General features: G+C 65.6%; 94 protein-coding genes, 1 tRNA gene and 1 other RNA gene (1 of these 96 running past the window's edge). 52 read left to right on the top strand and 44 right to left on the bottom strand.

Translation table 11 applies throughout. From position 1 onward, the window contains the following. Positions 1–68: 68 nt before the first annotated feature. From NX778_RS09350 to NX778_RS09380, 7 genes are all read right to left on the bottom strand, one after another. On the bottom strand, positions 69–908 hold the full coding sequence (locus NX778_RS09350; RefSeq protein ID WP_258811453.1) for an HDOD domain-containing protein: 840 nt from the start codon (positions 906–908) through the stop codon (positions 69–71). Between the two features lie 152 nt (positions 909–1,060). Then, complete coding sequence (locus NX778_RS09355; RefSeq protein ID WP_258811454.1) at positions 1,061–2,293, bottom strand: BON domain-containing protein; 1,233 nt, start codon at positions 2,291–2,293, stop codon at positions 1,061–1,063. A gap of 114 nt (positions 2,294–2,407) precedes the next feature. Further along, entirely contained in the window at positions 2,408–3,094 is a 687-nt protein-coding gene (locus tag NX778_RS09360) for a hypothetical protein (RefSeq protein ID WP_258811455.1), read from the bottom strand. Positions 3,095–3,350: 256 nt separating this feature from the next. Further along, positions 3,351–5,045 (bottom strand): DUF8614 domain-containing protein, encoded by a 1,695-nt coding sequence (locus tag NX778_RS09365; protein ID WP_258811456.1) that lies wholly within the window; start codon positions 5,043–5,045, stop codon positions 3,351–3,353. Positions 5,046–5,278: 233 nt separating this feature from the next. Beyond that, positions 5,279–6,736 carry an efflux transporter outer membrane subunit gene (locus tag NX778_RS09370; RefSeq protein WP_258811457.1) on the bottom strand — a complete coding sequence of 486 codons (1,458 nt, stop codon included), beginning with the start codon at positions 6,734–6,736 and terminating at the stop codon, positions 5,279–5,281. A gap of 17 nt (positions 6,737–6,753) precedes the next feature. After that, a complete protein-coding gene (locus NX778_RS09375; RefSeq protein WP_258811458.1) occupies positions 6,754–8,349 on the bottom strand; it encodes a DHA2 family efflux MFS transporter permease subunit in 1,596 nt (531 codons plus the stop codon). An 8-nt stretch (positions 8,350–8,357) separates the two neighbouring features. Next, complete coding sequence (locus NX778_RS09380; RefSeq protein ID WP_258811459.1) at positions 8,358–9,479, bottom strand: HlyD family secretion protein; 1,122 nt, start codon at positions 9,477–9,479, stop codon at positions 8,358–8,360. A gap of 111 nt (positions 9,480–9,590) precedes the next feature. Between NX778_RS09380 and NX778_RS09385 the strand changes: the two genes are divergently transcribed. Then, positions 9,591–10,247, top strand: a complete 657-nt coding sequence (locus NX778_RS09385; protein WP_258811460.1) for a TetR/AcrR family transcriptional regulator — start codon at positions 9,591–9,593, stop codon at positions 10,245–10,247. 126 nt (positions 10,248–10,373) lie between these two features. After that, entirely contained in the window at positions 10,374–10,559 is a 186-nt protein-coding gene (locus NX778_RS09390; RefSeq protein WP_258811461.1) for a hypothetical protein, read from the top strand. A gap of 162 nt (positions 10,560–10,721) precedes the next feature. Here the strand turns inward: NX778_RS09390 and NX778_RS09395 are convergent, their stop codons facing one another. From NX778_RS09395 to aceE, 8 genes are all read right to left on the bottom strand, one after another. After that, positions 10,722–11,741: a HAMP domain-containing sensor histidine kinase gene (locus tag NX778_RS09395; protein ID WP_258811462.1), complete on the bottom strand. Its 1,020-nt coding sequence runs from the start codon at positions 11,739–11,741 to the stop codon at positions 10,722–10,724. Continuing rightward, positions 11,734–12,447 carry a winged helix-turn-helix domain-containing protein gene (locus tag NX778_RS09400; RefSeq protein ID WP_258811463.1) on the bottom strand — a complete coding sequence of 238 codons (714 nt, stop codon included), beginning with the start codon at positions 12,445–12,447 and terminating at the stop codon, positions 11,734–11,736. Before NX778_RS09400 ends, NX778_RS09395 begins: the two co-directional genes overlap by 8 nt. Positions 12,448–12,461: 14 nt before the next feature. After that, positions 12,462–12,962 carry a periplasmic heavy metal sensor gene (locus tag NX778_RS09405; RefSeq protein WP_258811464.1) on the bottom strand — a complete coding sequence of 167 codons (501 nt, stop codon included), beginning with the start codon at positions 12,960–12,962 and terminating at the stop codon, positions 12,462–12,464. Positions 12,963–13,038: 76 nt separating this feature from the next. Then, positions 13,039–13,920, bottom strand: coding sequence for an NAD(P)-dependent oxidoreductase (locus NX778_RS09410; RefSeq protein WP_258811465.1), 882 nt, complete (start codon positions 13,918–13,920; stop codon positions 13,039–13,041). A 120-nt stretch (positions 13,921–14,040) separates the two neighbouring features. Next, on the bottom strand, positions 14,041–15,399 hold the full coding sequence (locus NX778_RS09415; RefSeq protein WP_258811466.1) for a methyl-accepting chemotaxis protein: 1,359 nt from the start codon (positions 15,397–15,399) through the stop codon (positions 14,041–14,043). A gap of 283 nt (positions 15,400–15,682) precedes the next feature. Beyond that, complete coding sequence (gene lpdA / locus NX778_RS09420; RefSeq protein WP_258811467.1) at positions 15,683–17,485, bottom strand: dihydrolipoyl dehydrogenase; 1,803 nt, start codon at positions 17,483–17,485, stop codon at positions 15,683–15,685. 10 nt (positions 17,486–17,495) lie between these two features. Next, complete coding sequence (gene aceF, locus NX778_RS09425) at positions 17,496–18,824, bottom strand: dihydrolipoyllysine-residue acetyltransferase (protein WP_258811468.1); 1,329 nt, start codon at positions 18,822–18,824, stop codon at positions 17,496–17,498. A gap of 73 nt (positions 18,825–18,897) precedes the next feature. Further along, on the bottom strand, positions 18,898–21,594 hold the full coding sequence (aceE, locus tag NX778_RS09430) for a pyruvate dehydrogenase (acetyl-transferring), homodimeric type (RefSeq protein ID WP_258811469.1): 2,697 nt from the start codon (positions 21,592–21,594) through the stop codon (positions 18,898–18,900). Between the two features lie 430 nt (positions 21,595–22,024). Between aceE and folD the strand changes: the two genes are divergently transcribed. The 6 genes from folD (at position 22,025) to NX778_RS09460 (ending at position 27,873) form a co-directional block, all read left to right on the top strand. Then, a complete protein-coding gene (folD, locus tag NX778_RS09435) occupies positions 22,025–22,870 on the top strand; it encodes a bifunctional methylenetetrahydrofolate dehydrogenase/methenyltetrahydrofolate cyclohydrolase FolD (RefSeq protein WP_258811470.1) in 846 nt (281 codons plus the stop codon). 60 nt (positions 22,871–22,930) lie between these two features. Further along, positions 22,931–25,027: a M3 family metallopeptidase gene (locus NX778_RS09440; RefSeq protein WP_370661326.1), complete on the top strand. Its 2,097-nt coding sequence runs from the start codon at positions 22,931–22,933 to the stop codon at positions 25,025–25,027. A gap of 27 nt (positions 25,028–25,054) precedes the next feature. Beyond that, positions 25,055–25,711, top strand: coding sequence for a glutaredoxin family protein (locus NX778_RS09445; RefSeq protein ID WP_258811472.1), 657 nt, complete (start codon positions 25,055–25,057; stop codon positions 25,709–25,711). Positions 25,712–25,713: 2 nt separating this feature from the next. Beyond that, on the top strand, positions 25,714–26,139 hold the full coding sequence (locus NX778_RS09450; protein WP_258811473.1) for a DNA polymerase III subunit chi: 426 nt from the start codon (positions 25,714–25,716) through the stop codon (positions 26,137–26,139). Further along, positions 26,136–26,627: a DUF2486 family protein gene (locus NX778_RS09455; RefSeq protein ID WP_258811474.1), complete on the top strand. Its 492-nt coding sequence runs from the start codon at positions 26,136–26,138 to the stop codon at positions 26,625–26,627. The genes NX778_RS09450 and NX778_RS09455 overlap by 4 nt, the downstream gene beginning before the upstream one ends. 109 nt (positions 26,628–26,736) lie before the next feature. Beyond that, entirely contained in the window at positions 26,737–27,873 is a 1,137-nt protein-coding gene (locus NX778_RS09460; RefSeq protein ID WP_258811475.1) for a branched-chain amino acid ABC transporter substrate-binding protein, read from the top strand. A 113-nt stretch (positions 27,874–27,986) separates the two neighbouring features. Here NX778_RS09460 and NX778_RS09465 read toward each other — a convergent pair whose 3' ends face one another. After that, positions 27,987–28,301 (bottom strand): c-type cytochrome, encoded by a 315-nt coding sequence (locus tag NX778_RS09465; protein WP_258811476.1) that lies wholly within the window; start codon positions 28,299–28,301, stop codon positions 27,987–27,989. Positions 28,302–28,474: 173 nt separating this feature from the next. Between NX778_RS09465 and NX778_RS09470 the strand changes: the two genes are divergently transcribed. The 3 genes from NX778_RS09470 (at position 28,475) to lgt (ending at position 30,652) form a co-directional block, all read left to right on the top strand. Further along, a complete protein-coding gene (locus tag NX778_RS09470) occupies positions 28,475–28,696 on the top strand; it encodes a TIGR04438 family Trp-rich protein (RefSeq protein WP_258811477.1) in 222 nt (73 codons plus the stop codon). Positions 28,697–28,920: 224 nt separating this feature from the next. Then, positions 28,921–29,808 carry a LysR family transcriptional regulator gene (locus tag NX778_RS09475; RefSeq protein ID WP_258811478.1) on the top strand — a complete coding sequence of 296 codons (888 nt, stop codon included), beginning with the start codon at positions 28,921–28,923 and terminating at the stop codon, positions 29,806–29,808. Between the two features lies 1 nt (position 29,809). Beyond that, complete coding sequence (lgt, locus tag NX778_RS09480; RefSeq protein WP_258811479.1) at positions 29,810–30,652, top strand: prolipoprotein diacylglyceryl transferase; 843 nt, start codon at positions 29,810–29,812, stop codon at positions 30,650–30,652. Here lgt and NX778_RS09485 read toward each other — a convergent pair. The 5 genes from NX778_RS09485 to NX778_RS09505 form a co-directional block, all read right to left on the bottom strand. Next, positions 30,649–31,449, bottom strand: a complete 801-nt coding sequence (locus tag NX778_RS09485; protein ID WP_258811480.1) for a sulfite exporter TauE/SafE family protein — start codon at positions 31,447–31,449, stop codon at positions 30,649–30,651. The genes lgt and NX778_RS09485 overlap by 4 nt on opposite strands. Then, positions 31,449–31,916, bottom strand: a complete 468-nt coding sequence (locus tag NX778_RS09490) for an EVE domain-containing protein (protein WP_258811481.1) — start codon at positions 31,914–31,916, stop codon at positions 31,449–31,451. Before NX778_RS09490 ends, NX778_RS09485 begins: the two co-directional genes overlap by 1 nt. 90 nt (positions 31,917–32,006) lie before the next feature. Beyond that, positions 32,007–32,187, bottom strand: a non-coding RNA gene (gene ssrS / locus NX778_RS09495) — 6S RNA. A gap of 45 nt (positions 32,188–32,232) precedes the next feature. Further along, complete coding sequence (locus NX778_RS09500) at positions 32,233–32,544, bottom strand: cell division protein ZapA (RefSeq protein WP_258811482.1); 312 nt, start codon at positions 32,542–32,544, stop codon at positions 32,233–32,235. Beyond that, a complete protein-coding gene (locus NX778_RS09505; RefSeq protein WP_307727986.1) occupies positions 32,541–32,723 on the bottom strand; it encodes a DUF904 domain-containing protein in 183 nt (60 codons plus the stop codon). The genes NX778_RS09500 and NX778_RS09505 overlap by 4 nt, the downstream gene beginning before the upstream one ends. A gap of 467 nt (positions 32,724–33,190) precedes the next feature. Here NX778_RS09505 and groES point away from each other — a divergent pair, with 467 nt between their 5' ends. The 8 genes from groES (at position 33,191) to NX778_RS09545 (ending at position 40,096) form a co-directional block, all read left to right on the top strand. Next, entirely contained in the window at positions 33,191–33,481 is a 291-nt protein-coding gene (gene groES / locus NX778_RS09510) for a co-chaperone GroES (RefSeq protein ID WP_258811484.1), read from the top strand. 39 nt (positions 33,482–33,520) lie between these two features. Next, the gene (gene groL / locus NX778_RS09515; RefSeq protein ID WP_258811485.1) at positions 33,521–35,164 is read left to right on the top strand and encodes a chaperonin GroEL; all 1,644 of its coding nucleotides are present in this window, start codon (positions 33,521–33,523) and stop codon (positions 35,162–35,164) included. A 162-nt stretch (positions 35,165–35,326) separates the two neighbouring features. Next, positions 35,327–35,701 carry a DUF488 domain-containing protein gene (locus NX778_RS09520; protein WP_258811486.1) on the top strand — a complete coding sequence of 125 codons (375 nt, stop codon included), beginning with the start codon at positions 35,327–35,329 and terminating at the stop codon, positions 35,699–35,701. 54 nt (positions 35,702–35,755) lie between these two features. Beyond that, positions 35,756–36,175: a hypothetical protein gene (locus NX778_RS09525; protein ID WP_258811487.1), complete on the top strand. Its 420-nt coding sequence runs from the start codon at positions 35,756–35,758 to the stop codon at positions 36,173–36,175. Between the two features lie 241 nt (positions 36,176–36,416). Then, complete coding sequence (locus NX778_RS09530) at positions 36,417–36,806, top strand: GntR family transcriptional regulator (RefSeq protein WP_258811488.1); 390 nt, start codon at positions 36,417–36,419, stop codon at positions 36,804–36,806. Beyond that, on the top strand, positions 36,803–37,720 hold the full coding sequence (locus NX778_RS09535; protein WP_258811489.1) for an ABC transporter ATP-binding protein: 918 nt from the start codon (positions 36,803–36,805) through the stop codon (positions 37,718–37,720). The genes NX778_RS09530 and NX778_RS09535 overlap by 4 nt, the downstream gene beginning before the upstream one ends. A gap of 9 nt (positions 37,721–37,729) precedes the next feature. Beyond that, the gene (locus NX778_RS09540) at positions 37,730–39,589 is read left to right on the top strand and encodes a hypothetical protein (protein ID WP_258811490.1); all 1,860 of its coding nucleotides are present in this window, start codon (positions 37,730–37,732) and stop codon (positions 39,587–39,589) included. A gap of 78 nt (positions 39,590–39,667) precedes the next feature. Then, positions 39,668–40,096, top strand: a complete 429-nt coding sequence (locus NX778_RS09545) for a hypothetical protein (protein WP_258811491.1) — start codon at positions 39,668–39,670, stop codon at positions 40,094–40,096. Positions 40,097–40,239: 143 nt separating this feature from the next. Here NX778_RS09545 and NX778_RS09550 read toward each other — a convergent pair whose 3' ends face one another. Together NX778_RS09550 and NX778_RS09555 are read right to left on the bottom strand one after the other, a co-directional pair. Then, on the bottom strand, positions 40,240–42,084 hold the full coding sequence (locus tag NX778_RS09550; RefSeq protein ID WP_258811492.1) for a glucokinase: 1,845 nt from the start codon (positions 42,082–42,084) through the stop codon (positions 40,240–40,242). Beyond that, positions 42,084–43,703, bottom strand: a complete 1,620-nt coding sequence (locus tag NX778_RS09555) for an alpha-glucosidase (protein ID WP_258811493.1) — start codon at positions 43,701–43,703, stop codon at positions 42,084–42,086. The genes NX778_RS09550 and NX778_RS09555 overlap by 1 nt, the downstream gene beginning before the upstream one ends. A 229-nt stretch (positions 43,704–43,932) precedes the next feature. Here NX778_RS09555 and NX778_RS09560 point away from each other — a divergent pair, with 229 nt between their 5' ends. Further along, the gene (locus NX778_RS09560; protein ID WP_258811494.1) at positions 43,933–46,647 is read left to right on the top strand and encodes an alpha-1,6-glucosidase domain-containing protein; all 2,715 of its coding nucleotides are present in this window, start codon (positions 43,933–43,935) and stop codon (positions 46,645–46,647) included. A 139-nt stretch (positions 46,648–46,786) separates the two neighbouring features. Here NX778_RS09560 and NX778_RS09565 read toward each other — a convergent pair whose 3' ends face one another. The 4 genes from NX778_RS09565 to NX778_RS09580 all read right to left on the bottom strand — a co-directional run bounded on the left by NX778_RS09565 (position 46,787) and on the right by NX778_RS09580 (position 53,487). Further along, positions 46,787–48,646, bottom strand: a complete 1,860-nt coding sequence (locus NX778_RS09565) for a glucokinase (protein WP_258811495.1) — start codon at positions 48,644–48,646, stop codon at positions 46,787–46,789. Between the two features lie 127 nt (positions 48,647–48,773). Further along, entirely contained in the window at positions 48,774–50,417 is a 1,644-nt protein-coding gene (locus tag NX778_RS09570) for an alpha-amylase family glycosyl hydrolase (protein ID WP_258811496.1), read from the bottom strand. 20 nt (positions 50,418–50,437) lie between these two features. Then, positions 50,438–52,069, bottom strand: a complete 1,632-nt coding sequence (locus NX778_RS09575) for an alpha-D-glucose phosphate-specific phosphoglucomutase (protein WP_258811497.1) — start codon at positions 52,067–52,069, stop codon at positions 50,438–50,440. Positions 52,070–52,146: 77 nt separating this feature from the next. After that, on the bottom strand, positions 52,147–53,487 hold the full coding sequence (locus NX778_RS09580; RefSeq protein WP_258811498.1) for an MFS transporter: 1,341 nt from the start codon (positions 53,485–53,487) through the stop codon (positions 52,147–52,149). 160 nt (positions 53,488–53,647) lie between these two features. On the opposite strand from NX778_RS09580, the gene NX778_RS09585 reads away from it, so the two are divergent. Together NX778_RS09585 and NX778_RS09590 are read left to right on the top strand one after the other, a co-directional pair. After that, positions 53,648–54,913, top strand: coding sequence for an MFS transporter (locus NX778_RS09585; protein ID WP_258811499.1), 1,266 nt, complete (start codon positions 53,648–53,650; stop codon positions 54,911–54,913). A gap of 13 nt (positions 54,914–54,926) precedes the next feature. Then, positions 54,927–55,796, top strand: a complete 870-nt coding sequence (locus NX778_RS09590; protein WP_258811500.1) for an alpha/beta hydrolase — start codon at positions 54,927–54,929, stop codon at positions 55,794–55,796. 160 nt (positions 55,797–55,956) lie between these two features. Here NX778_RS09590 and NX778_RS09595 read toward each other — a convergent pair whose 3' ends face one another. The 3 genes from NX778_RS09595 to NX778_RS09605 all read right to left on the bottom strand — a co-directional run bounded on the left by NX778_RS09595 (position 55,957) and on the right by NX778_RS09605 (position 62,306). Continuing rightward, the gene (locus NX778_RS09595) at positions 55,957–57,720 is read right to left on the bottom strand and encodes a DEAD/DEAH box helicase (protein WP_258811501.1); all 1,764 of its coding nucleotides are present in this window, start codon (positions 57,718–57,720) and stop codon (positions 55,957–55,959) included. 89 nt (positions 57,721–57,809) lie between these two features. Continuing rightward, positions 57,810–59,315 carry a tryptophan halogenase family protein gene (locus tag NX778_RS09600; RefSeq protein ID WP_258811502.1) on the bottom strand — a complete coding sequence of 502 codons (1,506 nt, stop codon included), beginning with the start codon at positions 59,313–59,315 and terminating at the stop codon, positions 57,810–57,812. 81 nt (positions 59,316–59,396) lie between these two features. Further along, a complete protein-coding gene (locus tag NX778_RS09605) occupies positions 59,397–62,306 on the bottom strand; it encodes a TonB-dependent receptor (protein WP_258811503.1) in 2,910 nt (969 codons plus the stop codon). 324 nt (positions 62,307–62,630) lie between these two features. On the opposite strand from NX778_RS09605, the gene NX778_RS09610 reads away from it, so the two are divergent. From NX778_RS09610 to NX778_RS09620, 3 genes are all read left to right on the top strand, one after another. Beyond that, on the top strand, positions 62,631–64,502 hold the full coding sequence (locus NX778_RS09610; protein ID WP_258811504.1) for a glycoside hydrolase family 13 protein: 1,872 nt from the start codon (positions 62,631–62,633) through the stop codon (positions 64,500–64,502). An 8-nt stretch (positions 64,503–64,510) separates the two neighbouring features. Continuing rightward, on the top strand, positions 64,511–66,778 hold the full coding sequence (locus NX778_RS09615; RefSeq protein ID WP_258811505.1) for an amylo-alpha-1,6-glucosidase: 2,268 nt from the start codon (positions 64,511–64,513) through the stop codon (positions 66,776–66,778). 114 nt (positions 66,779–66,892) lie between these two features. Further along, the gene (locus tag NX778_RS09620) at positions 66,893–69,769 is read left to right on the top strand and encodes an esterase (protein ID WP_258811506.1); all 2,877 of its coding nucleotides are present in this window, start codon (positions 66,893–66,895) and stop codon (positions 69,767–69,769) included. A 4-nt stretch (positions 69,770–69,773) separates the two neighbouring features. On the opposite strand, the gene NX778_RS09625 is transcribed toward NX778_RS09620, so the two are convergent. After that, positions 69,774–70,310: a GNAT family N-acetyltransferase gene (locus tag NX778_RS09625; RefSeq protein WP_258811507.1), complete on the bottom strand. Its 537-nt coding sequence runs from the start codon at positions 70,308–70,310 to the stop codon at positions 69,774–69,776. Positions 70,311–70,361: 51 nt separating this feature from the next. Further along, a complete protein-coding gene (locus NX778_RS09630; RefSeq protein WP_258811508.1) occupies positions 70,362–71,636 on the bottom strand; it encodes an amidohydrolase family protein in 1,275 nt (424 codons plus the stop codon). 184 nt (positions 71,637–71,820) lie between these two features. On the opposite strand from NX778_RS09630, the gene NX778_RS09635 reads away from it, so the two are divergent. The 4 genes from NX778_RS09635 to NX778_RS09650 all read left to right on the top strand — a co-directional run bounded on the left by NX778_RS09635 (position 71,821) and on the right by NX778_RS09650 (position 78,319). Further along, positions 71,821–72,480, top strand: a complete 660-nt coding sequence (locus NX778_RS09635; RefSeq protein WP_258811509.1) for a phasin family protein — start codon at positions 71,821–71,823, stop codon at positions 72,478–72,480. Positions 72,481–72,575: 95 nt separating this feature from the next. Further along, positions 72,576–74,327: an ABC transporter ATP-binding protein gene (locus NX778_RS09640; RefSeq protein WP_258811510.1), complete on the top strand. Its 1,752-nt coding sequence runs from the start codon at positions 72,576–72,578 to the stop codon at positions 74,325–74,327. Beyond that, positions 74,317–76,104: an ABC transporter ATP-binding protein gene (locus tag NX778_RS09645; protein ID WP_258811511.1), complete on the top strand. Its 1,788-nt coding sequence runs from the start codon at positions 74,317–74,319 to the stop codon at positions 76,102–76,104. The genes NX778_RS09640 and NX778_RS09645 overlap by 11 nt, the downstream gene beginning before the upstream one ends. A 136-nt stretch (positions 76,105–76,240) precedes the next feature. Continuing rightward, positions 76,241–78,319 (top strand): tetratricopeptide repeat-containing diguanylate cyclase, encoded by a 2,079-nt coding sequence (locus NX778_RS09650; RefSeq protein WP_258811512.1) that lies wholly within the window; start codon positions 76,241–76,243, stop codon positions 78,317–78,319. Between the two features lie 137 nt (positions 78,320–78,456). On the opposite strand, the gene NX778_RS09655 is transcribed toward NX778_RS09650, so the two are convergent. After that, positions 78,457–78,741, bottom strand: coding sequence for a hypothetical protein (locus NX778_RS09655; protein ID WP_258811513.1), 285 nt, complete (start codon positions 78,739–78,741; stop codon positions 78,457–78,459). A gap of 105 nt (positions 78,742–78,846) precedes the next feature. Here NX778_RS09655 and NX778_RS09660 point away from each other — a divergent pair, with 105 nt between their 5' ends. After that, positions 78,847–79,899 carry a M29 family metallopeptidase gene (locus tag NX778_RS09660; protein WP_258811514.1) on the top strand — a complete coding sequence of 351 codons (1,053 nt, stop codon included), beginning with the start codon at positions 78,847–78,849 and terminating at the stop codon, positions 79,897–79,899. A 15-nt stretch (positions 79,900–79,914) separates the two neighbouring features. Then, a complete protein-coding gene (locus tag NX778_RS09665; RefSeq protein ID WP_258811515.1) occupies positions 79,915–80,814 on the top strand; it encodes a prolipoprotein diacylglyceryl transferase in 900 nt (299 codons plus the stop codon). Here the strand turns inward: NX778_RS09665 and NX778_RS09670 are convergent. Beyond that, positions 80,811–81,383 (bottom strand): hypothetical protein, encoded by a 573-nt coding sequence (locus tag NX778_RS09670; protein ID WP_258811516.1) that lies wholly within the window; start codon positions 81,381–81,383, stop codon positions 80,811–80,813. The genes NX778_RS09665 and NX778_RS09670 overlap by 4 nt on opposite strands. Positions 81,384–81,568: 185 nt before the next feature. Here NX778_RS09670 and NX778_RS09675 point away from each other — a divergent pair, with 185 nt between their 5' ends. The 8 genes from NX778_RS09675 to NX778_RS09710 all read left to right on the top strand — a co-directional run bounded on the left by NX778_RS09675 (position 81,569) and on the right by NX778_RS09710 (position 92,400). Next, positions 81,569–82,984 (top strand): TadE/TadG family type IV pilus assembly protein, encoded by a 1,416-nt coding sequence (locus tag NX778_RS09675; RefSeq protein ID WP_258811517.1) that lies wholly within the window; start codon positions 81,569–81,571, stop codon positions 82,982–82,984. Next, complete coding sequence (locus NX778_RS09680; protein WP_258811518.1) at positions 82,981–83,475, top strand: TadE/TadG family type IV pilus assembly protein; 495 nt, start codon at positions 82,981–82,983, stop codon at positions 83,473–83,475. The genes NX778_RS09675 and NX778_RS09680 overlap by 4 nt, the downstream gene beginning before the upstream one ends. Position 83,476: 1 nt before the next feature. Beyond that, positions 83,477–84,067, top strand: coding sequence for a TadE/TadG family type IV pilus assembly protein (locus tag NX778_RS09685; protein WP_258811519.1), 591 nt, complete (start codon positions 83,477–83,479; stop codon positions 84,065–84,067). A 130-nt stretch (positions 84,068–84,197) separates the two neighbouring features. Next, positions 84,198–86,573, top strand: coding sequence for a M1 family metallopeptidase (locus tag NX778_RS09690; RefSeq protein ID WP_370661327.1), 2,376 nt, complete (start codon positions 84,198–84,200; stop codon positions 86,571–86,573). Between the two features lie 128 nt (positions 86,574–86,701). Then, positions 86,702–89,080, top strand: coding sequence for a M1 family metallopeptidase (locus tag NX778_RS09695; RefSeq protein ID WP_258811521.1), 2,379 nt, complete (start codon positions 86,702–86,704; stop codon positions 89,078–89,080). Then, positions 89,077–89,571, top strand: coding sequence for a DUF6702 family protein (locus NX778_RS09700; RefSeq protein ID WP_258811522.1), 495 nt, complete (start codon positions 89,077–89,079; stop codon positions 89,569–89,571). Before NX778_RS09695 ends, NX778_RS09700 begins: the two co-directional genes overlap by 4 nt. Next, on the top strand, positions 89,571–91,619 hold the full coding sequence (locus tag NX778_RS09705; RefSeq protein WP_258811523.1) for a TonB-dependent receptor: 2,049 nt from the start codon (positions 89,571–89,573) through the stop codon (positions 91,617–91,619). The genes NX778_RS09700 and NX778_RS09705 overlap by 1 nt, the downstream gene beginning before the upstream one ends. Positions 91,620–91,659: 40 nt before the next feature. After that, positions 91,660–92,400 carry a 2OG-Fe dioxygenase family protein gene (locus NX778_RS09710; protein ID WP_258811524.1) on the top strand — a complete coding sequence of 247 codons (741 nt, stop codon included), beginning with the start codon at positions 91,660–91,662 and terminating at the stop codon, positions 92,398–92,400. A gap of 245 nt (positions 92,401–92,645) precedes the next feature. Here NX778_RS09710 and NX778_RS09715 read toward each other — a convergent pair whose 3' ends face one another. Then, positions 92,646–93,875, bottom strand: coding sequence for a DUF1501 domain-containing protein (locus tag NX778_RS09715; RefSeq protein WP_258811525.1), 1,230 nt, complete (start codon positions 93,873–93,875; stop codon positions 92,646–92,648). Positions 93,876–93,888: 13 nt separating this feature from the next. Next, a complete protein-coding gene (locus tag NX778_RS09720; protein WP_258811526.1) occupies positions 93,889–95,535 on the bottom strand; it encodes a DUF1800 domain-containing protein in 1,647 nt (548 codons plus the stop codon). Positions 95,536–95,688: 153 nt separating this feature from the next. Between NX778_RS09720 and NX778_RS09725 the strand changes: the two genes are divergently transcribed. Genes NX778_RS09725 through NX778_RS09735 form a run of 3 tightly spaced genes read left to right on the top strand, consistent with a single transcriptional unit; the run spans position 95,689 to position 100,317 of the window. Continuing rightward, the gene (locus tag NX778_RS09725; protein ID WP_258811527.1) at positions 95,689–96,039 is read left to right on the top strand and encodes a DUF3147 family protein; all 351 of its coding nucleotides are present in this window, start codon (positions 95,689–95,691) and stop codon (positions 96,037–96,039) included. An 11-nt stretch (positions 96,040–96,050) separates the two neighbouring features. Beyond that, on the top strand, positions 96,051–97,190 hold the full coding sequence (locus tag NX778_RS09730; protein ID WP_258811528.1) for an efflux RND transporter periplasmic adaptor subunit: 1,140 nt from the start codon (positions 96,051–96,053) through the stop codon (positions 97,188–97,190). 10 nt (positions 97,191–97,200) lie between these two features. Beyond that, positions 97,201–100,317, top strand: a complete 3,117-nt coding sequence (locus NX778_RS09735) for an efflux RND transporter permease subunit (RefSeq protein ID WP_258811529.1) — start codon at positions 97,201–97,203, stop codon at positions 100,315–100,317. Positions 100,318–100,552: 235 nt separating this feature from the next. Here the strand turns inward: NX778_RS09735 and NX778_RS09740 are convergent, their stop codons facing one another. Beyond that, positions 100,553–100,921, bottom strand: coding sequence for a hypothetical protein (locus NX778_RS09740; RefSeq protein WP_258811530.1), 369 nt, complete (start codon positions 100,919–100,921; stop codon positions 100,553–100,555). On the opposite strand from NX778_RS09740, the gene NX778_RS09745 reads away from it, so the two are divergent. Beyond that, complete coding sequence (locus NX778_RS09745; protein ID WP_258811531.1) at positions 100,920–101,171, top strand: hypothetical protein; 252 nt, start codon at positions 100,920–100,922, stop codon at positions 101,169–101,171. The genes NX778_RS09740 and NX778_RS09745 overlap by 2 nt on opposite strands. A gap of 491 nt (positions 101,172–101,662) precedes the next feature. Here the strand turns inward: NX778_RS09745 and NX778_RS09750 are convergent. From NX778_RS09750 to pepN, 3 genes are all read right to left on the bottom strand, one after another. Next, positions 101,663–101,738: transfer RNA gene (locus tag NX778_RS09750), tRNA-Thr, on the bottom strand. A 213-nt stretch (positions 101,739–101,951) separates the two neighbouring features. Next, a complete protein-coding gene (locus NX778_RS09755; RefSeq protein ID WP_258811532.1) occupies positions 101,952–102,953 on the bottom strand; it encodes a class 1 fructose-bisphosphatase in 1,002 nt (333 codons plus the stop codon). A gap of 22 nt (positions 102,954–102,975) precedes the next feature. After that, on the bottom strand, positions 102,976–105,624 hold the full coding sequence (gene pepN / locus NX778_RS09760) for an aminopeptidase N (RefSeq protein ID WP_258811533.1): 2,649 nt from the start codon (positions 105,622–105,624) through the stop codon (positions 102,976–102,978). 191 nt (positions 105,625–105,815) lie between these two features. Between pepN and NX778_RS09765 the strand changes: the two genes are divergently transcribed. Beyond that, positions 105,816–106,439, top strand: a complete 624-nt coding sequence (locus NX778_RS09765; RefSeq protein WP_258811534.1) for a DUF4136 domain-containing protein — start codon at positions 105,816–105,818, stop codon at positions 106,437–106,439. 224 nt (positions 106,440–106,663) lie between these two features. Here NX778_RS09765 and NX778_RS09770 read toward each other — a convergent pair whose 3' ends face one another. From NX778_RS09770 to NX778_RS09785, 4 genes are read right to left on the bottom strand one after another with little or no spacing between them, the layout of a single operon-like run. Further along, positions 106,664–106,810, bottom strand: a complete 147-nt coding sequence (locus NX778_RS09770) for a hypothetical protein (protein ID WP_258811535.1) — start codon at positions 106,808–106,810, stop codon at positions 106,664–106,666. Beyond that, positions 106,807–107,784 (bottom strand): quinone oxidoreductase family protein, encoded by a 978-nt coding sequence (locus NX778_RS09775; protein WP_258811536.1) that lies wholly within the window; start codon positions 107,782–107,784, stop codon positions 106,807–106,809. The genes NX778_RS09770 and NX778_RS09775 overlap by 4 nt, the downstream gene beginning before the upstream one ends. A gap of 1 nt (position 107,785) precedes the next feature. Then, on the bottom strand, positions 107,786–108,187 hold the full coding sequence (locus tag NX778_RS09780; protein WP_258811537.1) for a methylglyoxal synthase: 402 nt from the start codon (positions 108,185–108,187) through the stop codon (positions 107,786–107,788). A 9-nt stretch (positions 108,188–108,196) separates the two neighbouring features. Continuing rightward, positions 108,197–109,117: a DMT family transporter gene (locus NX778_RS09785; protein ID WP_258811538.1), complete on the bottom strand. Its 921-nt coding sequence runs from the start codon at positions 109,115–109,117 to the stop codon at positions 108,197–108,199. Positions 109,118–109,391: 274 nt separating this feature from the next. Here NX778_RS09785 and NX778_RS09790 point away from each other — a divergent pair, with 274 nt between their 5' ends. The 8 genes from NX778_RS09790 to NX778_RS09825 form a co-directional block, all read left to right on the top strand. Next, on the top strand, positions 109,392–110,174 hold the full coding sequence (locus NX778_RS09790) for a DUF2182 domain-containing protein (protein WP_258811539.1): 783 nt from the start codon (positions 109,392–109,394) through the stop codon (positions 110,172–110,174). Between the two features lie 185 nt (positions 110,175–110,359). Further along, a complete protein-coding gene (locus NX778_RS09795) occupies positions 110,360–111,085 on the top strand; it encodes a YebC/PmpR family DNA-binding transcriptional regulator (protein WP_258811540.1) in 726 nt (241 codons plus the stop codon). A gap of 20 nt (positions 111,086–111,105) precedes the next feature. After that, the gene (gene purD / locus NX778_RS09800) at positions 111,106–112,371 is read left to right on the top strand and encodes a phosphoribosylamine--glycine ligase (protein WP_258811541.1); all 1,266 of its coding nucleotides are present in this window, start codon (positions 111,106–111,108) and stop codon (positions 112,369–112,371) included. Positions 112,372–112,568: 197 nt separating this feature from the next. Further along, positions 112,569–113,480, top strand: coding sequence for an oxygen-dependent coproporphyrinogen oxidase (hemF, locus tag NX778_RS09805; RefSeq protein WP_258811542.1), 912 nt, complete (start codon positions 112,569–112,571; stop codon positions 113,478–113,480). Next, the gene (locus NX778_RS09810) at positions 113,477–114,127 is read left to right on the top strand and encodes a nicotinate-nucleotide adenylyltransferase (protein ID WP_258811543.1); all 651 of its coding nucleotides are present in this window, start codon (positions 113,477–113,479) and stop codon (positions 114,125–114,127) included. Before hemF ends, NX778_RS09810 begins: the two co-directional genes overlap by 4 nt. Then, positions 114,127–114,792, top strand: a complete 666-nt coding sequence (gene rsfS / locus NX778_RS09815; protein WP_258811544.1) for a ribosome silencing factor — start codon at positions 114,127–114,129, stop codon at positions 114,790–114,792. Before NX778_RS09810 ends, rsfS begins: the two co-directional genes overlap by 1 nt. Positions 114,793–114,799: 7 nt before the next feature. Beyond that, positions 114,800–115,270, top strand: coding sequence for a 23S rRNA (pseudouridine(1915)-N(3))-methyltransferase RlmH (gene rlmH / locus NX778_RS09820; RefSeq protein WP_258811545.1), 471 nt, complete (start codon positions 114,800–114,802; stop codon positions 115,268–115,270). Between the two features lie 4 nt (positions 115,271–115,274). Next, positions 115,275–115,343, top strand: the beginning of a protein-coding gene (locus NX778_RS09825; protein WP_258811546.1) for a Maf family protein. The gene runs 555 nt beyond the window's last position; the window shows 69 of its 624 coding nt (coding positions 1–69); its start codon is at positions 115,275–115,277; its stop codon lies off the right edge, out of view.

Below are 115,343 nucleotides of genomic sequence, written 5' to 3' on the forward strand. Positions count from 1 at the left end.
TGCCGGGGGCATTGATCCGCCTGCGCCGGGGCGACCGTGGATCTTCTTTGAAGGGAAACCTGACGCCGTCAGGCCAGCGACGGCCCGTCCATCGACTGGTAGACTTCAGCCGCCTCTTCCTGGATCTCGCGCAGGGTTTCTTCGTCGAGCACGAAGTCGAGCGCGCTGTCGGCGTGCGCCGGCGGCGGTGGCATCGGCGTGCCGAGCGGGGACGGCACCGGCGAATACTGGTTCGCCAGCAGCAGGGTGTCGGTGAGGCTGTCAGGCGGCATGTTCAGCCAGGCGCCGCGCACCTGGACGATGGCTTCGGCCACCGGCTCCGGCACCGCCAGCTTGCGCAGCACCTCGCGGCTGACCACGTCCTCGCACAGCTCGGCCCATTTCTCGGGATCGTCATCCAGCAGGCCAGGGAATTCGTCGGCGCGCGACAGCAGGTAGAAGCCGCCGACTTCATGCACGATGCCGGAGAACAGCGCGGTATCGGGATTGACGAAGGTGACGCGGCGCGCGAATGCCTCGGCCAGCGCGGCCACGTGGGCGGTGTGCTCCCACAGCTGCTCGACCTTGGCGCGCAGGCGCGGATCGACGATGCGGCTGCCGAACTGGCGCACCACCAGGCTGGCGACCAGCGCCTGCAGGCGGCGGTAGCCGATGCGCGACACTGCAGCACGAACGTTCGTAATGGCCGGGCCGCCGCCGCGGTTATAGGCAGCGGTATTGGCCAGCGCCACGGTGCGGGCGGCAAGTTGCGGTTCGCCCAGCACCAGCCGGATCGCATCTTCGAGATGGCAATCAGGGTCCTCCAGCGCCAGTTGCAGGCGCAGGACAGCGTTCACGCTGGTCGGGAAGATGATATCGCCGCGGGCGGCCTGGGCGGCGATATATCCAAAAGCTTCTATTCTGTTCACGTGGCAAATTATACGGTGCCAGCGAACGCTTGAGCTAACCGGCGCGGCGCGAAGTCGCGCTGCGACGCAAAAAAAATCGGAACCGTGGGCGCTGCACGACAATATGTGTCACGCGGTGACATACTCGCGCGACCGCGCCGGCCGCGCGCCGCTCACTTGACCTTGATCGCGCTTTTCACGCTGGTGACACCCTCCACGTCTTTCGCCACTTCGACCGCCCGGTCGGCGTCGGCCTTGGAATCGACGAAGCCGCTCAGCATCACCACGCCCTCCTCGGTTTTGACGTGGATGCCCATCGATTTCAGGTTCGGCTCGACGAACAGCTCAGCCTTGACCTTGGTGGTGATGGCGCTGTCGGACGCGACGCGGCCGGTTTCGTTGGCCGCCACGCGGCTGTCGCGGGCCGCCTTGTCCTTGGCGTTGTCAGCTTTGTCCGCAGCGGTAGACGCGGTGTCGCGCGTCTTCTCGCCAGCCCTGTCCATCGCGTTTTCGGTCTTGCGAGCCGCAGTCGAGGCGGCGTGGCGGGTCTTGTCGCCCGCCGTGTCCATCGTGCGCTCCGTCTTTTGTGCCGCATTCGAGGCAACCTCGCGGCTCTTCTCGCCGGCCCGGTCCATTGCGTTCTCCGTCTTGCGGGCGACGGTATGGGCTACCTCCTTGGTCTTTTCCACCGTGGCCTGTGCCAGCTCCTTCGTCTTCTCGGCAACGTTGGCGGCGGCCACCTTGGTCTTCTCGGTGGCGTTGGCAGTGGCAACGCGGGCGCGCTCGCCGGCTTCGTGCGATTTGTCGGCGGCGTCGGCGGTGGCTTCGCGGGTGCGCTCGCCGGCGCTGGCGGCGGCATCGGCAACCGGCGACGGTTTGGTCTGGACCAGGCAACCCGTGCGCGCATCGCCGCCCGCTTGCGCGCACTTGTCCGCCGCTCGTGCGGTGGTATCGCCGCCGCTGGCGGTCTGGCCGCTACCGCTCGCGCCGGTCGCGCCGACCTTCGACTTCGCATCCGCCAGCGCGGCCGTGTGCACCGAGCGCGCGTTGTTGATGCAGTTGTCCTTGTCGGCGCCGCTCATCGCGCCGCACTTTGCCTTGGCCACCGCGAAGTCGGCGTCGGCCACGCGGGCGCGGGCCTTCGACTGGCTTTCCTCGGTGCGGCTGTACTTGGCCAGCGCGTCGGCCTCGGTGCGGGTGCGCTCCGCCTTTGCTTCGGCCATGCAGACGTCCTTGTCATTGCCGCTCATGCTGTTGCATTTGGCAGAAGCAATCTTGTACTCGGCGGCAGCCTTTTGGGTCATGGCGCGGTAAGCGGCCGGGTCGTGATTCAGCGCTGCGGTCGGTGCAAATGCAAAACTGGAGCCGGCGGCGGTCGCCAGCAGAGCTGCAATGAACGGTTTCATGTGCGGGTCCCCTGCGTCAATGTTGTTGGTAGCAAGATTTAACGCCCGCCGCTCAGTACCATCTGTGCGACACCGAACACTTGTCGAAGAAACCACTCCGCGTGGCCGGACTGCTCAGTTGTCGGTAAGCAGTCCTTTGCGCCACAGCGGCAGCGCGTCCTCGAACGGCGCACTGTCCGGGCCGAAGATGGCGCCGTTGCGCGCCAGGGCCACCCAGGCGCGGGTATCGTGGCTGCCCCCCGGCACAGCCTGGTCGCAGCGGACCGATTCCAGCCAGCCGTAGATGCGGCCATAGTCTTGCGGATGGCGGTGCCGGGTCCAGGCCAGGGCGACGAGATCGGCATAGCCTTCTTCGCGCCGGGTCTCGCGCATCTGTTTGGCGGCGACCAGCAGCGACGGGTCGGACGCGGTCTGCACGCCAACCTCGACGAAACCGGCCGGCAGCGAATGCCAGGCGCCTTGCGCGTAGCGCCAGCAGTGGCCGATCTCGTGCGCGGCCATTGCTTCGATCAGTTCGCCGCGCGCTTCGGCCGGCACGCCGGACAGTACCTTCTCCGCACCGGGATTGCCGCGCAGCGACAGCACCAGCTTGCAGCGCTGATCCGCGAAGCCCATCGCCAGCGGCACGTCGCCTGCCTTGGCCTGCGGTTGGACCACGATATCGATGGGAAGGTTCAGCTGCTGCGCGTAGGACAGGACCGGGCCGGCGGCGCGCAGCCAGATGGTTTCCTGCTCGGTCAGTTCGGCGGCGGAGACGGTGGACGCCGCCAGTAGCAGCGGGACGAGGAAGTACTTGTACATCGTAGGTCTCCGGGATGGTACTGAATGCCTATTGGCAATTCTACGGTCGCGGAGGACCCTGCGAGCAGGTATATTTTTCGTTGTGGAAAAGAGGGCAAGTGTGTCAGGAATGCACGCTAGTTCTTTAGCTAGCTTAAAAACCGTCGTTCCCGCGCAGGCGGGGACCCATAGACACTGTGAGAAGTCGAATCTACGATCACCGCAGGCCCACTAGCTCAGCTTGGGTCCCCGCCTGCGCGGGAACGACGGAGTTTGCTTATTTCAAGGAAGCCGCAGTCGTGAACGCCGGCTTGATATCGTTCGGCACCTTGTTCATCTTGTCCAGCGCCTTCTGCACATCCGGCCGGATCACCACGTACTTGCTCATCAGCGCCTGCGCCCGCGCGTAATCGCCGGTCGCCTCGATCGTCAGGAACTCACGGTCGAGATCCGCCACCGCCTGCTTGATCTTCTTGAAGTCCACCGAGAACGTCCCGTCCCCGTGCGACACGAAGCCGCCGTGATCGAGCAGGAAGTTCATCTGAATCGCCATGCCGCGCGCGTGCGAGTCGGTCAGGCCGAAATGCAGCGTGCGGAAGGCCGAGGCCAGAAACGTGTTAAACAGTTTACGCTCGGCCGCCTCGCCCTGCCCCAGCGTGTCCTTCAGCTGGCCCTTGTCCATCATATAGGTCAGCGCCCACAGGCCGGTGATGTCGGCTTTCGCTTCCTCGATGGTCGAATACGCATCCTTCAAATCCTGGCGCGGCGTCGATGCCTTGTCGCCGTGGTGCGTGATGTGCGGCCCGAGGCCGTGCGTGATCTCGTGCGCGAGGATGTGGGTGAAGAAGGAATTGAAGTCGAGGTCCTTCTGGTCCTGCGGACGCAGCACCAGCCTGGTGATCGGCTTGAGCGTGGAATCGAACTTTGCCTCCTGCACGTTCTTCAGCATCACGCGCTTGGAGCCGCGCTTGCTGATCACCACCTCATCGTTGGGCAGGTTGTAGGCGGCGGTCTGCACGCCCATATTGCCGTCGCCGGCGCCATACACCTCGTTCACCACCACCATCGGCGCCAGCGCGCCCACCTTCGGATTGCGGTACTTGGGATCGAGCGGCAGGTTGTTCTCCAGCTCCTGCATATGCTTGCCGAAGAAGTTGAGCTTCGCGGTTTCCTTGGCGTCGCGGATGTTCACGTAGGCCTCGAACGCAGCCTTGTAGCCGAACAGCTCGTCGTTATAGGTCTCGTACGGGCCAATGGTGACGTCCACCGGCGAGTCCAGGTCCATCCACGCGAAATCCGAGGCGCGGTAGTCGTTGGACAGGAAGGCATCCGCGCGCAGGTTGAGGAATTTCTTGAGCGAGGCGTTTCCGGTTGCGGATGCGGCTTCGCGCAGCAGCTTGGCCAGCTTCTCCAGCTCCGGCTTGTATTCGTCGGAGTACTTCACGACCTTGAACTTGCCGTCCTGGCCCTTGCGGATCACGGTGTAGAACCACTCGGCCTGCTCCTTGTCCTTCGGCGGCAGGGAGTTCATCCACGCTTCCAGTTCCTGTTTGGTCGCGCCGGCCGGGTAGAAATTGGCGCCGGGCGGCTTGGCGGCCGGGATCTGGATGCCCGCGTACTCGGCCGGCATGAAGGACTTGTTATCGTCGATGATCGACCACGGCCCCTTGTTGATCCAGAAGTAGTTCTTGCGCGCGGCGCCGAGCGGGGACGCTTCCTTCTGCAGCGCGGCCCAGACAGTCTCGTTCCCGGACCAGCGCTGGCGCAGCTGGAGGGTGTCGACGATCTTCGCCGCTTCGATCAGCTTCTCGATGGCGGTGCGGTCGCCAGGGGACAGGGCCGAGGTATCGGCGTTCAAGTTGATCGGCGCGAAGCGGCTGGCCATCGTGTTCAGCTGCTGGACGTCCGGCGTGGCGGCGAAGGCGGTGCTGGCGGCTGCTGCCAGCACGACGGGAGCGAAGAGTTTGTTCATGGGGCCTCGGGTGGGTGAGAACGGTGGAATTGTAATCCCAACCACGAGGCAAATAAACGTCATGACAACGTCTGTATGCGGAGCGTTGCCGCTCTCGCCAAAACGTCGTCCCCGCGGGAGGCGGGGACCCATACTGAGCGTGCCGGATACCGGCGCTTCTTCGACCGATCACGCGGTCTATGGGGGATCAATACCGGGGCATTGATCCGCCTGCGCGGGGACGACGGTTACTTTTATTTGGCGTCAGCCTGCGCCACCGCCGGCGAGGACGCCTGCGCCGTCCAGCCACCACCCAGCGAGCGCGCCACCGCCACCGCGGCCAGCAAGCGCTGCGTCGCAATCTGCGCTCCCGCACGTTCCGCCTGCAGCGCGCTGCGCTGCGCATCCGTCACGTCCAGATAGGTCGACACGCCGCGCTGGTATCGCGTCTGCGCCACCAGCAGCGCGCGTTCCGCGGCCTGGCGCGCTTCGTCCTGCACCGCACCCTGCTTCTGGCGCTGCTCCACGTCGGACAACGCATCTTCCACTTCACGCAGCGCCGTCAGCAGGCGGCCTTTGTGGTTCGCCACCGCTTCGTCGTAGCGCGACTTGGCCAGCGCCAGGTTGGCGCGATTGCGCCCGCCATCGAAGATCGGCAGCGACAAGGCCAGCGGCCCCACCGAGAACTGGCGCGCGCCCGCCGAGGTGATATCGCGCAGGCTCTCCGAAGCGTAGCCAAAATTACCGGTCAGCGAGACCGACGGATAGAAGGCGCCCTCCGCCACGCCGATCTGCGCATTCGATGCGCGCAGCCCCGCCACGCTTTCGGCCAGGTCAGGACGCTGCGACAGTACCGTCGCCGGCACGCCGACCGGGATCGCCGGCGGTTGCGGCAGCTTCACGCTGTCGAGCGCCGCCACCAGAGGCACGCTCGGCGATGCGCCGACCAGTACCGCCAGACCGTGCTCGACCTGGTTGCGCTGGCGCTGCACTTCCTGCAAATCCGCTTCCGCGTTAGCCCGTTCGACCCGCGCCCGCGACACATCCAGCTCGTTGGTCAGGCCGGCGTTGAAGCGCGCCTCGACCAATTGCTGCGCCTCCTTGCGGCTGCCCAGCGCATCGCGCAGGACCGCCATTTCTGCATCCAGCCCGCGCAGCTGCCAGTAGGCGCTGGCGACCTGGCCGGACAACATCAGCAGCACGCCGTCACGGTCATATTGCGCCGCCAGCGCCTGCGCATCCGCCGCCTCGACCACGCGCCGCACACGGCCCCACAGGTCCAGTTCCCACGACAGCGAAGCGCCGGCCGTGTACTGGTTACCGGTGATCGAACGGTGGCCGAGCGCGGCCCCCTGCGGCGTCTCCGCCGAGGTGCGCGAGTTCGACACGCCTGCACCCACCGACACCTGCGGCAGCGCGGAGGCGCGCGTCACGCCGAGCTGCGACTGCGCCTGCAGCAGCCGCTGGGCGCTGGCCAGGACGCCGGGATTGTCGCGCAGTGCGCGCTGTTCCAGGGTGTTGAGCGTGTCGTCGCCGAACACGGTCCACCAAGCGGCGGGCAGGCGCGCAGTATCGCTTTGCGCAGCGGCGTGGCGCCAGGCCGGGTTGTCGATGCCCTGCGGTGCGACGAAGTCCTTGCCGACCGTGCCGCAACCGGTGAGCGCCGCCGCTACCGCCAGCGCGAGTGCGCCTTGAACAAAAGGTTTGATCATGTCTTCTTCACTCCAAATCAATGCGCGCCCGAAGCGCCGCCCGGCGACTTCACTTTGTCCGCCAGCCAGACCGCTGCGATCGAACCGATCAGCACCAGCCCAACGATCAGGAAGCCGTCGTTGTACGCCATCACATACGATTCGCGCCGCACCAGGTTGTCGACCACGCGCAGCGCCTTGTCGGCCGCGCCGGCCGGGTCGATGCCGTTGCTGATGAATGCCTGGGTCAGCTGGTCCAGCCGCTGCTGCGTGGGCAGCGCGTAGTTCGACACCGACTCGCCGAGGCGCGCCGAATGGAAGTGCTCGCGGTTGGTCAGCGCGGTGGCCAGCAGCGCGATGCCGATCGAGCCGCCGAGGTTACGGGTCATGTTGAACAGGCTCGAGGCCGACGACATGTCCTTGGGCTGCACGCCCTGCATCGCGAAGTTCGACAGCGTCAGCATCACGAAGGGCTGGCCGATCGCGCGGATCACCTGCGTCACGATCAGCTGGTCGTAGCCGGTGGACGCATCCATGAAAGCGTTCATCACGCACGAGCCGCCAAACAGCAGCAGGCCGAAAGTGCACATGATGCGGTTGTCCACCTTCGACGACAGCGCCGCCGCAATCGGCATTACGAACAGCTGCGGAAAGCCCATCCAGGCGATCACCTCGCCGATCTGCATCGGCGTGTAGTTGGCGATCTGGCCAAGGTACAGCGGCAGCAGGAAGGACGAGCCGTACAAGCCCATGCCGATCACCGCCGACAGCGCGGTCGCGACCAGGAAGTTGCGCTGGCCATACAGGTTCAGGTTCACGAACGATTTTTGCCGCGAAAAGCTCAGCGCCACCCAAGCCAGGATGCCGAACAGCGCCAGCGCCGCGAAAGTGATGATGAACTGCGAATCGAACCAGTCCTTGCTGTTGCCCTCTTCCAGGAAGATGGTCAGGCTGCCCAGGCCGATCGCCATCATGCTGATGCCGAGCCAGTCGGCGGTGACCAGCGAGGGGATGTCGGTCGGCTCCGGGTCCATTCCCCACACCATGCCGGCGATGAGCAGCACTCCGGGCACCCAGTTGATGTAGAAGATCGACGGCCAGCCGTAGAGATCGGTCAAGTAGCCGCCCAGCGTCGGGCCCATGGCCGGCGCCAGCGTCGCGGTCAGGCCGAAGATCGCGAATCCCACGGCGCGCTTGCTAGCCGGCAGGCGCGTCATCACCAGCGTCATCGCCATCGGGATCAGCGCGCCGCCGGTGAAACCCTGCAGCATGCGGAACACGATCATGCTCGGCAGGTTCCAGGCCGCGCCGCACAGCGTCGAGAACAGCAGGAACAGCGCGGTGGTGCCGATCAGGTAGCGGCGCGCGCCGAATGCGCGGGTGAACAGCGCGGTCATCGGGATCACCACGATCTCCGCGCACAGGTAGGCGGTGGAGATCCACGAGCCCTCTTCCTGCGTCGCCGCCAGGGTGCCCAGGATGTCCTTGAGCGAGGAGTTGGTGATCTGGATGTCGAGCACCGCCATGAACGCGCCGAGCATGCCGGCGGCGACCGCGATCCAGGTGCGCGCGGGGACCTTGGCGCCGTTGGGCGGCGCGCCCGGGACCGGCGTCGGCTGCTTGTCGGAGGCCATGGAAGTCCTTACTTGAGCGGCACTTCGGCCACGACCGATTCACCCGGCACCAGGCGGCCGTCGAAGCGCTGGATGTCGGCCGGGTCGAGCGTGATCTTGACCGGCACGCGCTGCACGATCTTGGTGAAGTTGCCGGTGGCGTTATCGGCCGGGAGCAGCGCGAACTGGTTGCCCGACGCCGGCGAGAAGCTGTCGACGTGGCCGACCAGCTTCTGGCCCGGGAGCGCGTCCACTTCCAGGTTCACGGCCTGGCCCGGCTTCAGGCCGGCAAGCTGGGTCTCCTTGAAGTTGGCGACCACCCACACATTGTTCTGCACGATCGCGGCCAGCTGTTGGCCCGGCTGCACGCGCGCGCCCACTTCCACGCTGCGCTTGCCGATGCGGCCCGCCACCGGCGCCACGATCTTGTTGTAGCCGAGCTGCTGCTGGGCGTCCTTCAGCTGCGCCTGCAGCACCTTGATTTGCGCCTTGAGCACATCGCGCGCCGAACCGGCAGCGCCCACCTGGGCCTGCGCGGCCGCGGCAGCATCCTTGCGCGCAGCGACGTCGGCGGCGGCGCTGGTGCGCGCGGCGATGGCGGCGTCCACTTCGGCCTTCGACACGGCCTTCATCTGGTCGGTGTACAACTGGCTGAAACGCTCGGCGTCCTGGCGTGCGCGCAGGGCCTGGGCCTGCGACTGCGTCACCTGGGCGGCTGCGGCCTGGGCCTGGGCGCGGGTCTGCGCGATCTGGGCTTCCGCCTGCAGCACCTGCTGCTGGGCGCTGGCGATCTGCGCTTCGATCTGTTCGACGCGCACGTGCTGGTCAGCCGGGTCGAGTTCGGCGATGGTGTCGCCTTCCTTGACGAGCTGGTTATCTTCCACCAGCACGCGCGTGACCACCCCGCCGATGCGGGCGGACACCGGGTGCACGTGGCCGGTGACGTAAGCATTGTCGGTCTCGACGAAATAGTGGCTGCGATACCACATGCGGCCGCCCGCGAACAGCGCGGCCAGCGCGATCACGGCCACCACGCCCAGCACCCGCATGTTGGGCGGGGTCTTGCCGGCCGCCGCCGGCGCTGCGCCAGGGGCAGCGGGCGGGACCGCCGAAAGATTCTTGTGCTCGCCTGCGGCTTGGGTCTGTGCCATGGAACGACTCCGAAAAATGAAATGGTTTATGCGCATTATTGGACAGGATTCGGCAGAAGTCAAGAAATGAAACGGTTGCATTTCATTCGAGCTTGGTCTAAAGTTGGAGCCATGAGTACTTCTACGCCAGAAATTTCCCCGTCCAAGGCCGCCGGCCGGCCCAAGGCCTGCGAGCTCGTTGCGCGCATGCACGACCTGATCGAGTGCGCCGGCGCATTGTTCCTCAAATACGGCTACACCAAGACCAGCCTGGAGGCCATCGCGCGCGAAGCCCACGTGGCGGTGCGCACCATCTACGTCAAGTTCGGCGGCAAGGCCGGGCTGCTCAACGCCGTCATCCAGTCCCGCCGGGACCGCTTCTTCAAAGTGCAGGACATGGACACCGATCCGCGTCCTTTCAAGGAGGTGATTGACGATTTCGCACGCCAGTTCCATACCTTGCTGCAGGCGCCGGAAGCGATCAGCCTGCAGCGGGTGGTCATCGCGGAAGCGGCGTCCAACCCGGAACTGGCCAAGGCTTTCCAGGATGCGGGCCCGGGCGCGACGCGCGACATGCTCAGCCGTTATTTTGCCCGCTCGGAGATCCGCGCGCAGCTGCGTGAAGACCTGCCCTTCCACATGCTGCCCGGTTTCCTGCTCACCTGCATCAATGGCGATCCCCTGATCCGCTTCCTCACGCCGGCGCCCACCCAGAGCAAGGAAGAACTGCAGCGTGCGCTGGACGAACGCCTGTCCCTGTTTTACCGCGCGGTGCTGCGCGAGGCTTGAGCGCCGGAAATTGTGTTAGGCATCGCACGGAGCGTTTAGCTCGGCGCGCGCAAACTGTGTTTCTTTCGAGGAGGATGTCATGTACACCAACAACAAGATCACAGCGGTGCGCCGGGGGGAAGCAGCATGAGCAAATCGGCACGTTACGAATGGCGCGATCAGCAGGCAGCCCTGCATGAGCGCATGAAAGGTTTCCTGGAAAATCCGGGCAATGAGCAGTTGGATGCGGTGGTGGCCGAGATGCGCGCCTACGCGGCGGCGGCCCAGGCGGGCAATATCGAGATACCGCAGCGGTTTGTCAGTTACAGTTGAATAGCAGAGTCGGAAAAGAGCCGCCCCGCGCAAGCCGGGCGGCTTTTTTTGAGATACCGTCGTTCCCGCGCAGGCGGGCCCCCCCATTTTCCCCGCGCAGCGAGAAAAACGAACGCAGTGGTCTGCATGAGTAATGGGGTTCCCGCCTGCGCGGAACGACGGTCAGTCTGTATTTGCGAGCTTACGCGGCAGCGTCACCCTGAAGCAGCAGCCGCGCGCGCCATTTGGCAGACATCGCGCGTCGCCGCCGTGACGGCGCGCCACCTGGCGCACCAGGGCGAGGCCGAGGCCGACGCCGCCGGCCGCTTCGCTGGCGCCGGCGATCCGGTAGAAGGGCTCGAAGATCCGCTCGCGTTCCGCTTCCGGGATCCCGGGGCCGCTATCGCACACGTCCAGCACCGCCATCCCTTCCGAAGCTGACAGCCTGGCTTCGATTTCGGAACCGCCGCCGTAGCGCGCCGCGTTTTCCAGCAGGTTGCGGATCATCCGGCGCAGCAGCTTAGGCTCGCCATCGAGGACCAGCGGCTGCGCCTCCAGCGCGGCATTCACGCGCGCGCACTCCTCGGCCACCAGGCCGGCCAGGTCGACCTCTTCCCGGCACGGCGCCGGAAGCCCGCCGGCATCGAGGCGGCTGGCGAGCAGCACTTCGTCGATCAACTGGTCGAGCTCCGCGACGTTGCGCCGCAGTTCGGCGCCGATCGCGGGCGGCGCCTTTTCGGCCATCAGCTCGGCCGCCATGCGGATGCGCGCCAGCGGCGAGCGCAGCTCGTGCGAGGCATTCGCCAGCAGCGACTTCTGCGCCGTCATCAGCGTCTCGATCCGCGCCGCCGCATCATTGAAGCTGGTCGCCAGCCGCGCCACTTCGTCGTCACCCTCCACCGCGACGCGGGTCGACAGCTCTCCCTTGCCCCAGGCGTCGACGCTGCGCTCCAGCCGCTCCAGGCGCGAGGTCAGGCGGCGGATGACGGGATAGGCGCCGATCGCGACCACCAGTGCGATCACGCTCAACATCATCACCAGCCCCATCAAATGCATGCGCGGGCCGACCACGGCATAGCCGGCCTTGATGGGATCGAAACGCAGGTGTGCCAGCGCGAACATGAGGGTAGCCACGAACAGGCTGGCCAACAGCGCGAGGTAGATGCGGACGTGCAGGCGCCCGCGCGGCGCGGCTTCAGGCATCCTGCACCTTGGCGAACACGTAGCCGGCGCCGCGCACGGTCACGATACGGCGCGGCTGTTTGGCGTCGTCCTCGATAGCGGCGCGCAGGCGGCCGATGTGGACGTCGATCGAGCGGTCGAAGGGATCGCAGGCCTCGCCTTTGACGGCGTCCATGAGCTGTTCGCGCGACAGCACGCGGCCGGCCCGCTCGGCCAGCGCGACCAGCAAGTCGAACTGGTAGGCCGTCAGCGGCCGCACGCTGCCGTCGAGGCGCACCAGCCGCGCGCCGAGGTCGATTTCAAGACGGCCGAAGCGCAGCAGTCCTTCCTGGCTTGCGACCGCCAGCGGAGGACGGCGCAGCACGGCGCGCAGGCGCGCCAGCAGTTCGCGCGGCTCGAAAGGCTTGGGGAGGTAGTCGTCGGCGCCGATCTCGAGGCCGACGACGCGGTCGAAGGGATCGCCCTTGGCGGTCAACATCACGACAGGGATCGAACGCAGCGGCGCGGCGAGCGCGCGGATCTGGCGGCATACGTCCAGTCCGTCCGCATCCGGCAGCATCAGGTCGAGCAGCACCAGCTCGACGCCCTCGCCATCACGCTGCAGCGCGGCCAGGCCGGCTTGCGCGGTGGCGGCGTGCCGCACCTCGAAACCGTGCGGCACGAGGTAAGCGGCCACCATGCCGGCCAGCCGCTCGTCGTCTTCGATCATCAGGACATGATGGAGCATGCGCGCATCATACCTCAGTGCATGAGCTTGCCCATCTGCTGGCCGCAGCTCGCCCGCTGGGCAGGGGTGAGCAGCTCGGCCCCGTCTTCGGCCGCCGCCAGCACGCGCCGGCTGATGAAGTCCATGCGCTGCATCTGCTCGGCGCGGACTTGTTCGAGCGCGCCGCGGTCGATGACCGCCGCCGTCAGAAGCTCGTGCGCGCGGGCGTGGCCCTGGTCCAGCTGCTCGTGCGCGGCCCGCACGTCGGCCATGGCCGCCTTGGCGATGGCGGACAGGCGCGTCTTCTGGTCCGCACTGGCGTCGGCGGCGCACTGCTCGATCATCTGGTTGATGTGGGCATCCATGGCCGCTGGGCTCATCGGCATGTGGCCGCGATGCCCATGCATGGCCTGTCCGCCAAAAGCGACGCCGGTCAGGACGGCGCCAGCCGCCACGGCAAGCGCCGCCGCAGCCCAGCGGCGCTTCGAGCGCGGTGCGGCAGATTGGTTCGTGTTCGTCTCGTTCTTCGTGTTCATCGCTGACCCTCAGTGAGTTGGTGTGTTCCCACTGTAGGGCCGGCGTTTTTCCGGCTGATGTGTGCCGTGTAAAGTTTTATGAAGCGCCAGCCGGCTTGCCAAGCGACTGCTTCGCAAGCGCAGCCAGGTCGAGGTCGCCGTCCCCCTGCTCCACCGCGCGCAGAAGGTTGTCGCGTACCGCCTGGCCGGACGCCGCCAGCACGCCCTTCGGCCGCGCGGCGTCCAGCGCGAGGTTCACGTCCTTGAGCCCCAGCGTCAGCTTGAACCCGGCCGGGCTGTAGCGCTGCTGCCCGATCATCGCGCCATAGCCCTTGTACACGGGCGAGCCGGCGAACAGGGTGTTGGTCAGCAGGTCGAGAAAGTCGCCGGACGGGATGCCGTACGCGCCCGCCAGCGCCGACGATTCGCCCATCGCTTCGATTGCACAAATCAACGCCAGATTGACGCCAAGCTTGACCGCGTTGGCCTGCTCCGGTGTGTCGCCGAAGCGCCAGGTCTTCTGCCCCATCAGGTCGAAATACGGCTGCACGCGCTCGATCAGCTGTGCCGGCCCCGCGGCCACGATATTCAGCTTGCCCGCTTCGGCCACGTCCACCCGGCCCAGCACCGGCGCAGCCAGGTAGCCGATGCCGCGCTCGGCGTGCGCCTTTTCCATCTCACGCGCAAACTCGACCGATACGGTGGCCATGTTCACGTGGATGGCGCCGGCCGGCATCGCAGCGAGCGCGCCGCCGTCGTACAGCACGGCGCGCGTGGCCGCATCGTCCGCCAGCATGGTGAACAGCACGTCGACGCGCGCCGCTTCGGCCGGGCTTGCGGCAGCCTGCGCGCCCTTGGCGACCAGTTCCTGCACCGGCTGCTGGCCGCGGTTCCACACAAGCAGCGGCTCGCCCGCACGCAGCAGGTTGGCGGCCATGCCGCGCCCCATCCCGCCAAGCCCGATAAATCCAATCGTCATGTCATCCTCCGCGCGGCGACGCCGCTTCCGCAGGATTAGAGCAGGATTGGGCGGACCATGGCAACGCAAATAAAAAACCGGGACACGCGGTCCCGGTTCCTCGTTGCGCCGGCGGTGGCGTCAAGGCGCGGGCAGCGCCGCCTTGTCCCCGCGCAGCGCGTTGACGATTTGCGCCACCGAAGTCGCATGCGCGTGCATGGTGCCGGCGGCGTGCGAACTCTGTTCCACCAGCTCGACAGTCTGGCGGTTGGTCCGCTCGACGTCGACGATGGTCTGGTTGACGGTCTCGATGCCGTCGCGCTGGTCGCGGCTGGCGACCGAAATCGCGGCCATGATCTCGGCCACCTGCTTCACCGACTGCACGATCTGCTCCATGGTGCGGCCGGCCTTGTCCACCAGTTCGCTGCCGGCATCGACCTGCCCGACCGAGTCGCCGATCAGCTGCTTGATTTCCTTCGCGGCCTGGGCGCTGCGGTGCGCGAGGCTGCGCACTTCGGTCGCCACGACCGCGAATCCGCGCCCCTGCTCGCCGGCGCGCGCCGCTTCCACGGCGGCGTTCAACGCGAGGATATTGGTCTGGAACGCGATCCCGTCGATCACCCCGATGATGTCTTCGATCTTGCGCGAACTCGCGCGGATCGAGGCCATGGTGGTGACCACGTTCGACACGACGTCGCCGCCGGCCAGCGCCACCGACGATGCCGACGACACCAGCTCATTGGCCAGCGCGGCGTGATCGGCATTTTGCTTGACGGTGTCGGTCAGGCTTTTCATGGCGACCGTGGCGTGCTCCAGGCTCGATGCCTGCGCCGTGGCACTGGACGACACCGTGGCATTGCCCGAGGCGACATCGCCCGAGGCCGACGTGATCAGCTGCATGCCGTGCGCGATCTTGTCGGCGGTGTGGCGCATCGTATCCAGGGTCTCCTGCAAGGCCGCGCTGCTGTCGACCACCGCCGTCGAATCGTGCTTCATGCGTACCGCCAGGTAGGACAGCACGCCCGCCTCGACCACCACGTAGGCGGCGTGGATCAGCACACGGTCCAGCCCCGGGTGGGCGAAGCAGATGGTGGGATAGCCCCACTGCTGCAGGTAGTTGAAGGACAGGTGGTGCACCGCGACGACGCCGGCCGCGGCAATGACCACGCCCCAGTCCTGGTAGCACACGAGGAAGGCGAGCAGCACGAAGATACCGAAGTGTAGTTCGATCTGGCCGTGGGTCTGCTGGATGTTCAGCGCGCAGAACAGCATCAGCGCGATGCCGACCGCGTAGCGGCTGGCGACGCTTCCCGGCGCGACGAGGACAAGGACGGTCGGCACGGCGGCGATCGCCCCGCCAAGAAGCGTGGCGAGGGCCAGCGAATCGAAGCTGAAACCCAGCGCCATCGTGAACAGGAAGAGCGCCCATAAGACCGGCACGAACATCTTGTCTGCGCGGACGAAATGCGCTTGCGGGTTGTTGGCTGCGCTGGTCGTCATCGTTCCCCTCTCTACTGATGTTTGGCCGTGAATTGTTGCTCAAAAGCTTAGGCCAGCTTAGCAGTAGAAATTGCAGCGTGTAAAGTTTGTTGGTGCCGTGATAATTGCGACTGTCGCCGTTCTGCATCAGGTGAAAATTCACATCCTTTTGCGGGCACGCCGTGAGCAAATCGCTACGTCGTTCCGCCTGCGCGGGAACGACGGTAACTTTTTCAAAACTTTACATAGACAGCAAAAAAACCGGGGCACCTGGCCCCGGTTTTGTATTGACTGCTTTCGCCGATCAACGCTTGCGCGGCGGCGGCAGGTCGGTGCAGACGCCTTCGTAGGCTTCCGCCGCCATGCCGATCGACTCGCCCAGCGTCGGGTGCGGGTGGATGGTCTTGCCGATGTCGGTACCATCCGCGCCCATCTCGATCGCCAGCGCGACCTCGCCGATCATGTCGCCGGCGCCGGTGCCGACGATGGTGCCGCCGACGATGCGGTGGGTCTCGGCGTCGAACAGCAGCTTGGTGAAACCTTCAGTGCGGTCGTTCGCCGTCGCGCGGCCGCTCGCGGCCCACGGGAAGTGGCCCTTCTCGACCGCGATGCCCTTGGCCTTGGCTTCGTCTTCGGTGATGCCGACCCATGCCACTTCCGGATCGGTGTAGGCCACCGACGGGATCACCTTGGCGTCGAACCAGGCCTTCTCGCCATGCGCCGCTTCGGCCGCGACGTGGGCCTCATGCACCGCCTTGTGCGCCAGCATCGGCTGGCCGACCACGTCGCCGATCGCGAAGATGTGCGGGACGTTGGTGCGCATCTGGCCGTCGACGTTGATGAAGCCGCGGTCGGTCACCGCCACGCCGGCTTTGTCGGCGGCGATCTTCTTGCCGTTCGGCGAGCGGCCCACGGCCACCAGCACCATGTCGTACAGCTGCGGTTCCGGTGCGGTGGCGCCGGCTTCGGCGGCTTCGAAGGTGACCTTGATCCCCTCCGGCAGCGCTTCCACGCCGACCGTTTTCGTCTTGAGCATGATGCGGTCGAAGCGGTACTCGTTACGCTTCTGCCAGACCTTGACGGCCTCGCGGTCGGCGCCCTGCATCAGGCCGTCCATCATCTCGACCACGTCGATGCGCGAGCCGAGCGTGGAGTACACGGTCGCCATCTCCAGGCCGATGATGCCGCCGCCGATGACCAGCATCTTCTTCGGCACCTGGCGCAGTTCGAGCGCGCCGGTGGAGTCGACGATGCGCGGATCTTCCGGCACGAACGGCAGCTTCACCACGGCCGAGCCGGCGGCGATGATCGCCTTCTGGAACTGGACCACTTTCTTGCTGCCGTCTGCCGCGGTCACCTCGATGTGGTTCGGGCTGACGAACTGGCCGACGCCCTGCACCACGTTGACCTTGCGCGCCTTGGCCATGCCGGCCAGGCCGCCGGTCATTTTCTTGATGACGCTGTCCTTGTAGCCGCGCAGCTTGTCGATGTCGACGTCCGGCTTGGCGAAGGTAACGCCGTGGTCGCCCATGTGCGCCGTCTCGTCGATCACGGCGGCCACGTGCAGCAGCGCCTTGGACGGGATGCAGCCCACGTTCAGGCACACGCCGCCAAGGGTCGCGTACTTCTCGACCAGCACCGTGTTCATGCCCAGGTCGGCCGAGCGGAAGGCGGCCGAATAGCCGCCGGGCCCGGCGCCGAGCACCATCATTTCGCATTCGACGTCGACCTTGCCGGCGTAGCTGGATGCTGCAGGAGCCGGCGCTGCCGGGGCAGCGGCGGCGGGCGCCGGCGCCGGTGCGGCCGACGGGGCCGGAGCCTGCGCGGCTGGCGCCGGTGCGGCCGCGGCCGGAGCGGCGGCTGCGCCGGCGCCCTCTTCAATCAGCAGCACGACGTTGCCTTCATTGATCTTGTCGCCGACCTTGACCTTCAGCTCCTTGACCACGCCCGCGTGGCTGGAGGGGATCTCCATGCTGGCCTTGTCCGATTCGACGGTGACCAGCGACTGGTCGACCTTGATGGTGTCGCCCGGCTTGACCAGCAGCTCGATGACTTCGACGTCCTTGAAGTCGCCGATATTAGGGACTTTTACTTCGACTGTGCTCATTCGGCGCTCCTTACAGCAGGGTCTTGCGCAGGTCGGCCAGCACTTCGGCCAGGTAGGCGGTGAAGCGCGCGGCCATGGCGCCGTCGATCACGCGGTGGTCGTACGACAGCGACAGCGGCAGCATCAGGCGCGGCTGGAAGGCCGAACCGTCCCACACCGGCTTCATCGCGGACTTGGACAGGCCGAGGATGGCCACTTCCGGCGCGTTGATGATCGGGGTGAACGCGGTGCCGCCGATGCCGCCCAGCGACGAGATGGTGAAGGTCGCGCCCTGCATCGCGGTCGGCGACAGCTTGCCGTCGCGCGCCTGCGCGGACAGCTCGGTCATCTCGGCGGCGATCTGCGAGATCGACTTCTTGTCGGCGTCCTTGATCACCGGGACCACCAGGCCGTTCGGCGTGTCGGCCGCGAAGCCGATGTTGTAGTACTGCTTGACGATCAGGTTGGCGCCGCCTTCGTCCAGGGAGGAATTGAAGGTCGGGTACTTCTTCAGCGCGGCGACGCTGGCCTTGATCACGAACGCCAGCATGGTCAGCTTGTTGGTGGACTTGGCTTTGGCGTAGGCGGCGTTGGAGTCGACGCGGAACTGCTCCAGGTCGGTCACGTCGGCTTCGTCGAACTGCGTCACGTGCGGGATCATCACCCAGTTGCGGTGCAGGTTCGGGCCGCTGATCTTCTTGATGCGCGACAGCGCCACGGTTTCGGTCGGGCCGAACTTGGAGAAGTCGAGCGACGGCCATGCCAGCACGCTGAAGCCGCTGCCGCCTGCAGCCGCGCCGGCTGCTGCCGGTGCTGCGCCGCCTGCCATCACGCCCTTGACGAAGTTCTGCACGTCCTGCTGGGTGATGCGGCCTTTCGGACCGCTGCCCGGCACGCGTGCCAGGTCCACGCCCAGTTCACGGGCGAATTTGCGGATCGACGGCGAAGCGTGGGCCTTGCCGGCGGCCGCGGTCGCGACGGGTGCCGCGGCTGCCGGCGCGGCGGCGGGCGCCGGTGCCGCGGTCGGCGCGGGCGTCGCGGCGGGCGCCGGGGCGGCGGCGGCCGGAGCAGCTGCGGCCGGAACCGGCGCTGCCTCTGCGGGAGCCGGTGCGGCCGCGCCTTCGGCGGCTTCCACGACCAGCACGATATCGCCCTGATTGATCTTGTCGCCGACCTTGACCTTCATTTCCTTGACCACGCCGGCATGGCTCGACGGGATCTCCATGCTGGCCTTGTCCGATTCCACCGTGACCAGCGACTGGTCGACCTTGATCGTGTCGCCAGGCTTGACCATCAGTTCGATGACTTCAACGTCCTTGAAGTCGCCGATGTCCGGGACTTTGACTTCAACAATGCTCATGTTTTTTAGCTCCGTATTTTTTGTTCAGCCAAGCGCCATCGTCCCCGCGCGTGCGGGGACGATGCCTTGAGCATTACTGGGTCACCGGATTCGGCTTGTTCGGATCGATGCCGTACTTGGCCACCGCCTGCGCCACCAGCGACTGCGGCACCGCGCCGTCTTCCGCCAGCGCCTTCAGCGCGGCCACGGTGATGTAGTAGCGGTTCACTTCGAAGAACTCGCGCAGCTTGGCGCGCGAATCCGAGCGGCCGAAGCCGTCGGTGCCGAGCACCTTGTAGTTGCGGCCCTTCGGCACGTAGGCGCGGACCTGTTCGGCGAACAGGCGCATATAGTCGGTGGTCGCCACGATCGGGCCCGAGGTGCCGGCCAGCTGCTGAGTGAAGTACGGCACGCGGGCGTCCTTGTCGACATTGACCATGTTCCAGCGCTCGGCGTCCTGGCCGTCGCGGGCCAGCAGCGTGAACGACGGGCAGGACCAGATGTCGGCGGCGACGCCCCAGTCGTTCTTGAGCAGTTCGGCGGCGAAGATCGACTCGCGCAGGATCGTGCCCGAGCCCATGAGCTGCACGCGCTGCTTGGCGTCCTTGTCGCCTTCCTGGAACAGGTACATGCCCTTCAGGATGCCCTCTTCCTGGCCTTCCTTCAGGCCCGGCTGCTCGTAGTTCTCGTTCATGATGGTGATGTAGTAGAACACGTCTTCCTGTTCCGCCACCATGCGGCGCAGGCCGTCATGGATGATCACCGCCACTTCGTGCGCGAAGGTCGGGTCGTACGGCACGCAGTTCGGGATGGCTGCCGCGAACACGTGGCTGTGGCCATCTTCGTGCTGCAGGCCCTCGCCGTTCAGCGTGGTGCGGCCGGCGGTGCCGCCCATCAGGAAGCCGCGCGCACGGATGTCGCCGGCCAGCCAGGCCAGGTCGCCCACGCGCTGCAGGCCGAACATCGAGTAGTAGGTGAAGAAGGGGATCATCACGCGGTTGTTCGACGAGTACGAGGTCGCCGCCGCCAGCCACGAGCACATGCCGCCCGCTTCGTTGATGCCCTCTTGCAGGATCTGGCCGGCCTTGTCTTCGCGGTAGTACATCACCTGGTCCTTGTCGACCGGCTCGTACAACTGGCCCTGCTGGTTGAAGATGCCGATCTGGCGGAACAGGCCTTCCATGCCGAAGGTACGCGATTCGTCGACCAGGATCGGCACCACGCGCTGGCCGATTTCCTTGTCCTTCAGGAGCGTGGTCAGCACGCGCACATAGGCCTGGGTGGTCGAGATCTCGCGGCCGGAAGCGGTCGGCTCCAGCACCGCCTTGAAGGTCTCCAGCGGCGGCACCGGCAGGTGCTCGTCGGCTTGCGGACGGCGCGACGGCAGGTAGCCGCCCAGGGCCTTGCGGCGCTCGTGCAGGTACTGCATCTCCGGCGAATCTTCGGACGGCTTGAAGAACGGGATATCCGGCAGCGCTTCGTCCGAAATCGGGAGGTTGAAGCGGTCGCGCATTTCGCGCACCGCCGGGTCGGTCAGCTTCTTGGTCTGGTGCGCGGTGTTGCGCGCCTCGCCCGAGGAGCCCATGCCGAAGCCCTTGACGGTCTTGGCCAGGATGACGGTCGGCGAGCCTTTGTTATCCTGCGCGTTCTTGAACGCGGCGTAGATCTTGTGCGGATCGTGGCCGCCGCGGGTCAGGCGCCAGATGTCGTCGTCGCTCATGTTGGCGACCATCTCCAGCAGCTTCGGATGCTTGCCGAAGAAGTGCTTGCGGACGTAGGCGCCGTCTTTCGCCTTGTAGTTCTGGTATTCGCCGTCGACGGTTTCCATCATGACCTTCATGAGGATGCCGTCCTTGTCCTTGGCCAGCAGCGGGTCCCAGTTCGAACCCCAGATGACCTTGACCACATTCCAGCCGGCGCCGCGGAAGTCCGCTTCCAGTTCCTGGATGATCTTGCCGTTGCCGCGCACCGGGCCGTCCAGGCGCTGCAGGTTGCAGTTGACGACCATGACCAGGTTGTCGAGGTGCTCGCGCGCGGCCATGCCGATCGCGCCCATCGATTCCGGCTCGTCCATCTCGCCGTCGCCGCAGAACACCCAGACCTTGCGGTTCTCGGTATTGGCGATGCCGCGTGCGTGCAGGTACTTCAGGAAGCGCGCCTGGTAGATCGCCATCAGCGGGCCCAGGCCCATCGACACGGTCGGGAACTGCCAGAATTCCGGCATCAGCTTCGGGTGCGGGTAGGACGACAGGCCGTGGCCGTCGACTTCGCGGCGGAAGTTGATCAGCTGCTCTTCGGTCAGGCGGCCTTCGAGGAAGGCGCGCGCGTAGATGCCGGGCGAGCTGTGGCCCTGGATGTACAGCAGGTCGCCGCCGTGGTCTTCGGTCGGGGCGTGCCAGAAGTGGTTGAAGCCGATGCCGAGCATGTTGGCCAGCGAGGCGAACGAGGCCAGGTGGCCGCCGAGGTCGCCGTCGGCGCGGTTGGCCTTGACCACCATCGCCATCGCGTTCCAGCGCATCCACGAGCGCAGGCGCTCTTCGTATTCGAGATTGCCGGGGCAGTGCGCTTCCTGGGCCGCCGGGATCGTGTTCACGTACGCCGTGTTGCTGGAGAACGGAATGGAGGCGCCGCTGCGGCGCGCCAGGTCAACCAGGCGCTCCATCAGGTAGTGGGCGCGCTCAGGCCCTTCTTTTTCGATGACCGCTTCCAGCGCGTCGAGCCATTCCTTGGTCTCGAGCGTATCCGGGTCGTTGGCGGCAAGGGCCGTCAACTGGTCGAGTTGAGCTGACATTGATGCGTCTCCTAGGTAAGGCGCCCCATCCGTCCGTGGCTGGCGGCGAATTGCGGATTTCAGTAAATACTTTGACACTTGAAAAGGTGGCTGGATTCTATCAGCAGGTCTTTTATTTTTCAAATTACGATATGCGATTTCATAATGCGAAAACGCATGCTGCGATTGCACAATGATGGCCACGTCTTGACGTGCCAAATAATTGCTGCAGTCGCACAAAACCAACAAAACTCGACCGTGGTGCAAAGTTCTGGAAAATGGGGTTCCCGCGTGCGCGCGAACGACGATGGGCGAATGGAAGGGCTGCAGGCCGCTCCCGAGAAAAGCTGAGCTGCGCACCGATCATGAATATGACGCGCTTCCCCCGGGCGCGGCGCGCAATAGGTGGCGGCTTTATAATTTCATTTTTGCCCAGCCAAGAGCCCATAACATGCCCGCCCAACTGATCGACGGAGTCAAACTTTCCCAACAACTGCGTGCCGACATCGCCCAGCGCGCCGCCGCCCTCACCGCCAAGGGCCAACAGCCCGGCCTGGCCGTGATCCTGGTCGGCGAGGACCCGGCCAGCCAGGTGTACGTACGCAACAAGGTCAAGGCCTGCAACGACGTCGGCTTCCACTCCGTGCTGGAAAAGTACGAGGCGGACCTGACCGAAGCCACGCTGCTGGCCCGCATCGATGCGCTGAACAAGGACCCGGCGATCCACGGCATCCTGGTCCAGATGCCGCTGCCGCGCCACATCAACCCGCTGCGCGTGATCGAAGCGATCGCGGTGGCCAAGGACGTCGACGGCTACTCCGTCATGTCGGCCGGCGAACTGATGGCCAACCTGCCGGGCCTGCGCCCGTGCACCCCGTACGGCTGCATGAAGCTGATCGAGAGCACCGGCGTCGACCTGCGCGGCAAGCACGCCGTCGTGATCGGCCGCAGCAACACCGTCGGCAAGCCGATGGCCTTGCTGCTCTTGCAAGCCAACGCCACCGTCACCATCTGCCACAGCGCGACCGCCGATATCGGCTACCACACCCGCCAGGCGGACGTGGTGGTGGCCGCGGTCGGGCGCCGCAATACCGTGACCGCTGATATGGTCAAGCCCGGCGCCATCGTGATCGACGTCGGCATCAATCGCGACGACAACGGCAAGCTGTGCGGGGACGTCGACTTCGGCCCGGTGAGCGAGGTCGCCTCGCACATCACCCCGGTGCCGGGCGGCGTCGGCCCGATGACGATCACGATGCTGCTGATGAATACGCTCGAAGCCGCCGAACGCGGCTGAGCGCGGCCAGGCCCCGCGGGGATGGCTGCAACCACAAGACATGGAAGGAATCGTATGAATATGGAGACCGGCAATCCCCTGCTCGATTTTTCGGGCCTGTTCCACTTCGACCAGTTCAAGCCGGAGTACGTCACGCCGGCCATTGAACAGCTGATCGCCGATGCGCGCGCCGTCGTGCAGCGGCTGGAAGCGCCGATGGACAGCGTCAGCTGGGACAATTTCGTGGTCCCGCTCGAAGAAGCGACCGAGCGGCTGGGCCGCGCGTGGGGCGTGGTCAACCATCTCAACAACGTGATGGACACGCCGGAACTGCGCGCGACCTACAACCAGAACCAGCCGAAGGTGACCGAGTTCTGGACCGCGCTGGGCCAGAACGAAGCGCTGTTCGACAAATACAAGGCGCTGCGCGCGAGTCCGGAGTTCGCCAACCTGGCGCCGGCGCGCAAGCGCATCGTCGAAAACGCGCTGCGCGACTTCCGCCTCGGCGGCGCCGAACTGCCGGAAGATAAAAAGCAGCGCTTCGCCGAGATCCAGGAGCAGCACGCCGCCATCTCGACCCGCTTTTCCGAGAACGTGCTGGACGCGACCAACGACTACAAGCTGGTGGTCGCGTCCGAGCCCGAACTGGCCGGCATCCCGGACGACGTGAAGCAGGCCGCACGCGCCTCCGCCGAAGCCGACGGCAAGCAGGGCTGGCAGTTCACGCTGCACTTCCCGTCCTACTTCCCGGTGCTGCAGTTCGCCGACAACCGCCAGCTGCGCGAGACCATCTACCGCGCCAACGCCACCAAGGCGTCCGAGATGGGCGCGGTGTTCAGCGAGCTGGAAAAATGGGACAACACCTCCAACATCGCCCAACTGCTCAAACTGCGCGACGAGGAAGCCCGCCTGCTCGACTACCGCAACTTCGCGGAAGTGTCGCTGGTGCCGAAGATGGCGCCGAATCCCGAGCACGTGATCGAATTCCTGGAAGACCTCGCGCGCCGCGCCCGCCCCTTCGCCGAGAAGGACCTGGCCGGGCTGCGCGACTTCGCCAAGGCGGAACTGGGAATCGCCGACATGCAGGCCTGGGACGTGACCTACGCTTCCGAGAAGCTGCGCGAGAAGCGCTATGCCTTCTCGGCACAGGAAGTGAAGCAGTACTTCCCGGAGCCGAAGGTGGTCGACGGCCTGTTCAAGCTGGTGTCCTCGCTGTTTTCTGTGGCCATCAAGCCGGACGACGCGCCGGTCTGGCATCCGGACGTGCGCTTCTTCCGCATCGAGCGCGACGGCCAGCTGGTCGGCCAGTTCTACCTCGACCTGTATGCGCGGCCGGGCAAAGGCCAGGGCGCGTGGATGGACGACGCGCGCGGACGCCGCATGGCCACCGGCGGCGTCGTCCAGACCCCGGTCGCCTACCTGACCTGCAATTTCACGCCGCCGGCCACGGTGGACGGCAAGCTGCAGCCCTCGCTGTTCACGCACGACGAAGTGATCACCCTGTTCCACGAATTCGGGCACGGCCTGCATCACATGCTGACCGAGGTGGACGAGCTGTCGGTGTCCGGCATCTCGGGCGTGGAATGGGACGCGGTGGAGCTGCCCTCGCAGTTCATGGAGAACTTCTGCTGGGAGTGGGAAGTGCTGCAGCACCTGACCTCGAACGTGAAGACGGGCGAGCCGCTGCCGCGCGCGCTGTACGACAAGATGCTGGCCGCGAAAAACTTCCAGTCCGGGATGCAGATGTTGCGCCAGGTGGAGTTCTCGCTGATCGACATGCACTTGCACTACGACTTCGATCCAAACAGCCAGCAGACGGTGCAGCAGCTGATCGACGACGTGCGCGGCAAGTTCTCGGTGCTGATCCCGCCGGCCTTCAACCGCTTCCAGCACTCCTTCGGCCATATCTTTGCCGGGGGCTATGCCGCGGGTTACTATAGCTACAAGTGGGCCGAGGTGCTGTCGGCGGACGCCTATGCCGCTTTCGAGGAGGCAGTGGAAGCCGGTGGCGGCGAGCTGACCTCCGAGACGGGCAAGCGCTTCCAGCGCGAGATCCTGGCGGTGGGCGGTTCGCGTCCGGCGCTGGAGTCGTTCAAGGCCTTCCGCGGCCGCGAGCCCTCGATCGACGCGCTGATGCGCCACAGCGGCATGCACGAGCAGCACGATGGCGGACATTAAAAGCTGAACGGTTTAGATAGTATCGGGATGAATCGAGACGGATCGAACAATGCCAAACTCCTTGCCCTGGCCGCACTGCTGTGCGCGGCCAGCGCAAGCGCACAGGTGTACAAATGGAAGGACGCGAATGGCGTCACCCATCTCGGCGACCGGCCGCCCGCCTCGGTCCTCAACAAGGCCGAGGTGAAAACCCCGTCCGGCGAGGAAACCGGTCCGGCCTTGCCCTACGAGCTCGCGCAGGCAGTTCGCAACAACCCGGTCACGCTGTACACCAGCAGCGCGTGCGCACCGTGTGACCTGGGGCGCAAATTCCTGAAGCAGCGCGGCATCCCCTTTGCCGAAAAAACCGTCAGCAGCGCCGACGACCAGCAAAAGCTGAAGGAAGCCGGCAGCGACGGCCAGGTGCCGCTGCTGGTGGTCGGACGCCGCAAGCTCGCCGGTTTCGACGCGGGCGGCTGGAACGATGCGCTCGATGCGGCGTCATATCCAGCGCAATCGGCGCTCCCGCGCGGCTACCAGTTCGCGAAGGCCACGCCGGCCGCGCCGCCCAAGCCTTCAACGCAGGATGTCGCGGCGACGGAAGCCGCAAAACGCCAGGCCGAGGCGGCGAGCGAAGCCGAAGAGAAGGCCAAGTTCACGCCCAAGCCACCGCCGAAGAACGGCAGCAAGGACTTCCAGTTCTGACCATGACCCGTATCGACTTCCACACCAATATCCCGGACAAGCTGGCCTACGCCTGCCGGCTGGCGCGCAAGGCCTACGCATCGCGCGGCAAGGTGGTGCTGCTGGCCGACGGCCCGCAACAAGCCGCGCAGCTGAACGAAGCGCTGTGGACGATCGGCGACACCGATTTCATCCCGCACGTCATGGCGGGCGATCCGCTGGCGGGCGAGACGCCGGTGATCGTGGCCGACAGCGACGATGCGCCGCTGCCGCACCACGACATGCTGGTCAACCTGACCCAGCGCACGCCGGCGCACTTCGCGCAGTTCACGCGCGTGTTCGAGATCATCTCCACCGACGAGCAGGACGCGGCCGCGGGCCGCCAGCGCTACGTCGCCTACAAGAAGCAGGAATACCCCCTCACCCACTTTGTCGCGGGGCAGACATGAGCCAGGATGCATTCGACGATTCGAGTATTCCCGTCCTGACCGAAGTCGTGCGCGAAACCGCGCCCGCACCGGCCACCGCCGACGCCGCCGTGGCCGAAGTGGTGCTGCCCGATGCGGCGGAGACGGCATCGACCGATAGCGACTCAGATCGTGATCGTCGTTCCGGCGCAGGGGCTCGGCTCCCCCCGGAGTCCCCCACCGAAGCCACGCCCGCGCCTGATCTCGAACACCGCGCCGCCACCCAGCTATCCGACGACGACTGGGCCGCACTCGAACTGCGCCTGTCCGAACGCATCCTGCAGCAGCTGCAAGGCCGCGTCGACTTCGTCCTGCAGCAGCGCCTGCGCGACAGCATGGCCGACGTGCTGCAGCACGCGCTGGCCGGCCTGACCGACGAGATTCGCGGCGGCCTCGCCCAGACCATCGAGCAGATCGTCACCCGCGCCGTGGCGCAGGAGCTGGCGCACCTGAAAAGCGTCAACCACTGACGATTCCTCCCGCCGCTTGCCGGCCTCCGCATTCCCCTATGCGAAGCTGGCAATTTGTTGTACCTTTTGAAGCGCAAATCCCAGTCGCCTACTTCATCGGAGATCGTCCATGCAGTCCACCATCAAGCTCATCCCCATTGCCATCGCCATGGCCTTCGCCGGCAGCGCATCCGCGCAGGAAGTCGTCAAGATCGGCCACGTGTCGCCGGTCTCCGGCCCCAGCGCCCACCTGGGCAAGGACATGGAAAATGCCGCGCGCATGGCGATCGACGAGCTCAATGCCAAGCCGTTCACGATCAACGGCAAGAAGGTCACCTTGCAGCTGCTGCTGGAGGACGACGGCGCCGATCCCAAGCAGGGCACCGCGGTCGCGCAAAAGCTGGTGGACGCCAAGGTCAATGGCGTGATCGGGCACCTCAACTCGGGCACCACCGTGCCGGCCTCGAAGATCTACAACGATGCGGGCATTCCCGAAATCTCGCCGGCCACCACCGCGCCGCAGTACACCAGGCAGCACTTCCCGGGCGCGTTCCGCGTGGTCGCCAGCGATGAAAAGCTCGGCAGCGTGGTCGCGAAGTACGCGGCCAATAACCTGAAGGCGAAGAACATCGCCATCATCGACGACCGCACCACCTACGGCCAGGGCGTCGCCAGCGAATTCGTGAAGGGCCTGCGCGGCACGCACACCAAGGTCGTGGCGAAGGAGTTCACGCAAGCGACCAACACCGACTACACCGCGATCCTGACCAAGATCCGCGCAACCAAGCCTGACGTGATCTTCTTCGGCGGCATGGACTCGGTGGCCGGGCCGATGCTCAAGCAGATGAAGGCGCTGGGCGTCAACGCGATCATGATGGGCGGCGACGGCATGTGCACGGAAGCGCTGCCGCGCCTGGCGGGCGATGCGATCGGTGAAGGCCGCGTGATCTGCGCGGAAGCTGGCGGCGTGAGCGGGCCGCAGGAAAAGGTGATGGAAGACTTCCGCGCGCGCTTCCAGAAGCGCTACCCGGTCGGCGTGCAGCTGTATGCGCCCTACGTCTATGATGCGGTAATGGTGTTGGCGCAGGCGATGCAGAACGCGAAGTCAGCCCAGCCGGCCAAGTACCTGCCCGAGCTCAAGAAGATCAAGTACGAAGGCGTGACCGGGACCATCCAGTTCGACCAGAACGGCGATTTGAAGGATGCGCCGCTGACCCTGTTCACCTACAAGGGCGGCAAGAAGACCAAGATGGAAGTGCTGCACTAATTTGATGAAGAGAGAACGTCGTTCCCCCGAAGGCGGGAACGACGTTCTTTCTTATTTCAAGCGCTAATAAAAAACGCGCCCATCGAGGCGCGTCTTTCATTCAAGCTTCGCGATTATTTCTGCGACAGTACCCACTTCACCAGCTCGTGCGCCTCGGCATCGCTGACTTGCGGGTTGGCCGGCATCGGCACCGAGCCCCAGACGCCAGAGCCGCCCTTCATGACCTTTTGCACCAGCTTGTCTTCCGCGCCCTTTTGACCGGCGTACTTGGCCGCCACGTCCTTGTAGGCCGGGCCGACCAGCTTGGTTGCGACGGCGTGGCACGACATGCAGTTCTTGGACTTGGCCAGCGCCGCTGCATCCTGGGCGAAGGCGCTGCTCGATGCCAGGGCCGCGACAGCGGCGATTAACATCAGGGACCGTTTCATCTTGACTCTCCAAAAGGAATGTTCGGGCATTCTAGCGTGTTTTCGCCACACGACTGTGACGCATGCTACACAAAACGGGCCAGCCAGTGCAGCCGTTGACCACATATTGTGTAACAGGATTTTGCCAGAAACGATTCCCGCAAGTAATATTCTGGGAGTTAAAGGAGCTGCACATGCCACTGATTCTCTTGATCCTCGCCCTGGTCGTCCTGCGTTACTTCGAGGTGTGGAAGTTTGCCGAACTGTCCTGGTGGTACATCGTCGGGCTGATGGTGGCGGCCTTCATCTGGTTCGAATTCATCGAGAAGATGCTGGGCCTCGACAAGCGCAAGGAACACGCCGAGGATGAAAAACGGCGCAAGAAGCGCATCAACGATACCTTCAATAAGCGCTGAGCTGGCGCAGGGGCTGGCGGGAAGGCTGTGATATGCTTGGCATATCAATAATGCCATTTCCAGTCGCAAAACATATCACCCCGTGCAACCGTCGTTCCCGCGCAGGCGGGGACCCATGCTGAGCTTGAGCACAACGCGGCCCATGCCCTAGTTTCAATGACTCATATGGTCCATGGGTCCCCGCCTGCGCGGGGACGACGGTTTTAAGGGTTGTGGTCAAGCCCATGAACATCGAACTCCGCCAGCTCCGCTACTTCGCCACCGTCGCCGACGAGCTGCACTTCGGCCGTGCCGCGGAGAAGCTGCACATGACCCAGCCGCCGCTGTCGCAGGCCATCGCCGCGCTGGAAGAGCAGCTGGGCGCGCCCCTGTTCCTGCGCAGCCGCCGCCACGTCACGCTGACCGCCGCCGGCGCCGCCCTGCTGCCCGAAGCGCGCCGCATGCTGGCCCAAGCCTCCGACCTGCCCGAGCTGGTGCGCCGCGCCGCTGCCGGCGAAACCGGCCGCATCGCCCTCGCCTTCGTCACCTCGGCCGACTACAGCGTGCTGCCCAACTTCCTGCTGCGCTACCGCGAGGCCTATCCGCACGTCCAGCTGGTGCTGCAGGAAGCGACCTCCGACGTGCAGGTCGACGATCTCCTGCACCAGCGCGTCGACGCCGGCCTGCTGATCCCGCCGCTGCCCGACAAGGCCCAGGCCGAGCTCGATTACCTGAAAGTGCTGGAAGAACCGCTGATCCTGTGCGCCCCCGCCGGCCTGCTCGCCAAGCCCGGCCCGGTGCGCCTGCAGGACGTGCCGCGCCTGCCGCTGGTGATCTTCCCGCGCCCCATCTCGCCGGCCCTGCACGACGCCATCCTGTCCTGCTTCCGCGCGGCCGGCATTACCCCGGTCATCGGCCAGGAAGCCATCCAGATGCAGACCATCGTCAGCCTGGTGTCGGCTGGCATGGGCCTCGCGCTTGTGCCACAATCGGTGTCGAACCTGATGCGCCCGGGCGTCGAATACCGCGCCCTGGCCGATCCCACGCCGCTGGTCGAGACCGGCCTGGCCTGGCGCCGCGACAATGCCTCGCCCGTGCTGCGCGGCTTCATCGAATTACTAAGGAAGAACTGACATGCTGGTCCACCCGCAGCCGAACCCGATCGCATTTTCGATCGGCCCCGTCCAGGTCCATTGGTACGGACTGATGTATGTGCTGGCCTTCGCGCTGTTCCTGATCCTGGGCCGCGTGCGCATCAAGACCCAGCCGCACGTCGCCGCCCAGGGCTGGAAATACGAAGACCTCGACGACATGCTGTTTTATGGCATGCTCGGCGTGATCCTCGGCGGACGGCTGGGCGAAGTGCTGTTCTACGAGCCGGCCTTCTACTTTTCACACCCGCTCGACATCATCAAAGTCTGGAACGGCGGCATGTCCTACCACGGCGGCTTCATCGGCGTGCTGATCGCGATGGCGCTGTGGGCCCGCAAGCGCGGACGCAATCTGCTCGACGTCTACGATTTCATCGCGCCGATGGTCCCGCTCGGCTATGCCTTCGGCCGCCTCGGCAACTTCATCAACCATGAGCTGCCGGGCCGTCCGGCCGATCCCTCCCTGCCGTGGGCGATGTGGTGGCCGGCCCCGGAGTCGACCGCGGCCCATCCGCTCTGGCTGCCGGCGCCGGTCCATCCGTCGCCGCTCTACCAGGCGCTGGTCGATGGCCTGCTGTGCTTCATCATCGTGTGGCTGTTCGCGCGCAAGCCGCGGCCGCGCCTCGCCGTCGGCGCCCTGTACACCTTGCTGTACGGCTGCGCGCGCTTCTTCACCGAATACTTCCGCGTGCCGGATTGGCAAACGACCATTGCCGGCGTGACGCTGTCGTCCGGCCAGATCCTGTCGGTGCCGATGATTGTGGCCGGCATCATCATGCTGGTCTGGGCCTACCGCCCGGAAGGCCGCCGCACGGCCACCGCTTAAAACGCTTTCGCCAGCATGTACGCGGCCAGGGCGTACAAAATGAACGCAAAGATTTTCTGCAGGCGGCGCACCGGCATGCGGTGCGCCAGCCGCGCGCCGACCGGCGCCAGCGTGACACTCGCCAGCGCAATCAAGAGCAGTGCCGGCAAATAGATAAAGCCCAGCGAATACTGCGGCAATCCCGGCTCGCCCCAGCCGAAATAAATATTCGACATCGTCCCCGCAAACGCGATCGGGAAGCCGAGCGCCGCGCTGGTGCCGACGGCGTTGTGGATCCGGACGTTACACCATGTCATGAACGGCACCGAGATGAAGCCGCCGCCGGCGCCGACCAGCCCTGCCACGACGCCGATCAATCCGCCCATGGCCAGCATGCCCGGCTCCTTCGGCAACTCGCGCGCCGCGGACGGCCTTTTCGGCAGCAGCATTTGCGTGGCCGAAAATGCGACGAACAGGCCGAACACGACCGACAGCAGGTGCGTATTCATTTGCTTGCCGATCCAGGGGCCGATCCACGATCCGATCAGGATGCCCGGCGCCAGCATCGCGACCACCTTCCACAGCACCGCGCCATGGAGGTGATGCGCGCGCACCGAGGACAGCGACGTGAACATGATGGTCGCCAGCGAAGTCGCGATCGCCATGTGCACGATCAGCTCCGGCGCGATATGGCGCGCCGTGAAAATCATGGTGATGAAGGGAACCAGGATCATGCCGCCGCCGATGCCAAGCAGGCCGGCCGCGAATCCGCCGAAGCTGCCCATCGCGAGCAGCGCCACAATCATTCCGACGTCCATCAGGCCTTTGCGCGCACGCGTTTCACGACGGCCTTCCATTCGTCCGCAGTGACCGGCGAAATGGACAGGCGGCTGCCCTTGCGCAGCAGGACCATGTCTTCAAGCGCGGGCAACTCGCGCATTTCAGTGAGCGGGAGATAGCGGCCCTGCTCCACCGCTGTCACGTCGATCGACATCCAGCGCGGCTGTTCGCGCGTGGCCTTGGGGTCGAAGTATTTGCTCGCCGGGTCGAATTGCGATTCGTCCGGATACGGGCCGCTGGCCACCTCGGCAATACCGGCCACGCCCGGCACCGCGCAGCTGGAGTGATAGAACAGGACGCCGTCGCCCGGCTGCATCTGGTCGCGCATGAAATTGCGGGCCTGGTAGTTGCGCACGCCGAACCACGCGGTGGTGTGCCTGGGCGAGGCGAGGACGTCATCGAAACTGACTTCGTCCGGTTCGGACTTCATCAACCAATAGCGCATTTTTTCCGCTTTCTTCGTCGGTCGCATCGCGCGCGATTGCAGCGCGCATAAAAAAGCGGCTGCGCTTTTGAAACGCAACCGCTTTCGGATTTGTGCCCCGCCTGTGCCGTTTTTTGCCGGCATCCCGAACCGAAATGGCTCAGGTGGTCGTAGTCAGTTCAATTTCGGGTTCATCGAACGAGCGACGCTCACGCCCATCGAACATATTCCACAACCTTTGCAACAGAATGGTTCAAGGAGTATATGGCAAGTTCGAACACCGCAGGGTCAGACGCAGTTTACTCCCTTGAACCGGCATGTCAAACGAAATTGGCCTTTAAAACAGGTTTTCCTGCGGCATAAGCGCGTTGTCCAACACGCCATGCATGGCCTCGAGTTTCTGCTTGACTTCCAAAATCGACATGTCCGACAGCGGACCTTGCGGCGACTTCACCGACAGGAATTCGGCGGCCACGCTGAGCGCGGCCATCACCGCGATGCGGTCGGTGCCTTTCACCTTGCCGGAGTCGCGCAAGGCGCTCATCTTGGCGTCGAGATAGTGCACGGCTTCACGCAGCGTGCTCTCCTCGCCTTCCTTGCAAGCCAGGCGATACGGCTGGCCCATGATGTTGACATCCAGGTGGATCATTCGATGGCCTCGGCTTCGTCGGTGGCGGTTTCGTCTTCCGGCGCGGGCAACTGGGCGAGCAGCGCCTCGACACGCTGCTGCGCTTCGGCCAGGCGCTGCAGGTAGGCGGCGTTTTCTTCGCTGAGCAGTTTGTTGGACTGGCGCAGTTGCGCATTCTCGCGACGCAGGGACTCGGTCATCTCGGCAAGCCGAGAGATTTTGTCGGATAGGTCTTGGAATTCGGAAATCATTCGTAACTATAGGACTGGAAAGGAAAGTCCGTCAACAGATTGGGCGGCACGCCGCATAGTACACCACTGCCGCGCGCGCGCCGGCGCGCATCGCGGGCTGCGGATCGTGCGGCGGGCAGGCGCCGAGCGGTGGTAGGCTCCGGGTTTTGTGCGCAGGCCGGAACCCATTTCATCGAGCGGTCACTGAAGCATGCGACGATGGACGCCGCCCTTTTATTGACACAAGCTGGCCCGTCTGATTGACCGCGCTCAAAAAATAAGCTTCAAACCCGCAACACCCCTGCTTGAAATGCTGAATTATCGTCCCTATAATTAGCACTCGTTAGCGGTGAGTGCTAACAACACTTTCCGGACCGGCAGCTTCCCTTAACAGCTGCTCAATGCCAGTCAAACCACTGAATTTAAAGGAGTTTTGCATGAACCTTCGTCCTCTGCACGATCGCGTTATCGTGAAGCGTCTCGACCAGGAAACCAAGACTGCATCCGGCCTGATCATCCCGGATGCCGCCGCTGAGAAACCGGACCAGGGCGAAATCCTCGCCGTGGGCAACGGCAAAGTGCAGGAAAACGGCCAGGTTCGTCCGCTGGAAGTGAAGGTCGGCGACCGCGTCCTGTTCGGCAAATACTCGGGCCAGAGCGTCAAGGTCAAGGGAGAGGAACTGCTCGTCATGCGCGAAGAAGACATCATGGCCGTCCTGGTCGACTAATCCAGTCCAAAATTCCACGAAAATCACGGAGAAATAACAATGGCAGCTAAAGAAGTCGTGTTTGGCGATATCGCCCGCAACAAGATGGTCGAAGGCGTCAACATCCTGGCCAACGCCGTCAAAGTCACCCTGGGCCCGAAAGGCCGCAACGTCGTGCTGGAGCGCTCCTTCGGCGCCCCGACCGTCACCAAGGACGGCGTCTCGGTCGCGAAAGAGATCGAGCTGAAAGACAAGCTGATGAACATGGGCGCGCAGATGGTCAAGGAAGTCGCTTCCAAGACCAGCGACAACGCTGGTGACGGCACCACCACCGCGACCGTGCTGGCGCAAGCCATCGTGCGCGAAGGCATGAAGTACGTTGCCGCCGGCATGAACCCGATGGACCTGAAGCGCGGCATCGACAAGGCCGTCGCCGCCACCGTCGAAGAGCTGAAGAAAATCGCCAAGCCGACCACCACCTCGAAAGAGATCGCGCAAGTCGGCACCATCTCGGCCAACTCGGATTCGTCCGTTGGCGAGCGCATCGCTGAAGCGATGGAAAAAGTCGGCAAGGAAGGCGTCATCACCGTCGAAGACGGCAAGTCGCTGACCGACGAACTGGACATCGTCGAGGGCATGCAGTTCGACCGCGGCTACCTGTCGCCGTACTTCATCAACAACCCGGACAAGCAAGTCGCGATCCACGAGAACCCGTTCATCCTGCTGTGCGACAAGAAGATCTCGAACATCCGCGATCTGCTGCCGGTGCTGGAGCAAGTCGCCAAGTCGGGCCGTCCGCTGGTCATCATCGCTGAAGACCTGGAAGGCGAAGCGCTGGCAACCCTGGTGGTCAACAACATCCGCGGCATCCTGAAGACTGTCGCAGTCAAGGCGCCGGGCTTCGGCGACCGCCGCAAGGCCATGCTGGAAGACATCGCCATCCTGACCGGCGGCCAGGTGATTTCGGAAGAAGTCGGCCTGACCCTGGAAAAGGTCACGCTGCAGGAACTCGGCCAGGCCAAGCGTGTCGAAGTGGGCAAGGAAAACACCATCATCATCGATGGCGCCGGCGCCGCTGACGGCATTGAAAGCCGCGTCAAGCAGATCCGCACCCAGATCGAAGAAGCGACCTCCGACTACGACCGCGAGAAGCTGCAAGAGCGCGTGGCCAAGCTGGCCGGCGGCGTTGCCGTGATCAAGGTCGGCGCTGCCACCGAAGTCGAGATGAAAGAGAAGAAAGCACGCGTGGAAGACGCGCTGCACGCTACCCGCGCTGCCGTCGAAGAAGGCATCGTGGCTGGCGGCGGCGTGGCCCTGCTGCGCGCTCGCGCTTCGCTGACCGTCAAGGGCGACAACGCGGACCAGGAAGCAGGCATCAAGATCGTCCTGCGCGCAATGGAAGAGCCGCTGCGCATGATCGTCCAGAACGCCGGCGACGAGCCGTCGGTCGTGGTCGCAGCCGTCCTGGCTGGCAAGGGCAACTACGGCTACAACGCCGCCAACGGCACCTACGGCGACATGGTCGAAATGGGCGTGCTGGATCCGGCCAAGGTCACCCGCTCGGCACTGCAGAACGCAGCGTCGATCGCCGGCCTGATGCTGACCACCGACTGCATGGTTTCGGAAGTCGTCGAAGACAAACCGGCCGGCGGCATGGGCGGCATGGGTGGCATGGGCGGCATGGGCATGGACGGCATGATGTAATCAAGCCGGACCGCTGCGCCGGCCACGCGCCGGTGCGCTGCTCCACGAAAAAGCCTGCAGGGTTTGCGCCTTGCAGGCTTTTTTTCATCCCGCGCTCCGGCCGCTTGGTGGCAGAATCAGGGAACGCAGCCATCGCGGGCCACTGCAAGAAAGGAGCGAGACGTGAGCAACCGAATCAGCGCCGGCAAGGTCCGGCTGAAGCGGGCCTACGAAGCACCGGGCCCGGACGACGGTACCCGCATCCTGGTCGACCGTTTATGGCCGCGCGGCGTTGCCAAAGCCGACGCGGCGCTCGACCTGTGGGAAAAGGAATTGGCGCCGAGTACCGAGCTGCGCCAATGGTTCAATCACGAGCCTTCCCGCTGGGACGAGTTCCAGATCCGCTACGCCGGCGAGCTGCGCCAGCACGCCGAGGCGGTGGAGCGGATTCGCACACTGGCGCGCAAGGGGACGGTCACGCTGGTGTATGCCGCCAAGGATGAGCTCCACAACGACGCCGTTGCACTGCGCGCATTTCTGTTGGATGCCCGGCCCTAGGCTTCGATCGCCAGAGCCAAGCAAACCGCTCATCTCAGCCTTTGGAGAACAATCATGCCGACAGTCAACCTGAATGATCTTGAAGATGCCGTCACGCTGGTGGGCGATGATTGGGGCGAAGCGGAAGCCTGGGTCAGTCGTGACACCGGCGAAGTGTTGCTACGAACCGAATGCGATCCACCAGGCGCCCCGCCACTGCCTGACGATATTGCCGAATCGGACCGCTATATCGAAGTGCCGGGCTCGCGTGATCTCGACCTTGGCACACCCCTGGTCTTCCGCTTCGTCGAGCGCGACATGCCGCGCGACTATGACGCGGTTCGGGAGATGTTCCACAAGAAGGGAGCGTATCGGCGCTTCAGCGACCTGGTCGATCGTCGCAACCTGCGCGACAAGTGGCATCGGTTCCGCGATGACGAAACAAAAGCCGCTCTGCGCGCATGGTGCGCAGAGCACGGGTTAGCCACCAAATAGTTGGAGCTACGTGCATCCACCATGAACGTCGTTCTCGCGAAAGCGGGCACCCCATTTTGCACGCTGGCCCGTGGACTCAAACGTCGCGGCCTGGCCAGGAAATGGGATTCCCGCGCCCGCGGCACTGACGTTGGCTTTTACTGATCCGCTCCAGATTCTGTTGACTCATCAATAATTTCGGTTTACTGTACTAACCGTTATAGTACAGTTAAACACCCACATGACCTCTCGCGCTCCCTTGATGCTCCAGATCGCTACCGGCGACCCGCGTCCCATCGCCCGCCAGATCGTCGATGGTGTGCGCCGCCTGATCGCCAGCGGCTCGCTGCCGGTCGGCGCCATGCTGCCCAGCGTGCGCGGCCTGGCCCAGCAGCTTACCGTCAATCCCAACACCATCGCCAAAGCCTATGCCGAGCTGACCGCCGAAGGCTGGCTCGATGCGCGCGCCGGCCTCGGCCTGTTCGTCGCGCCGCCGCGCCAGCGCCTGTCCGACGAAGAGCGCGGCCGCCGCCTGGACGACGCCGTGCAGCGCTTCGTCGGCGACGTCGTGGGGCTGGGCTACACCAAGGCCCAGCTGGTGCGCCGCGTGTCCGATGAACTCGACCAATGCCAGCCGAGGAAAACCGCATGAGCGACTACGCGATCCACATTGAAGGCCTGAGCGTGCGCTACCAGCGCAAGCAGGCACTCGACAAGCTGAGCCTCGCGCTGGAAGCAGGTTGCGTGCACGCGGTCGTCGGCGCCAACGGGGCCGGTAAATCCTCGCTGTTCCGCGTGCTGCTCGGCTTCCAGACCGCGGACGCCGGCAGCGCCACGATACTCGGCTGCGACAGCCGCGCGCTCACGCCCGCGCTGCGCGGCCGGATCGGCTTCGTGAACGAAGAACATAGACTGCCCGGCTGGATGCGCGTCGACGAACTCACCGCGCTGCAGCGCCGCCAGTACCAGCGCTGGAACGATGCGCGCTTCGATGAAGTGATCCGCAACTTCAACGTCGAGCCGAAGCAGAAAGTCGGCAGCCTGTCGCGCGGCGAGCGGGCCGGCATCAGCCTCGCGCTGGCGCTGGCGCAAAGTCCGGAATTGCTGATGCTCGACGAGCCCACCCTCGGCCTGGACATCGTCGCCAAACGCGCTTTCATGGAGTCGCTGATGCTGGCCAACCTGTCGGAGCGGATGACCATTGTCTACTGCTCGCACCAGATGGACGAGATCGAGCGCCTGGCCGACAAGCTCGTGATCATGGAGCGTGGCGTGCTGCGCTTCGCCGCCCCGCCACACGAGCTGTGCGCGCGCGTGCAGATGTGGGTCGCCGATTTCGGCGGCGCCGTGCCCGATGTGCGCGAGCAGCCCGGCGTGCTGCGCACGACCCTGATAGAGGGCTTGTTGCACCTGACGGTATTCGACCGCGGCGCCGCATTCGGCGACGAGCTGCGCCGGCTGGGCGCGGCCAATGTGCAGGCGATGGACACCACGCTCGGCAACGCCATCGACGGCATGCTCTCGCGCGGCCACATCTCGAACCAACCACTGCCAAAGGCAGCCTGAGGACACCCGATGAAAGAACTGTTCTTCGCCGAGCTGCGCCGCTTTCGCCGCGCGGCCCTGATCTTCGCCGCCGTGCACCTGGTGCTGCAACTGCTGTTCGGACGCACGCAAAACGTCCTGGAAATGTTCATCGTGTCCCATGTTTTCGGCATGGGCCTGTTCATGGCGTGCGGACTGGCGCTGGGCCTCTACCAGTTCGGCGTCTATCGCCAGCCTGGCCGCTGCATCTGGCTGCTGCACCGCCCGATGCCGCTGGCCCGCGTGTTCGGTGCGATAGGTGGCGCGTCGGTGCTGCTGTTCGTGCTGGCGGTCGGCCTGCCTGCGATCGTCGCACTGCTCTGCACGGAACACTACACCGCGCGCGTGGTCGACCTGCGCCACTACACGCTGGTCGCGCACCTCGTTCTGCTGACGGTGACCGGCTGGCTGGCCGGCACCATCATCATCCTGAGCCGCACACGCTGGGCCTTCGGCGTGCTCGCACTGCCGCTGGTGATGCTGAACTACCTCGCGTCGGGTTTCACGATGCTGCTCCCGGCCTTCGCATGCATCGCGATTCTCGCGGTGGTGGCATACGCATCGTTCAAGCCCGACCGCCAGTCGCCTCCGGCCGGTGCGGTCATGGCCATCATGACCGCGCTGCCGCTGCAGGTCGGCTTTTATGTCGCACTTGGCTTGGGCGCGTCGATGCTCTACATGGCCGCGCTGACGGCGACCGGCATGAATCCGGCGAACCGGCCCTCGCTCAACCCCGGCGGCGTATACGCGCTGTCGCACCAGACCAGCCAGCAGGCCCTGGACAGCGGCCTGGCTCTCTCCAACGACCCGCGCATCCCGCAATGGCGCGCCGAGCTACCGGGCCGCCAGCCTACCTTCATCATCCCGTTTGGCCGCCAGTACCCGGTGCACGGCCAGGCCAGCAATCTCGACAAACCCAGCTGGCACGACCCAGGCCGCTCGATCATCTGGAACTTCAGTCACGACACCATGCGCTTCCATGGACGTGATGGGCAAACCGGCGAAGACCGCGGCTGGTTCGGCCTGCACGGCGCCGGCGACACCCAGGCTTTCCCCGCGGTGCCCGTCACGCGGGGCCCGGCCGTGATCCAGGCGCCGCAACAGCTGTACCTGATCGACTTCAAGACCCAGACGACGCGCCAGCTGCTCGCCCTGTCCGGTAACGAAAAATTCCTGTCGCCGATGCGCAAGGTGCCGGGCACATTCGATTTCTCGATCACCAACCAGCGCCTGATCGCTCATCCGCCCACCCCGGATGACGGCGCGGGCCTGGTGCCGGCCGCATGGAGCATTGCGCTGCCAGGAGCCGCGAGCGATCTCGACCGGGTTGACGTTGCCAACCTCAAGGACGGCACCCTGGTCTCCTTCAACTTCGGACGCGCGATGGTGCGCGGCGCCCCTGGATCGGCACAGATCGTGATGTTCGTCTCCCCCGACGGCAAAGCGGAACCGCTCGCGCGCCGCCTGCTGGCGCACGACTATCCGGCGCTGTACGAACATGTGGACTGGTGGACATCCCCGCTACTGCACGCGGTGGTCTCCCTCAAGGACATCGTGTTCGACCGCGGCATCGTGCCTGACCAGGGCGATCCCTGGCATACCGCCGAGCTGCGCTACCCGCGCCCGCCCATCGTGATCGCCGTGGCCCTGCTGCTGGCCGTGCTGTCCGGTCTCGGTGCGGGCCGCTGGCTGCATTCGAGCACGCTGCCCGTGCGCGCCAAGGTGGCCTGGATCGTCGCCTGCGTCGTGGCCGGCCTTCCCGCCCTGTTCAGCCTGATGGCGCTGCAGCCACGTCCCGTCCGGCAGACACAGGCGCAGGCGGCAACGGCCCCCCGGCCGGTCCTCGCTTGATGCCAGACGGGTCGGCTGTTGCCGCCCGCCCCGTTCTTCGTTATATTGGGCGCCGACCTTCCCTCTGGATCCTTGCCCATGACCACTTCGCGCCTGCTGACCACCCTTGCCCTCGCCTGCGCGCTGGTCGCCTGCCAGAAACAGGAGGCGCCCAAACCTGTTGCGCCACCCGCGGCCCCGGTGGCGAAGGAGCCGACGCGCGAGGAAGCGATGGCGTCGCTGATGGAGGTGCCGGAGTTGAAGACCATGTCCGAGCAGATCGAGAAGAAGTCGCAAGGCAAGACCCACGGCGCGGTGATCGAGGACGATCCGCAGCCGCGCATGGTCGACGGCAAGCCCTATTGGCAGTTCAGCTTCGTCGAGAATGCGCCCGACGCGGTGCATCGCCGCGCCAGCTTCCTGGTCGCGAAATCGGGCAAGGAGATCCTGGTCGACGACACGCAGACCGGCAAGCTGCTGACCGTGCCCGAATGGCGGCGCACCGTGCGCCGGATCGAAGCCCACTAATCCAGCCGCGCACGATTGAGACAGCACAAATGGCGAACAGCGGTGCGCCGTATCGTGAGACCCAGCCGCTGACCGACTCCGCTACCGCTTCGCCATAAGGCGGTGGTGACCACTCCTCCCTCGGCCAGCGGCGCCTTCGTTCGCTAGCTATCCAGGTGCGAAATCAGCAGGCGCCGTTCGCGCGCCTCGGCGTCGTTCGCATTGTGCTCATCCACCGAAATACCCACCGACACAATGTCGATCAGCAGCAGCTGCAATATCCGCGAAATCATCGACAGGAAGGTCGAGCTGTCTTCGGCATGTTCCACCGCCAGTACCACGCCGGCCTTGCGCGCCATGGCCGAGTGGCCATTGCCGATCGCGATGATGTCAGCGCCGGCGGCGCGCGCCGCATCCATCGCCGCCAGCAGTTCCGGCGCAGTGCCGGAATTGGATACGGCAATCACCACGTCGCCGGGCCGCAGCAATTCGGCCGCCATCTTGAGCAGGTGGCCGTCGCCGTACACGGTGGTCGGAATGCGGAAACGGAAGAACTTGTGCTGGCCATCCAGCGCCACCACGCTGGCGTCGCCCATCGCGTAGAACTCGACGCGGTTGGCGCGGCTTACCAGTTCGATGGCGCGGTCGACCGCGCGCACGTCGAGCTGGTCGCGGAATTTCAAAATGGCGGAAACAGTATTGTCGATCACCTTGGCCGACAGGTCGTGCGTGCTGTCGCTGCCGCGCACCTGGCTGTGGCGCACCGGGATCGCGCCCGTCAGGCTGCTCGCGAACTTGAGCTTGAACTCCGCCAGGCCCGAGAAGCCGAGCGAGCGGCAGAAGCGGATCACGGTCGGCTGGCTCACTTCGGCCGTGCGCGCGATGTCGGCGATCGGCTCGTTCAGCACGAGGCGCGGCTGTTCCAGCACCAGCGCCGCCACGCGCTGTTCGGCCGGGGTCAGGGTTGCGCGCATCTGGCGCACGCGCTCCATCAGCGTGTTGGCGCCGGTGCGGCCGCGCAGGTGCTCGGCCAGGATCGAAGCCACGCCATGGAAGGCAGGGTTGGGTGTGGTGATGACGAAGGTCGGGATGTCCGACAGGTAGGTGGAGAAGCGGCCCTTGGCTTCGAAGCGCGCGCGGAACGGCGAGCGCGCGAACCACTCGCCCATGCGCGGCACGATGCCGCCGCCGATGAAGATGCCGCCGAAGGCGCCCAGCGTCACCCCCAGGTTGGCGGCGGCGCCGCCCAGCATGCCACAGAAGCACTCCAGCACCTCCAGGCACAGCGGGTCATTCTGCTCCAGCGCGCCGCTGATGATGTCGGCGGCGCTGCGCGGCGGGGCGGACACGCCGTTGCGCCGCGCGAGCGCTTCGTAAATCAGCTCCATGCCCGGTCCGGAGATGATGCGTTCGTTCGACACGTGGCGCCACTCGCGCCAGGCATATTGCAGGATCGCGAACTCGCGTTCGTCGGCGGGCGCGAAGTTCACGTGGCCGCCTTCGCTGCCCAGCGTGACGAAACCGTCCTCGGTCGGGATCACGGCCGACACGCCGAGGCCGGTGCCGGGACCGAGCAGGCCCACCACCGCGTTCTGCGCGGGCAACCCGCCGCCTACCTGCATCAGGTCCGATGGAGCCAAAGACGGAATCGCCATCGCCAGCGCCGTGAAGTCATTCACGATCAGGAGCGTGGCCAGCCCCAGCTCGCGGCGCACCGCGTCGGTGGAGAACTCCCAGGCGCGGTTGGTCATGCGCACCTGGTCGCCGCTGACGGGATAGGCAATCGCCAGCGCCGCGTGCTGCAACTTGATCTCCGCGTGGTCGGCGAGGTAAAAACGCAGCAGCTCGACGATGCCGTCGAACTCCGCGCATTTGAGCACGGCGACGTGGCGGAACGTGCGCGGCGCGACCTGCAGCGCCAGGCGCGCGTGCGTGGCCCCGATGTCCGCGACCAGGCGCGGGCCATCGGCGAACGCCTGCTGTTCAGCCGCCTCCGCCGCGCGCGCCATCAGCGGGCCTTGCCGAACCAGGCGCCGTACGGCGGCAGCGTCACGCGGCCAGCACCGGCGGACCCCGGCAGGCCATGACCGGCCAGGTCATCCGCTTGCGCGGCCTCGGGCCAGTCGAAGCTCACTTCCTTGTCGCCGAAGTTGAAAGCGGCCAGCACCGGTTTCTCGCCATCGAGGTCGCGGCGCAGCGCCAGCACTGGTTCCGGCGCGTCGAAGAACGCGATCTCGCCGCGCGTTAGCTGCGGCTGCTGGCGGCGCCAGGCGATGAAGCGGCGCGCGAAATTCAGCGCCGAATCCGGATCCTGGTCCTGCACCGCCGCGGCCTTGGGCAGGTGCGACTTGTCGACCGGGAGCCACGGCGTGCCGGTGGTGAAGCCGGCGTCGGGCGCCTCGCTGGTCCACGGCATCGGCGTGCGGCAGCCATCGCGGCCCTTGAACTCGGGCCAGAAGGTGATGCCGTACGGGTCCTGCAGCAGTTCGTAAGGCACGTCCGCTTCGGTCAGCGCCAGCTCGTCGCCCTGGTACAGGCAGGGCGTGCCCTTCAGCGAGGACTGCATCGCCAGGATCATCTTCGCGAACGAAGCCGGCGGATTGGCGCCGCCCCAGCGCGTCATCACGCGGATGCTGTCGTGGTTACCGACCGACCAGGAGGCCCAGCCGCCCTTCACGCGCGCCTCGAAATCCTCGACCTGCTTGCGGATGTAGGCGGCCGAGAACTCGGGCGTGAGCAGGTTGAAGCTGTAGGCCATGTGCAGCTTGTCGCCGCCCGAGGTGTAGTCGGCCATCACGGCCAGCGAATCGTCAGCGCCCACTTCGCCGATCGCGATCGCGCCGAATTCGTTGAGCAGCGCGCGAATGCGGCGCAGGTAGCCGATGTTCTCGGGCTGGGTCTTGTCGTACACGTGGCTCTGCATGCCGTACGGGTTGACGTCGGTGACGGTCGCGGTATCGCGCTTGGTGGCCGGCGGGTTGCTGCGCAGCTGGCGGTCGTGGAAGTGGAAGTTACACGCGTCCATGCGCACGCCGTCGACGCCGCGCTCCAGCCAGAAACGCATGCTGTCCAACATGGCCTGCTGGACTTCCGGGTTATGGAAGTTGAGGTCCGGCTGGCTGGTGAGGAAGTTGTGCAGGTAGTACTGGCGGCGCCGGCTATCCCACTGCCACGACGAGCCGCCGAACACGGACAGCCAGTTGTTGGGCGGATTCCCGTCCGGGAGCGGGTCGGCCCACACATACCAGTCGGCCTTGGGATTGTCGCGGCTCTTGCGGCTCTCCACGAACCACGGATGCGCTTCGGCCGTGTGCGATTGCACCTGGTCGATCATGATCTTCAGGCCCAGGCCATGCGCCTTCGCGACCAGCTTGTCGAAGTCGGCCAGGGCGCCGAACAATGGGTCGACGTCGCAGTAATCCGAGATGTCGTAGCCGAAGTCCTTCATCGGTGATTTGAAGAACGGCGACAGCCACACGATGTCCACACCCAGGCTCGCGATGTAGTCGAGCTTCTCGGTGATGCCGGGCAGGTCGCCGACGCCGTCACCGTTGGTGTCGAGATAGCTGCGGGGATAAACCTGGTAGATGATGGCTTCGCGCCACCATGGAGTCTGGGTGCTCTGCATGGGATTGTCCGGCTGTTACTGAATTGTAGAGAATATACAGCAGCAGAATCCGTTTTACAAATATCCGCAGAGAACGTGGATTTCGCAATTTACCATTTATATTCAGGCACTTAGTGTTATTTTTATGCTTGCACTGGCCGCCGCGCGGTAGTCAAACTACATAAATTTTTCGCGTTCATGGCAATTTTCTGTTGCCAAGATACTCAGGCTGGGCATAGCATCCCAAGCCATGAACCACGCCCGCCTCGCCACCCTGCTCGCCCTCGCCTGCGCCTGCGCCTGCGACTTCGTCCACGCCGAGATCGCCATCAGCGCCTGCGCGGTTCCCAACCAGTCGATGCGCGAGTACCGCGCGCTGCCGCCTGCGCTGGACGCGCGCGCCGTGTGGCTCGATCGTGGCCACATCAAGTGGCCCGGCGCCGATCCAAAGGCAAGCTACAAGCTGTACTACTCGGCAAGCGGCATCGTCTGGCCGTCCGTCGGCGGCTATATTCCTTACGCGAGTTCGATAGCGCTGGAGGCGTTCACCGGCAGCCTCCGCGCCGATGTCGCTCAGCGCTTCAAGTACGTCGGCGACGGGCCGGTGCTGTCGCTGCGGGCCGACGATCTCGCGCGCGTGCCCGAGGTGCTGCGCGGCCAGGCGGTGCTGGTCGAGGAAGACAGCGACGGCAGGGTGCGCGCGGCGACACGGCTGCAGGCAGCGGGCGCGCTGGACGACATCTACGCCGCCGCCGGCAGCATGACAGGCCTGGGCGTCACGCCGACCCGTAGCGCGACGCGGTTCGAGGTGTGGGCGCCGACCGCGCAACAGGCAGCCGTCTGCGTGTACGACGGCGCGGAAGGCAGTGCGTCGTCCATCGCCCAGATGAAGTTCGATCCGGTCACCGGCGCCTGGAGCGCGAGCCTGCCGGGCGACCTGTCGGGCCGCTACTATCGCTACGCCGTCGATGTCGTCGTCGATGGCATGGGCGTGGTCACCAACCTGGTCACCGATCCCTACTCGGTAAGCCTGAACACCGATTCGAAGCGCAGCTACATCGCGGACCTGGCCTCGCCCGCACTGAAGCCGAAAGGCTGGGACAGTACGCCCAGCCCTGCAAGCGTCAAGGCGCAGACCGACATGACGGTCTACGAACTTCATGTGCGCGACTTCTCGATCAACGACCCGACCGTGAGCGCTGCGCACCGGGGCAGGTACATGGCCTTCACCGAGACGCAATCGAACGGCATGCGCCACCTCGAAGCGCTGGCGAGGGCCGGGCTCACCGACGTGCACCTGCTGCCCGTGTACGACTTCGGCAGCGTGCCCGAAAGCGCTTGCGCGGCGCCATCCCCATCCGGCGAGCCGGACGGCGAAACGCAGCAGGCGCTGGTGCGCAGGACCGCCGAAACCGACTGCTTCAACTGGGGCTATGACCCGGTCCACTACAACGCGCCCGAGGGCAGCTACGCGACCGATCCATCGGATGGCGCGCGCCGCATCATCGAGTTCCGCCAGATGGTCCAGAGCCTGCACCGCGCCGGGCTGCGCGTTGGCATGGACGTCGTCTTCAACCACACCTTCGCCGCGGGCGAGAAAGCGAAGTCGGTCCTCGATCGCATCGTGCCCGGCTACTACCACCGGCTCGATGCCACGGGCAAGGTCGAACAGTCGACCTGCTGCGACAACACGGCCACCGAAAACCTCATGATGGGCAAGCTCATGATCGATTCGGTGACGCAGTGGGCAACGCAATACAAGATCGATTCCTTCCGCTTCGACCTGATGGGCCACCAGCCGCGCGCCGTGATGGAACTGCTGAAGAAGCGCGTCGATACGGCGGCCAAGCGTGCGATCCCGCTGATCGGCGAGGGCTGGAATTTCGGCGAAGTCGCCAACGGCGCGCGCTTTGTGCAGGCGTCGCAGCTGTCGCTGAACGGCAGCGGCATCGGCACTTTCAACGACCGCGAGCGCGATGCGGTGCGCGGCGGATCGGCGGGAGACTCCGGCATCGACATGTTCCGGCGCCAGGGTTACGTCAACGGCTTGTACTACGATCCGAACGCGCAGGCGTCGGGCACCAAGGTCGACCTGATGCGCAGCGCCGACATGGTGCGTGCGGGACTTGCCGGCTCGGTGCGCAGCTATCGCCTGATGACGGCGGATGACCGCATCGTTCCCTTGGCCGGCATCGATTACGGCGGCCAGCCTGCAGGCTATGCGAGCGAATCCGGAGAGACGGTGAACTACGTCGAGAACCACGACAACCAGACCCTGTTCGACATCGACGTGCTCAAGCTGCCCATCGCCACCAGCAGCGACGACCGCGCGCGGGTGCAGGTGCTGGCGATGGCGATCGATGCGTTCAGCCAGGGCGTCGCCTACTTCCATGCGGGGATCGATATCCTGCGCTCGAAGTCGCTCGACCGGAACAGCTTCAATTCCGGCGACTGGTTCAATCGCATCGACTGGAGCTATCGGGATAACTACTTTGGCAGCGGGCTGCCGCCGGCGGATGACAATGGCAAGGACTGGCCTTTGTTAAAGCCGCTGCTGGGCAATGCGGCGATCAAGCCCTCGCCTTCAGACATCGCGTTTGCGCGGGATGGGTTTCGGGATTTGCTGCGGATTCGCGCCAGCTCGACCTTGTTCAGGATGCGGACAGCCGCGGATATCTCGCGGCGGCTGAGGTTCTTCAATACCGGATCGGCACAAGAGCCGACGGTGATTGCGGCGCATCTGGATGGGCGTGGTTATGCGGGGGCGCGGTTTGCGGGGATCACTTACCTGATCAACGTGGACAAGGTGGCGCATACCGTCGCCGACCCGCAGGCGCGCGGGAAGCGGATGCGGGTGCATCCGGGGCATACTGCGGATAAGCGGGCAATGGGGGCGAAGTTTGACAGCGCGAGCGGGGCGTTCACGGTGCCGGCGAGGACGGCGGTGGTGTTTGTCGAGGGCTGAGGGGTGCCGCGCGGCTGTTCACGCGGTCTATGGGTCCCGGCCTTCGCCGGGACGACGGTCTTGAGTTAACCACTTAATTTAAACAACGTCGTCCCGGCGAAGGCCGGGACCCATAGACACGCTGAGCTGTCGAACCGCCTCAGATATCGAGGTGCGAAATCAGCATCCGCTTGCGCTCCGCCTCCGGCCCCAGCGCCGCTTCACCATGCGCGCCCAGCGAAATCCCCACCGCCATGATATCGATGAGCAGCAGCTGCAGAATCCGCGAGATCATCGACAGGAAAGTCGTGCTGTCTTCGCTGTGATCCACCGCCAGGCAAACCGTCGCCTTCTTCGCCAGCGACGATTTGCTGCTCGTGATCGCGATCACCTCGGCTCCGGCCGCGCGCGCCTTGTCCACCGCCGCAAGCAGTTCCGGGAGCTGGCCAGAGGTCGAAATCGCAATCACCACATCGCCCGGCCCCAACAGCTCTGCCGCCAGCGTGAACAGGTGCGAATCGCCATACGACGACGCCGGGATCCGGAAACGGAAGAACTTGTGCTGTCCATCCAGCGCCACCACGCGCGAATTGCCCATCGCATAGAACTCGACCCGCTTGGCGCGGCGCAGGACTTCGATCGCGCGATCGATCGAGTTCACGTCCATCTGGTCGCGGAACCGGAGGATCGCCGACACGGTGTTATCGATCACCTTGGCCGACAGGTCGTGCGTGCTGTCGGTCATGCGCACCTGGCTGTGGCGCACCGGAATCGTGCCGGTCAGGCTGCCCGCGAACTTGAGCTTGAAATCGGCCAGGCCGGAGAAACCGAGCGAACGGCAGAAGCGGATCACGGTCGGCTGGCTGACGTCGGCCAGGCGCGCGATTTCAGCGATCGGCTCGGACAGCACCTTGCGCGGGTGCTCCAGCACCAGCGCCGCGACGCGCTGCTCTGCCGGCGACAGCTCGTTCTGCAGGTGCTGCACGCGCTCCATCAGCGTGCCCGCGCCGCTGCGCCCGCGCAGGTGTTCGGACAGGATGGTCCCTACGCCGTAGATCGTCGGGCTAGGCGTCATGATCACGAAAGTCGGGATCTGCGCCAGGTACTCGGTGAAGCGGCCCTTGGCTTCGAAACGCGCGCGGAACGGCGAGGTGGCAAACCAATCCGCGATGCGCGGCACGATGCCGCCGCCGATGAAGATGCCGCCGAATGCGCCGAGGGTCACCGCCAAGTTCGCGGCCGCGCCGCCCAGCATGCCGGCGAAGCACTCCAGCACTTCGAGGCACAACGGGTCCTTGTGCTCCAGCGCGGCGCTGACGATTTCCGCGGCGGTGCGCGGCGGCGCCGAGACGTCGTTGCGCTGCGCCAGCGCGCGGTGGATCAGTTCGAGGCCCGGACCGGAGATCAGGCGTTCGTTCGATACGTGCGGCCACTCGCGCCAGGCGTACTGCAGGATCGCGAATTCGCGCTCGTCAGCGGGAGCGAAGTTGACGTGGCCGCCTTCGCTGCCCAGCGTGATGTAACCGTCGACGGTCGGGATCACGCCCGACACGCCAAGGCCGGTGCCCGGGCCAAGCACGCCGGCCACCGCATTCGATTGCGCGACGCCGCCGCCGATCTGCATCAGGTCCTTCGGTCCGAAGCCGGGCAGCGCCATCGCCAGCGCGGTGAAGTCGTTGACGATCAGGAGCGTCTGCAGGCCCAGCGCGCGGCGCACTTCCTCGGTCGAGAACTGCCAGTCGCGATTGGTCATGCGGATCAGGTCACCGCTGATCGGGTTGGCAAGCGCGAACGCTGCGTGCTTGATCTGGCCGACCGGATGACGCGACAGGTAGGCGCGCAGCAGCGGGACGATGCCGGAGAAGTCGTCGCAGCGCAGAACCTCGGCCTCGCGCAGCGCGCCGGGCGCGGTCTCAAGCGCAAAGCGCGCGTGCGTTGCACCGATGTCGGCCAACAGGCGCGGGCCGTCGGCGTATGCGCCGCGTGTTTGCTTCGGTTCGTTATCCTGTTCAGTACTCATCGCACCCTCATGCGGCGCAACGGCGCCACGAATGGCGCGTAGGATACCATGCCAAAGTGACCAAAAGAGCGTCGGTCCCGCGAAAGCGGGAAGTCGTTTCCGGCAGTGCCGGAAACGACCGCAACTATTATTCCAAGGAGATTAGTGCCACCGGCACCGGCGCCGCGAACTGCACCTTCCCGTTCGCGACCACAGCGCTCTGGCCGGAGAAGCGCTCGTACACCGTCTGCCCGTCCATGAACACCGCGGCCACCGAAATCGGCAGCGCGCGGTCACGCGGCAGGTCGAGCGCGATCACCACGCGGTCGCGCACACCGTCCTTGTCATAAGTGCGCTTGAAGGTGTACGGACTGGCCGCGATCATCTGGTGCACACCTGCGCCGACCGCGATGTGGTCATGGCGGAAGCGGCCCAGCCGCGCCCAGTAGTCGTGCACGTCCCCGACGCGGTAGCCCTTGCGCGCCGTGTTGGCGGCCAGTTCGTCCCAGTTCATGAACGAGCGCAGGTTGGCGTCACCCTCGGCCCCGTCGACCTTGAGCACGCGCGCGGTCTCGCTGCCGTAGTAGATCTGCGCCTCGCCCGGCGCCAGCAGCAGCTTGTTGGCGGCCTCGAACGGCCGCTCTCGCAGCGCGTCGAACGGCGCGCCGTCGTCGTGCGAACTGAGATAATTGAGCACCGTCTTGCCCGCCAGCGGCCCGTTGAGCAGGTCCGAATAGGTCGAGAACAGCTTCTCGTAGCCCTGCTTTGCATCGCCCGGCATCGCGAAATTGATCATGCTGTCGAAGCCATTGTCGTAATAGTCGACCATCTCGCCGCCGGCATCGAACTTGCGGCCGCTTTCGACCGCGTAGCCATACACTTCGGACGTCATGAAGAATGGCTGGTTGCCGACGGCATTCCCGGGGTGGGCGCGCTTCCAGTCCTCGTACGCCAGGCTGGCCTGCTGCTTCAGCTCCTTCCATACTTTGGGCTCCGTATGCTTGACGGTGTCGGCGCGGAAGCCGTCGAAACCGTATTTGCGCACCCAGTCCGCGTGCCACTTGATCAGGTAGTAGCGCGGCGCGCGCGGATAGCCGGTGCGCTTGAAGAAGTCGTCGAGCTCCTTCACCTCGCGCTCATAGCGCCCCTCCTTCTTCCACTTGGCCACCAGCGCCGGCGGCAGCGCGACCTTGGCCTTGCTGTCGGTGCGGATGTCCGGCAGGTTTTCGACCAGCGTGCAGTCGCGCGTGGTCTTGACGTCCTTGTAGGTGCACTTCGGTCCGGTGCGCACCCAGCTGGCGGGCCACACCGGGTCCTGCGGCGTGACCGGGCCGGTGTGGTTCATCACGACGTCGAGCAGCACGCGCAGTCCCTTGGCGTGGGCCGCATCGACGAGATCATGCATATCCTGTTCGGTGCCGAGGTTGGCGTCGAGCGCCGTGAAATCGCGCGCCCAGTAGCCGTGGAAGCCATAGCTCCGGCCCGTGCCCTCGTCGGTGCTGCCGTGGATCTGCTCGACCGGCGGCGTGATCCAGATCGCGTCCACGCCCAGGTCGTTGAAGTAGCCTTCCCTGATCTTCGCCGTCACCCCGGCCAGGTCGCCGCCCATGAATCCGCGCAGCTTTGCGGCATCGTCCTTGCGCCCATAGGCGTGGTCGTTCGCGGTGTTGGCGTTGTTGAAGCGATCCGTCATCACGAGATAGACGGTCGCGTTCCGCCACGAGAACGGCGTGGCCGCCGTGGCGCTGCCGAAGGCGAGGATGAGCGAGGCGGCGAGAGCGAGTCGTTTCATTCAGGGTCCCTTATGGTTTTTCATGTGATGACGCTCGGGCCTTCCCTGCCCGTTCGCCGTTTAAGTCCGGATACCTGCTCCGCGATTGCGACCAGGGCCGCCAGCGCTTCCTGCGTATCGAGATCGAGGCGCGCCGGATTGGACTCGTAGCGCTCCAGGTAGAGCCGCACCGTCGCGCCCTCGGTCCCGGTGCCGGACAGGCGGAACACGATGCGCGAGCCGTCGTCCATGATGATGCGCACGCCCTGGTGCGAGGCGACCGACTGGTCGACCGGATCGGAATAGCTGAAGTCGTCCGCCAGCGCGACACGGTAGCCGTCGAACGCCTGGCGGGTGAAGGCCGGTAGCCTGCGGCGCAGCGCCATCATCACATCCTCCGCCGCCATGACTTCCACTGCCTCGTAATCGTGGCGCGAGTAGTAGTTGCGGCCGAAGCGCGCCCAGTGTTCGCGCACCAGTTCATTCACGCTCTTGCCGGTCGCGGCAAGGATGTTCAGCCAGAACAGCACCGCCCACACCCCGTCCTTTTCGCGGATATGGCTGGAGCCGGTGCCATAGCTCTCCTCGCCGCACAGCGTGGCCAGGCCCGCATCCATCAGGTTGCCGAAGTACTTCCAGCCGGTCGGCGTCTCGTAGCAGGCGATGCCGAGCGCCTCGGCCACGCGGTCGGCGGCGGTCGACGTGGGCATCGAACGCGCGATGCCGGCCAGGCCGTCGCGGTAGCCCGGCGCCACTGACGCGTTGGCGGCGATGATCGCCAGGCTGTCCGATGGTGTGACCGCAAGCTGGCGGCCGAGGATCATGTTGCGGTCGCCGTCGCCATCGGAGGCGGCGCCAAAGTCCGGCGCATCCGGCCCGGACATCAGCGCGATCAGTTCGGCCGCGTTGACGGGATTCGGGTCCGGATGGTGGCCGCCAAAGTCTTCCAGCGGTTCGCCGTTGATGACGGTGCCCGCCGGCGCACCGAGCATGCCCTCGATGATCGCCCTGGCGTATGGACCGGAAGCCGCGTGCATGCCGTCGAAACGCATGGTGAAACCGCGCGCGAACAGGCCGCGGATGGCGTCGAAGTCGAACAGCCGGGCCATCAGTCCGGCGTAGTCGGCCACCGGATCGATCACCTCCACTTCCATCTGCTCGACCCGCGCGGCGCCGATGCGGTCGATGTCCACCTCGGGCGCATCGCTGATGTGGTAGCTGTGCAGGGTCTGGGTATTGGCGTAGATCGCCTCGGTGATCTTCTCCGGCGCCGGGCCGCCGTTCTCGATATTGAACTTGATGCCGAAGTCGCCGTGCGGGCCGCCGGGATTATGGCTGGCCGAGAGCACGATGCCGCCGTTGGCGTGGCGCTTGCGAATCACGCAGCTCACGGCCGGCGTGGACAACAGGCCGCCACGTCCAACGAATACCTTGCGCACGCCGTGCGCGGCGGCCATGCGCAGGATGGTCTGGATGGCCGTTCGGTTGAAGAAGCGGCCGTCGCCGCCGAGCACCAGCGTCATGCCGGCGCAGTCGCCAAGGGTGGTGAAGATCGCTTCGACGAAGTTTTCGAGATAGCCCGGCGTCTGGAATTCGGTGACCTTCTTGCGCAGGCCCGAGGTGCCTGGCCGCTGGCCATTGAACGGGCGGGTCGCTACCGTCTGTATCGTCATGTGTCGCTCCGGTCGTGATGGTTTGCTGTCGAACCTTGACGATACGACAGGAGCGAAAACGGCGGCGCAGGGCTGGCTTAGCGGTCCGCCGCGCCGCGCCCGGATTTGTCGGTGACGAACAGCGTCAATGCCGCCGCCAGCGCCATGCTCGCGCCACCCAGCACCAGGATGCGGATCGAGTGGCCGTCGAACAGGTATTTGTTGGCGAAGCCGAGCAGCGTGCCGCTGCAGATCTGCGGGATCACGACGAAGAAGTTAAACAGGCCCATGTAGTAGCCCATGCGCTTGGCCGGCAGCGAACCGGCCAGGATCGCGTACGGCATCGACAGGATGCTGGCCCATGCCAGGCCGACGCCGATCATCGGCACCAGCAGCGCCTGTTTGGTGGTGATGAAGAACAGGCTGGCCAGGCTGGCGCCGCCGATCGCCAGGCACACCGCATGCACCGTCTTGCGGCTGGTGGCGCGCGCGAACACCGGCAGGATGAAGGCGCCTAGCGCCGACACGCCGCTGTAGACCGCGAACAAGACGCCGACCCAGTTGCCCGCGTCCTGGAACGCGGCCGAATGCGGATCGGTGGTGTGGTACACGTTTTCGGCGATGCCGTTGGTGGTGTAGATCCACATCGCGAACAGCGCGATCCACGTGAAGAACTGCACGAAGGCCAGCTGCACCATGGTGCGCGGCATGCGTGCGAAGCCGCCGAAGATTTCGCGCAGCGCGACGCCGAAGCTGCGCGCGTGCTTGCGCTGTGCGTCGAAGCTTTCGACATCTTCAGGCGGCAGCTCGTCCGCCGTCAGCACGGTCCAGCTCACCGCGAACAGGAATACCGCCGCGCCCACATAGAAAGAGTAGCGCACGCTGTCCGGGATCGAGCCGTTCACGGACGCGTTCGACACGTGCAGGTACTCCGTGAAGATCGTCGGCAGCATGGATGCGATCACCGCGCCGACGCCGATGAAGAAGGTCTGCATCGCGAAGCCGGCGGTATGCTGCGATTCGTCCAGCTTGTCGCCGACGAAGGCCCGGAACGGCTCCATCGACACGTTGATCGCCGCGTCCATCATCCACAGCACCGACACCGCCATCCACAGCGCGACCGAATTCGGCATCAGGAACAACGCCAGCGCGGCCAGCACCGCGCCGCCGAAGAAGAACGGGCGGCGGCGGCCCCAGCGCGGGTGCCAGGTATTGTCGGAGAGGTAGCCGATGACCGGCTGGACCAGCAGGCCAGTGACCGGCGCGGCCAGCCAGAACAGGGACAGGTTGTCCGGATTGGCGCCCAGCGTCGTGAAGATCCGGCTGGTGTTCGCATTCTGCAGCGCGAAGCCGAACTGGATGCCGAAGAAGCCGAAGCTCATATTCCACAGCTGCCAGAACGACAGGCGAGGCTTGAGCGCCTTGGTTTGCATTTCCATGAGTGTCCCCGATTGTTTGTAGCAAAATAACATGGCGCTTTCTAAGTGTCAATTGAGCGCTTTCCATAGTAGAATCGAGAAAACAACGGCGGCGGACTGTGAATTTGTAGTCAAACAACAGACTGCAGCATTAAAACGACAACACGACGGAGACACAATCATGCTGCCCATGCAAAGGCGCCTGAGCAACCCCTTCTACGCGATCCTGAGCCTGCCCGCGACGGCCATGGGCTTCGCGCTGTGCATCCAGATTTCGGCGCTGTCCTGGCTGCTCTCGACCAGATACCACCTGCACATCGACGAAATCGGCATCGTGTGGGCGGCCGGGCCGACTGCCGGCATCCTCGGGCAGATGATCATCGGCCTGATCTCGGACGGGACCTGGTTCTGGGGCGGGCGGCGCCGGCCCTTCATCCTGATCGGCGGCGCGCTGGCGGCGCTCTCCGTTTTCCTGCTGCCGCGGATCGATTCGGTGGCCAGCCTGCTCGGCACCAGCAACCTGCTCGTGGTGGCGGTGATGATCGCGCTTACGCTCGACATCTCGATCAACATCAGCTTCAACCCGACTCGTTCCCTGATCGCCGACGTCACGCCCGAAGGCGAGCCGCGCACGCGAGGCTACACCTGGATGCAGACCATCTCCGGCTTCTGGGGCGTGATGGCCTACCTGATCGGCGCCTTTATCGACAACTACGCGCTGATCTCGGTCGGCGTGGTGCTGGTGCTGGCGTTCTCGGTGCTGCCGATGTTCTTTGTCGAGGAGCCGCGCACGCTGGCGCCGGCCGAACGCGAAGCCGCCACCGCCACCGACTGGGGCCAGCTGTGGCGCATCTTCGTCGCGCACGCCTTCACCTGGCTGGGCGTGCAGTCGATGTTCGTGTACATCATCGCCTTCATCCAGCAGCACATCGTCGCCGGCGCCGTCGATGCGGCGGCCCGTTCGGGACAGGTGATCGCGATCTCCTTCGCGGTGATGAATGTGGTTGGCTTCGTGCTGCCCGCGCTGGTGCTGGCGCCGCTGGTGACCCGTTTCGGGCGCGTGCGCGTGCATGTGCTGTGCGTCGGCGTGATGGCCGCGGCCTACCTCGCGATCGCGCTGGCCGCGCGCACCCCGGCGATGCTGTACCTGCTGATGGCCTTTGTGGGCATCGGCTGGGCGGCGGTGGTGTCGCTGCCATTCGCCGTGATGAGCGAGAAGGTCGACAAGAGCCGCATGGGATTCTTCATGGGCCTGTTCAACCTGTCGGTAGTGCTGCCGCAGCTGGTCTCGACCAAGGTCGGCTTCGTGTTGGCCGGCGCCGCCGACAAGAGCATCCTGTTTTATATCTGCGCAGCCTGCCTCGCCGTTTCGGCGCTGTTGTGGTGCGCGGTCAGCGACAAGAAGTCCGCCTGCCCCAACGCCGCGCAGGCGCTTGCCACCCACTGATACGAGAGAAAAGATGAAGAAGATCCTCGCCATCCTCGGCCTCGCCGCCCTGTTCTGCTCCACTGCCGGCGCGGCCGATGCGCCGGCGCGCCAGTCGACCGCCGGTCCCGGCGTTTCGCTCCTGAAGACCAAGCTCGTGATTCCGGGACTCGACCGGCAGCGCCAGGTCCGCATCTACCTGCCGCCGGGGTACGAGACTTCGCGCAAGCGCTATCCGGTGCTGTACATGCACGATGCGCAGAACCTGTTCGACAATGCGACCTCGTTCGCGGGAGAGTGGAAGGTCGACGAGACGCTCGACCAGCTGGCGAGCGAGGGCAAGCTTGAATTGATCGTGGTCGGCATCGACAACAGCCCGGACAAGCGGATCAACGAGCTCAATCCCTGGGACAATCCGCGCTTCGGCGCGGGCGAGGGGCGGCAGTACATGGACTTCATCGTGAAAGTGGTGAAGCCGCTGGTCGATCATACTTACCGCACCCTGCCCGACCGCGCGCACACGGCGATCATGGGCAGCTCGATGGGCGGGCTGATCACGCACTTCGCGATCGTGCAGTATCCGCAGGTGTTCAGCAAAGCCGGGGTGTTTTCGCCGGCGTACTGGACGGCGCCGATGTCGTACGCCTACGTTGCGGCCAAGCCGCTGCCGAAGGATGCGCGGGTCTACATGCTGATGGGCGGGGATGAAGGCGACAGCATGGTGCCGGATGTGAAGGTGATGGCGCAGACGGTGCTGCGCACCGGGCTGCCGAAGGATCACTTCGTGCTCAAGATCGTGCCGGGGGAGCACCACAATGAGGGGTTCTGGAGCACGCAGTTCGGGGAGGCGGTGCAGTGGTTGTTTGCGCCGGAGGGGAAGAAAGTAGTCACCGCTGCGCGCTAATTCACCAACCTGAAAACGTCGTCCCGGCGCAGGCCGGGACCCATGCTGAGCTAGCAGAGCGACTGCCCTTAGCGATTCGACGACGCAAACGTTCTATGGGTCCCGGCCTTCGCCGGGACGACGGTTTTTTGCTAACTAAGAAGGCGCCAGCGGTATTCGATTACTCGAATTTTTGACGGGGCTTTTTGCCGACGGGCTTTTCGTTCAGGCGCCGCTGGGCGCCGTTCTTCGCCGGGCCACCTTTCTTGACTTCAGGCGGTTCGCCATCGCGCGTGATGTTCAAGGTCTGTCCCGCGACCCACACCTTCTTCAGGTGCGCGATCAGATCATTGGGCAGGTCTGCCGGCAGGTCCAGCATCGTGTAATCGTCATAGATCTCGATGCGGCCGATGAACTTCGCATCGATCCCCGCCTCGTTCGCGATCGCGCCGACGATATTGCCCGGCTTGACGCCGTGGAAGCGGCCGACTTCGATCCGGTACGTTCCCATGCCCTGCTCCGGCGTGTGCGCGACGCGCTCGCGCTTGTAGCCCGGCGCCGCTTCGCCGCGCGGTGCGCGCTGGTTGCGTTCCTCCCAGGTCGGCTGCGGGCTGGCGTCGCGTTCCGGCTTTTCCAGCAGCAGCGGCTCGTCGCCGCGCGCCAGCTTTGCCAGCGCCGACGCGATGTCTACCGCCGGCACATTGTGCTCGCGCTCGTATTCCTCGATCAGCGAACGGAACACGTCCAGGCCGCCGGCCGCCAGCGTCTCGGTGATCTGGTCCTTGAAGCGCGCGATGCGCACCTCGTTCACCGCCTTCACGGTCGGCAGCGACAGCGGCGATACCGGCTGGCGCGTGGCGCGTTCGATCGCCTTCAGCAGCCCGCGCTCGCGCGGCGTGACGAACAGGATCGCCTGCCCGCTGCGTCCCGCACGGCCGGTGCGGCCGATGCGGTGGGTGTAGCTCTCGGGGTCCGATGGCACGTCGTAGTTGATCACGTGGCTGATGCGCTCCACGTCCAGCCCGCGCGCGGCGACGTCGGTCGCGACCAGGATGTCGATCTTGCCGCTCTTGAGCTGTTCGATGGTGCGCTCGCGCTGCTGCTGCGCCATGTCGCCATTGATGGCGGCGGCCGCGAAGCCGCGCGCCTGCAGCCTGGATGCCAGCTCCTCGGTACCGAGCTTGGTGCGGGCAAAGATGATCATGCCGTCGAACGGCTCCGCTTCCAGGATGCGGGTCAGCGCTTCGAGCTTCTGCAGGCCGGCCACCAGCCAGTAGCGCTGGGTGATGTTGGCGGCGGTGGTGGTCTTGGCGGCCACCGTCACTTCCTGCGGATCGCGCAGGTAGGTGCGCGCGATGCGCTTGATCTGCGGCGGCATGGTGGCCGAGAACAGCGCGGTCTGGCGCTCCTGCGGGGTCTGCTGCAGGATTTGCTCGACCTCGTCGATGAAGCCCATGCGCAGCATCTCGTCGGCCTCGTCCAGCACCAGCGTCTTCAGCTGCGACAGGTCGAGCGAGCCTTTTTCGATGTGATCGATGATGCGGCCCGGCGTGCCGACCACCACATGGACGCCGCGGCGCAGCGCCGACAGCTGCGGGCCGTAGGCCTGGCCGCCGTAGATCGGCATCACATGGAAGCCCTTCACGTGCGAGGCGTAGGTCTGGAAGGCCTCGGCCACCTGGATCGCCAGCTCGCGCGTCGGCGCCAGCACCAGCGCCTGCGGCGTGGCCTTCTTCAGGTCGAGCGTTGCGACGATCGGCAGCGCGAAGGCAGCGGTCTTGCCGGTGCCGGTCTGCGCCTGGCCCAGCACGTCGCGTCCCTCCAGCAGCAAGGGAATGGTGGCCGCCTGGATCGGCGATGGCGCCTCGTAACCGAGTTCCTTCAGCGATTTCAGTACGGGCGCGGGCAGCTCAAGGTCTGCGAACGTGAGGGAGGTGTCTGACATGATGTGCTTCTTGTTGCGAAAAGATCGACATCTTACTCGCTTCTGGCGCTATGTGAGGCCGCTTTCGTGGCCACCTCCCCCTCAAACACTTACATCACATTCGACGGACAATACTGTTTCACATACTCCGCATGATCCGGCATCACGTTCACGCACTGCTCCACCACGTGCGCCACGCTGCCCATGTACTCCTCGATGCCGCCCTCGCTCTGCACGTCGACCAGCGGGTGATAGCTCTCCGGGTACAGGTTCTGCCCCGTGAACACCTGCATCCACGCGACTTCGGTGAACAGCTCGTTGTTGTAGCGCTGGATCCGGCCGTGGGTGCGGAACAGGTCCATCTTCTCGCGCAGCGTGCCAGGAATGTCCATGGCCGCGCAGGCCTGCCAGAACGCGGCATCGTCGCGCTGGTTCAGCTTGTAGTGCAGGATGATGAAGTCGCGGATCCGCTCGTACTGGAAGCGCGACAGCGCGTTGAAGGCGTCGATGTCCTTCTGGCTGAAGCCCTGGTCCGGGAAGAAGTCGAGCACCATCGACACCGCCGCCTGCACCATGTGGATGCTGGTCGATTCGATCGGCTCCAGGAAGCCCGAGGCCAGGCCGATCGCGATCACGTTCTTGTTCCAGCTCTTCTTGCGCATGCCGGTCTTGAAGCGGATCGGGCGCGGGTCGGCCAGCGGCCTGCCGTCCAGGTTCGACAGCAGCACGGCGGTCGCCTCGTCGTCGCTGATGTACTGGCTGCAATAGACGTGGCCGTTGCCGATGCGGTTCTGCAGCGGGATGCGCCACTGCCAGCCCGATTTGTGCGCGGTGGCGCGCGTGTACGGCGTCCACACCGGCACCGATTCGCAGGGCACCGCCATCGCGCGGTCGCACGGCAGCCAGTGGGTCCAGTCTTCGAAGCCGGTTTGCAGGGTCTGTTCGATCAGCAGGCCACGGAAGCCCGAGCAGTCGATGAACAGTTCGCCCTCGATGCGCCGGCCGCTCTCCAGCACCACCGCGTCGACGTGGCCGTCGGATGGACGCTGGCTCACTTGGGTGATCTTGCCCTCGATGCGCTCGACGCCGCGGCCCTCGGACAGCTTGCGCAGGTGGCGCGCATACAGGCTGGCGTCGAAATGGTAGGCGTAGGTGATCTCGGCCAGCGGCGAATTCGGAAGATCCGTCCGCGGGTGCATGAACTTGTTGGCGCGCGAAGCGGAGCGCATGATCGAGTAGTCGGCCAGGTCGCGCGCCTTGCCCAGCGCGCGCATCTTGTGGAAGTACTGCTCGAAGCCGACCATCCACAGGTCCTGGCCGAGGCGGCCGAAGCCGTGCATGTAGCGGTCGCCGTTCTTGCCCCAATTGACGAATTCGACGCCGAGCTTGAAGGTGCCGTTGGTGGCCTTCATGAACTCGACCTCGTCGATCCCGGCCACGTGGTTGAAGCGCTGGATCATCGGGATCGTGGCCTCGCCGACGCCGACGATGCCGATTTCGTCCGACTCGACCAGGCGGATCTTGTAGCGCCCGCGCAGCGCGGTGGACAAGGCGGTGGCGGTCATCCAGCCGGCGGTGCCGCCGCCGACGATCACGATGGTGTTCAGTGGTTGCATGTGATGCCTCGCAAAAAACACAACCCCTGCAGACCTAGGCCAGCAGGGGTTGTCGTTGCCGTTAGTCAGCTACAGGATAACTCAGAACTTGTAGCTTGCCTGCAGTCCATAGACGCGGCCGAACTTGATGTTCTCCACCACGTTGCTCGGATCAGCTGCGTAGCGCACGAACGGGGCGTTGGTCCAGTTCTGCACGGTGCCGATGATCGACAGGCCTTTCAGGGCGCCGCTGCTGAATTCGTAGCCGGCCTGGAAGTCCACGGTCGTGCTCGCCTTGATGAAGGTGAGCTGCTCGTTGTCCTGGAAGTCGCTGACCGAACCCAGGAAGTTGCCGCGGTGACGCGCCGCGACCGATGCCTGGAAGCCGTGTGCCTCATAGAACAGGCGGGCGTTGGTCACCTGGCGCGACAGGCCCGGCAGCGGGATGGTCGAGACGCCGCCGGTGTCTTCCACGGTCAGGCCGGTGGTCAGCAGGTTCACCGACGACAGGGTCACCGAGTGGTTGACCGCCAGGCCAAAGCCGTTCAGGTAGGACGAGAACATGCCGAACGGCAGCGACGCGGACAGCTCGATACCGTGGATGTTGCCGCCAGTACCGTTCTCCGGCGTGGTCAGGATACCCACGGTCGAGCCCTTGTTCGGGCCGCTCGCCGGCAGCGGGGTCTTGGCCGACAGCAGGCCCAGGGTGGCGAAGTCGACGACCTTCGGCACGGTCAGGATGTAGGTGTCGAGCTTCTTGTAGAACGCTGCGGCAGCGACATAGCCCTTGGCGCCGTTGACGGTGAAGTACTTCTCCCACGACAGGTCCAGCGCCTTGGCGCGGAACGGCTCCAGGTTCGGGTTACCCGCGCCGCCCGACAGGATGGCGCCGCCCGGTGCGCTCGAATTCAGCGAGACGCCGCCGCCCGGACGCATATCGCTCATCTTGCCGCGCGACAGGGTCTTGGCCAGGCCGAAACGGAACACCTGGTCATACGGCAGCTCGAACACGAGGTTCATGCTCGGCAGGAAGTCGTTGTACTTATGCTCGCCGTTGATGGTGTAGGCCGGGCAAGGCTTGCCGGCGGAACCGGCGCAGTTGCTGGTATCGACCACGAAGCCTTGCGAGCTCTGCTTGGTGCGGATGTACTGGCCGCCGAAGTTGCCGCGGTAGGTCAGGCCAAACAGTTCGCCATCGAGGTTGCCCATCGCGTACAGCGTGGAGACCTTTTCCGACACCGCCCAGTTCTTGTCGGTCTGGATCGGCTGGTCGACCTTCGGCAGCAGCGCGTAGATGGTGCCCAGCGAACCCTGCGGATCCCATGCGACGACCGGCAGGCCCGACTGCGGGGTCACGACGACGCCGGTGCCCGGCACGGCGGCGGAGCCGTAAGGATTGCCACCCGGGATGATCAGGTTGCCTTCGTTCTGGTCGCGCGACTTGTCGCGGTTGGTCTGGTTGAAGCCGAACTCGACCGAGCTGACCGGGCCCCACTCGACATCATGCTTGGCCGACAGGCGGCCCGACTTCACCTTGTCGGTGGTCACGCCGATCGCGACGTAGCCCGCTTGCGGATTGCCGGTCAGGCCGCCGCCCCAGCCGTCCTGGTCGGTCAGCACGACCTGGTTGCGGTCGGAGTAGTTGATCGACGAGGTGTAGGTCGGCGACAGATTGCTCTTGCCGTCGAAGCCGGTCCACGAGATGGTGCCCAGGTTGGTGGCGTTGCCCGGCTGGCCGGCGGTGGTTTCGTAGCGGCTCGAATCGTGCGTCACCTTGGAGCCGGCGACGTCGCCGGTGAAGGTCCAGCCGCTGTTGCGGTACTGGCTGTTCAGGCCCCACGAATCCAGGGTGTCCTTGATGTCGTCGACGTGGTTGCGGGCGTCGCCCTTGAAGTTCGAGCAGGTGCCGGCGGTGGCCACGCCATTCACGATGGTGGCGTTGCTCAGCACGCCGGACGGGTCGTACGGGCCGGTGCTGCCGCAGATCGCGCCTTCCAGGCCGGTCAGCTTGATGTGGTCCTGGTTCTTGGAGTGGAACAGGTCGACGGTGGTCAGGAAGTCCTTGTTCGGGCGGAACTGCAGGATGCCCATCACGCCTTGCTGCTTCTTCGGAATGCGCTGGATGTCGGTCTTGAAGCCGCCCGGCACGATCACGTTCTGGCCGTTGTACAGCGGAGCGCCGGCGTCGGTCAGCTTCGGCGTCCAGCCACCCCAGCCGTCCATCTGCGACTGTTCCGCGCCGCTGTCGGTGAACTTGACGGCGCCGAGGGCCAGGCCGATGGTGCGGTCGGCGAACTGGTCGATATAGGTCAGCGAGGAGCGGTAGCCGCTGCCGGTGGCCTGCTCGCCGTTGTGCATGCCGGTCTTCTCGCGCTTGTAGCTGGCGGCCATGGTGCGCTTGGCGAAGTCCAGCGGCATCACGGTGCGCTGGTCGATGGTCGAGGCGATGCCCTGGCCCACCAGCGATGCGTCCGGCGACTTATAAATGGTGATCGAACCGAGCATCTCGGCCGGGTACAGGTCGAACTGCACGCCGCGGCTGTCGCCCGACGATGCCTGCTCGCGGCCGTTCAACAGCGCGCCGTTGAAGTCCGGCGACAGGCCGCGCACGCTGATGTCCGACGCGCGGCCGGTGTTCTTGTTGCGCTGCGCGGTCACGCCGGCCAGGCGCGAGATCGACTCGGCCACGGTGGCGTCAGGCAGCTTGCCGATGTCTTCGGCCGAAATGGCCTCGACGATCGAGTTGGAATTCTTCTTGATCGAGATCGCCGCTTCGATACCGCGGCGGATGCCGGTCACGGTGACTTTGGCGATCGGCTGGCCGTTCGAATCCAGCGCTTGCGGCGCGGTGTCGGTTTGCGGCGCAGCGGTCGTGGCGGTAGCGGTGCTGTCTTGTGCGTACACGTTGGCGCTCATCGCCAGGAATACCGCACAGCCGGCAGCGACCGGGCTCAGCTTGAATACAAGCTTGCCGTCGACGGTGGCGACGCGCTTGCTTTTTAGAATTTTCATTTGTCCCCTCAAATTCATCAGAAACGGATTATTTTCCCGAAACTACAGCCGGCGCGGCCAACAACACGGGAGCCCGATGCAAACGTCAATTTCAACGCTCGCACCGATTCTGTACTAAAACTAGATCCACTGTCAACGCGACATGTTCTCAGATAACATCGCACGTGTTAATTGTGGCACACGCCTCTAGGGGACAGTTGGAGAAGCGTTGTATTCCAGCTACAATGAGCCGTATTCGATCATGTAGTCGTACTACAAATCGTGCGTTTTGCCACAAAAGTATGCATGTACGCCAAGATGGTGCATGGTGAACGGGAGACATTGATGTTTTGCATACACAAAAACCTGGCCGGCCTCGCGCTGGCGTTCGTCTTTACCACTGTCCAGGCCGCTCCCACGCCGGCCATCGACCACCTCGAACCGCCGTTCTGGTGGGCGGGTATGCATGACAAGAATCTGCAGCTGATGGTCCACGGCGAGCGCATCGCCGAGCTGGAACCGAAGCTGGCCTATCCCGGCGTGCGGATCGCGTCAGTGACGCGGGTGGCCAACCACAATTACCTGTTCATCGACCTGGTGGTGGAGCCGGATGCGAAGCCGGGCAGCTTCGTTATCGATTTCAGCGGCGCGGGCCGCGACAAGGTGCGCTACACCTACCGCCTGCTGCCGCGCGCGCCCGGCTCGGCCCAGCGCCAGGGCTTCAGCGGCGCGGACGCGATCTACCAAGTGATGCCGGACCGCTTCGCCAACGGCGATCCGTCCAACGACAGCGTGCCGGCGCTGGCCGACAAGGCCAAGCGCGGCAGCGGCTTCGGCCGCCACGGCGGCGACATCCAGGGCATCATCGAGCATCTCGACTACATCGCGGGCCTGGGCTTTACCCAGCTGTGGCCGACGCCGCTGGTCGAGAACGACATGCCGCAGGCGTCGTATCACGGCTACGCGGCCACAGACCACTACAAGATCGACCCGCGCTACGGCAGCAACGACGACTACCTGCGCCTGTCGCGCGAGGCGCGCAAGCATGGCATCGGCCTGATCCAGGACGTGGTGTTGAACCATATCGGCGCCGGGCACTGGTGGATGAAGGACCTGCCCTCCCCGGACTGGATCAATTACGGTGGCAAGTTTGTGGCGACCCGCCACCACCGCGTCGCGGTGCAGGACAAGTACGCGTCGCAGGAAGACGCGGATAACTTCACGCGCGGCTGGTTCAGCGAGGGGATGCCGGACCTGAACCAGTCCGACCCGATGGTGGCCAACTACCTTATACAGAACAGCATCTGGTGGATCGAATACGCCGGGCTGTCGGGCCTGCGCATCGATACCTTCAGCTATTCCGACGGCCGCTTCCTGAGCGAGTACACGCGCCGCCTGATGGCCGAGTATCCGCACCTGAACATGGTGGGCGAGGAATGGAGCATGCTGCCGCCGGTGGTCTCGCACTGGCAGCGCGGCAAAATCAACTTCGACGGCTACGCCACGTCGATGCCGAGCATGATGGATTTCCCGCTGACCGACGCGATGCGCACCGCGCTGTCGGGAACCAAGGAAATCTACGATACCTTCAACGACGTGTACGAGACGCTGTCGCTGGACTATCTGTATCCGGATCCGTCCAAGCTCGTTCTGTTCGACGGCAACCACGACATGCCGCGCATGTTCAGCGTGGTCGGCGAGGACGTCGACAAATGGAAGATGGACCTGGTGTTCGTCATGACGATGCCGCGCATCCCGCAATTCTATGGCGGCGACGAGATCCTGATGACGAGCACCACCAAGGGCCGCGACGATTCCAGCTATCGCCAGGACTTCCCGGGCGGCTGGGCGGGCGACAAGGTCAATGCCTTCACCGGAGCGAACCTCCCGCCACGCCAGCGCGAGGCGCAGCAATTCGTGCGCAAGCTGGTCAACTGGCGCCGCACCGCGAACGTGATCCACCACGGGAAGCTGATGCACTATGCGCCCGAGAACAATACCTATGTTTACTTCCGCTACGACGACCATGACAAGGTGCTGGTCGCGCTGAACGCAGGCGACAAGGAGACGGCGCTGCCGGTTGCGCGCTTCCACGAGATGCTGTCCGGTGTGGCTTCGGGCGTCGATGTCCTGAGCGGGAAGGCGTATGACCTGTCGCGCACGCTGACATTGGCGCCGAAATCGTCCGTGATCTTGAAGCTGAAAGCCGCGCCATGAAGCGCAGCGTGATAGCGCTCGCTCTGGCCGCGTGCCTGCCTGTGCAGGCGGCCGACGTGCCGGGCGTCGATGCCTTGTTCGACCAGATGGCGATCGCGGTGCCGGCGGGGCAGGTGTCTCGCTTCGTCGCCGGCGACAATCTCGCCGGCTACTACGAGGGCTTCACGCACAGCCAGGGCAAGGGCGAAGGCTATGTCTTCAAGAGCGGCACCATCTGGCGCGACTACGCGGGGCTGGTCGACGGCGCCGCGCAGGACCGCGCACAGGCGTCCGAACAGGTGCTGCCGTACGGGCACCGCCTGCGCTTCGCCAGCGGCGCGACCGAGGAGATGGCGGTGCTGTCGAAGCAGCAGGCGCTGGCGATCACCATCGCCAGCCCGGCTGCGGCGCAACTCGCGGTGCGGCCCCTGCTCTCTACTGCGGGCGCCGTCGAGGATCGCGGCGGGGTGCTGGTCGTGGCGCCCGGCGTTGGCGCTACGCTGTTCATGGCGCTGGCGGCGGACCAGCCTGTGACTTTCGACGCACTCACTATCCAGAGCGCCACCAAGGCGCGCAAGCTGACCGTCGTGGCCGCGTTTGCATCTTCCGCCGACGAGGCTGTGCGGCGCGCTGCAGCGCTGGCGCACGGTGATCCGATCGGCGACGAGAAGCGCAAGCTGCACCGCATCCTCACGCGCAGCTGGCTGCAGACCAGCGACGCGCAGTACAACCGGGCGCTCAACTGGGCCAAGGCCGCCTCGCACCTGTTCGTGGTCGAGGAATACGGCGCCGGCATCTGGGCCGGCCTGCCATGGTTCCGCGAGAACTGGGGCCGCGACACCTTCATCGCCCTGCCCGGCACGCTGCTGGTGTCTGGCCAGTTCGAGGAGGCGCGCGCGGTGCTGTCCAATTTCGCGCGCTACCAGAACCTGGCCGAGCCGCACGGGCTGGAGTACGGCCGCATCCCCAACCGCGTGAAGCCCGGCGAAATCATCTACAACACGGTGGATGGCACGCCGTGGATGCTGCGCGAGGCGCTCGAATATGTGCGCTACACGGGCGACCGCGAGTTCGCGGCACAGATGTACAAGCTGGCCGTACCCTACTTCGACGGCGCGATCGCGAACTACCTCGACAGCGACGGCCTGTTGAAGCACGACTCGGCCGACACCTGGATGGACGCCCGCATCGAAGGCAAAGAGCCGTGGTCGGCGCGCGGGCCGAAGGCGGTCGAGATCCAGGCCCTGTGGTACACGGCGCTGCAGTCCGGCGCGTGGTTTGCGCGGCAGGCCGGCGACGAACAGCATGCCCGCGAGTGGGATGCACTGGCGCACAAGGCGCAGGCGGGCTTCCTGCGCAAATTCTGGGACGGCCGCACGATGGCCGACCGACTGCGCGCGGACGGCAGCCGCGACACCAGGCTGCGCCCGAACCAGCTGATGCTCGACTCGATCCCCTTCGGCGACTTCGTGCCGCCAAACGTGCAGGCCGTGGTGCTGAAGAATGCGGTCGGTGGCCTGCTCTACCCCTACGGCATCGCATCGCTGGGTCAGGACGAGGCCTACTTCCATCCGCGCCACGAGAACCCGGCTTACCATCACAAGGACGCCGCCTACCACCAGGGCACGGTGTGGGGCTGGAACGCGGGCTTCACCGTCACCGCGCTCGACAAGTTCGGCTACCAGGACCTCGCGTTCCGGCTCAGCCAGAACCTGGGCGAGCAGATCCTCCACCTCGGCACGCTCGGCAATATGAGCGAGCTGCTGGACGCGCTGCCGCATGAGGGCGGCAAACTCAAGCCGTCCGGCACCTTCGCGCAGTCGTGGAGCGTGGCTGAATTCGCGCGCAACGGCTACCAGGATTATGTCGGCTTCCGTCCTGACCTGGTCGAGGGCGTGCTCGCATTCACGCCGGCGATTCCGCACGCGTGGAGCAGCTTCTCGGCGGTGCTGCCGTTCGGCCGGGACGAGTCGCTGTCGGTGGAGTTTGCGCGCAGCGGCAGCAAGCAGCGCTGGGTCTTTTCACTGTCGTCGCCGAAGCCGTACCGGATCAGCATCGCGCAGCTGGCTGGGGACAAGAGCCGGCATCGGCAAGCCGTGGAAGTCACACCGGGGCATCCTGTCGCCGTGGAGTTCGACGAAGACAAGCCGGCCGGCGTGAAGGTGCAGGCATCGTACTCGGCACAGATCGGCGAGCTGCGCTTCGTGACGCCGAAGTTCTATCGCCCCGAGGACTTCCCAATGCTGCGAGGGAAGGATGTCCTGAAGGGCATCATCGAACGAAGCGAATATCGTTAAAGCCCCCGTCGTCCCGGCGCAGGCCGAGACCCATGCTGACTTCCCGAAGTCGCAAGCGGCCTATGGGTCCCGGCCTCCGCCGGGACGACGGTTTTAAGTGTAGAGGTACTGAACATGAACGTATCACGCTGGCTGCTTGGTGCGGCCCTCATCTGCGGGACGGCGATGGCCGCGGGACCAGCCGAACTTTATGTGCGCGGCGGTTTCAATGGCTGGGGCATCGACAACCCGCTGGTCGCTCAGGGCAGCGGCGTGTACCAGGCCGACATCCTGCTCAGTCCCGGCTACCACCCGTTCAAGGTCGGCAGCCGCGACTGGAGCGCGGAATGGGTGATCGATCCCGCCGCCAGCGTGAACGTCGCCGCTGGCACGGCCTACCGCATGGACACCCATCCCGGGCCGGAAGACTATCTGTTCGTGAAGCAGACCGCGACCTGGCGCTTCACCGTCGACGCCAGCGACCCGGCCGCGCCCAAGCTGTCCGTGACGCGGCTGGAGACGCCCGCCGCCACCGCAAGCACCGATCCGCACGCGGGCGCGCAGGCCGCCTCCGAGCTCCGTTTCCGGACGTGGGACGGCAAGCAGGAAGCTGCCCGCTTCTCCACAGACGATGCAGCCGCAACGCTTCGCAGCTACACCCAGTCGACCACCATGCAGCTGCGCGACACCGGCCCGCAGTTCGTGCGCTACCGCGAATCGGCCGACCTGCCGCGCGTGCGCAGCGGGAACCTCGCCTTCGACGCCCTGTTCGCGCTGGCAGGCAGCGAGATGCGGCAGGACTCGGTGCACGAGATCAGGGACGGCAATTACAACGGCGGCGCCGCAATCCCGTGCGAGTGCTTCGAGACTGGCGAGAAGTGGCACTACGTGTGGACGCGCGACCTGTCCTACGCCGCCGACCTTGGCCTGGCGATGCTCGACCCTCAGCGCGTGCGCAATTCACTGCTGTTCAAGCTGTCCGGCTGGCGCAGCGGCATCTCCAAACCTGCGCGAGCGGCCGGAACGGATGACGGCCTGCAGATCGTGCAGGACACCGGCAGCGGCGGCAGCTGGCCGGTGAGCACCGACCGCATCGCATGGGCCTACGCGGCGGAAGATGTGCTGCGCACCTTGCCGCCAGCCGAATGCGCCACCTTCGCCGCGACCGCGCTGAAGGCCTTGTCCAACACCGTCGAGAACGACCGCATCGCCGCCTTCGACGCGGCTACCGGCTTGTACACGGGCGAGGAGTCCTTCCTCGACTGGCGCGACCAGAGCTACGCGGCGTGGATCCCGAACCACCTGTCGTGGATGGCCAGCTCGAAAGCACTATCGACCAACGTCGGCCACTACAAGGCGCTGACGCTGGCAGCGCAACTGGCGCGCGAATCGGGCGATGCCGCCCGCGCTTCCCGCTACGAGGGCTGGGCCAAAGCGCTCAAGCTTGCGATCAACAAGCAGCTATGGCTTGAAGACGAAGGCATGTACAGCAGCCTCACCGCCGGCCACTTCGATGGCGCGCCGATGCACAAGTTCGACTGGCTCGGACAGGCGCTGGCGATCGATACCGGCATCGCCGACGCGGCCCGCGCGCACAGCATCCTCGCCCACTACCCGCACGGCCCGATGGGCGCGCCGGTGATCTGGCCGCAGCAGCAGGGCATGCCGGTCTATCACAACCGCGCGATCTGGCCCTTCGTCACCGCCTATGGCCTGCGCGCGGCGGCCCGCACCGGCAATGTGAGCGTGGCCGATGCCGCCTACGACACCCTGGTGCGTGGCGCCGCGCTCAACCTGTCGAACATGGAAAACCTGGAATGGCTGAGCGGCCAGCCGCTGCTGCTGGACGAGGCGCATCCAACCCTGATCGGCCCCGTCATCAGCTCGCGGCGTCAGCTGTGGTCCGTCGGCGCCTATCTCGGCATGGTGATCGAGGACGTGTTTGGCGTGACCCCGGCCGCAACCGGCATCGAGCTCAAGCCCTTTGTCACGGCCAGGCTGCGGCGCGAGGCATTCGCGGGATCGAACGATGCCGTGCTGGAGAACCTGCGCTTGCGGGGCAAACGGATCACCGTCCACCTGCACCTGCCCGCAGCGACCGAAGCGGACGGCTACTACCGGATCGGCGGCGTAAAACTGAATGGCGCCGCCGCGAATACGGCGATCGCCTGGCCGGCGCTGAAGGACGACAACCGCATCGACATCGAACTTTCCACGCTGGCGAAGGGCGAGCAGTCGATCCGCCGTGTGAACGCCAATCCGTACGAGGAATCGCCGGCCGTGTTTGGCCCACGCGAACCGGCGATCACTACGCTGGAGCGCGCCGGCGCGCGCGTCGTCCTTGGTTTCGACGGCGGCCCGGCGATCAATGTCTACCGCGACGGCAAGCGCGTAGCGAGCGGAGTATCAGGCTCGCAATGGACCGATAATCACGCCGGCCCGGCATCGTGCTACGCCGTGGAAGCCACCTACCCCAACGGCAACCGCAGCCACCACAGCATGCCGCGCTGCCTGGACAAGGGCATCGAGGTCGCGGTAACCGATCCGCGCGTGCGGTCGAACGTGGCGCTGGCCCAGTCCAGCGAGCGCTTCCCGCTGCCGCACCTGGGCGGCTGGGGCAAGCCGGACGACCGCTTCGGCGTCGATGCGGTGAGCGTCGCGCAGCCCGGCCGCTACGCGGTGCAGGTCCGGTATCACAACGGCGCGAACCAGATCAACCTGGGTATCAGCGGCGGCGTCAAATGGCTGGCGGTGAAGGACCAGCGTGGCCGCGTGGTCGCGCAAGGCGTGGTGCAGCTGCCGCATGCGCCGATCGCGAAACAGGATACGCCGACCGCACTGTCGACGCCCTTGTACGCGCGGCTGAAGCCGGGCAGCTACCGCCTGGCGCTGTCGGACTTCTTCAATATGGGCTACCTGCAAAGTAACAGCAGCTTCAGCGCCGCCGGCGGCGTCGAGGGTCCGTCGAACCGCTTCGATATCTATGGCGTGCGCCTGCAGCGACTGCCCTAAGCGATCAGGCCGCGGCGCTGCTGCTGTTGTTGAGGAGGGCGATGTAGAAATTCGTGCCGGTGTCGTCCGGCGTCAGGTGCATCACGCACTTGAAGCGCAGCCCGAGCTTCTGCAGCAGCGCGTTGGACGCCACATTGTCCGGCGAGGTGATGCCAGCCAGCCGCTCGATACCGAGTTCGCGCGCGTGCTCCACCGTGGCGCGCGCCGCTTCGTAGGCATAGCCGGCGCCGCGGTACTCCGGCAGGAACGCGTAGCCGATGTCGACGTCGACCAGGGTCTCGCGCTTGATCAGGCCGCACATGCCGATCGGGACGCCGCTGTCCTTCAGCTCCACCACGTACATCGAATGCCCGTAGCGGCCCTGCATCGCTACCGGCCCGTCCGCGATGTAGCGGCGCGAGTCGTCCAGCGTGCGCACGCCGCGGTCACCGATGTTCTCGATGAATGCCGGGTCGTTCAGCAGCGCGAGATGGAATTCGACGTCGGCGTCGTCCAGCGTGATGGTGCGCAGCCGCAGCCGCGCGGTCTCTACGATGTTCATTCCTGTCCTGTCCGGGGAGGTGATCCCGCGATTCTATAGCATCGCGGAGGTTCAGAGGCCAATCTTGAAGCTCGCCTCGCCGGGCCGCCCCGGCAGCTTCAGGCGCGCCCGCGCGGGCGGCGATTCGGCCACCACCTGCCCGCGCCGGATCACGGCCCGGCGCGCCGCGCGCAGCCGGATCGCCTCGACCGGACTGCCGGCGTCGAGCAGCACGAGGTCCGCATTGCAGCCGGGCGCGATGCCGTAGCCTTCCAGCCCCAGGATGCGCGCGGGCGTCTCCGTCACCGCCAGGAAGCACTGGCGCATCGCCTCCTGCCCGGTCATCTGCGCCACATGCAATCCCATATGCGCCACTTCGAGCATGTCGCCCGAGCCCAGGCCGTACCAGGGGTCGAGCACGCAGTCGTGGCCGAACGCCACCGGCACGCCGGCCGCCAGCAGCTCGGGCACGCGGGTCATGCCGCGCCGCTTGGGATAGCTGTCGTGCCGGCCCTGCAGCGTGATATTGATCAGCGGGTTGGCGATGGCGGCCATGCCGCTCTCCGCCATCAGCGGCAGCAGCTTGCTGACGTAGTAGTTGTCCATCGAATGCATCGAGGTCAGGTGCGATCCGGCCACCCTGCCCTGCAGCCCGAGGCGCTGGGTTTCGCAGGCCAGCGTTTCGACATGGCGCGACAGCGGGTCGTCGGTCTCGTCGCAATGCATGTCCACCCGCAGGCCCTTGTCGGCGGCGAACTCGCACAGGATGCGCACCGATTCCGCGCCCTGCGCCATCGTACGCTCGAAGTGCGGGATGCCGCCCACCACGTCCACGCCCATCGCGATCGCGCGCTTCAGGTTATCGAGGGCCGAAGGACTCCTGAGCAGCCCGTCCTGCGGAAAGGCGACCAGTTGCAGGTCGAGGTAGGGCGCGACGCGGCGCTTCACGTCGAGCAGCGCTTCCACCGCCAGCAAGCGGTCGTCGCACACGTCCACGTGCGAACGGATCGCCAGCAGGCCGCGCGCCACCGCCCAGTCGCAGTAGCGCAGCGCGCGCTCGACCAGCGCGTCCTGCGTGAGCTGCGGCTTGAGCTCACCCCATAGCGCGATCCCTTCGAGCAGGGTGCCGGACGCGTTCACGCGCGGCTGGCCGTAACTGAGCGCGGAGTCCATGTGGAAGTGGGCGTCGACGAAGGGCGGCGAGACCAGGTCGCCGCCGGCGTCGATCTCGGACCGTCCGCGCGCTTCCAGCCGCGTCTCAAGCGCGGCGATGCGCCCGTCCCTGATGCCGATGTCGATGCCATGCCGCCCATCGGGCAGGGTCGCGTTGCGAATCACGAGGTCCATCTTGCGCTCCGGTTGGTTCCGATAGGCCATTGTAAGCACGACAACACCCCGCCAGGAACACAAAACAAATGTTGCGCCGCAAGATTTGATTGCAAGAAGACGACAAATCGTGCTTTTCAAGCCACGAAAACATCGATACACTAGAAAATATTGCAGCGCATCATAACCTTACGACGAGGAACTTATGATTTCACTCCCTGAACAGTTCTCCGCAGCACGCAAGGCCCAGGTCGACAGCCAGATCGAGTTCATGCGCGCGCTGACGGCGCGGGCGGTCGCCACCGCCGAGCAGGTGCTGGCCCTGAACATCAACGCCTCGCGCGAATCCGTCACCCGCACCGCCAACACGGTGCGCCAGCTGTGCGCGATCACCGATCCGCGCGACCTGTTCACGCTGGGCGCGCAAACCCAGGAACAGCTGTCGTCGCTGTACAACTACGGGCGCGAACTGTTCAACATCGCGGCCGATGCGCGCCTGGACCTGGGCCGCCGCATCGCCGCACACGCCGCGCCGCAGCCGCAGGCCAAACCGGCGCAAGCCGTGGCGCCCGCAGCGGAGCCGGCGGCCGCACAGGCCAGCGCGCCGGCAGCCGAAGCCGCGCCGGAAACCGTCGCCCCTGTGGTGGAAGAGGAGCAGCCGGAAGTCGCGCAGACCCAGCCCGCACCGCCGCGCGCCAAGGCCAAGCCGATCGCGCGCGCAGTCGGCAAGGTGGTCTACGCTCCCGCCGAGCTGCCGCATCCGTCCGCCGCACCGATCATCGAGGAAGTGGGCACGACTTCCGAAGGCGTGATCGAAGTGAAGCCGCGCCAGCCGCGCGCAGCGAAAGCACAACGCAAGAAGTAGCACGGCACAGGCCTGCGCGGCCGTGTCAAAAATAGTAAATTAGCGGGCTTCGGCCCGCTTTCTTTTTTTACGGGCCACCCAGACAAGGAAGAACAATGAGTCTAGCAAGGCTGGTCGGCGGCTTCGTGCGCCGCCACTGGCGGAACTACGTGTCGTCGGCGTTCATGCTATTCGGCGTGGCCGCGTGCACGGTCTGGATCCCGCGCAAGGTAGGCGCGATGATCGATGGCCTGGCCGCGCACCGCATGACCAACCATGACCTGCTGGTCGAGATCGCGCAACTGCTCGCGCTCGGCCTGGCCATCTATGTGCTGCGGGTCGGCTGGCGCGTCGTGTTGTACTCGGCCGCCTACCGGCTCGGCGTCGAGCTGCGCACCCGCCTGTACACGCGCCTGGCGGCCCAGGGCCCGGCGTTCTACCAGCGCCAGCGCACCGGCGACCTGATGGCGCTCGCCACCAACGACATCGACGCGATCGAGATGGCGGCCGGCGAGGCGATGCTGGCCGGCTTCGACGGCTCGCTGACGCTGGTGATGGTCCTCGGGATCATGGTGCTGGGCGTGGACTGGCGCCTGACGCTGGTGGCACTGCTGCCCTTCCCGCTGATGGCGCTGGCCTTCTGGTACATTTCGGGCCACATCCACACCGCGTCCAGCGATTCGCTCAAGCGCTTCTCCGCGCTGAACGACCACGTGCAGGAGACCCTGTCCGGCGTGCGCACCCTGCGCGCGCTGGGCCTGGAGCAGCGCAGCGCCAGCCAGTTCGGCGAACTGGCCGCGCGCGCTTCCGACGCCAGCCTCACCGCGCAGAAATGGGAAGCGGCCTACGAACCGGCGGTCGGCCTGACCCTGACCGCGGCCAGCGCCCTCACGCTGGGCCTGGGCGGCTACCTGGTCTGGAACAGCCAGCTCACCATCGGTTCGCTGACCAGCTTCAGCATGTACCTCGGCCAGCTGATCTGGCCGATGTTCGCGGCCGGCTGGGTGCTGTCGCTGATCCAGCGCGGCAAGGCGGCGCTGGCGCGCGTGCAGCCGATGCTGGACGCGCCGCTCACCGTCGCCGACGAAGGCACGCTCGACCAGGTCGGGCGCGGCGCGCTGGTGCTGTCGAACGTGCGCTTTGCCTACGGCGACGGCGGCAAGCCCGCGCTCGACCACCTGTCGCTGGCGCTCGAGCCGGGCAAGACGCTCGGCCTGGTGGGCGCCACCGGCGCCGGCAAGTCGACCCTGCTGCGCGTGCTGCTGCGCCAGGCCACGCCGCAGCAAGGCATGGTGAGCTGGGGCGGCCACAAGCTCGACGAGTACCGCCTCTCGGCGTTGCGCTCCGCGATCAGCTGGGTGCCGCAGGAGTCCTTCCTGTTCTCGGCCAGCATCGCCGACAACATCGCGCTGGGCCGCCCCTCGGCATCGCGCGCGGAGATCGAACACGCGGCGCAGATGGCCGCGATCCACGACGACATCCTGCGCTTCCCGCAGGGCTACGACACCCCGGTCGGCGAAAAGGGCATCACCCTGTCGGGCGGCCAGCGCCAGCGGGTCGCGATCGCGCGCTCGCTGCTGGCGGAAAGCTCGCTGCTGCTGCTCGACGACGCGCTGTCGGCGGTGGACACCGGCACCGAGACCCGCATCCTCGAGCACCTGGCCGAAGTGCGCCGCACGCGCCCCGAACTGGCCGCGATCATCGCCAGCCACCGCTTGTCGGGCGTGGTCAACGCCGACCAGATCGTGGTGCTCAAGGATGGCCGGATCGTCGAATCGGGCACCCACGAACAACTGCTCGCGCTGGATGGCTGGTATGCCAGCCAGTGGCGCTATCAACAACTGGAGGCCAGCCTCGATGCAACCTGAAACCTCGTCCGGCCAGGTCCGCCGCCAGGCCGGGCAAGCCGCGCACCTGCTGCGCCGCGCCGCCTGGCCCGACCGCGCGCACCTGTGGTGGGCGGTCCTGTGGCTGGTCATCGCCGCCGGCCTCGAAGTGCTCGGCCCCCTGCTCGGCAAGAAGCTGATCGACGAGCACCTGCTGCCGCACCGGCTGGACTGGCCGCGCATGGCGCTGCTGCTGGGCGGCGTGCTGGTGTTCGGCTGGAGCGCGTCGTGGCTGCGCTACCTGCAGCTGGTGCGCCTGTCCGGCCTTGCGATGCGCTCGGTGCAGCGGCTGCGGGAGTGGGTCTATGGCCACGTGCTGCGGCTGCCGATGGCCTTCTTCGACCGCGCCATCACCGGCCAGCTGGTCAGCCGCGTCACCAACGATACCGAAGCGGTCAAGACGCTGTACATCCAGGTCCTGTTCGTGATCCTCGACAGCGGCATCGTCCTGGTCGGCACGACGGCGGCGATGGCCTGGCTGGACTGGCGCCTGATGCTGATCGTGCTGGCGCTGGTGCCGGCGGTGCTGGGCATCGTGTGGCTGTACCAGCGCCTGTCGGCGCCGGCCGTGACGCGGGCGCGCGCGCTGCGCAGCGACATCAACGGCCAGATGGCCGAGTCGATCGGCGGCATGAGCGTGCTGCAGGCGAATAATGCGCAGGAGCGCTTCGGCGCGCGCTTCGCCACCACCAACCGCGCCCACTACAAGGCGCGCCTGTCCGAGCTGCGCGCCAACGCCCTGCTGCTGCGTCCCGCGCTCGACTTCCTCAACGTGGTGCTGCTGGCGGTGGTCATCTTCAGCTTCGGCCAGCGCAGCATGAACGCGGTGGAAGTCGGCGTGCTGTATGCCTTCATCAGCTACATCGCGCGCGTGGTCGAGCCGCTGATCCAGATCACGATGCAGTTCAGCGGCCTGCAGCAGGCGGTGGTCGCGACCTCGCGCGTGGCGGCGTTGCTGGAGGAGGCGAACGCGCCGGAACACGCAGCCGCCCAGGCCGCGCCGGCCCGCGCCGCCAGCAGGGAAGGCGTGCCGGCGGTGCGCGTCGAGCACCTCACTTTCGGCTACGTGCCGGGCACGCCGGTGCTGCACGACCTGTCGCTGGAGATCCCGCAGGGCGCCTTCTTCGGCATCGTCGGCCACACCGGCAGCGGCAAGTCGACCCTGCTGTCGCTGATGCTGCGCTACTACGCGCCGGAGCGCGGCCGCATCGAGATCCATGGCGAAGCGCTGGCCGCGATCGGCAACGAGCGCTTCCGCGCCGAGGTCGGGCTGGTGCCGCAGGATCCATTCTTGCTGGCCGCGTCGGCGCGCGAGAACATCGACATGGGCCGCGGCCTGCCGCGCGCGCGCATCGAGGAAGCGGCGCGCGCGGCCCACGCGCACGGCTTCATCGCGGCGCTCGAACAGGGCTACGACACGCCGCTCGGCGAAGGCGGCTCGCGCCTGTCCACCGGCCAGAAGCAGCTGATCGCGATCGCCCGCGCGCTGGCCGGCCGGCCCCGCATCCTGCTGCTGGACGAAGCGACCTCGCACATCGACAGCCAGACCGAACAGATCGTGCAGCAGGCGCTGGACGAGTTGCGCGGCAAGGTGACCATCATCGCCATCGCGCACCGCCTGTCGACTATCCGCGACGCCGACCGCATCATCGTGCTGAACCACGGCCGCATCGCGGAAACCGGCTCGCACGAGGCGCTGATGCGGATCGAGGGCGGCCTGTACCAGCGGCTCTACCTGCTGCAGCAACTTGCCCTATAACTTGCAATTTTTGATACATTAGTTGTTTTTATACCTTATTTTTTGAAAAGATCAATTTCCTCTTTGCAACAAAGTTATAATCGGTAGACGAGCTTGCCCACGGCTTGCGGGCGCTCGCCACTCAGATGAGGGATGCATGCTGGCAGCTTTCACCATCCGCCCGCGACACGTGCGCAGCAGCGCGCTACTGGCAGCGCTGTGCCTGGCGGTGACCCTCGCCTGCGCCCAGCCGGGGGCCTCGCTGACCGAGCGGCTGGCCGAGCTGCGCGAGCCGATCCGCTTCGTGCCCGAACGCGCCGTGCCGATGCTGGTCGCCCTGCAGGGTGAGCTGGGCAAGGCCGACCTCAGCGACCGCGCCGAATACCTGGCCTTGCTCGCGAACGGCTACATCGGCTTGGGCAAGCCGGACGAGGCCGACACCCTGTGCGACCAGCTGATCGCCCTCGGCCGCGAACACAATCTGGACGTCGCCACCGCCAAGGGCATGCTCATCAAGGGCTATGTCCTGTTCACGCGCAACCAGCTGTCCGAAGCCCACCAGGCGATCTGGGAAGCGGAGAAGCTCGCGGCCCAGACCGACGACGCCGAACTGAAGCTGCGCACGATGGTCTCGTCGGGCGAATCGTTCAGCGAGGAAGGCAACTTCCCGCGCGCGCTGGAAAAGCTGCAGGCCGCGGCCTCGCTCGCGCGCCAGAACGACGTCGCGTTCCAGGTCACGATCGCGCTGAATGCGCTGGCGGTCCTGTACGACAGGATGCGCGAGTACGACAAGGGCTTCGCGGCGCTGGAAGAAGCAGCGCCATGGGCCAGCAGGGGCCAGTCGCCGGGACGCATTGCGGTGCTCAAGCAGAGCGAATACATCCTGTCCATGCACTCGGGCCAGCCGCGCCGCGCACGCGAGGCGCTGCTGGCGGCGCTCGGCGCGCAGCGCCGCATCGGCGCCAATGCCGACGTCGCGCGCACCCTGGTCAACCTGTCCGACAGCTACCTGAAGCTGGGCGACTTCGCCACCGCGCTCTCGTACGCCAACCAGGCCCACGAGGCCAGCCGCCTGCTGAAGGACCGCCAGCCGATGACGGTGGCGCAGGTCAACCAGGGCGAGGCCCTGATCGGCATGGGCCGGCTGGCCGAGGGCAAGCGCACCGTCGAGGATGCGATCCGCCAGATCGAGCGCACCGGCGACAAGCCGGTGATGCAGCAGGTGCTGGCCGAGTATGGCGAGTTGCTGGAAAAGGCCGGCGACTTCGCCGGCGCGGTCACCGCCTACCACCGCGAACGGGACCTGTCCAACCAGCTGTTCGAGGAACGCCGCCACAAGCTCACGCTGGAACTGCAGACCAAATACGAGACCGACAAGAAGCAGCAGCAGATCGAGCTGCTGCGCCGCGAGAACCAGGTGAAATCGACGGAGCTGAGCAACCGGCGGCTGCAGCAGCGCGTGTGGTGGTTGCTGGCGGTGGTGTTCGCGCTGTCCTCGGTGATCGTCACCATCCTGTACCGCAAGGTGCGCAGCGCGAACGTCAAGCTGGAGGAAAAGAACCTCGAGCTGAAGGCGCAGAGCGTGCGCGACCCGCTCACCGGCCTGTACAACCGGCGCCACTTCCAGGAATACATGCGCAACTTCCAGCCCACCGAAAAGCGCGGCGCCGGCACGTCGGGCGAGGACGTGGTGGGTGCGCTGTTCCTGCTCGACGTCGACCACTTCAAGCACATCAACGACACCTGCGGCCACGCGGCCGGCGATGCGGTGCTCAAGCGGATCGCGACCTGCATGCACGAGATCCTGCGCGGCACCGACATGATCGTGCGCTGGGGCGGCGAGGAATTCCTGGCCTTCCTGCCGGCGATCCCGCGCAGCGGCCTGGACGAAATCGCGCGGCGCCTGCTGGTGGGGATTTCCTCAGCCGTGATCGAACACCAGGGCAAGACGCTGTCGGCCAACGTATCGATCGGCTTCGCGCCATATCCGATCGCGTCGCCGGGACAGGAGCCGCTGACCTGGGAGCGCGCGGTGAACCTGGTCGACATGGCGCTCTACCTGGCCAAGGGCCACGGCCGCAACCGCGCCTACGGCGTGCGCAGCCTGTCCAGCTTCGAACAGACCACGCTGGACGATGTCGAGCGCGACCTCGAACACGCCTGGCGCGACGGGCATGTCGACCTGTCGATCGTGCTGGGCGGCGGGTGGCCGGAGTTGCGGGCTACTGGCAGCTAACTCCAGTTTCATGCGGATCGTCGTTCCCGCGCAGGCGGGAACCCCATTTTCGTTTCGCGTAACCAGTACGCACGCACATGGGATCCCCGCGTTCGCGAGGATGACGTTCGCTCCAAATCTGGCGAAACCGACTCCTCCTACTTGGCGGCGTCCTGGATCTTCTCACCCGCCTGTTCGACCTTCTTGCCCACCTCCGCAGTCGCCTCCTTGATCTGGTCTTGCGCCTGGCCGGCCGACTGCTGCAGCGATTTCGCCGCCTCGCTGGCCTTGTCGATCGGTTCGTGCAGCTGCGCCGCCACCTTCTCGCCGGCGTCGTCCACCGCCTTGCCCGCGCGCTGCGCCGGCCCCATGTCCTCGGCGTGCTTGCTGCACGCGGCAATCAGCAAAGCGGCCAGCACGACGGCCATCGGTTTCACCTGCATCTGCGTCTCCTGTGGTTGAGCTGTCGCTAGCATACACGCGCGCCGCCGCTGCAGGAAGCCCGGCGGGCGCGACGTATAATGTCAGGTCACCTCTCCAGCCAAGCCATGAGTTCCACCGATCTCCCGCCCTCCCCCGACCTGTCCGCCGCCGCGGTCGACGCCGCACAGGCGCACTTGCGCGACATCCTGCACATCGCGGTCGAACACGCTGCGCCGCATGCCGCGCTGGTGGTGCACGATACCCGCACCGGGCTGGCGCGCGCGCTCACCGAGGGCTACCGCCGCAACCTGCCCGATGCCGCCTTCCTCGATTTCGACAGCGTCGCGCCCGATGAGGTGCTGGCCGCGTTCAAGCGCATGGCGGCGGGCGACCTGGTGGTGCTGGTCCAGTCGACCAACTTCCGGCTCGAAGCCTTCCGCATCCGGGTCGAGCTGTTCAAGCTGGGCCTGAAGGTGATCGAACACGTGCACCTGTCGCGCATGCCCGGCGCCCAGGCCAGCCATTACATCGAGGCGCTGGCCTACGATCCGGCCTACTTCCGCGGCGTCGGCCGCGCGCTCAAGGCGCGCATCGATGCCGCACCCGGCGCACGAGTGGTCGGCGATGGCGCCGAGCTGGTATTCGCATCGCGGCTGGAACCGGCCAAGCTGAACGTGGGCGACTACAGCGGCATGCACAATGTCGGCGGCCAGTTCCCGATCGGCGAAGTGTTCACCGAGGCGCTCGACCTGGAAGCCGTGCACGGGCAAGTGCGGGTGCACGTGTTCGGCGATACCTCGTACCGCTCGAACCGCCCGCAGCATCCGATCACGCTGGTGGTGGAGCGCGGGCGCGTGGTCGAGGCCATCGATTCCACGCCGGAGTTCGACGAAGTCCTGGCCAACATCCGGCGCGACGAAGGCGAAGTCTGGATCCGCGAACTGGGCTTCGGCCTGAACCGCGCCTTCACGCGCGAGCGCCGCGTCGACGACATCGGCACCTACGAGCGCATGTGCGGCATCCACCTGTCGCTCGGCGCCAAGCACGGCGTGTACCCCAAGCCGGGCTTTAAGCGCAAGGACGCGCGCTACCACATCGACGTGTTCGCGGTGACCGATGCGGTCTACCTCGGCGACGAGCGCGTCTACGAAAACGGGGCCTGGACCGCCGGCGCCTGAACCGCGAGAGAGCGCATGCAATCCTATCCCTACGTGAGCGACATCATCGCCGCCCTGACCGGCTACCGGCTGCCGCTGCCGTTCGCGACCTTCGGCCTGCTGGTCGGCATCGCCGCGCTGGCGGCGGCGGCCCGCTTCGGCGCGGAACTGCGGCGCCTGCACCAGGATGGCCTCGTCGGCACGGTGCGCAAAGGCGCGGCCCAAGTCGCGCCGCAGGAGATCGTCAGCGACATGGTGATCGTCGTGATGATCCTCGGCGTGATCGGCGCGCGCCTGTTCCACATCCTCGAACACACCGGCGAATTCATGGCCGATCCGGCGGCCATGATCTTCAACCGCTCCGGCCTGTCGGTGTTCGGCGGCCTGATCTTCGGCACGCTGGGCGGCATCCTGTTCGTGCGCCGCTACAAGCTGCCGCCACGGCCGCTGCTCGACGCCGTCGCGCCGGCCCTGATGCTGGGCTACGCCATCGGCCGCATCGGCTGCCAGGTTGCGGGCGACGGCGACTGGGGCATCGCGGCCAACCTGGCCTTGAAGCCGGCGTGGCTGCCGGCGTGGCTGTGGGCGCAGACCTATGACAACAACATCTTCGGCGCGGTCATCGCCGCGCCGGGCGTGTATCCGACGCCAATGTACGAGACCATCATGGCGAGCGCCTGCTTCGCGCTGCTGTGGATGCTGCGCCGGCATCCCTTCCAGGCCGGCTGGCTGTTCTCGCTGTACCTGCTGCTGGCCGGCGCCGAGCGCCTGCTGATCGAGCAGATCCGCGTGAATCCCGTGCTGCAGGTCGGCTTCATCCACGGCACCCAGGCCGAGATGATCGCCGTCGCCCTCATCGCCGCCGGCGCCGCCGGGCTGGCGCTGCTGACCCGCCGCAGCGGCCCCGCGCAGCTTCGCGGCGCCACCCGCGTCTAGCGGAGCCGGTATTCGCGGTCGAGCGAGGCAAGCACCACCAGCAGCGTCATGATCGGCGGCGCCGAGAATATCCATGCCGAGACCACGAACTGGAGCAGGTTGACCGGGCGTCCAAGGAGAATCAGCCATCCGGCGGCGCCGGCGAGCGTGACGATGGATGACATCATGAAGTGGGCCCGGCAGGCCGGAACCCTGGCCCATGGGATCAGGTACACCAGAATCGCGAGCAGCCCGAGCGACAGCACCGAACCGCTGGAGCCAAGCCTGGCGGTCATCATGCCTAGTCCGAGCAGCGCCAGGTAAGAAGCGGCATCGAGTGCATGCGCTTGCCATCGCGGCCGGGCGATGCGGGCGCGGTTCGCGGCATGCCCGGCAGTCCAGTGCAGGCTGGCGCGGTACATGGCGAGCCCCGTCAAGACCAGCCCGGGAAGTCCAAGCAAGAGGTGCAGCTTCCACGATCCGCCGGCCTGCATCGCCCAGCGCTGCCCCAGCACCACGCCGAAGCCCGCAAAGAACAGCGAGGGAAAAATGCTGCTGGCCGCAAAGCGCCTGGTTTTGTCGTCGAACATCGCCGTCTCCCCATTGCTCGGACGCAAAAAATTTCCTTACCCGGACTGTGTCGGAGCGCACGCTTGCGAGCAAGCTGATCGGGCTCGGCATTTGAGAAGGATCAAACCACACTCCCCTCAGCCGACTACGATTCCTAACTGCAAGAGTTCTCTCGGAAACTCAGCAGGAGGGTGCGCCAATGCGTATGCGGGCAGCAAACCGAAAGAGCGGATCACAGGATGGCGCAATCGCTGTGATGGCAGCATTTGTGATCGTGATCATGATTGCCATGTTCGGCATGGCGCTCGACCTGAGCCGGACCTACAACCGGAAAGTCGAGCTGCAAAGCGTGGCCGACGCTGCTGCGCTCGCCGCCGCGAACGCGCTGGACGGCACCACGGCCGGTATCGACAAGGCCGCCACCGCCGCTGCCGATACCGCCGCCGGCTTCGGCTATTCCTACAACAACGGCAGCGTCACGTGGTCGAGTTCGGCACTGACCTTCGGCACGGCCTTGAACGGCGGCTCGGCTGGCTGGATGGATCCGAGCGCGGCAAAGGTCAATGCGGCAACTGTCTTTTTCGCGCGCGTGGATACATCGAAGCTCGATGCCAGCCTTGGCGAAGTCAGCAATGTGCTGATCCCCATTTTGCCGAACGCCCCGACCAGAACAAACGTCTACGCGGCAGCGGTGGCGGGCAGGGATTCGCTGAACGTCCTGCCCTTCGCGATCTGCGCCAACTCGAATACCAGGGCCGCCTCGCTTGCTTCCGGTGAACTGGTCGAATATGGCTTCAGGCGCGGGGTCGACTACAACCTGATGAACCTGAATCCGGGCGGGCAGACCCCTGAAAACTTTTTGGTGAATCCGATTGCGCCGGCCGGTACGGTGGGTGTCTCCATGATGGGCAGGATGGACGTCGTCTCGCCTTTTATCTGCACGGGCAGGATGGCGATTCCAACCCTGCTGGGCGGCCAGATCACGGTTGAACGGTCATTCCCGATCGCCTCGCTATACCAGATGTTCAATTCCCGGTTTGGGAGCTACACCTCGCCATGCACGGCCAACTCGGCGCCGGCCGATCCGAATACCCGCAGCTTCGACCTGAGCAACGCGACGTGGATGAAGAACAAGCCCGACCATCAATATGCGAATCCGCTGTCCTCGCCGGACCCTTTGCTGACCGTCGCGGAAAAACAGACCACCGGCATGGCGGGGACCGTCTACGGCCCCTTGTGGTCGTATGCGAAAGCGGCACGGTATGCCTCTTACCTGGCAAACAGCGGCGTGGAACCTTCGTCGGGCTATGCAACCTTCGCCACTTCGGACTGGGCCACGATATACAACCCGGGAGCCCCCGTCGCCCAATCGTATCCAGGCACCACGCCCTACCAGACTACCGGCGGCGTGACGGCATACAAAACCTTCCGCAATACCCGCGTGCTGCGCATTGCGCTGCTGCAGTGCCCGGTGGCGGCAGGGTCGAAAGTGGCGGCGACCGTCCTGGGGATCGGCAAATTCTTCATGACGGTGCCGGCGACGCCGTCGGCCTTGAACGGAGAATTTGCGGGGCTGGACACCGAGCTGGCAAGCGGCGGGAATGCGAGGCTATACCAATGAAACGCACACTCAACAGGATGAAGTCGCGGCTTCAACGTGGATCCGTTGCGGTCGAGGCGGCGCTCGTGTTCAGCTTCCTCGCGGCGTTTTTCCTCATGCCGTCCATCTTCATGTCTTTTTATTTTTTCGAATATTCGACTGCGCAAAAAGCGGTGCACGACGCCGGGCTTTATCTGGCCACCGCACCAAAACTGGAAATGACGACGGTGGGTCCCGATGGCGGACCGGCTGCGCTCACCTTGGCAAAAACGATCATCGCCAGGGAAATGGTCGGACTCAGCTCGGGCGGCATCCCCATTGATCCAAGTATTGTTTGCGCGTATCAGCAAACCCCGACCAGTGTCGCGTGGAAGCAATGCACGACCACGAACAACCAGCCCTTGATCCAGCTCGCCGTGTCGGTAGACATGAATTTCGTGGACCCGCTGACCGGCAGCGACAGCGGCTGGGTGATTTCAGCTTATGCGCCGGTGCGCTATGTGGGGAACTAAGATGAAACGGCTCACCGGACGGAGATCGCGAAAAGCCCAGGCCGGCGTCGCGGCGGTTGAATTCTCGCTGGTTGCGATCTCATTCTTTTTCTTCGTTTTTGCGACGCTTGAATTGGCACGGGCGGAGTTCTTGCTGAATACCCTGAGAGAGGTCACACGGCGTGCTGCCGCTGCAGCCTCCAACGTTAGCTTCAACAATGCCACCGCGCTGCAAAACGTACAGGCGGACGCCGTGTTTCGCACATCATCCGGGCCGCTGGTATTGGGCGACCCGGTCACCGCCGCCAACGTGAAGATCGACTATTTGTCGGTCTCGCAAGGTACGCTGGCCCTGAATCACGTGACCGCATTGCCGTCCTGTCCCGCAAAAAATCACCTGAACTGCGTCACCGATCCCTACGCCGATAACTGCATCCGCTTTGTCAGGGCGCGGGTGTGCGCATCGATGGACAGCAGCGGAAATTGCGAACCGCTGTCCTACCAGATGCTGTTCCCCTTGCTTGATCTGTCGGGAATGCAGATCCCGCCCGCCGAGACGATCGTGCCCGCCGGCAGCCTCGGCTACACGCTCGGATCGATGCCCTGCCCGTGAGGATTGTCGGCTTTTAGCTACATACATATGCATCATGTAACAGCCCTGTTACAAATCAAACGATCACTTACAGATGAGCCAGGGCTAGAATATTTTCCCTAAATTAACTACAACATGTGGGGAAAACATGATGCGTTTGCCGTTCGGGGTAGCTCTGCTATGCCTGTCCATGTCCGCAATTGCGGCTGATCCGCCTTCCAGCGGATTCGACGACAAGTTCCGCCAGCTCGACGAGCTGCTCCCGACGCCGACCACGGTGCGCACCGCTTCCGGCGCCCCCGGCCACGCCTACTGGCAGCAACGCGCCGATTACACGATCCGCGCCACCCTGGACGAAGCCAAGCGCGCGATCAGCGGCGCCGAGACCATCACCTACCACAACAACTCGCCGGACTCGCTGAACTACCTGTGGGTCCAGCTCGACCAGAACATCTTCAAGCCCGACTCGGACGCGCGCACCACCGCGACCGTGGCCTCGCGCGACGCCTGGGGCAAGCCGCGCGGTCCGGAAGACGGCATGAAGTTCGACTCGATGCGCAACCTGCTCGCGCAGCGCAGCTTCGACGGCGGCTTCAAGATCGCCAGCGTGAAGGACGCCGGCGGCCGCCCGCTGAACTTCACCATCAACCGCACCATGATGCGCATCGACCTGCCGCAGCCGGTGAAGGCCGGCGGCCAGGTGGCGTTCTCGATCGAGTGGAGCTTCAACATCCCCGAACAGAAAGTCATCGGCGGCCGCTCGGGCTATGAGAAGTTCGACGACAAGAACGACCTGTTCGAAGTGGCCCAGTGGTTCCCGCGCATGGCGGCCTACTACGACGTCTACGGCTGGCAGCACAAGCAGTTCCTCGGCCAGGGCGAGTTCACGCTCGAATTCGGCGATTACGACGTCCAGGTCACCGTCCCGGCTGACCACATCGTGGCCTCGACCGGCGAACTGCAGAACGCCGACGCGGTGCTGACCGGCGCCCAGCGCGACCGCCTGAAGCAGGCGAAGAGCGCGTCCAACCCGGTGGTCATCGTCACCCAGGACGAAGCCGAGGCGAAGGAAAAGACCCGCGCCAGCGGCAGCAAGACCTGGCACTTCAAGGCCAGGAACGTGCGCGACTTCGCATGGGCGTCGAGCCGCAAGTTCATCTGGGACGCGCAGGGCTTCAAGCAGAACGGCCACGAGGTGGTGGCGATGTCCTACTACCCGAAGGAAGGCAATCCGCTGTGGGGCAAGTACTCGACCAAGGCGATCATCCACACCATCAACGAATACAGCAAGTATTCGTTCGACTTCCCGTACCCGGTCGCGATCTCGGTGAACGGCCCGGTGGGAGGCATGGAATACCCGATGATCTCCTTTAACGGCCCGCGTCCGACCAAGGACAAGAAGACCGGCGAGATCACCTACTCCAAGCGCACCAAGTACGGCCTGATCGGCGTGATCATCCACGAAGTGGGCCACAACTACTTCCCGATGATCGTCAACTCGGACGAGCGCCAGTGGACCTGGATGGACGAGGGCATCAACAGCTTCGTGCAATACCTGGCCGAGAAGTCGTGGGAAGACACCTACCCGACCTCGCGCGGCGAGCCGCGCAACATCGTCGACTACATGAAGAGCGCCGGCCAGCAGCCGATCATGACCAACTCGGAGTCGATTTCGGCGCTGGGCCCGAACGCCTACGCCAAGCCGACCGCGGCGCTGAACGTGCTGCGCGAGACCATCCTCGGCCGCGACCTGTTCGACTTCGCGTTCAAGCAGTACGCGCAGCGCTGGAAGTTCAAGCGCCCGACCCCGGCCGACTTCTTCCGCACCATGGAAGACGCTTCGGGCACGGACCTCGACTGGTTCTGGCGCGGCTGGTTCTACACCACCGACCACGTGGACGTGAGCGTGGACGGCATCAGCGAGTACCAGATCAGCAGCAAGGATCCGGAAGTCGAGAAGAAGTGGCAGAAGGCGCAGCATGACGCCGAGCCGGTTTCGATCAGCGACCAGCGCAACAAGGGCGCGCAGACCTTCGTCGACCAGCATCCGGAGATGAAGGACTTCTACAACGAGCACGACGACTTCACCGTCACCAACCGCGACCGCAACAAGTACAACGAGACGGTGGCCGGCCTGGAAGACTGGGAGAAGGCGCTGCTCAAGGAAGGCAAGCACATGTACCTGGTCGACTTCAGCAACGTGGGCGGCCTGGTCAGCCCGCTGGTGCTGGAGATCCAGCTCGCGAGCGGCAAGAAGTACATCGAGCGCATCCCGGCTGAAATCTGGCGCCACAACCCGAAGAAGGTGACCAAGCTGATCGTCACCGACGAGCCGATGGTCGGCCTGACCCAGGACCCGTACTGGGAGACCGCCGACACCGACACCTCGAACAACTCGTGGCCGCGCAAGGTGACGCCGTCGCGCCTGGAGCTGTTCAAGATGCAGATGCCGCAGTCGGACATGATGAAGGACTTCAACGAGAAGCTGAAGCCGGCCAAGGCTGACGAAGCCAAGAAGGCCGAGTAAATCCACTAGCCACAATCGTCGTCCCGGCGCAGGCCGGGACCCATGCTGAGCGTGCGTACACGCGGTCCATGGGTCCCGGCCTGCGCCGGGACGACGTCCATATCGTTTATACCTTTTCCGGTGACCTTATGACCCGCCTCCCCGCCAGCCTCGCCGCCCTCGCCCTGATCGCCTCGTTCTCCGCCTCCGCCCAGCAGTTCGACGACAAGTTCCGCCAGCTCGAGGAAATCCTGCCGACGCCGACCGACACCCGCACCGCCTCCGGCGCGCCGGGCCACGCCTACTGGCAGCAGCGCGCGGACTACACGATCCGGGCCTCGCTCGACGAAGCGAAACGCGCGGTCAGCGGCACCGAAACCATCACCTACCACAACAACTCGCCGGACACCCTGTCCTACCTGTGGATCCAGCTGGACCAGAACATGTTCGCGGCCGGCTCGGACAACCGCAGCACGGTGACCTACCCGTCGCGCGACGCCTGGGTCAGCGGCCGCACCGGCTCCGGCCCCAGCGGCGCCAACTTCGACACGGCGCGCTACATCTTCGCCAGCCGCGAATTCGACGGCGGCTTCAAGATCGCAAGCGTAACCGACGCCGACGGCAAGCCGCTGCACTACGCCATCAACCAGACCATGATGCGGATCGACCTGCCGCAACCGATGAAGCCGGGCTCGCGCCTGTCGCTCAAGATGGCATTCAGCTTCAACGTGCCGGAGACGAAGGTGCTGGGCCGGCGCATGGGCTTCGAGCGCTTCGACAAGGAAGACAAGAACGACATCTTCGAGATCGCGCAGTGGTACCCGCGCATGGCCGCCTACTACGACGCGCACGGCTGGCAGAACAAGCAGTACATCGGCGACGGCGAATTCACGCTGGAATTCGGCGACTACGACGTCGAGCTGACCGTCCCGGCAGACCACGTGGTGGCCGCCACCGGCGTGCTGCAGAACGCGTCCAGCGTGCTGACCGCAGCCCAGCAGAAACGCCTGGAGCAGGCGCGCGGCGCGACCAGGCCGGTGGTGATCGTGACGCAGGACGAAGCCACCGCCGCCGAGAAGACACGCGCGACGGGCACCAAGACCTGGCGCTTCAAGGCCAGCAATGTGCGCGACTTCGCATGGGCCACCAGCCGCAAGTTCATCTGGGACGCGCAGGGCTTCCAGCAGGGCGGCACCGACGTGCTCGCGATGTCTTTCTATCCGAAGGAAGCCAACCCGCTGTGGGAGCACTACTCGACCCCGGCGATCATCCACACCATCCAGAACTACAGCAAGTACACCTTCGACTATCCCTATCCGGTCGCGATCTCCGTGAACGGCCCGGTAGGCGGCATGGAGTACCCGATGCTGTCGTTTAACGGCGGCCGCCCGACCAAGGACAAGAAGACCGGCGAGCTGACCTACGCCAAGCGCACCAAGTATGGCCTGATCAGCGTGATCATCCACGAGGTCGGCCACAACTACTTCCCGATGATCGTCAACTCGGACGAGCGCCAGTGGACCTGGATGGATGAGGGCCTGAACACCTTCATGCAGTTCCTGGCCGAGCAGGCATGGGAACCGAACTATCCGTCCAACCGCGGCGAGCCGCGCGCCATCGTCGACTACATGGCCAGCCGCGGCCAGACGCCGATCATGACCAACTCGGAGTCGGTGCTCTCGCGCGGGAACAACGCCTATGCCAAGCCGGCCACCGCGCTCAACGTGCTGCGCGAGACCGTGCTGGGACGCGATCTGTTCGACTTCGCGTTCAAGGAATATGCGCAGCGCTGGAAGTTCAAGCGCCCGACCCCGGCCGACTTCTTCCGCACGATGGAAGACGCGTCCGGCACGGACCTCGACTGGTTCTGGCGCGGCTGGTTCTACGGCACCGATCCGGTGGATGTCAGCGTCGACGGCATCACCGAATACCAGATCAGCAGCAAGGATCCTGAAGTCGAGAAGAAGTGGCAGAAGGCGCAGCACGACCTTGAACCGGTCTCGCTCAGCGACCAGCGCAACAAGGGCAAGCAGACCTATGTCGACCAGCATCCGGAGCTGAAGGATTTCTACAACGAGCACGACGACTTCACCGTGACCAACCGCGACCGCAACAAGTACAATGAATCGGTGGCCGGGCTGGAGGATTGGGAGAAGGCGCTGCTCAAGGAAGGCAAGCACCTGTACCTTGCCGATTTCTCCAACATCGGCGGGCTGGTGACGCCGCTGATCCTGGAGATCCAGCTCGCCAGCGGCAAGAAGTACATCGAGCGCGTGCCGGCCGAGGTATGGCGCCGCAATCCGAAGAAGCTCACCAAACTGATCGTCACCGACGAGCCGATGGTGAGCCTGGTGCAGGACCCCTACCTCGAAACGGCGGACGTCGACACCAGCAACAACGCGTGGCCGCGCAGGGTGAAGCCGACGCGCCTGGAGCTGTTCAAGGCCCAGCGCGAGCAAGCCGGCGACATGATGAAGGACTTTAAGGAGCCGCTGAAAAAGGCGGACGCGAACAAGGCAGCGGAATGAAGCAAGCATGGTTGAAAGGAGCGCTGGCGGCTGCGTTTGCAGCCGCGGCGACGATCGCGGGGGCGCACAACTTCCACGCCGGGATCACCGACGTGAGTTTCAACCCGCGCAGCGGCAGCACCGAGATCGTGCACACCTATATGGCGCACGATGTCGAGGCGCTTCTCACCAACCTGTACCAGCGCCAGTTCGACCTGTCCACGCCCGAGGACCAGGAAGTGTTCCGCAAATACGTGGAGCAGCAGTTCTGGGTGCTGGGCGCGGACCAGCGCAAGCTGCCGCTGAACTGGGTCGGCATGGCGGCCGACGTGACCAACGTGATGGTGTACCAGGAAGTGCCGGCGACGCCGCTGTCGAAGGCCGCCGCGATCCACGATGCGGTGATGATCGACTTTTTGCCTGACCAGGTGAACACGGTGAACATCAACGAAGGCGGCAGCGTGCACACGCTCTCCTTCGACGGCCGCAAGACCGAGCAGCCGATCCGCTGATGCACTCCCCGCGCTTGACGATCCTGGCGGTGGCGCTGGGCGCGCTGTTCGCGCACGCCGCGCGGGCCGACGATTTCGTGATCCAGCGCGTGCTGGTGGAAGGCGCGCGCGCCAGCCAGCTCGGCATCGTCGACGCGGCCAGCGCCGGCAGCATCGGCGCGAAGGAGCTGGCGCAGCAGATCGCCTACACCCCGGGCGCGCTGCTGGAGGCGACGCCGGGGCTGGTGGTGAGCCAGCACAGCGGCGAAGGCAAGGCCAACCAGTTCTACCTGCGCGGCTTCAACCTCGACCACGGCACCGACCTCGCCACCTGGGTCGACGGCATGCCGGTCAACCAGCGCAGCCACGCGCATGGCCAGGGCTGGACCGACCTGAACTTCCTGATCCCCGAGATCACCACCCGGCTCGACTACACCAAGGGTCCCTCCTCCGCGCGCAACGGCGACTTCGCATCGGCCGGCAGCGCCTCGATCACTTACGCCAACCGGCTGGTGCAGGATGTCGCGACGGTCGGCGCCGGTGAAAATGGCTTCGTGCGCAGCGCGCTGGCCGCGTCGCGCGCGCTCTACGGCGGCAGCCTGCTGTATGCAGTCGAACTACTGCACAGCGATGGCCCCTTCACGCACGGTGACGACTACCGCAAGGCCAACGGCGTGCTGCGCTACAGCCGCGGCTACGCCAACAACGGCTGGAGCGTGACGGCGATGGCCTATCGCGGCAGGTGGAACTCGACCGACCAGATTCCCGAGCGCGCGGTGGACGATGGCCGCATCGGGCGCTTCGACGCGGTCGATCCGAGCGACGGCGGTGCGGCGCGGCGCGCGAGCCTGTCCGGCATCTGGCGCCGGACCACGGCGGATTCGGCGTCCAAGGTCAGCGCCTACCTGATCCGCAACGAGCTGGAACTGTTCTCGAACTTCAGCTACTTCCTGAACGATCCGGTCAACGGCGACCAGTTCGCGCAGCCGGACAAGCGCGTGACCAGCGGCGTGGATGCGCTGCACACCTGGCATGCGCACCGCAGCGAGACCATGACCAGCGACGTCACGGTGGGCATGCAGGCGCAGAACGACAATATCTTCAACGGCCTGTACGCCACGCGCGCGCGGCAGTGGCTGTCGACCACGCGGCAGGACCACATTGTCGAGGGCAGCGCGGCGGCCTGGATCGAGAACGCCACGCGCTGGAACGAGCGCTGGCGCACCGTGGTGGGCGTGCGCGCCGACAGCTACCGCTTCGACGTGAACAGCAGCCTGGCCGCGAACACGGGCCGAACCACCGCCAGTCTGGCCAGCCCGTCGCTGGCGGTCGTGTATGCGCCGCTGTCGTCCACCGAGTTCTACTTCAATGCCGGCGACGGCTTCCACAGCAACGACGCGCGCGGCACGGTCGCGAAGTTCGACCCGAAGACGCTGGACGCGGTCGGCAGCGCGCCCGGCCTGGTGCGCTCGCGCGGGCTGGAGCTGGGCATGCGCACCGAAGCCATCCCGCGCAACCAGACCGCGCTGTCGCTGTACCGGCTCGACTTCGATTCGGAGCTGGGCTATGTCGGCGACGAAGGCGGCACCGAGGCCGGCCCGCCGAGCCGCCGCTACGGGATCGAGTTCTCGAACTACTACAAGCCGCTGAAGTGGCTGTCGATCGACCTCGACGCCGCGTTCGCGCATGCGCGCTCGCGCGGGCACACGCCGGAAGGCGACCATATCGAGGGCGCGGTGGAAGGCGTGGGCCAGTTCGCGCTGACCGTGGACCAGTTGGGACCGTGGTCGGGTGGGCTGCGGCTGCGCTACTTCGGCCCGCGTCCGCTCACCGCCGACAACAGCGTGCGCTCGCGCGGCAGCCTGACGCTGAACGGGCGCGTCGGCTACCGCATCGACAAGACCATGCGCGTCGAGCTGGAAGGCTTCAACCTGGCCAACCGCCGCGCGTCGGCCATCGACTATTACTACGAATCGCGGCTGCGCGGCGAAGCGGCGGCGCACCAGGACGTGCACTTCCACCCGATCGAGCCGCGCTCGCTGCGGATCGCTCTGGTCAAAAACTGGTAAGGCTCGAACGACGCGTTGGGAAAAGTGCTACGCTAGTTGGATGAGCACTACCGCACAACCCTTCACCGACCTGCCCCACCTCGCCGATGCACTGCGCACTCTGGGCTATGCGCTGGTGCGCCCGCAGGACGTGGCGCGCCTGGCCGGCTGCCGGCTTGACGACCTGTACGCGCTGGCGCCGAGCTGGGACCAGCTCGAGCCCGATCTCTATCTCAAGGATGGCGGCCATTACCGGCGCCGCCGGCATTCCTGCTTCGTCGACCACGGCGGCGTGCTGGCGCAGGCGCCGCACCGCGCGCACTGGCAGCCGGTCGAGTACAACGCTCTGCACGGCGGGATGCACCGGCTGTTCGAGCCGATCGAAGGCAAGACGGTGGTGCGGCCGGTGTGGAGCAAGCTGCTGCGCGCGCTGGGGGAAGTCTGCTCCGCGGTCAAGGGACGGCAGCCGTGGTACGTGGAGGCGCACCAGTTCCGCATCGATACCACCGAGGGCATCGGCCGGCCGACGCCGGAAGGCGCGCACCGCGACGGCGTCGACTTCGTGGCCGTGCTGCTGGTGGACCGCCACAATATCAAGGGCGGCGAGACGCGCGTGTTCGAGGCCGACGGCCCGGACGGCAAGCGCTTCACGATGCTGGAGCCGTGGACCATGCTGCTGCTCGATGATGCGGCCGTGATCCACGAGTCCACGCCGATCCAGCCGACGGGGCCGAACGGGCATCGGGATACCCTGGTCCTGACGTGGCGGGCCGGGGCTTTCCAGGGCGCGGACGCTCAATAGAAAAATGCACCAACTTGGTGCATTTCCCTCTACAGTTGAACCGTCATTCCCGCGTTCGCGGGAATGACGATCTCTCTTTAGCAAATCATCTGGCACAAAAAAAACCGCCCGCGAACCTTGCGGTTGGCGGGCGAGAATCCAGGTTTTCGGAGAAAACTGGAGGAGACGGTTCCAATATAGTCCGATTTATTGTGCAGTGCAATACGGTAGAACTACTATATTTTTGCCGGACGTCTCCTACGTCCTCACGCCCGCAGCAGCTGGAAGCCGGCGCTCTTTTGCGGCATTGCGGGAAAGATCCGCGCGAGCGCCTTGTCGCCAAGGCGCATATGGCGTTCGGCGGTCTGCGCCAGCACCCAGCGGAAGTCGGTGGTGATCGCCAGGTCACGGCCCTCGTTCAGCGTGGAATCCGTGATGCCCGGCCACTCGCCATACACCTTGCCGCCATTGACGCCGCCGCCCAGCACCCACATCGCATTGCCGTGGCCATGGTCGGTGCCGCCGTTGCCGTTCTCTTTCGCGGTGCGGCCGAACTCGGACATGACGATGATGGTGGTGTTGTCGAACACCGGCCCCAGACGCTGCGCCAGCACCGCCAGGCCCTGCCCCAGCGGCCGCAGGCGATTGGCCAGCTGGCCGGTGCCCGCGCCCTCGTTGGTGTGGGTGTCCCAACCTCCCAGCGCCACGAAAGCCATCTGGATCTTGGGGTCGTTGCGCATCAGCGTCGCCAGGCGCGCGGCGTCGTCAGGGAAGCCGTTGGGCAGCGGCGCGCCGCGGTCCGCCGCCTGCATCTCGTGGCTTTCGGCGGCCTCCATCACTTCCTTGTGCGCGTCCTTGCCGTCCGCGTAGGCGCGGCCGAAGCGCGGGTCGTTGGCATACATCTGGTCGAAGGCGGCGCCGATCTTCGGACGGTCGAGGATGTTGGCCTTGGTGCCGGCGGCGCCGTTGGGCAGGTTGATCGCGGCGGCGCTGCCGGACAGGATGCGCGGCATGACCGGACCGATGCCGAGCAGGCGGCTGGGCGTGGACTGGCCCGGCAGCTGCTGCACCAGGCGGTTCATCCAGCCGTCCGGCGTGCCTTTGTTACCGGGCGTGGCCGACTCCATGTAATCCTGGGCGTCGAAGTGCGAACGGGTGATGTCGGGCGAGCCGCTGGCGTGCACGAAGGCCAGCTTCTTCTCCTGCCACAGCGGCTGCAGGCTGGCCAGCGCCGGATGCATGCCGAAGTAGCCATCGAGGTCGATTGCGCCGTTCTCCGTGCCGGGCTTGGACAGGCCGATGGTGGGGCGCAGGCGCAGGTAGTTTTCGTCGCCGACCGGCGCCACCACGTTCAGGCCGTCGACCGCGCCGCGCAGCATCACCACGATCAGCTTGGCGCCGGTGGGATTGTCGCCGGTGGCGGCCCATGCGCTGCGGCCGACCGGGATCATCAGGCCGGCGGCGCCAAGCGCGTTCAGGAAGTCTCTTCGTTTCATCTTGTTCTCCCGATCAGTGCTGCATGAAGTCCGGGCTGCCAAGCAGCATGGCTGCGCGCAGGTCCGGCGGATTGGAGGCCACCAGGCCGAGGGTGCGCGGCGACAGGCTGCCATCGAGCGTGGCCTGCAGGCGCGCCGGGTCGAGCGGCTGGGCTGCCGCGGCGGCGGCCATCGCGTTGGCGGCCACGGTGTTGGTCACCATCGGCGGATTGGCGGCCGGCGCCACCGCGCCCGCCGGCGGCATCATCTCGCCGTCGGCCATCGCGCGCGCCGGCAGCGCGGCCGATGCGCTCATCGCCTGCCGCTGCTGCTGGTCAGCCAAGGGCCCGGACAGCGCCATGCGGCCGGAGCCGAGCGCGGTGGCGAACGTGATGCGGCGGGTCAGCGCGTCCGGATTGAGCCAGGCTTCCTGCGTGTTCTTGTAGCCGTCTGGCGTCTGGCAGCCATACAAGGGCATGCCGAGTTGGGTCATCGCGCCCAGCAGCGGCTGCACATTGGTGACTTCGACGCCGCTGGCGCGCACCGCCGAGATCACGAACTGGTACGGCGTCTTGAACTTGGCGCCGGCCGTTTGCGGCGCCATGAACTCGTCGCTGGTGAACAGGGTTTTCAGCACCGAGCGGATATCGCCGTTGGTCGCCAGCCAGGTCTTGGCCATGCGGTCGACCAACGCCGGCGGCGGATTGTCGCTGACGAAGTACTGCGCCAGCTGGAAGCTGATGTGGTGGGCGGTGGCCGGATGCACGGCCAGCACGTCGAGCGCCATCTCGCCTTCACGCTGGCCGGACGGCTGCACGGTGCGGCCGAGCCAGGTCTTGACGCCCTGGTCGTGGCGGCGCGGATCGAAGCTGAAGTTCTCGTTGAAGCGCACCATGCGCTGCGGCTGGTAGGTCCAGCCGGTCAGCATGCGCGCCAGCTCGGTCACGTCCTTCTGCGTGTAGCCGCCGTCAACGCCCAGCGTGTGCAGCTCCATCAGCTCACGCGCATAATTTTCGTTCAGGCCGCGCGGTCCCTTGTTGCCGCGCCTGGCCAGCTGCTCGCCGTAGGCGCTGGAGGTCGACACCACGTTGTCGAGGTAGTACAGCATGGCCGGGTGATGGGCGGTGGCGCCCAGCAGCTCGCGGAAGGAACCCATCGCGAAGGGGCGGATCGCGTCGCGTTCGTAGCTGGTGATCAGTGCGCGGTCGACGCCTTTGCCGGCGAAGACGTTGAAGTGGTTAAACCAGAATTCCACCATCACTTCCTGCAGCTGGCGCGGGCTGTCGATCGCGCGCAGCAGGCGGGCATCGGCCGCCTCGCGGTTCATCTTGCCCAGGACCAGGCGCCGCTTCTGCTTCGCGCCCTCGTCCTCGTTGCGCACTTCCTTGCGCAGCTCGTTGAATTGGCGGAGCGCGTCGCCAGCCGACCAGCTGACGGTCTCCAGCGACTTCAGTCGCGCTTCCAGGTCTTGCGGCATGGGGATCGATTCGGGATGCAGCTGGCTGTCGATGTAGCGCTCGACGCCCATCTGCTTGACGCGTTCGACATCGCCCGGGCGGGGACCATAGCCGAGGCGATTGAGCACGTGGACAGCCTGCTGGTCGGTCGCGAGATCCGCCGCCAATAAGGGCGAACTGGCGCACAGCAGCGATACGACGATCAAGGCGGCGGTTCTTTTCATGATGCCGGGTCCTTTAGTTGGGGGTGTTGAATATTTATACATCAGGCAAATAATGCTTCTAGGGTATGGCTTGTTTCAACTGTAAGCAAATGTAACTAAAGCGTAAACATCCTAATTTGATAAACTGTTTGCTTTGTTTTCCTCGTCTACAGCATGCCCTGGCTCGTCACCAAATACCTCATCACAGCCGGCGTCGTCGTGCTGGTCTCCGAAATCGCCAAACGCAGCGACCGGCTGGGCGGCTTCATCGCCGCACTGCCCATGGTGACCTTCCTGGCGCTGATCTGGCTGCACGTTGAAAAGCAGCCCGAGTCCAAGATCGCGAACCATGCCTGGTACACGCTGTGGTACGTGATTCCTACGCTGCCGATGTTCGCGGCCTTCCCGGCGCTGCTGGCGCGGATCGGCTTCTGGCCGACCCTGCTGGCGTGCGCGCTGCTGACGGTGATCTGCTTCGGCCTGTTCGCGCTGCTGGTGCGGCGCTTCGGCATCAACCTACTTTGACGTCCATACACATGACATCGTCCCGACTGAAACCTGCGGCCCTTGCGGTACTCGGCCTGCTCAGCGCCTTGTGCGCGCTGCCGCCCCTGGCTTCCGCCATCGCTGCCGACAACAGCAAGAACGCGCCAGCCAAGCCGGCGTTGACAGTGACGACTGGTGCACCGCAGCAGATGGCGCTGCCGATCCGCTTCGCGGCCAACGGCAATGTCGCGGCATGGCAGGAGGCGGTGGTCGGCAGCGAATCGGGCGGATTGCGCCTGGCCGAGGTGCGGGTCAACGTGGGCGACGTCGTGAAGAAGGGCCAGGTGCTGGCGGTGTTCGCGGCCGAGGCGGTGGACGCCGACGTCGCGCAGGCGCGCGCCAGCCTGCAGGAAGCGCAGGCCAACGCGGCAGCGGCCAAGGCGGATGCCGAACGCGCGCGGGCCTTGAAGGACAGCGGCGCATTCAGCGCGCAGCAGATCATGCAGTACGAGACCACCGAGCGCACCGCGAGCGCGCGGGTGGCGGCCGCGCAGGCGGCGCTGGCGCAGCAGCTGCTGCGCCTGAAATACACGCAGGTGGCGGCGCCGGACAGCGGCATCATCTCCTCGCGCAGCGCCACGGTGGGTGCGGTGGTAGGGGTGGGCACGGAGCTGTTCCGCCTGATCCGCCAGGGCCGTCTCGAGTGGCGCGCCGAAGTCACCGCGTCCGAGCTGGCGCGCATCGCGCCGGGCACGCAGGTGATGGTGAAGTCGGCCGGCGGCAGCGAGCTGGCCGGTCGCGTACGTGCCATCGGCCCCACCATCGATACCCAGACCCGCAACGCGCTGGTCTATGTCGACCTGCCGGTGTCGCTGGCGGCGAATGCGCCGTTCAAGGCCGGCATGTTCGCCAGCGGCCAGTTCGAGCTGGGCACATCGCACGCGCTGACCGTGCCGCAACAGGCGGTGGCGGTGCGCGACGGCTTCTCTTACGTGTTCCGCCTGAACCGCGACCAGCACGTCAGCCAGTTGAAAGTGGCCACCGGGCGCCGCATCGGCGATCGTATCGAAGTAACTTCGGGCCTGGCGCCGGACGCGCAGATCGTGGTCAGCGGCGCCGGCTTCCTCAACGACGGCGACCTGGTACGCAGCGTGGCCGCGCCGGCGCCGGCCGCACTGGCGCGCCGTTGAAAGGGCAGCGATGAATTTTTCCGCGCTCTCGATCAGGAACCCGATCCCGGCGATCATGCTGTTCGCCCTGCTCACCATCGCCGGCCTGCTTGCCTACAAGGCCAACAAGGTGCAGGACTTCCCCGACATCGAACTGCCTATCGTGACCATCACGGCCACGCTGGACGGCGCCGCGCCGGCGCAGCTGGAGACCGAGGTCGCCCGCAAGATCGAGGATTCGGTCGCCACCCTGCAGGGCGTAAAGAATATTTACACCACGGTGCTCGACGGCGTGGCCACCGTCACCGTCGAATTCATTCTCGAGAAGGACACCTCGGAAGCGGTCAACGATGTGCGCGACGCGGTGTCGCGGGTGCGCGCCGACCTGCCGCCGGAGATGCGCGAGCCGACCATCGCCAAGTCGATGACCGCCGGCCGCGTGGTGCTGACCTTCGCCGCGGAAGCGCGCAAGGCGCCGGATGGCGCGGGGCCGGATGACCAGGACCTGAGCTGGTTCGTCGACAACCAGGTGTCCAAGCGCCTGCTCAGCGTGCCTGGCGTGGGCCAGGTCACGCGCGTGGGCGGCGTCAACCGCGAGGTGCGGGTCGAACTCGACGACGCCAGGATGGCGGCGCTGAAGGTCTCGGCGCGCGACGTGTCGCAGCAGCTGCGCGCGGTGCAGCGCGAGGAACCGGGCGGGCGCGGCGACGTCGGCGGCGCCGAGCAGTCGGTGCGCACCATCGCCACCGTGCGCACGGCGCAGGATCTGGCGGCGATGGAGATCCCGCTGGGCGACGGCCGCCACGTGCGGCTGGACCAGGTGGCGAAGGTGAGCGACACGGTCGCCGAACCGCGCGCCATCGCCGAGGAGGACGGGCGCAAGGTGGTCGGATTCCAGGTGTTCCGCACGCGCGGCGCCAGCGAGATCGAGGTGGCGGACGGCGCGCGCGCGGCGGTGGCCGCGCTGCAGAAGGCCCATCCGGAGGTGGTGCTGCGCGAAGTGATCGACAACGCCGCGCCGGTGCAGGAAGACTTCGTGGCATCGATGGACATGCTGTACGAGGGCGCGATCCTGGCGGTGCTGGTCGTGTGGTGGTTCCTGCGCGACTGGCGCGCCACGCTGGTGGCGGCAGCCGCCCTGCCGCTGTCGGCCATCCCGGCCTTCCTCGGCCAGTACCTGTTCGGCTACACGCTCAACGGCGTGACCCTGCTGTCGCTCGCGCTGGTGGTCGGGGTGCTGGTCGACGACGCCATCGTCGAGATCGAGAACATCGCGCGCCACCTCAACATGGGCAAGAGCCCCATGCAGGCCGCGCTGGAGGCGGCCGACGAAATCGGCATGGCGGTGATCGCGACGACCTTCTCGCTGGTGGCCGTGTTCCTGCCGACCGCCTTCATGGGCGGCATTCCCGGCAAATTCTTCAAGCAGTTCGGCTGGACCGCGACGCTGGCCATCCTCGCCTCGCTGCTGGTGGCGCGCCTGCTCACGCCGATGATGGCGGCTTACCTGCTCAAGCCGCGCGCGCACAAGGTCACGGCCGACGGCGCGCTGATGACGCGCTACCTGGGCCTGATGCGCTGGTGCCTGCGCCACCGCCACCTCACCGCGATCGCCGCGGCCTTGTTCTTCATCGGGTCGGTCTCGCTGGTCGCCCTGCTGCCGACCGGCTTCGTGCCGGCCGCCGACCGCTCGCAGACCCAGATCCAGGTCGAGCTGCCGCCGGGGTCCACGCTGGCCGAAACGCGCGCGCTGGCCGAGCGCACGCGCCTGGCCGCGATGCAGGTCAAGGGCGTGACCCACGTGTTCAGTTCCATCGGCGGCGGCTCCAGCGGCGAGGCCTTCCAGCCCGGCGCCGCGGCCGAGGCGCGGCGCGCGGTCCTCACGATCAGCACGGTGCCGCGCAAGGATCGCAGCGAAGCGCTGGAGGACATCGAATCCATGCTGCGTGCGAAGATGACAGAGCTGCCGGGCGCGCGCTTCACGGTCGGCGCGGCCGACACCGGCACCAAGATGGAGATGGTGCTGCGCAGCGAAGATCCGGTGGCGCTGGAAGCGACCGCGCGCGAGCTGGAACGCCAGCTGCGCACGCTCAAGGGCGTCGGCAACATCCATTCCAGCGCGGCGCTGGTGCGGCCGGAGATCATCGTGCGTCCCGATTTCGCGCGCGCCGCCGACCTGGGCGTGACCGCAGCCGCGATCGGCGAGACGGTGCGCGTGGCGACCGCCGGCGACTACGACCTCGCGCTGGCGAAGATGAACCTGTCGGACCGTCAGGTGCCGATCCGGGTCAAGCTGCCGGACGCGGTGCGCGCCGACCTCGATGCGATCGGCCGCCTGACGGTGCCGGGCAAGGCCGGGCCGGTCATGCTGGCGAACGTGGCCACGATCACGCTCGAAAGCGGCCCGGCGCAGATCGACCGCCTGAACCGCGCGCGCGACGTGCGCATGGAGGTGGAGCTGTCCGGCGCATCGCTCGGCGAAGCCAATGCGGCGGCGGCCAAGCTGCCCATCATGCAGCACCTGCCGCCGCAGGTGGAAGCGGCGGACCTCGGCGACGCGCAGGAGATGGAGGGCTTGTTCAACAGCTTCGGCGTGGCGATGCTGATCGGGGTGCTGTGCATCTACGGCGTGCTGGTGCTGCTGTTCACCGACTTCATGCAGCCGGTGACGATTTTAGCCGCGCTGCCGCTGTCGATCGGCGGCGCCTTCGTCGCCCTGCTGCTGACCGGCCGCGCGCTGTCGATGCCTTCGCTGATCGGCCTGATCATGCTGATGGGGATCGTGACCAAGAATTCGATCCTGCTGGTCGACTATGCGATCCTCGCGCGCAAGGCCGGCATGACGCGCTTCGAGGCGCTGGTGGACGCCTGCCACAAGCGCAGCCGCCCGATCGTGATGACCACCATCGCGATGGGCGCGGGCATGCTGCCGCTGGCGATGGGCTGGGCGGGCGACCCCAGCTTCCGCTCGCCGATGGCGATCGCGGTGATCGGCGGGCTGATCACGTCAACGCTGCTGAGCTTGCTGGTGGTGCCGGCGGTGTTTACCTACGTGGATGATATCGAGCACTGGTTTGTGCGCAAGGTGCGCGGGCTGCGGCATGCGAAGGACCATGCCAAGCCGAAAGAGCCGGAGCTGACGCATTGAGCGGTCGAGCAAACGGCGCTGCTTACCTTCACCGCAAAATCCGACTCGTCATTCCCGCGCAGGCGGGAATCCCATTTTTACACAAACCATTTCCGTTTTGATCTGGTGGAGCGCACACAAAATGGGGTTCGCGCCTCCGCGGGAACAACGTTCTGTATGAGTTTAGCGTTACAGTCTGCCCAAACAAAAAGCCCGGCCTGCACGCGCAGCCGGGCTTTTCTACTGCCACTTCTGCTCAATCGCGGCTGCTGCTGAACAGCTTGGCCAGGATGAAGCCGGCGCCGACCGCCATCGCGATCGAAGCGCCCGGGTTGTTGCGGACGTATTCACGGCTTTGCTCCATGACGTCCTGATAGGTGGCGTTGAGCTGGCGCGAACGCTCGCTCATCGATTGCGATGCGCCGCTCAGCATGCCGGACATGCGGTCGACACCCGCATGCGCGCTGTTGGCCAGGCGATCCACCATCGGCCGCGCAGCCGAAGCGGCCTGGTCGATCTTGTTGTGGACCTCGCCGCTGGCGCGTGCCACGGTGTCGCTGCCGTTGCCGGCGCTCATCGAGCCGCCGCTGCTGCCCGACGCGCTCATGCCGCCCGACGAGCCCATGCCCGTGTGCGAGCCGGTGTTGCTGCCCGACGAAAGGCTGGACGAGCTGCTACCCATACCGCTGGTGCTGCCCGACGTGCTCGAAGCGCTGCTGCCACCCATGGAACCGTGGCCGGCGCTGCTGCTGCCCATGGAGCCCGAGCTGCCGGCGGCGCTGCTGCCACCCATCGAACCGGTGCTGCCCGCGGCGCTGCTGCCGACGCTGGTTCCGCTGGAGCTGCCGGCGGCGCTGCTGCGCAAGCCGTTTTGATCCTTACCCAAGCTGCTGCCGGAGCCGACACTGGTGTCGCGTGGCTTTCCCTCGTTCGACTTCTGATTATCCATGATGTAATCCTCGTAAAAATGTAGACCAACGCGGAGTAGACCGAACTTCGACCATCACGCCATTCTTCCTCGATTCCGCGAGAAACAAAACGAAGGCACGAGAGTGACCTGCGCTACATCAATGGGTCGACTCAGTGCTGCCTTGGCTCAAGAAGTGTGTGTTGGCGAGACCAAGACTGCTCAAAAAGTTCCATCGACGGTGGCAGATCACCCCGCCTTTTTGCCGTTGTAAGCTCGCACGCCGCCCGGCGTAGCGAGGCGGAAACGAGATGTCGTCGCCGCAGTAGAAAAAATACAAGGAACGGGACAGCAGCACCGTGCGTTGGATAACAGAGGCCGTGGTTGAGGGCGTTATGCGAAAAAGGCGGGCGCAAAACAAACAACCCGCGCCTCGTGAGAGACGCGGGTTGTGCATTCTGGTGCCGCTGACCGGAATCGAACTGGTGACCTTCGCATTACGAATGCGCTGCTCTACCGACTGAGCTACAGCGGCGAAAGCGAATATTGTAGCAAACAATTCGGGGAAGTTGCTAGCCCGACTGTATTGGTTTGAATTTTGCTTCCACCACCTGCCCTCAAACCGTCGTCCCGGCGCAGGCCGGGATCCATAGAACGCTAGCTACTTCGGTTAGTCAGCATGGATCCCGGCCTTCGCCGGGACGACGGTTTTAAGGTTAAGGGTGGAAAGCCAACGGTGCAGTGCAGCTCACTCGCCGTGATAGCGCGTCACAACCTCCACCTCATTCTTCGACCCCAGGAACACCGGCACCCGCTGGTGCAGCTTGGTCGGCGGAATGTCGAGGATGCGGCCGTGGCCGTCGGTGGCGGCGCCGCCGGCCTGCTCGACGATCATCGCCATCGGGTTCGCTTCATACATCAGGCGCAGCTTGCCCGGCGATGCCGGGTCGCGCAGGTCGGCCGGGTACATGAAGATGCCGCCGCGGTTGAGGATGCGGTGCACGTCCGCCACCATCGACGCGATCCAGCGCATATTGAAATCCTTGCCGCGCGGGCCGGTTTTGCCTTCCAGCATTTCGTCGACGTAGCGCTGCACCGGCGGATGCCAGTGGCGCTTGTTCGACATATTGATCGCGAATTCCTTGGTGTCTTCCGGAATCTTCATGTCGCGCTGGGTCAGCACCCACGAACCCATCTCGCGGTCCAGCGTGAAGCAGTTGACGCCGTTGCCGGTGGTCAGCACCAGCATGGTCTGGGGCCCATAGACCGCGTAGCCCGCCGCCACCTGCGCCGTGCCCGGCTGCAGGAAAGCCTGCTCGGTCGGCTGGCCCATGCCTTCGGGCGCCTTCAGCACCGAGAAGATGGTGCCGATCGAGACGTTGACGTCGATATTGGACGAGCCGTCCAGCGGGTCGAACATCAGCAGGTATTCGCCCATCGGGTAGCGGTTCGGGATCGGGTGGATGGTCTCCATTTCCTCGGAGGCCATCGCGGCCAGGTGACCGCCCCATTCGTTTGCTTCAAGCAGGATCTCGTTGGAAATGACGTCCAGCTTCTTCTGCACTTCGCCCTGGATGTTTTCGGTGTCCGCGCTGCCCAGGATGTCGCCGAGGGCGCCCTTGCCCACCGAGTGGCTGATGGTCTTGCAGGCGCGCGCGACGACTTCGATCAGCAGGCGCAGCTCGGCCGTGAGGGCATTGCTCTGGCGCTGCTGTTCAACGAGATACTGCGTGAGACTGATGCGTTTCATGTACTTCCTTTGCAATGATGAATTAGTTGGCGAGCGCCTTGCTGATCACTTCGCGCACGTCGTTGGACAGTTTTTTCTGGCCATTGACCTGCTGCAGTGCTTTCTTCATATGGGCCTGCAGCACCGGGGCATAGCGGCGCCAGCGGTCCATCGCGCGCGCCAGGCGGCTGGCCACCTGCGGGTTGAGCGCGTCGAGCGCGATCACCTGCTCGGCCCAGAACTGGTAGCCGCTGCCGTCCGGCACGTGGAACTGCACGTGGTTCGCCATGCAGAAGGTGGCGACCAGGCTGCGCGCGCGGTTCGGGTTGCGGATGTTGAAGGCCGGATGCTGCATCAGCGCACGCACGGCGCCCACGTCGGTGGATGGCGCCGACGCCTGCAGCGCGAACCACTTGTCGACGACCAGGGCCTCGCCCTGGAATTCGTCGTAGAAGTCCTGCAGCGCGCCGGCGGCGGACTGTGCGCGGGCGTGGATCAGCGCGCCCAGCGCAGCGGCCTTGTCCGTCATATTGTCGGCCTGCTCGAACTGCTGGCCGGCCAGGTCGATGGCTTCGTTGTCGTCGGTGGCCGCAGCCAGGTAGGACAGCGCCAGGTTCTTCAGCGCGCGCTTGCCGATCGCTTCGGCATCCGGGCTGTACTCGCCCGGGGTCTGGTTGGCGTCGATCGCGGCCATCAGCTCCTTGCGCAGGCGGGTGCCGATGGTGGCGCGCACGAACTGGCGCGCCATGTGGATCGATAGCGGGTGCACCACCTCGGTCTGCTCGGCGATCATGTTCTCGGTCGGCAGCAGCAGGGCCTGCTCGCGGAAGGCGGGATCGAGCGCGTCGTCGGTCAGCACCTTGCGCATCGCGTCGACGAAGGTGTCGTCCAGCTGCATGCGGCTGCCGGCGGTAACGTCGGCGGTCAGCTTGAGCAGGCGCTCCATCGCCAGCCGCTGGCCGGCTTCCCAGCGGTTGACCGGGTCGCTGTCGTGGCTGAACAGATGCAGCAGGTCTTCGTCGCGGTAGTCGTATTCCAGCACCACGGGCGCCGAAAAGTCGCGCAGCAGCGACGGCACCGGCAGCTCCGGCACGTTCGTGAAGCGCCAGCTCTGCTCCGCTGCGGTCAGCTCCAGCACGGCCGTGTTGCCGCGCGGTTCGCCGTCGATCACGAGCGGGATGTCGCGCCCGTCCCGGCCGACCAGGCCCACCGCGACCGGGATGTGGAAGGGCAGCTTGTCCGGCTGGCCAGGGGTCGGCGGGCAGGATTGCGACAGGGTCAGTTCGACCGTCTTCGCAGCGGCGTCGTAGCGCATCGCGGCGCGCACGCGCGGGGTGCCGGCCTGGCTGTACCAGCGCTCGAACTGGGCCAGGTCGCGGCCGTTGGCGTCGGCCATCGCGCGGCGGAAATCGTCGCACTCCACCGCCTGGCCGTCGTGGCGCTCGAAGTACAGATCCATGCCCTTGCGGAAGCCCTCGCGGCCCAGCAGGGTCTGGTACATGCGCACCACTTCGGCGCCTTTTTCGTACACCGTCACCGTGTAGAAGTTGTTGATCTCGACGAAGCTGTCCGGGCGCACCGGATGCGCCATCGGGCCCGCGTCCTCTGGGAACTGGACCTGGCGCAGCGTGCGCACCTGGTCGATGCGGTTGACCGCGCGGCCGCTGTCGGTGCCGACCATGTCGCCCGAGAATTCCTGGTCGCGGAACACGGTCAGGCCTTCCTTCAGCGACAGCTGGAACCAGTCGCGGCAGGTCACGCGGTTGCCGGTCCAGTTGTGGAAATATTCGTGGCCCACCACCGCTTCGATCCCCTGGAAGTCGAGGTCGGTCGCGACGCGCGGATTGGCCAGCACGTACTTGGTGTTGAAGATGTTCAGGCCCTTGTTCTCCATCGCGCCCATATTGAAGTCGCCGGTGGCGACGATCATGAAGCGGTCCAGGTCCAGCTCCAGGCCGAAGCGCTCCTCGTCCCAGCGGATGCTGCGCTTGAGCGACTGCATCGCGTAGTCGGTCTTGTCGAGGTTGCCCTCCTCCACCCACACCTGCAGCAGCGCGGTGCGGCCGTCGGCCAGCTTGAACTTTTCTTCCTGGCAGACCAGGTTGGACGCGACCAGCGCGAACAGATAGGACGGTTTGGGGAAAGGATCTTCCCACTTGGCGTAATGACGGCCGCCGGGCAGTTCGCCCTCCTCGACCAGGTTACCGTTGGACAGCAGCACCGGGTAGCGTTGCTTTTCGGCACGCAACATTACCGTATATTTCGCCATCACATCCGGGCGGTCCGGGAAATAGGTGATGCGGCGGAAGCCTTCGGCCTCGCATTGGGTGATGAAGTTACCGTTGGATACGTATAGGCCGGATAAGGCCGTATTCTTTTCCGGGGCGCAGATGGTTTCGATTTCCAGCACCACGTCTTCGGGCGCATTCGGGATGCGCAGCAGGTTGCCGTCAATACGGTAATCGCGCTTGCCGAGTGTCTTGCCATTCACACGAAGTGCTACAAGATCAATTTCCTCGCCGTACAATTCAATCTCGCGCTGACCGCTCGCGGGATTGCGCCGCATGGTCATCCGGTTGGCGACGATGGTTCGGGCAGGGTCGAGGTCGAAGCCGAGTTCCACTGTGTCAACAAGGTAACTCGGTGCGGTATAGTCCTTCCGGTAAATGGTCAGGGGCGTATCGGTGCGCATGGTAGTGTCCGCTTGAACAAGTGGTGGGAGTGAGGCGCTTATTTTACCAACAGCCGTTTTCTCAACATTGTTTGATACCGTGTATCGCAATGTAATCGGGCTGTAACTGGCGGTAAATGTACCTGCGAACAGACAAACCGCGGCCTATGCTGCATATTGAACAAGTACAGATGGTATTTGGAGAACACAAAATGAAACGCTTACTCATCCTTGTTGCAGCCAGCATGACGCTGCTGCTGGCAGGCTGCGCCACCACGGTGAGCAGCCATGTGACCACCTTCAACCAGTGGCCGGCCCAGCTTTCGGACAAGAGCTACGCCTTCGAGCGCGTGGCGCCGCAGCAGGATTCGCTGGAACTGCACAGCTACCAGGAACTGGTGCGGGCACAACTGGCCCAGCTCGGCTTTCACGACTCCGGCGCCGACAAGCCGGCGCTGCTGGTGTCGATGCGTTTCATGACGACCGACGTGCCGGTGCGCGTGCTGCAGGCGGCCGATCCGTTCTGGACCGGTCCCTACCCCCGCTTCTACTCGCCGTATCGGCGCTACTGGGGCGGCTGGTATGGCCCGTATGACCCGCTGTGGGGGCCGCCGTACTCGACCCGCATCGATCACCAGTACCACCGGGTGCTGCATGTGACGATCCGCTCGGCTGCCGATGGCAAGCGCTTGTTTGAAGTGACGGTGAAGAACACCAGCGACGAGGAGTCGACCCCGGCCATCATGCCGGCCATGGTGCAGAGCGCGTTCCAGAATTTCCCGGGGCCGAACGGTGGGTCGAGGGTGATCGAGTTGAAACAGCAAAGCCAAGGCTGAAGGTCGGTTTCGCTTGGTGGGGTCCAGCTTGCGCGGACCCCATTTTTTTATTGTTTGCCCTAAAACCGTCGTCCCCGCGCAGGCGGGGACCCATGCTGAGTTAGCAGGCCTGCGGCGCTGCCTTTCGACGGAGCTGATGGTCTATGGGTTCCCGCCTTCGCGGGAATGACGGTTTGGCGATAACAATGACGGAGCGGCGCCGCTGCTCTTGCGCCGCCCCCGCCTTACGCCAGGTAGGCTTCGGACAGGAACGTCACCGCCACGATGGCCAGCACCGCCAGCGCCAGCACGATCAGCAGGCGGCCGAACTTCGGCGTGCCGACCTCGGGCTCGGACGGCAGGTCGTTGTTATCGTCGCTGAACTCTCTCATGGCAGCAGCACCGTCGACCCGGTGGTCTTGCGCGACTCCAGCGCGATGTGCGCCTGCGCCGCGTCCGCCAGCGCAAACCGCTGGTTGACCTCGATCTTCACCTTGCCGCTGGAGATCATCTGGAACAGGTCTCCCGCCGCCGCCTCCAGCTCCGTCCGCGTGGCGACGTAGGCGCCAAGCGAGGGCCGGGTGATGAACAGCGAGCCGCGCGAGGCCAGCTCGCCCAGCGAGAACGGCGGCACCGCGCCCGAGGAATTGCCGAAGCTGACCATCAGCCCCAGCGGCTGCAGGCAGTCGAGCGAACGGGTGAAGGTGTCCTTGCCGACCGAGTCGTAGACGACGGGCACTTTTGCGCCGTTGGTAATTTCCATCACGCGCTGGACGATGTCCTCGGTGTTGTAGTTGATCACGTGCGCCGCGCCGTGCGCCTTCGCCAGTTCCACTTTTTCATTGGACCCCGCGGTGCCGATCAGGTTCGCGCCGATGGCGCGCGCCCACTGGCAGGCGATCAGGCCGACGCCGCCGGCGGCCGCGTGGAACAGCACCGTCTCACCGGCCTTGAGCTGGTGGGTGCGGTTGAACAGGTACCAGACGGTCATGCCTTGCAACATGCCGGCGGCCGCGGTCTCGTACGAGATGTCGTCCGGCAGCTTCACCAGGATGTCGGCCGGCATCACACGCAGCTGGCTGTAGGCGCCGTTGGGACGGCCGGCATAGGCCACGCGGTCGCCCGGCTTGACGTGGCTGACGCCCTCGCCCACCGCCTCGACCACGCCCGCGCCTTCCTGGCCCAGCCCGGACGGCAGCGGCATCGGGTACAGGCCGGTGCGGAAGTAGACGTCGATGAAGTTCACGCCGATCGCATGCTGGCGCACGCGCGCCTCGCCCGGGCCCGGCTCGCCGACCTCGACGTCGACGTATTCCAGTACTTCCGGGCCGCCATTCTTGCTGAGGCGGATTGCCTTGGTGTGCATCTCAAGCTCCCTTCGAATGATCTTTCCGCGCCTGCGCCTGCAGCTGGGACAGCACCAGGTGGGCGCTGGCGAGGTTGGTCGCGCATGCCACATTGTGCACGTCGCAGGCGCGCACCAGCGCGTTGATGTCCGGTTCGTGCGGCTGCGGCGTCATCGGGTCGCGCAGGAAGATCACGGCATCGATCAGGCCGTTGACGAGCTGGGCGCCGATCTGCAGGTCGCCACCGAACGGCCCCGAATGCTTGCGGTCGACCGTCAGTCCCAGCTCGTTGGCCAGGCGGCCGCCGGTGGTGCCGGTGGCGGACAGCTGACAGCCGCGCAGGAAGTCGATGTACTCGGCTGCCAGCGTGATCATGTCGTCCTTCTTTTGGTCGTGCGCAATCAGCGCAATACGAGGTTTCATCTTTGGTCCTTATTTTTTTAACGACAGCATATAAATTCCCCCAAGCACCAACGCCGTGCCCGCCAGCTGCACCGCGGTGATCGCTTCGCCCAGCACGATGGCCCCGAGGAACAGGGTCGACACCGGACCGATCATGCCAGCCTGCGAGGCCGTGGCCGCACCGATGCGCTGGACTGACACCATGGTCATGAAGACTGGGAGAATAGTACAAAAAATACCATTGGCGAGCGAGAGCCAGTAAACCGGCATCGGCTGCACCAGCATGGCGGCCGGGCGCAGCAGGAAGAATTGCGCGATGCAGGCCACGCTCGACACGCACATCGCATACGACACCAGGCGCAGCGATCCGATGCGCCTGACCATTTCGCCCGATCCCAGCAGGTACACCGCATAGCTCGACGCCGAACCGAGCACCAGCAGCGAGCCGATCACGGTGCTGCCCGCGCCGCCGTTCAGGTCGTGCACGAACACCAGCACGATGCCGCAGTAGGACAGGGCCAGCGCCAGCCACTCGGCGCGGCTGATGCGGCGCTTGAAGAAAAATCCGGTGATCAGGAGGACGAAGGTCGGCGTCAGGAACAGGATCAGCCGTTCGAGGCCAACCGAGATGTATTGCAGGCCGAGGAAATCGAGGAAACTCGACAGGTAGTAGCCGACCAGGCCGAGGCCGACGAGGCGCCAGCGGTCGCTCCACGACAGCGGCGCCGCGGTGCGCATCTTCCACAGCGCGACCGCCGCAAACACCGGCAGCGAGAACAGCATCCTGAACGCGATCAAAGTGACCGCGTCCATGTGGTAGCGATACAGCAGTTTGGCGAGAACGGCCTTCGTCGAAAACAGGACGGCGCCGGCAACCGCGATGGCGAGACCGGCGACAAGCGCGGAACGTGGCAAGGAAACAGCAGGTACGGCGGCTTGCGTGGTAGTCATCCAACGATTGTATTCGGAAACGGCAGAGCCCGTCGGAGGCGGGCCTGAACGCGCCCCGCTCTGGCGTGTCCAACCTGGGCACTCGTCCAGATCGAGGAGAACAACACATGAACCGCCGCCCCGAACATGCCAGTGTCACCGCCGTTCCCGAGAACGTGGGATTCGCAACTACATTCGGTAATACACAGACCGTCGTTCCCGCGCAGGGGCCAGGCGCCCCCCGGAGAACCCCATTTTGCCCGCGCGGCCACCCAACTGCGCCGGGACCGCGCACATGACCACCCTCACCCCCGCGCCCGCCAGGCCACGCCGCCCCGGCGCCGAACGTCCCGTCGTCACCGTCTGGGTCGCCGTGCTGGTCGCCCTGTGCTGGACCTGTCTGCTGTTCCGCACGGCGCGCATGGGCGCCATGCCGGCGGCGCTGGACGCGCCCCTGCCGCCGCCCTACCGCCGCGCCGAGCTGGCCCTGTTGTTCGGCATGTGGGTCGCCACCGTGTGGGCCACCATGCTGCCCGCCACCACGCCCTCGGTGGTGCTGTTCGCGCGCGTCAACCGCCTGTACCACGCGGTCCGCCGGCCCTATCTCGCCACCGCGCTGTTCATGTTCGGCTACCTGTTCTCCTGGACCGTGTTCGGCGCCGCCTCCACCCTGGCCCAGTGGGCCCTGCACGATGCCGGGGCGCTGGACAACGCGCTGGCCGTCACCAACTCCACCGTCGCCGGGCTGGCGCTGGTGGCGGCCGGCGTCTACCAGTGGACCCCGGCCAAGCAGGAGAGCCTGGCGCATTGCCGCGCCCCGCTCGCCTTCGTGCTCACCAACTGGCGGCGCGGCCCCTGGGGCGCGTTCCGCATGGGCGTCACGCACGGCCGCTATTGCGTCGGCTGCTGCTGGCTGCTGATGGTGCTGCTGTTCGCCGCCGGCCTCACCAACCTGGCCGCCGCGGCCGGCCTCGCGCTGCTCGCGATGGCCGAAAAGCTGGCGCCCGGCGGGGCCTGGATCGCGACGCTGGGCGGCCTCGCGCTGGTCGCGTGGGGCACCTTGCTGCTGTTTCCCTAAGAGGTAGTTTCAAAATGAGTGCAGCGAGGCGCAGCGACGAAGACAGTGCACCTGCACGGCGAGGAGCTGCAACGACGCTGCGGTCATTTTGAAACGACCTATAAACCTTTCCCGGCGGTTTTGCAAGAGGGCGGCTATGTTAGAATGTCGGCCACTTCTGTAATACCGTCTAAGGAATCCCGAACATGGCTGGACACAGCAAATGGGCCAATATCAAGCATAAAAAAGCCGCTACCGACGCCAAGCGTGGCAAGATCTGGACGCGCCTGATCAAGGAAATCACCGTGGCGGCCCGCATGGGCGGCGGCGACATCACCTCGAATCCGCGCCTGCGCCTGGCGGTCGACAAGGCGGCCGACGCCAACATGCCGAAAGACAACGTGCAGCGCGCAATCCAGCGCGGCGCCGGCGGCCTGGAAGGCGTCAACTACGAGGAAGTCCGCTACGAAGGCTACGGCATCGGCGGCGCGGCGATCATCGTCGACTGCATGACCGACAACCGGGTCCGCACCGTGGCCGAAGTGCGCCACGCGTTCAGCAAGTTCGGCGGTAATATGGGCACCGAGGGTTCGGTCTCCTTCATGTTCAAGCACACCGGCCAGTTCCTGTTCGCGCCCGGCGCGAACGAAGACGCGCTGATGGAAGCGGCGCTCGAAGCCGGCGCCGAAGACGTGGTGGCGGACGAGGAAGGCGGCTTCGAGGTGCTGTGCCCGCCGAACGACTTCGCGCACGTGAAGGACGCGCTGGAAAAAGCCGGCTTCAAGGCCGATTCCGCCGAAGTGATCATGAAACCGGACGTCGAGACCGTCTTTACCGGCGAAGACGCGCAGAAGATGCAAAAACTCCTGGACGCGATCGAAAACCTCGACGACGTGCAGGAAGTCTATACCAACGCCGTGATCGAAGAGTAAGCAGCAAGCGAAAGCATCGTATGAAGATTTTGGTAGTCGGCTCGGGCGGCCGCGAACACGCACTGGCGTGGAAACTTGCCCAATCCGAGCGTATCCAGATGGTGTACGTCGCACCGGGCAATGGCGGCACCGCGCGCGACGCGCGCCTGAAGAACATCGACATCACCGACCCGGCCGCGCTGGCCGACTTCGTGGTGGCCGAGCACATCGGCCTGACCGTGGTCGGGCCGGAAGCCCCGCTGGCGGCCGGCATCGTCAACCTGTTCCGCGCGCGCGGCCTGAAGATTTTCGGCGCCACCAAGGAAGCGGCGCAGCTGGAAAGCTCGAAGGACTTCGCCAAGGCCTTCATGGAGCGCCACGGCATCCCGACCGCGAAGTACCAGAGCTTCACGGACGCCGCCCAGGCCCACGCCTACGTCGACGCCAACGGCGCGCCGATCGTGATCAAGGCCGACGGCCTGGCCGCCGGCAAGGGCGTGGTGGTGGCGATGACGCTGGAAGAAGCGCACCAGGCGGTCGACCACATGCTGTCGGATAACCGCTTCGGCGACGCCGGCGCGCGCATCGTGATCGAAGAATTCCTGGACGGCGAGGAAGCCAGCTTCATCGTCATGTGCGACGGCAAGAACGTGCTGCCGCTGGCCACCTCGCAGGACCACAAGCGCCTGAAGGACCACGACCAGGGCCCGAACACCGGCGGCATGGGCGCGTATTCGCCGGCGCCGATCGTGACGCCGTCGATGCACGCCCGCGTGATGCGCGAGATCATCAACCCGACCATCCAGGGCATGCTCAAGGACGGCATCCAGTACACCGGCTTCCTGTATGCCGGCCTGATGATCGACGCCCACGGCAACCCGAAGACGCTGGAATTCAACTGCCGCATGGGCGATCCGGAGACGCAGCCGATCATGGCCCGCCTCAAGAGCGACCTGGTGAGCGTGATGGAACACGCCGTCAACGCCACCCTCGACGCGGTCGAGCTCGAATGGGACCGCCGCACGGCGGTGGGCGTGGTGATGGCGGCCGAAGGCTATCCGGACCGCCCGCGCAAGGGCGACGTGATCGACGGCATTCCGGCCGAAACGCCGGAGTCGGTCACCTTCCACGCCGGCACCACGGTGGCGGATGGCAAGCTGGTCACCAGCGGCGGCCGCGTGCTGTGCGTGGTGGGGCTGGGCGACAACGTCAAGATGGCCCAGAAGCAAGCCTACGACGCGGTCGACCAGATCCACTTCAACGGCGCCCAGTTCCGCCGCGACATCGGCTGGCGCGCGACGAAGTAAGCGCGGCCCGATACCTGTAAAAGAAAGAGAACGTCATTCCCGCGCACGCGGGAATCCCATTTTTTGCACGCAGCTCGGCTGCTCATGAGAAATGGGGTTCCCGCGTGCGCGGGAACGACGTTCTCTCCTCTTGTTTTTGTAACCCACTGGCGGCGCAGTGTACAATCTGCCCTCATTTCCCTTTGCACAAACACCCGATGTCCACCCCCAACCCTGCCGCCATCAAGGCCTGGCTGCTCGACCTGCAAGCGCGCATCGTTGCCGCGCTTGAGGAAGTCGACGGCAACCCCTTCCTGCGCGACAGCTGGGAACGGCCGGAGGGTGGCGGCGGCATTTCGCGCCTGATCGAAGAAGGCAATGTGCTGGAACGCGGCGGCGTCAACTTCTCCCACGTCACCGGCAAGAGCCTGCCGCCATCGGCGATGGCCTCGCGTCCGGAACTGGCCGGCCGCGCCTGGGAAGCGATGGGCGTGTCGCTGGTGATCCACCCGCGCAATCCCTACGCACCGACGGTCCACATGAACGTGCGCTTCTTCGAAGCCACGGCCGAAGGCCAGGAACCGGTGTGGTGGTTCGGCGGCGGCATGGACCTGACCCCGCACTACGGTTTCGAGGAAGACGCGCGCCACTTCCACCAGACCTGCTTCGACGCTGTCGCACCCTACGGCGATGAGCTGCATCCGCGCTTCAAGAAGTGGTGCGACGAGTACTTCTTCCTCAAGCACCGCAAGGAACCGCGCGGCGTGGGCGGCATCTTCTTTGACGACTTCAACGAGCTTGGCTTCGAGCAGTCGTACGCGATGGTGCGAAGCGTCGGCGACAGCTTCATCGACGCCTACCTGCCGATCCTGAAGCGCCGCATCGACACCGCCTACGGCGAGCGCGAACGCGACTTCCAGGCCTACCGGCGCGGACGCTATGTCGAGTTCAACCTCGTGTGGGACCGCGGCACGCACTTCGGCCTGCAGTCGGGCGGGCGCACTGAAGCGATCCTGATGTCGCTGCCGCCAATCGTCAAATGGCGCTACGACTGGCATCCGCAGCCCGGCAGCGAAGAGGCCAGGCTGTATTCCGATTTCCTGGTGCACCGGGACTGGCTGGAGAAGTGAGCCTTTGCATCGCCCTGCTGGGTGGCAGCTTTGACCCGGTACACATCGGCCACGTCGCACTGGCCGAGCTGTTCGCCGATTTGCTCCAACCGGACCAGCTGCGCATCGTCCCCGCCGGACGGCCGTGGCAGAAGTCGAAGCTCGAGGCTTCCGACGCCGACCGCGTCGCCATGCTGGAGTGCGCGTTTCGCGGCGCGCCCTTCCCGGTGACGATCGACCTGCAGGAAGTGGAGCGCAAGGGCGCCACCTACACCATCGACACGCTGCGCAAGGTGCGCGGCGAGCTGGGGCCGGAAGCGTCGATCGTGTTCCTGATGGGCGCCGACCAGCTGCAGAAGCTGGACACCTGGCGCGAGTGGCAGGCCCTGTTCGGGATCGCGAACATCGGCGTCGCCGCGCGGCCGGGCTACGAACTGGCGGCCGACAAGCTGCCTGCGAACGTGACGCGCGAACTGGCGCCGCGCCTGGCCAGCCCCGCCGAGGTGCGCGCCAGCCCGGCGGGACGGGTCTGCCTCGCGCACACGCTGGCGGTCGATATCTCGGCCACCGCGGTGCGCGACGCGATTCGCCACGGGGATAGCGCGAACGATCTGGTGGCACCGGTGGTGCTAGACTATATTCAACAACATCATTTATACAAGAGCTAATGGACATCAAAAAACTGCAGACGCTGGTGGTTGACGCACTCGAAGACGTCAAGGGCCAGGACATCGTCCTGTTCGACACCACCCACCTCACCAGCCTGTTCGACCGCATCGCCGTCGTCTCGGGCACCTCGAACCGCCAGACCAAGGCGCTCGCCGCATCGGTGCGCGACAAGGTCAAGGAAAGCGGCGGCGACGTGGTCGGCCTCGAAGGCGAAGACACCGGCGAATGGGTGCTGGTCGACCTCGGCGACATGATCGTCCACATCATGCAGCCGGCCATCCGCCAGTACTACCGCCTCGAAGAAATCTGGGGCGACAAGCCGGTCAAGCTGGGCGCGGCCAAGCGCAAGTCGACCGCCGAAGGCAAGGAAGCGGCCGAGCCGAAGGCCAAGTCCAAGCACATGGCGGCCAACAAGGACGAGCCGGAAGCGAAGCCGGTCAACGAGCGCAAGCCCGCTGCGCGCAAAGCCGCGGCCACCAAAACCACCGCCGCGAAGAAACCGGCCGCGCCGAAAGTCGCCGTCGGCAAGACCGTGAAGGTTGCGCCGTCCAAGACCGCGCAGGCCGAAGTGAAGGCCAAGCGTGCCGCGAAAGCCGCCGCTTCGGAAGCGGAACCGCCGAAGAAAGTCATCCGCCGCATCGTGAAGAAGGCCGCTGCCGAGTAAGCCCTCGATGCAGCTCATCATCGCCGCGGTCGGCCACAAGATGCCGGCCTGGATCGAGACCGGTTTCACCGAGTACGCCAAGCGCATGCCGCCCGAGCTGCGCATCGTGCTCAAGGAGATCAAGCCGGTTGAGCGCTCGGGCAGCAAGACCGCGGCCACCGCGATGGCGCTCGAACGCGAGCGCATCGAAGCCGTGCTGCCCAAGGGCGCCCGCATCATCGCGCTCGACGAGCGCGGCAAGGACGTCACCAGTGTCGGCCTCTCTGCCATGCTGCAGCAGTGGCAGCAGGACGGGCGCGACACCGTATTCCTGATCGGGGGCGCCGATGGCCTCGATCCCGAACTCAAGGCCCGCGCGGAAGGGCTGGTCCGCATCTCGAGCATGACCCTGCCGCACGGGATCGTGCGCGTGATGCTCGCCGAGCAGCTGTACCGCGCCTGGTCGATCACGCAGAACCATCCCTACCACCGCGTCTGACGCCATGCCCACCAAACCGCACGACAAGAAAATCTACCTCGCCTCCAAGAGCCCGCGCCGGCGCGAACTGCTG

The sequence above is a fragment of the Massilia terrae genome (assembly GCF_024753145.1).
Classification (GTDB): Bacteria; Pseudomonadota; Gammaproteobacteria; order Burkholderiales; family Burkholderiaceae_D; genus Telluria; species Telluria terrae.

Coding starts and splice junctions, on each gene's coding strand:
- NX778_RS09355 (WP_258811454.1), bottom strand. CDS start 2,293: ATGAAACCGTTCATTGCAGCTCTGCTGGCGACCGCCGCCGGCTCCAGT.
- NX778_RS09360 (WP_258811455.1), bottom strand. CDS start 3,094: ATGTACAAGTACTTCCTCGTCCCGCTGCTACTGGCGGCGTCCACCGTC.
- NX778_RS09365 (WP_258811456.1), bottom strand. CDS start 5,045: ATGAACAAACTCTTCGCTCCCGTCGTGCTGGCAGCAGCCGCCAGCACC.
- NX778_RS09370 (WP_258811457.1), bottom strand. CDS start 6,736: ATGATCAAACCTTTTGTTCAAGGCGCACTCGCGCTGGCGGTAGCGGCG.
- NX778_RS09375 (WP_258811458.1), bottom strand. CDS start 8,349: ATGGCCTCCGACAAGCAGCCGACGCCGGTCCCGGGCGCGCCGCCCAAC.
- NX778_RS09380 (WP_258811459.1), bottom strand. CDS start 9,479: ATGGCACAGACCCAAGCCGCAGGCGAGCACAAGAATCTTTCGGCGGTC.
- NX778_RS09385 (WP_258811460.1), top strand. CDS start 9,591: ATGAGTACTTCTACGCCAGAAATTTCCCCGTCCAAGGCCGCCGGCCGG.
- NX778_RS09390 (WP_258811461.1), top strand. CDS start 10,374: ATGAGCAAATCGGCACGTTACGAATGGCGCGATCAGCAGGCAGCCCTG.
- NX778_RS09395 (WP_258811462.1), bottom strand. CDS start 11,741: ATGCCTGAAGCCGCGCCGCGCGGGCGCCTGCACGTCCGCATCTACCTC.
- NX778_RS09400 (WP_258811463.1), bottom strand. CDS start 12,447: ATGCTCCATCATGTCCTGATGATCGAAGACGACGAGCGGCTGGCCGGC.
- NX778_RS09405 (WP_258811464.1), bottom strand. CDS start 12,962: ATGAACACGAAGAACGAGACGAACACGAACCAATCTGCCGCACCGCGC.
- NX778_RS09410 (WP_258811465.1), bottom strand. CDS start 13,920: ATGACGATTGGATTTATCGGGCTTGGCGGGATGGGGCGCGGCATGGCC.
- NX778_RS09415 (WP_258811466.1), bottom strand. CDS start 15,399: ATGACGACCAGCGCAGCCAACAACCCGCAAGCGCATTTCGTCCGCGCA.
- lpdA (WP_258811467.1), bottom strand. CDS start 17,485: ATGAGCACAGTCGAAGTAAAAGTCCCTAATATCGGCGACTTCAAGGAC.
- aceF (WP_258811468.1), bottom strand. CDS start 18,824: ATGAGCATTGTTGAAGTCAAAGTCCCGGACATCGGCGACTTCAAGGAC.
- aceE (WP_258811469.1), bottom strand. CDS start 21,594: ATGTCAGCTCAACTCGACCAGTTGACGGCCCTTGCCGCCAACGACCCG.
- folD (WP_258811470.1), top strand. CDS start 22,025: ATGCCCGCCCAACTGATCGACGGAGTCAAACTTTCCCAACAACTGCGT.
- NX778_RS09440 (WP_370661326.1), top strand. CDS start 22,931: ATGGAGACCGGCAATCCCCTGCTCGATTTTTCGGGCCTGTTCCACTTC.
- NX778_RS09445 (WP_258811472.1), top strand. CDS start 25,055: ATGAATCGAGACGGATCGAACAATGCCAAACTCCTTGCCCTGGCCGCA.
- NX778_RS09450 (WP_258811473.1), top strand. CDS start 25,714: ATGACCCGTATCGACTTCCACACCAATATCCCGGACAAGCTGGCCTAC.
- NX778_RS09455 (WP_258811474.1), top strand. CDS start 26,136: ATGAGCCAGGATGCATTCGACGATTCGAGTATTCCCGTCCTGACCGAA.
- NX778_RS09460 (WP_258811475.1), top strand. CDS start 26,737: ATGCAGTCCACCATCAAGCTCATCCCCATTGCCATCGCCATGGCCTTC.
- NX778_RS09465 (WP_258811476.1), bottom strand. CDS start 28,301: ATGAAACGGTCCCTGATGTTAATCGCCGCTGTCGCGGCCCTGGCATCG.
- NX778_RS09470 (WP_258811477.1), top strand. CDS start 28,475: ATGCCACTGATTCTCTTGATCCTCGCCCTGGTCGTCCTGCGTTACTTC.
- NX778_RS09475 (WP_258811478.1), top strand. CDS start 28,921: ATGAACATCGAACTCCGCCAGCTCCGCTACTTCGCCACCGTCGCCGAC.
- lgt (WP_258811479.1), top strand. CDS start 29,810: ATGCTGGTCCACCCGCAGCCGAACCCGATCGCATTTTCGATCGGCCCC.
- NX778_RS09485 (WP_258811480.1), bottom strand. CDS start 31,449: ATGGACGTCGGAATGATTGTGGCGCTGCTCGCGATGGGCAGCTTCGGC.
- NX778_RS09490 (WP_258811481.1), bottom strand. CDS start 31,916: ATGCGCTATTGGTTGATGAAGTCCGAACCGGACGAAGTCAGTTTCGAT.
- NX778_RS09500 (WP_258811482.1), bottom strand. CDS start 32,544: ATGATCCACCTGGATGTCAACATCATGGGCCAGCCGTATCGCCTGGCT.
- NX778_RS09505 (WP_307727986.1), bottom strand. CDS start 32,723: ATGACCGAGTCCCTGCGTCGCGAGAATGCGCAACTGCGCCAGTCCAAC.
- groES (WP_258811484.1), top strand. CDS start 33,191: ATGAACCTTCGTCCTCTGCACGATCGCGTTATCGTGAAGCGTCTCGAC.
- groL (WP_258811485.1), top strand. CDS start 33,521: ATGGCAGCTAAAGAAGTCGTGTTTGGCGATATCGCCCGCAACAAGATG.
- NX778_RS09525 (WP_258811487.1), top strand. CDS start 35,756: ATGCCGACAGTCAACCTGAATGATCTTGAAGATGCCGTCACGCTGGTG.
- NX778_RS09530 (WP_258811488.1), top strand. CDS start 36,417: ATGCTCCAGATCGCTACCGGCGACCCGCGTCCCATCGCCCGCCAGATC.
- NX778_RS09535 (WP_258811489.1), top strand. CDS start 36,803: ATGAGCGACTACGCGATCCACATTGAAGGCCTGAGCGTGCGCTACCAG.
- NX778_RS09540 (WP_258811490.1), top strand. CDS start 37,730: ATGAAAGAACTGTTCTTCGCCGAGCTGCGCCGCTTTCGCCGCGCGGCC.
- NX778_RS09545 (WP_258811491.1), top strand. CDS start 39,668: ATGACCACTTCGCGCCTGCTGACCACCCTTGCCCTCGCCTGCGCGCTG.
- NX778_RS09550 (WP_258811492.1), bottom strand. CDS start 42,084: ATGGCGCGCGCGGCGGAGGCGGCTGAACAGCAGGCGTTCGCCGATGGC.
- NX778_RS09555 (WP_258811493.1), bottom strand. CDS start 43,703: ATGCAGAGCACCCAGACTCCATGGTGGCGCGAAGCCATCATCTACCAG.
- NX778_RS09560 (WP_258811494.1), top strand. CDS start 43,933: ATGAACCACGCCCGCCTCGCCACCCTGCTCGCCCTCGCCTGCGCCTGC.
- NX778_RS09565 (WP_258811495.1), bottom strand. CDS start 48,646: ATGAGTACTGAACAGGATAACGAACCGAAGCAAACACGCGGCGCATAC.
- NX778_RS09570 (WP_258811496.1), bottom strand. CDS start 50,417: ATGAAACGACTCGCTCTCGCCGCCTCGCTCATCCTCGCCTTCGGCAGC.
- NX778_RS09575 (WP_258811497.1), bottom strand. CDS start 52,069: ATGACGATACAGACGGTAGCGACCCGCCCGTTCAATGGCCAGCGGCCA.
- NX778_RS09580 (WP_258811498.1), bottom strand. CDS start 53,487: ATGGAAATGCAAACCAAGGCGCTCAAGCCTCGCCTGTCGTTCTGGCAG.
- NX778_RS09585 (WP_258811499.1), top strand. CDS start 53,648: ATGCTGCCCATGCAAAGGCGCCTGAGCAACCCCTTCTACGCGATCCTG.
- NX778_RS09590 (WP_258811500.1), top strand. CDS start 54,927: ATGAAGAAGATCCTCGCCATCCTCGGCCTCGCCGCCCTGTTCTGCTCC.
- NX778_RS09595 (WP_258811501.1), bottom strand. CDS start 57,720: ATGTCAGACACCTCCCTCACGTTCGCAGACCTTGAGCTGCCCGCGCCC.
- NX778_RS09600 (WP_258811502.1), bottom strand. CDS start 59,315: ATGCAACCACTGAACACCATCGTGATCGTCGGCGGCGGCACCGCCGGC.
- NX778_RS09605 (WP_258811503.1), bottom strand. CDS start 62,306: ATGAAAATTCTAAAAAGCAAGCGCGTCGCCACCGTCGACGGCAAGCTT.
- NX778_RS09610 (WP_258811504.1), top strand. CDS start 62,631: ATGTTTTGCATACACAAAAACCTGGCCGGCCTCGCGCTGGCGTTCGTC.
- NX778_RS09620 (WP_258811506.1), top strand. CDS start 66,893: ATGAACGTATCACGCTGGCTGCTTGGTGCGGCCCTCATCTGCGGGACG.
- NX778_RS09625 (WP_258811507.1), bottom strand. CDS start 70,310: ATGAACATCGTAGAGACCGCGCGGCTGCGGCTGCGCACCATCACGCTG.
- NX778_RS09630 (WP_258811508.1), bottom strand. CDS start 71,636: ATGGACCTCGTGATTCGCAACGCGACCCTGCCCGATGGGCGGCATGGC.
- NX778_RS09635 (WP_258811509.1), top strand. CDS start 71,821: ATGATTTCACTCCCTGAACAGTTCTCCGCAGCACGCAAGGCCCAGGTC.
- NX778_RS09640 (WP_258811510.1), top strand. CDS start 72,576: ATGAGTCTAGCAAGGCTGGTCGGCGGCTTCGTGCGCCGCCACTGGCGG.
- NX778_RS09645 (WP_258811511.1), top strand. CDS start 74,317: ATGCAACCTGAAACCTCGTCCGGCCAGGTCCGCCGCCAGGCCGGGCAA.
- NX778_RS09650 (WP_258811512.1), top strand. CDS start 76,241: ATGCTGGCAGCTTTCACCATCCGCCCGCGACACGTGCGCAGCAGCGCG.
- NX778_RS09655 (WP_258811513.1), bottom strand. CDS start 78,741: ATGCAGGTGAAACCGATGGCCGTCGTGCTGGCCGCTTTGCTGATTGCC.
- NX778_RS09660 (WP_258811514.1), top strand. CDS start 78,847: ATGAGTTCCACCGATCTCCCGCCCTCCCCCGACCTGTCCGCCGCCGCG.
- NX778_RS09665 (WP_258811515.1), top strand. CDS start 79,915: ATGCAATCCTATCCCTACGTGAGCGACATCATCGCCGCCCTGACCGGC.
- NX778_RS09670 (WP_258811516.1), bottom strand. CDS start 81,383: ATGTTCGACGACAAAACCAGGCGCTTTGCGGCCAGCAGCATTTTTCCC.
- NX778_RS09675 (WP_258811517.1), top strand. CDS start 81,569: ATGCGGGCAGCAAACCGAAAGAGCGGATCACAGGATGGCGCAATCGCT.
- NX778_RS09680 (WP_258811518.1), top strand. CDS start 82,981: ATGAAACGCACACTCAACAGGATGAAGTCGCGGCTTCAACGTGGATCC.
- NX778_RS09685 (WP_258811519.1), top strand. CDS start 83,477: ATGAAACGGCTCACCGGACGGAGATCGCGAAAAGCCCAGGCCGGCGTC.
- NX778_RS09690 (WP_370661327.1), top strand. CDS start 84,198: ATGCGTTTGCCGTTCGGGGTAGCTCTGCTATGCCTGTCCATGTCCGCA.
- NX778_RS09695 (WP_258811521.1), top strand. CDS start 86,702: ATGACCCGCCTCCCCGCCAGCCTCGCCGCCCTCGCCCTGATCGCCTCG.
- NX778_RS09700 (WP_258811522.1), top strand. CDS start 89,077: ATGAAGCAAGCATGGTTGAAAGGAGCGCTGGCGGCTGCGTTTGCAGCC.
- NX778_RS09705 (WP_258811523.1), top strand. CDS start 89,571: ATGCACTCCCCGCGCTTGACGATCCTGGCGGTGGCGCTGGGCGCGCTG.
- NX778_RS09710 (WP_258811524.1), top strand. CDS start 91,660: ATGAGCACTACCGCACAACCCTTCACCGACCTGCCCCACCTCGCCGAT.
- NX778_RS09715 (WP_258811525.1), bottom strand. CDS start 93,875: ATGAAACGAAGAGACTTCCTGAACGCGCTTGGCGCCGCCGGCCTGATG.
- NX778_RS09720 (WP_258811526.1), bottom strand. CDS start 95,535: ATGAAAAGAACCGCCGCCTTGATCGTCGTATCGCTGCTGTGCGCCAGT.
- NX778_RS09725 (WP_258811527.1), top strand. CDS start 95,689: ATGCCCTGGCTCGTCACCAAATACCTCATCACAGCCGGCGTCGTCGTG.
- NX778_RS09730 (WP_258811528.1), top strand. CDS start 96,051: ATGACATCGTCCCGACTGAAACCTGCGGCCCTTGCGGTACTCGGCCTG.
- NX778_RS09735 (WP_258811529.1), top strand. CDS start 97,201: ATGAATTTTTCCGCGCTCTCGATCAGGAACCCGATCCCGGCGATCATG.
- NX778_RS09745 (WP_258811531.1), top strand. CDS start 100,920: ATGCCCGTGTGCGAGCCGGTGTTGCTGCCCGACGAAAGGCTGGACGAG.
- NX778_RS09740 (WP_258811530.1), bottom strand. CDS start 100,921: ATGGGCTCGTCGGGCGGCATGAGCGCGTCGGGCAGCAGCGGCGGCTCG.
- NX778_RS09755 (WP_258811532.1), bottom strand. CDS start 102,953: ATGAAACGCATCAGTCTCACGCAGTATCTCGTTGAACAGCAGCGCCAG.
- pepN (WP_258811533.1), bottom strand. CDS start 105,624: ATGCGCACCGATACGCCCCTGACCATTTACCGGAAGGACTATACCGCA.
- NX778_RS09765 (WP_258811534.1), top strand. CDS start 105,816: ATGAAACGCTTACTCATCCTTGTTGCAGCCAGCATGACGCTGCTGCTG.
- NX778_RS09770 (WP_258811535.1), bottom strand. CDS start 106,810: ATGAGAGAGTTCAGCGACGATAACAACGACCTGCCGTCCGAGCCCGAG.
- NX778_RS09775 (WP_258811536.1), bottom strand. CDS start 107,784: ATGCACACCAAGGCAATCCGCCTCAGCAAGAATGGCGGCCCGGAAGTA.
- NX778_RS09780 (WP_258811537.1), bottom strand. CDS start 108,187: ATGAAACCTCGTATTGCGCTGATTGCGCACGACCAAAAGAAGGACGAC.
- NX778_RS09785 (WP_258811538.1), bottom strand. CDS start 109,117: ATGACTACCACGCAAGCCGCCGTACCTGCTGTTTCCTTGCCACGTTCC.
- NX778_RS09790 (WP_258811539.1), top strand. CDS start 109,392: ATGACCACCCTCACCCCCGCGCCCGCCAGGCCACGCCGCCCCGGCGCC.
- NX778_RS09795 (WP_258811540.1), top strand. CDS start 110,360: ATGGCTGGACACAGCAAATGGGCCAATATCAAGCATAAAAAAGCCGCT.
- purD (WP_258811541.1), top strand. CDS start 111,106: ATGAAGATTTTGGTAGTCGGCTCGGGCGGCCGCGAACACGCACTGGCG.
- hemF (WP_258811542.1), top strand. CDS start 112,569: ATGTCCACCCCCAACCCTGCCGCCATCAAGGCCTGGCTGCTCGACCTG.
- rsfS (WP_258811544.1), top strand. CDS start 114,127: ATGGACATCAAAAAACTGCAGACGCTGGTGGTTGACGCACTCGAAGAC.
- rlmH (WP_258811545.1), top strand. CDS start 114,800: ATGCAGCTCATCATCGCCGCGGTCGGCCACAAGATGCCGGCCTGGATC.